111 protein-coding genes and 2 tRNA genes are annotated in these 113,339 nt (G+C 67.1%); 62 read left to right on the forward strand and 51 right to left on the reverse strand.

The window, feature by feature from the left end; all coding sequences use genetic code 11:
* The first annotated feature begins 250 nt into the window (after positions 1 to 250).
* On the forward strand, positions 251 to 874 hold the full coding sequence (locus tag ASE48_RS22585) for a TetR/AcrR family transcriptional regulator (RefSeq protein ID WP_235571483.1): 624 nt from the start codon (positions 251 to 253) through the stop codon (positions 872 to 874).
* Positions 871 to 1,374 carry a hypothetical protein gene (locus ASE48_RS22590; RefSeq protein WP_057169410.1) on the forward strand — a complete coding sequence of 168 codons (504 nt, stop codon included), beginning with the start codon at positions 871 to 873 and terminating at the stop codon, positions 1,372 to 1,374. Before ASE48_RS22585 ends, ASE48_RS22590 begins: the two co-directional genes overlap by 4 nt.
* Before the next feature lie 10 nt (positions 1,375 to 1,384).
* On the opposite strand, the gene ASE48_RS22595 is transcribed toward ASE48_RS22590, so the two are convergent.
* Positions 1,385 to 2,332, reverse strand: a complete 948-nt coding sequence (locus ASE48_RS22595; protein ID WP_057169411.1) for a TIGR03564 family F420-dependent LLM class oxidoreductase — start codon at positions 2,330 to 2,332, stop codon at positions 1,385 to 1,387.
* 13 nt (positions 2,333 to 2,345) lie between these two features.
* On the reverse strand, positions 2,346 to 3,533 hold the full coding sequence (locus ASE48_RS22600) for a cytochrome P450 (protein ID WP_057169412.1): 1,188 nt from the start codon (positions 3,531 to 3,533) through the stop codon (positions 2,346 to 2,348).
* 135 nt (positions 3,534 to 3,668) lie between these two features.
* Here ASE48_RS22600 and ASE48_RS22605 point away from each other — a divergent pair, with 135 nt between their 5' ends.
* Positions 3,669 to 4,055, forward strand: a complete 387-nt coding sequence (locus ASE48_RS22605; protein ID WP_057169413.1) for a limonene-1,2-epoxide hydrolase family protein — start codon at positions 3,669 to 3,671, stop codon at positions 4,053 to 4,055.
* An 8-nt stretch (positions 4,056 to 4,063) separates the two neighbouring features.
* Here the strand turns inward: ASE48_RS22605 and ASE48_RS22610 are convergent, their stop codons facing one another.
* Genes ASE48_RS22610 through ASE48_RS22625 form a run of 4 tightly spaced genes read right to left on the reverse strand, consistent with a single transcriptional unit; the run spans position 4,064 to position 8,005 of the window.
* Complete coding sequence (locus ASE48_RS22610) at positions 4,064 to 5,029, reverse strand: NADPH:quinone oxidoreductase family protein (RefSeq protein ID WP_057169414.1); 966 nt, start codon at positions 5,027 to 5,029, stop codon at positions 4,064 to 4,066.
* Entirely contained in the window at positions 5,026 to 6,009 is a 984-nt protein-coding gene (locus ASE48_RS22615; RefSeq protein WP_057169415.1) for a phosphotransferase family protein, read from the reverse strand. Before ASE48_RS22615 ends, ASE48_RS22610 begins: the two co-directional genes overlap by 4 nt.
* Positions 6,010 to 6,047: 38 nt before the next feature.
* Complete coding sequence (locus tag ASE48_RS22620; RefSeq protein ID WP_057169416.1) at positions 6,048 to 7,349, reverse strand: acyl-CoA dehydrogenase family protein; 1,302 nt, start codon at positions 7,347 to 7,349, stop codon at positions 6,048 to 6,050.
* The gene (locus tag ASE48_RS22625; RefSeq protein ID WP_057169417.1) at positions 7,349 to 8,005 is read right to left on the reverse strand and encodes a TetR/AcrR family transcriptional regulator; all 657 of its coding nucleotides are present in this window, start codon (positions 8,003 to 8,005) and stop codon (positions 7,349 to 7,351) included. The genes ASE48_RS22620 and ASE48_RS22625 overlap by 1 nt, the downstream gene beginning before the upstream one ends.
* Before the next feature lie 68 nt (positions 8,006 to 8,073).
* Here ASE48_RS22625 and ASE48_RS33190 point away from each other — a divergent pair, with 68 nt between their 5' ends.
* A complete protein-coding gene (locus ASE48_RS33190) occupies positions 8,074 to 8,247 on the forward strand; it encodes a hypothetical protein (RefSeq protein WP_200962237.1) in 174 nt (57 codons plus the stop codon).
* Here the strand turns inward: ASE48_RS33190 and ASE48_RS22630 are convergent, their stop codons facing one another.
* Positions 8,248 to 9,033, reverse strand: coding sequence for an emopamil-binding protein (locus tag ASE48_RS22630; RefSeq protein WP_057169418.1), 786 nt, complete (start codon positions 9,031 to 9,033; stop codon positions 8,248 to 8,250).
* Between the two features lie 240 nt (positions 9,034 to 9,273).
* On the opposite strand from ASE48_RS22630, the gene ASE48_RS22635 reads away from it, so the two are divergent.
* The 4 genes from ASE48_RS22635 to ASE48_RS22650 all read left to right on the forward strand — a co-directional run bounded on the left by ASE48_RS22635 (position 9,274) and on the right by ASE48_RS22650 (position 12,072).
* Complete coding sequence (locus ASE48_RS22635) at positions 9,274 to 10,551, forward strand: cytochrome P450 (RefSeq protein WP_057169419.1); 1,278 nt, start codon at positions 9,274 to 9,276, stop codon at positions 10,549 to 10,551.
* Positions 10,548 to 10,736 (forward strand): ferredoxin, encoded by a 189-nt coding sequence (locus tag ASE48_RS22640; RefSeq protein ID WP_057169420.1) that lies wholly within the window; start codon positions 10,548 to 10,550, stop codon positions 10,734 to 10,736. Before ASE48_RS22635 ends, ASE48_RS22640 begins: the two co-directional genes overlap by 4 nt.
* Positions 10,737 to 10,773: 37 nt before the next feature.
* A complete protein-coding gene (locus tag ASE48_RS22645) occupies positions 10,774 to 11,058 on the forward strand; it encodes a DUF1330 domain-containing protein (protein ID WP_057169421.1) in 285 nt (94 codons plus the stop codon).
* Between the two features lie 135 nt (positions 11,059 to 11,193).
* A complete protein-coding gene (locus tag ASE48_RS22650; RefSeq protein WP_057169422.1) occupies positions 11,194 to 12,072 on the forward strand; it encodes a type IV toxin-antitoxin system AbiEi family antitoxin domain-containing protein in 879 nt (292 codons plus the stop codon).
* 70 nt (positions 12,073 to 12,142) lie between these two features.
* Here ASE48_RS22650 and ASE48_RS22655 read toward each other — a convergent pair whose 3' ends face one another.
* The 9 genes from ASE48_RS22655 to ASE48_RS22695 form a co-directional block, all read right to left on the reverse strand.
* Entirely contained in the window at positions 12,143 to 12,910 is a 768-nt protein-coding gene (locus tag ASE48_RS22655; protein ID WP_057169423.1) for an alpha/beta fold hydrolase, read from the reverse strand.
* Positions 12,911 to 12,914: 4 nt separating this feature from the next.
* Complete coding sequence (locus tag ASE48_RS22660) at positions 12,915 to 13,109, reverse strand: ferredoxin (RefSeq protein WP_057169424.1); 195 nt, start codon at positions 13,107 to 13,109, stop codon at positions 12,915 to 12,917.
* Positions 13,106 to 14,308, reverse strand: a complete 1,203-nt coding sequence (locus tag ASE48_RS22665; RefSeq protein ID WP_057169425.1) for a cytochrome P450 — start codon at positions 14,306 to 14,308, stop codon at positions 13,106 to 13,108. Before ASE48_RS22665 ends, ASE48_RS22660 begins: the two co-directional genes overlap by 4 nt.
* Positions 14,309 to 14,425: 117 nt before the next feature.
* A complete protein-coding gene (locus ASE48_RS22670; RefSeq protein ID WP_057169978.1) occupies positions 14,426 to 15,214 on the reverse strand; it encodes an NAD(P)-dependent oxidoreductase in 789 nt (262 codons plus the stop codon).
* Between the two features lie 11 nt (positions 15,215 to 15,225).
* Positions 15,226 to 16,044, reverse strand: a complete 819-nt coding sequence (locus ASE48_RS22675) for an NAD(P)-dependent oxidoreductase (protein WP_057169426.1) — start codon at positions 16,042 to 16,044, stop codon at positions 15,226 to 15,228.
* Positions 16,044 to 16,919: an alpha/beta hydrolase gene (locus tag ASE48_RS22680; protein ID WP_057169427.1), complete on the reverse strand. Its 876-nt coding sequence runs from the start codon at positions 16,917 to 16,919 to the stop codon at positions 16,044 to 16,046. The genes ASE48_RS22675 and ASE48_RS22680 overlap by 1 nt, the downstream gene beginning before the upstream one ends.
* Before the next feature lie 71 nt (positions 16,920 to 16,990).
* Entirely contained in the window at positions 16,991 to 18,649 is a 1,659-nt protein-coding gene (locus tag ASE48_RS22685; RefSeq protein WP_057169428.1) for a thiolase C-terminal domain-containing protein, read from the reverse strand.
* A 1-nt stretch (position 18,650) separates the two neighbouring features.
* Entirely contained in the window at positions 18,651 to 18,902 is a 252-nt protein-coding gene (locus tag ASE48_RS22690; RefSeq protein ID WP_057169429.1) for a ferredoxin, read from the reverse strand.
* Positions 18,899 to 20,182 (reverse strand): NADH-ubiquinone oxidoreductase-F iron-sulfur binding region domain-containing protein, encoded by a 1,284-nt coding sequence (locus ASE48_RS22695; RefSeq protein ID WP_057169430.1) that lies wholly within the window; start codon positions 20,180 to 20,182, stop codon positions 18,899 to 18,901. The genes ASE48_RS22690 and ASE48_RS22695 overlap by 4 nt, the downstream gene beginning before the upstream one ends.
* 36 nt (positions 20,183 to 20,218) lie before the next feature.
* Between ASE48_RS22695 and ASE48_RS22700 the strand changes: the two genes are divergently transcribed.
* The gene (locus ASE48_RS22700) at positions 20,219 to 20,692 is read left to right on the forward strand and encodes a hypothetical protein (RefSeq protein ID WP_082614371.1); all 474 of its coding nucleotides are present in this window, start codon (positions 20,219 to 20,221) and stop codon (positions 20,690 to 20,692) included.
* 2 nt (positions 20,693 to 20,694) lie between these two features.
* On the opposite strand, the gene ASE48_RS22705 is transcribed toward ASE48_RS22700, so the two are convergent.
* Genes ASE48_RS22705 through ASE48_RS22720 form a run of 4 tightly spaced genes read right to left on the reverse strand, consistent with a single transcriptional unit; the run spans position 20,695 to position 24,264 of the window.
* Entirely contained in the window at positions 20,695 to 21,618 is a 924-nt protein-coding gene (locus ASE48_RS22705; protein WP_057169432.1) for an alpha/beta fold hydrolase, read from the reverse strand.
* Entirely contained in the window at positions 21,615 to 22,016 is a 402-nt protein-coding gene (locus tag ASE48_RS22710; RefSeq protein WP_057169433.1) for a Rieske (2Fe-2S) protein, read from the reverse strand. Before ASE48_RS22710 ends, ASE48_RS22705 begins: the two co-directional genes overlap by 4 nt.
* A 3-nt stretch (positions 22,017 to 22,019) precedes the next feature.
* On the reverse strand, positions 22,020 to 23,165 hold the full coding sequence (locus ASE48_RS22715; protein ID WP_057169434.1) for an amidohydrolase family protein: 1,146 nt from the start codon (positions 23,163 to 23,165) through the stop codon (positions 22,020 to 22,022).
* A gap of 22 nt (positions 23,166 to 23,187) precedes the next feature.
* Positions 23,188 to 24,264, reverse strand: a complete 1,077-nt coding sequence (locus ASE48_RS22720) for an amidohydrolase family protein (protein WP_057169979.1) — start codon at positions 24,262 to 24,264, stop codon at positions 23,188 to 23,190.
* Positions 24,265 to 24,576: 312 nt separating this feature from the next.
* On the opposite strand from ASE48_RS22720, the gene ASE48_RS22725 reads away from it, so the two are divergent.
* Positions 24,577 to 25,596, forward strand: coding sequence for an acyl-CoA dehydrogenase family protein (locus ASE48_RS22725; RefSeq protein WP_057169435.1), 1,020 nt, complete (start codon positions 24,577 to 24,579; stop codon positions 25,594 to 25,596).
* Positions 25,580 to 26,755, forward strand: a complete 1,176-nt coding sequence (locus ASE48_RS22730) for an acyl-CoA dehydrogenase family protein (RefSeq protein ID WP_057169436.1) — start codon at positions 25,580 to 25,582, stop codon at positions 26,753 to 26,755. Before ASE48_RS22725 ends, ASE48_RS22730 begins: the two co-directional genes overlap by 17 nt.
* Before the next feature lie 70 nt (positions 26,756 to 26,825).
* Here ASE48_RS22730 and ASE48_RS22735 read toward each other — a convergent pair whose 3' ends face one another.
* The 5 genes from ASE48_RS22735 to ASE48_RS22755 form a co-directional block, all read right to left on the reverse strand.
* Positions 26,826 to 27,164: a hemophore-related protein gene (locus tag ASE48_RS22735; protein ID WP_057169437.1), complete on the reverse strand. Its 339-nt coding sequence runs from the start codon at positions 27,162 to 27,164 to the stop codon at positions 26,826 to 26,828.
* A gap of 246 nt (positions 27,165 to 27,410) precedes the next feature.
* Positions 27,411 to 28,781: a cytochrome P450 gene (locus ASE48_RS22740; RefSeq protein WP_057169438.1), complete on the reverse strand. Its 1,371-nt coding sequence runs from the start codon at positions 28,779 to 28,781 to the stop codon at positions 27,411 to 27,413.
* A gap of 49 nt (positions 28,782 to 28,830) precedes the next feature.
* Positions 28,831 to 29,022, reverse strand: a complete 192-nt coding sequence (locus tag ASE48_RS22745; RefSeq protein WP_057169439.1) for a ferredoxin — start codon at positions 29,020 to 29,022, stop codon at positions 28,831 to 28,833.
* A 34-nt stretch (positions 29,023 to 29,056) separates the two neighbouring features.
* Positions 29,057 to 29,929 (reverse strand): mycofactocin-coupled SDR family oxidoreductase, encoded by an 873-nt coding sequence (locus ASE48_RS22750; RefSeq protein ID WP_057169440.1) that lies wholly within the window; start codon positions 29,927 to 29,929, stop codon positions 29,057 to 29,059.
* Positions 29,930 to 29,947: 18 nt separating this feature from the next.
* The gene (locus tag ASE48_RS22755; RefSeq protein WP_057169441.1) at positions 29,948 to 30,649 is read right to left on the reverse strand and encodes an SDR family NAD(P)-dependent oxidoreductase; all 702 of its coding nucleotides are present in this window, start codon (positions 30,647 to 30,649) and stop codon (positions 29,948 to 29,950) included.
* 239 nt (positions 30,650 to 30,888) lie between these two features.
* On the opposite strand from ASE48_RS22755, the gene ASE48_RS22760 reads away from it, so the two are divergent.
* The 14 genes from ASE48_RS22760 to ASE48_RS22825 all read left to right on the forward strand — a co-directional run bounded on the left by ASE48_RS22760 (position 30,889) and on the right by ASE48_RS22825 (position 46,553).
* Complete coding sequence (locus ASE48_RS22760) at positions 30,889 to 32,400, forward strand: aldehyde dehydrogenase family protein (RefSeq protein ID WP_057169442.1); 1,512 nt, start codon at positions 30,889 to 30,891, stop codon at positions 32,398 to 32,400.
* On the forward strand, positions 32,397 to 33,605 hold the full coding sequence (locus ASE48_RS22765) for a CaiB/BaiF CoA transferase family protein (RefSeq protein WP_057169443.1): 1,209 nt from the start codon (positions 32,397 to 32,399) through the stop codon (positions 33,603 to 33,605). Before ASE48_RS22760 ends, ASE48_RS22765 begins: the two co-directional genes overlap by 4 nt.
* Positions 33,606 to 33,634: 29 nt before the next feature.
* Entirely contained in the window at positions 33,635 to 34,810 is a 1,176-nt protein-coding gene (locus tag ASE48_RS22770; RefSeq protein WP_057169444.1) for a Zn-ribbon domain-containing OB-fold protein, read from the forward strand.
* A 159-nt stretch (positions 34,811 to 34,969) separates the two neighbouring features.
* Positions 34,970 to 36,139, forward strand: a complete 1,170-nt coding sequence (locus tag ASE48_RS22775) for a thiolase C-terminal domain-containing protein (RefSeq protein ID WP_057169445.1) — start codon at positions 34,970 to 34,972, stop codon at positions 36,137 to 36,139.
* Complete coding sequence (locus tag ASE48_RS22780; RefSeq protein ID WP_057169980.1) at positions 36,129 to 36,938, forward strand: MlaE family ABC transporter permease; 810 nt, start codon at positions 36,129 to 36,131, stop codon at positions 36,936 to 36,938. The genes ASE48_RS22775 and ASE48_RS22780 overlap by 11 nt, the downstream gene beginning before the upstream one ends.
* A gap of 4 nt (positions 36,939 to 36,942) precedes the next feature.
* Complete coding sequence (locus ASE48_RS22785; protein ID WP_057169446.1) at positions 36,943 to 37,800, forward strand: MlaE family ABC transporter permease; 858 nt, start codon at positions 36,943 to 36,945, stop codon at positions 37,798 to 37,800.
* Positions 37,801 to 37,812: 12 nt separating this feature from the next.
* Positions 37,813 to 39,000 (forward strand): MCE family protein, encoded by a 1,188-nt coding sequence (locus tag ASE48_RS22790; RefSeq protein WP_057169447.1) that lies wholly within the window; start codon positions 37,813 to 37,815, stop codon positions 38,998 to 39,000.
* A complete protein-coding gene (locus tag ASE48_RS22795; RefSeq protein ID WP_057169448.1) occupies positions 38,997 to 40,022 on the forward strand; it encodes an MCE family protein in 1,026 nt (341 codons plus the stop codon). Before ASE48_RS22790 ends, ASE48_RS22795 begins: the two co-directional genes overlap by 4 nt.
* Positions 40,022 to 41,104 carry an MCE family protein gene (locus ASE48_RS22800; protein WP_057169981.1) on the forward strand — a complete coding sequence of 361 codons (1,083 nt, stop codon included), beginning with the start codon at positions 40,022 to 40,024 and terminating at the stop codon, positions 41,102 to 41,104. Before ASE48_RS22795 ends, ASE48_RS22800 begins: the two co-directional genes overlap by 1 nt.
* Positions 41,104 to 42,561 carry an MCE family protein gene (locus tag ASE48_RS22805; RefSeq protein WP_057169449.1) on the forward strand — a complete coding sequence of 486 codons (1,458 nt, stop codon included), beginning with the start codon at positions 41,104 to 41,106 and terminating at the stop codon, positions 42,559 to 42,561. Before ASE48_RS22800 ends, ASE48_RS22805 begins: the two co-directional genes overlap by 1 nt.
* The gene (locus ASE48_RS22810; protein ID WP_057169450.1) at positions 42,558 to 43,877 is read left to right on the forward strand and encodes an MCE family protein; all 1,320 of its coding nucleotides are present in this window, start codon (positions 42,558 to 42,560) and stop codon (positions 43,875 to 43,877) included. Before ASE48_RS22805 ends, ASE48_RS22810 begins: the two co-directional genes overlap by 4 nt.
* The gene (locus ASE48_RS22815) at positions 43,877 to 45,628 is read left to right on the forward strand and encodes an MCE family protein (RefSeq protein ID WP_057169451.1); all 1,752 of its coding nucleotides are present in this window, start codon (positions 43,877 to 43,879) and stop codon (positions 45,626 to 45,628) included. Before ASE48_RS22810 ends, ASE48_RS22815 begins: the two co-directional genes overlap by 1 nt.
* 17 nt (positions 45,629 to 45,645) lie before the next feature.
* Positions 45,646 to 46,116 (forward strand): hypothetical protein, encoded by a 471-nt coding sequence (locus tag ASE48_RS22820; RefSeq protein WP_057169452.1) that lies wholly within the window; start codon positions 45,646 to 45,648, stop codon positions 46,114 to 46,116.
* A gap of 2 nt (positions 46,117 to 46,118) precedes the next feature.
* Entirely contained in the window at positions 46,119 to 46,553 is a 435-nt protein-coding gene (locus tag ASE48_RS22825; protein WP_057169453.1) for a hypothetical protein, read from the forward strand.
* Positions 46,554 to 46,560: 7 nt separating this feature from the next.
* Here the strand turns inward: ASE48_RS22825 and ASE48_RS22830 are convergent, their stop codons facing one another.
* The gene (locus ASE48_RS22830) at positions 46,561 to 46,962 is read right to left on the reverse strand and encodes a hypothetical protein (RefSeq protein WP_200962239.1); all 402 of its coding nucleotides are present in this window, start codon (positions 46,960 to 46,962) and stop codon (positions 46,561 to 46,563) included.
* 190 nt (positions 46,963 to 47,152) lie between these two features.
* Between ASE48_RS22830 and ASE48_RS22835 the strand changes: the two genes are divergently transcribed.
* Positions 47,153 to 47,671 (forward strand): hypothetical protein, encoded by a 519-nt coding sequence (locus tag ASE48_RS22835; protein ID WP_057169454.1) that lies wholly within the window; start codon positions 47,153 to 47,155, stop codon positions 47,669 to 47,671.
* Between the two features lie 69 nt (positions 47,672 to 47,740).
* Here ASE48_RS22835 and ASE48_RS22840 read toward each other — a convergent pair whose 3' ends face one another.
* The gene (locus ASE48_RS22840) at positions 47,741 to 49,018 is read right to left on the reverse strand and encodes a cytochrome P450 (RefSeq protein WP_057169455.1); all 1,278 of its coding nucleotides are present in this window, start codon (positions 49,016 to 49,018) and stop codon (positions 47,741 to 47,743) included.
* Positions 49,019 to 49,233: 215 nt separating this feature from the next.
* Between ASE48_RS22840 and ASE48_RS22845 the strand changes: the two genes are divergently transcribed.
* Positions 49,234 to 49,902: a TetR/AcrR family transcriptional regulator gene (locus ASE48_RS22845; RefSeq protein WP_082614372.1), complete on the forward strand. Its 669-nt coding sequence runs from the start codon at positions 49,234 to 49,236 to the stop codon at positions 49,900 to 49,902.
* A gap of 2 nt (positions 49,903 to 49,904) precedes the next feature.
* Here the strand turns inward: ASE48_RS22845 and ASE48_RS22850 are convergent, their stop codons facing one another.
* Genes ASE48_RS22850 through ASE48_RS22865 form a run of 4 tightly spaced genes read right to left on the reverse strand, consistent with a single transcriptional unit; the run spans position 49,905 to position 52,251 of the window.
* Positions 49,905 to 50,183 carry a cytochrome C oxidase subunit IV family protein gene (locus ASE48_RS22850; protein ID WP_057169456.1) on the reverse strand — a complete coding sequence of 93 codons (279 nt, stop codon included), beginning with the start codon at positions 50,181 to 50,183 and terminating at the stop codon, positions 49,905 to 49,907.
* Positions 50,184 to 50,186: 3 nt separating this feature from the next.
* Entirely contained in the window at positions 50,187 to 50,798 is a 612-nt protein-coding gene (locus ASE48_RS22855) for a cytochrome c oxidase subunit 3 family protein (protein WP_057169457.1), read from the reverse strand.
* Entirely contained in the window at positions 50,795 to 51,544 is a 750-nt protein-coding gene (locus ASE48_RS22860; RefSeq protein WP_057169458.1) for a hypothetical protein, read from the reverse strand. The genes ASE48_RS22855 and ASE48_RS22860 overlap by 4 nt, the downstream gene beginning before the upstream one ends.
* Complete coding sequence (locus tag ASE48_RS22865; RefSeq protein WP_057169459.1) at positions 51,541 to 52,251, reverse strand: hypothetical protein; 711 nt, start codon at positions 52,249 to 52,251, stop codon at positions 51,541 to 51,543. The genes ASE48_RS22860 and ASE48_RS22865 overlap by 4 nt, the downstream gene beginning before the upstream one ends.
* Before the next feature lie 104 nt (positions 52,252 to 52,355).
* Between ASE48_RS22865 and ASE48_RS22870 the strand changes: the two genes are divergently transcribed.
* The gene (locus ASE48_RS22870) at positions 52,356 to 52,883 is read left to right on the forward strand and encodes a VOC family protein (protein WP_057169460.1); all 528 of its coding nucleotides are present in this window, start codon (positions 52,356 to 52,358) and stop codon (positions 52,881 to 52,883) included.
* 28 nt (positions 52,884 to 52,911) lie between these two features.
* Here ASE48_RS22870 and ASE48_RS22875 read toward each other — a convergent pair whose 3' ends face one another.
* Positions 52,912 to 53,628, reverse strand: a complete 717-nt coding sequence (locus ASE48_RS22875) for an enoyl-CoA hydratase/isomerase family protein (RefSeq protein WP_057169461.1) — start codon at positions 53,626 to 53,628, stop codon at positions 52,912 to 52,914.
* A gap of 92 nt (positions 53,629 to 53,720) precedes the next feature.
* Between ASE48_RS22875 and ASE48_RS22880 the strand changes: the two genes are divergently transcribed.
* From ASE48_RS22880 to ASE48_RS22910, 7 genes are all read left to right on the forward strand, one after another.
* Positions 53,721 to 55,304 (forward strand): AMP-binding protein, encoded by a 1,584-nt coding sequence (locus ASE48_RS22880; protein ID WP_057169983.1) that lies wholly within the window; start codon positions 53,721 to 53,723, stop codon positions 55,302 to 55,304.
* Positions 55,305 to 55,339: 35 nt separating this feature from the next.
* Positions 55,340 to 56,530, forward strand: coding sequence for an amidohydrolase family protein (locus ASE48_RS22885; protein WP_057169462.1), 1,191 nt, complete (start codon positions 55,340 to 55,342; stop codon positions 56,528 to 56,530).
* Between the two features lie 9 nt (positions 56,531 to 56,539).
* Positions 56,540 to 58,030 carry a FadD3 family acyl-CoA ligase gene (locus tag ASE48_RS22890; RefSeq protein ID WP_057169463.1) on the forward strand — a complete coding sequence of 497 codons (1,491 nt, stop codon included), beginning with the start codon at positions 56,540 to 56,542 and terminating at the stop codon, positions 58,028 to 58,030.
* Between the two features lie 129 nt (positions 58,031 to 58,159).
* The gene (locus tag ASE48_RS22895) at positions 58,160 to 58,987 is read left to right on the forward strand and encodes a hypothetical protein (protein ID WP_082614421.1); all 828 of its coding nucleotides are present in this window, start codon (positions 58,160 to 58,162) and stop codon (positions 58,985 to 58,987) included.
* Positions 58,984 to 59,625: a hypothetical protein gene (locus ASE48_RS22900; protein ID WP_057169465.1), complete on the forward strand. Its 642-nt coding sequence runs from the start codon at positions 58,984 to 58,986 to the stop codon at positions 59,623 to 59,625. Before ASE48_RS22895 ends, ASE48_RS22900 begins: the two co-directional genes overlap by 4 nt.
* A 3-nt stretch (positions 59,626 to 59,628) precedes the next feature.
* Complete coding sequence (locus tag ASE48_RS22905) at positions 59,629 to 60,645, forward strand: patatin-like phospholipase family protein (protein ID WP_057169466.1); 1,017 nt, start codon at positions 59,629 to 59,631, stop codon at positions 60,643 to 60,645.
* A gap of 5 nt (positions 60,646 to 60,650) precedes the next feature.
* Complete coding sequence (locus ASE48_RS22910) at positions 60,651 to 61,277, forward strand: 2-C-methyl-D-erythritol 4-phosphate cytidylyltransferase (protein WP_057169467.1); 627 nt, start codon at positions 60,651 to 60,653, stop codon at positions 61,275 to 61,277.
* Here the strand turns inward: ASE48_RS22910 and ASE48_RS22915 are convergent.
* On the reverse strand, positions 61,258 to 61,989 hold the full coding sequence (locus tag ASE48_RS22915) for an IspD/TarI family cytidylyltransferase (protein WP_057169468.1): 732 nt from the start codon (positions 61,987 to 61,989) through the stop codon (positions 61,258 to 61,260). The two genes, ASE48_RS22910 and ASE48_RS22915, sit on opposite strands and share 20 nt — an antisense overlap.
* Positions 61,990 to 62,116: 127 nt before the next feature.
* Between ASE48_RS22915 and ASE48_RS22920 the strand changes: the two genes are divergently transcribed.
* On the forward strand, positions 62,117 to 63,325 hold the full coding sequence (locus ASE48_RS22920) for a low temperature requirement protein A (protein ID WP_057169469.1): 1,209 nt from the start codon (positions 62,117 to 62,119) through the stop codon (positions 63,323 to 63,325).
* On the opposite strand, the gene ASE48_RS22925 is transcribed toward ASE48_RS22920, so the two are convergent.
* Positions 63,322 to 64,587 (reverse strand): MFS transporter, encoded by a 1,266-nt coding sequence (locus ASE48_RS22925; RefSeq protein ID WP_057169470.1) that lies wholly within the window; start codon positions 64,585 to 64,587, stop codon positions 63,322 to 63,324. The genes ASE48_RS22920 and ASE48_RS22925 overlap by 4 nt on opposite strands.
* Before the next feature lie 222 nt (positions 64,588 to 64,809).
* On the opposite strand from ASE48_RS22925, the gene ASE48_RS22930 reads away from it, so the two are divergent.
* The 4 genes from ASE48_RS22930 to ASE48_RS22945 all read left to right on the forward strand — a co-directional run bounded on the left by ASE48_RS22930 (position 64,810) and on the right by ASE48_RS22945 (position 77,794).
* Complete coding sequence (locus tag ASE48_RS22930; RefSeq protein WP_162264263.1) at positions 64,810 to 65,571, forward strand: MerR family transcriptional regulator; 762 nt, start codon at positions 64,810 to 64,812, stop codon at positions 65,569 to 65,571.
* A gap of 954 nt (positions 65,572 to 66,525) precedes the next feature.
* Complete coding sequence (locus ASE48_RS22935) at positions 66,526 to 75,756, forward strand: type I polyketide synthase (RefSeq protein ID WP_057169472.1); 9,231 nt, start codon at positions 66,526 to 66,528, stop codon at positions 75,754 to 75,756.
* Positions 75,757 to 75,785: 29 nt separating this feature from the next.
* Positions 75,786 to 76,175 carry a holo-ACP synthase AcpS gene (gene acpS, locus ASE48_RS22940; RefSeq protein ID WP_057169473.1) on the forward strand — a complete coding sequence of 130 codons (390 nt, stop codon included), beginning with the start codon at positions 75,786 to 75,788 and terminating at the stop codon, positions 76,173 to 76,175.
* Positions 76,176 to 76,453: 278 nt separating this feature from the next.
* Positions 76,454 to 77,794: a dipeptidase gene (locus tag ASE48_RS22945; protein WP_057169474.1), complete on the forward strand. Its 1,341-nt coding sequence runs from the start codon at positions 76,454 to 76,456 to the stop codon at positions 77,792 to 77,794.
* Here the strand turns inward: ASE48_RS22945 and bcp are convergent.
* Positions 77,783 to 78,256: a thioredoxin-dependent thiol peroxidase gene (bcp, locus tag ASE48_RS22950; protein ID WP_057169475.1), complete on the reverse strand. Its 474-nt coding sequence runs from the start codon at positions 78,254 to 78,256 to the stop codon at positions 77,783 to 77,785. The two genes, ASE48_RS22945 and bcp, sit on opposite strands and share 12 nt — an antisense overlap.
* A gap of 92 nt (positions 78,257 to 78,348) precedes the next feature.
* Here bcp and ASE48_RS22955 point away from each other — a divergent pair, with 92 nt between their 5' ends.
* Positions 78,349 to 78,576, forward strand: coding sequence for a DUF3618 domain-containing protein (locus tag ASE48_RS22955; protein WP_057169984.1), 228 nt, complete (start codon positions 78,349 to 78,351; stop codon positions 78,574 to 78,576).
* Here the strand turns inward: ASE48_RS22955 and ASE48_RS32850 are convergent.
* Entirely contained in the window at positions 78,563 to 78,742 is a 180-nt protein-coding gene (locus ASE48_RS32850) for a hypothetical protein (protein WP_156409334.1), read from the reverse strand. The genes ASE48_RS22955 and ASE48_RS32850 overlap by 14 nt on opposite strands.
* A 559-nt stretch (positions 78,743 to 79,301) precedes the next feature.
* Here ASE48_RS32850 and ASE48_RS22960 point away from each other — a divergent pair.
* Positions 79,302 to 80,984, forward strand: a complete 1,683-nt coding sequence (locus ASE48_RS22960; protein ID WP_162264264.1) for a cellulase family glycosylhydrolase — start codon at positions 79,302 to 79,304, stop codon at positions 80,982 to 80,984.
* Between the two features lie 2 nt (positions 80,985 to 80,986).
* Here ASE48_RS22960 and ASE48_RS22965 read toward each other — a convergent pair whose 3' ends face one another.
* The 4 genes from ASE48_RS22965 to ASE48_RS22980 form a co-directional block, all read right to left on the reverse strand.
* Positions 80,987 to 81,382 carry a hypothetical protein gene (locus ASE48_RS22965; RefSeq protein WP_057169477.1) on the reverse strand — a complete coding sequence of 132 codons (396 nt, stop codon included), beginning with the start codon at positions 81,380 to 81,382 and terminating at the stop codon, positions 80,987 to 80,989.
* Positions 81,383 to 81,662: 280 nt separating this feature from the next.
* Positions 81,663 to 82,046 carry a hotdog fold thioesterase gene (locus ASE48_RS22970; protein WP_057169478.1) on the reverse strand — a complete coding sequence of 128 codons (384 nt, stop codon included), beginning with the start codon at positions 82,044 to 82,046 and terminating at the stop codon, positions 81,663 to 81,665.
* Positions 82,043 to 83,464: an acyl-CoA synthetase gene (locus tag ASE48_RS22975; RefSeq protein WP_057169479.1), complete on the reverse strand. Its 1,422-nt coding sequence runs from the start codon at positions 83,462 to 83,464 to the stop codon at positions 82,043 to 82,045. Before ASE48_RS22975 ends, ASE48_RS22970 begins: the two co-directional genes overlap by 4 nt.
* Positions 83,461 to 84,801, reverse strand: a complete 1,341-nt coding sequence (locus ASE48_RS22980; protein WP_057169480.1) for an SLC13 family permease — start codon at positions 84,799 to 84,801, stop codon at positions 83,461 to 83,463. The genes ASE48_RS22975 and ASE48_RS22980 overlap by 4 nt, the downstream gene beginning before the upstream one ends.
* A gap of 103 nt (positions 84,802 to 84,904) precedes the next feature.
* Between ASE48_RS22980 and ASE48_RS22985 the strand changes: the two genes are divergently transcribed.
* Positions 84,905 to 85,654, forward strand: coding sequence for an IclR family transcriptional regulator (locus tag ASE48_RS22985; protein ID WP_057169985.1), 750 nt, complete (start codon positions 84,905 to 84,907; stop codon positions 85,652 to 85,654).
* A 107-nt stretch (positions 85,655 to 85,761) separates the two neighbouring features.
* On the opposite strand, the gene ASE48_RS22990 is transcribed toward ASE48_RS22985, so the two are convergent.
* Positions 85,762 to 85,837, reverse strand: a tRNA-Lys gene (locus tag ASE48_RS22990).
* Positions 85,838 to 85,998: 161 nt separating this feature from the next.
* Here ASE48_RS22990 and ASE48_RS22995 point away from each other — a divergent pair.
* Positions 85,999 to 87,219, forward strand: a complete 1,221-nt coding sequence (locus ASE48_RS22995; RefSeq protein WP_057169481.1) for a L,D-transpeptidase — start codon at positions 85,999 to 86,001, stop codon at positions 87,217 to 87,219.
* Here ASE48_RS22995 and ASE48_RS23000 read toward each other — a convergent pair.
* Both ASE48_RS23000 and ASE48_RS23005 read right to left on the reverse strand, forming a co-directional pair.
* On the reverse strand, positions 87,216 to 87,695 hold the full coding sequence (locus tag ASE48_RS23000) for an SRPBCC family protein (protein ID WP_057169482.1): 480 nt from the start codon (positions 87,693 to 87,695) through the stop codon (positions 87,216 to 87,218). The two genes, ASE48_RS22995 and ASE48_RS23000, sit on opposite strands and share 4 nt — an antisense overlap.
* Positions 87,692 to 88,381, reverse strand: a complete 690-nt coding sequence (locus ASE48_RS23005) for a DUF899 domain-containing protein (protein ID WP_057169483.1) — start codon at positions 88,379 to 88,381, stop codon at positions 87,692 to 87,694. The genes ASE48_RS23000 and ASE48_RS23005 overlap by 4 nt, the downstream gene beginning before the upstream one ends.
* A gap of 136 nt (positions 88,382 to 88,517) precedes the next feature.
* Here ASE48_RS23005 and ASE48_RS23010 point away from each other — a divergent pair, with 136 nt between their 5' ends.
* On the forward strand, positions 88,518 to 89,273 hold the full coding sequence (locus ASE48_RS23010) for an SDR family oxidoreductase (protein WP_057169484.1): 756 nt from the start codon (positions 88,518 to 88,520) through the stop codon (positions 89,271 to 89,273).
* Here the strand turns inward: ASE48_RS23010 and ASE48_RS23015 are convergent.
* The gene (locus ASE48_RS23015) at positions 89,270 to 89,692 is read right to left on the reverse strand and encodes a MerR family transcriptional regulator (protein ID WP_057169485.1); all 423 of its coding nucleotides are present in this window, start codon (positions 89,690 to 89,692) and stop codon (positions 89,270 to 89,272) included. The genes ASE48_RS23010 and ASE48_RS23015 overlap by 4 nt on opposite strands.
* 56 nt (positions 89,693 to 89,748) lie before the next feature.
* Here ASE48_RS23015 and ASE48_RS23020 point away from each other — a divergent pair, with 56 nt between their 5' ends.
* Positions 89,749 to 90,711, forward strand: a complete 963-nt coding sequence (locus ASE48_RS23020) for an oxidoreductase (protein WP_057169486.1) — start codon at positions 89,749 to 89,751, stop codon at positions 90,709 to 90,711.
* A gap of 55 nt (positions 90,712 to 90,766) precedes the next feature.
* On the opposite strand, the gene ASE48_RS23025 is transcribed toward ASE48_RS23020, so the two are convergent.
* Together ASE48_RS23025 and orn are read right to left on the reverse strand one after the other, a co-directional pair.
* Positions 90,767 to 90,839: transfer RNA gene (locus ASE48_RS23025), tRNA-His, on the reverse strand.
* Positions 90,840 to 90,885: 46 nt separating this feature from the next.
* On the reverse strand, positions 90,886 to 91,515 hold the full coding sequence (gene orn, locus ASE48_RS23030) for an oligoribonuclease (RefSeq protein ID WP_057169986.1): 630 nt from the start codon (positions 91,513 to 91,515) through the stop codon (positions 90,886 to 90,888).
* A gap of 81 nt (positions 91,516 to 91,596) precedes the next feature.
* Between orn and ASE48_RS23035 the strand changes: the two genes are divergently transcribed.
* Entirely contained in the window at positions 91,597 to 93,183 is a 1,587-nt protein-coding gene (locus ASE48_RS23035) for a helicase HerA-like domain-containing protein (RefSeq protein ID WP_057169487.1), read from the forward strand.
* An 82-nt stretch (positions 93,184 to 93,265) separates the two neighbouring features.
* Here the strand turns inward: ASE48_RS23035 and cmrA are convergent, their stop codons facing one another.
* Complete coding sequence (cmrA, locus tag ASE48_RS23040) at positions 93,266 to 94,072, reverse strand: mycolate reductase (protein ID WP_057169488.1); 807 nt, start codon at positions 94,070 to 94,072, stop codon at positions 93,266 to 93,268.
* Between the two features lie 33 nt (positions 94,073 to 94,105).
* Between cmrA and ASE48_RS23045 the strand changes: the two genes are divergently transcribed.
* Positions 94,106 to 95,410, forward strand: coding sequence for an MFS transporter (locus tag ASE48_RS23045; protein WP_057169489.1), 1,305 nt, complete (start codon positions 94,106 to 94,108; stop codon positions 95,408 to 95,410).
* On the opposite strand, the gene ASE48_RS23050 is transcribed toward ASE48_RS23045, so the two are convergent.
* Positions 95,407 to 96,168: an MmpS family transport accessory protein gene (locus tag ASE48_RS23050; RefSeq protein ID WP_057169490.1), complete on the reverse strand. Its 762-nt coding sequence runs from the start codon at positions 96,166 to 96,168 to the stop codon at positions 95,407 to 95,409. The genes ASE48_RS23045 and ASE48_RS23050 overlap by 4 nt on opposite strands.
* Before the next feature lie 81 nt (positions 96,169 to 96,249).
* Complete coding sequence (locus ASE48_RS23055; RefSeq protein ID WP_057169491.1) at positions 96,250 to 96,861, reverse strand: SACE_7040 family transcriptional regulator; 612 nt, start codon at positions 96,859 to 96,861, stop codon at positions 96,250 to 96,252.
* Positions 96,862 to 96,933: 72 nt separating this feature from the next.
* Here ASE48_RS23055 and ASE48_RS23060 point away from each other — a divergent pair, with 72 nt between their 5' ends.
* From ASE48_RS23060 to ASE48_RS23095, 8 genes are all read left to right on the forward strand, one after another.
* Positions 96,934 to 98,472 carry a carboxyl transferase domain-containing protein gene (locus ASE48_RS23060; protein WP_057169492.1) on the forward strand — a complete coding sequence of 513 codons (1,539 nt, stop codon included), beginning with the start codon at positions 96,934 to 96,936 and terminating at the stop codon, positions 98,470 to 98,472.
* Between the two features lies 1 nt (position 98,473).
* Positions 98,474 to 100,453: an ATP-binding protein gene (locus ASE48_RS23065; protein WP_057169493.1), complete on the forward strand. Its 1,980-nt coding sequence runs from the start codon at positions 98,474 to 98,476 to the stop codon at positions 100,451 to 100,453.
* Positions 100,450 to 101,613, forward strand: a complete 1,164-nt coding sequence (locus tag ASE48_RS23070) for an acyl-CoA dehydrogenase family protein (RefSeq protein ID WP_057169494.1) — start codon at positions 100,450 to 100,452, stop codon at positions 101,611 to 101,613. Before ASE48_RS23065 ends, ASE48_RS23070 begins: the two co-directional genes overlap by 4 nt.
* Positions 101,610 to 102,101: a MaoC family dehydratase gene (locus ASE48_RS23075; protein ID WP_057169495.1), complete on the forward strand. Its 492-nt coding sequence runs from the start codon at positions 101,610 to 101,612 to the stop codon at positions 102,099 to 102,101. The genes ASE48_RS23070 and ASE48_RS23075 overlap by 4 nt, the downstream gene beginning before the upstream one ends.
* Complete coding sequence (locus tag ASE48_RS23080) at positions 102,101 to 102,913, forward strand: HpcH/HpaI aldolase/citrate lyase family protein (RefSeq protein ID WP_057169496.1); 813 nt, start codon at positions 102,101 to 102,103, stop codon at positions 102,911 to 102,913. The genes ASE48_RS23075 and ASE48_RS23080 overlap by 1 nt, the downstream gene beginning before the upstream one ends.
* Positions 102,914 to 103,007: 94 nt before the next feature.
* Positions 103,008 to 104,114, forward strand: coding sequence for a pyruvate dehydrogenase (acetyl-transferring) E1 component subunit alpha (gene pdhA / locus ASE48_RS23085; protein WP_057169497.1), 1,107 nt, complete (start codon positions 103,008 to 103,010; stop codon positions 104,112 to 104,114).
* 4 nt (positions 104,115 to 104,118) lie between these two features.
* Positions 104,119 to 105,162 (forward strand): alpha-ketoacid dehydrogenase subunit beta, encoded by a 1,044-nt coding sequence (locus tag ASE48_RS23090; protein WP_057169498.1) that lies wholly within the window; start codon positions 104,119 to 104,121, stop codon positions 105,160 to 105,162.
* Entirely contained in the window at positions 105,155 to 106,270 is a 1,116-nt protein-coding gene (locus ASE48_RS23095; RefSeq protein ID WP_057169499.1) for a dihydrolipoamide acetyltransferase family protein, read from the forward strand. Before ASE48_RS23090 ends, ASE48_RS23095 begins: the two co-directional genes overlap by 8 nt.
* Positions 106,271 to 106,273: 3 nt before the next feature.
* On the opposite strand, the gene ASE48_RS23100 is transcribed toward ASE48_RS23095, so the two are convergent.
* A complete protein-coding gene (locus ASE48_RS23100) occupies positions 106,274 to 107,026 on the reverse strand; it encodes an enoyl-CoA hydratase (RefSeq protein WP_057169500.1) in 753 nt (250 codons plus the stop codon).
* Positions 107,027 to 107,465: 439 nt separating this feature from the next.
* Here ASE48_RS23100 and ASE48_RS33710 point away from each other — a divergent pair, with 439 nt between their 5' ends.
* From ASE48_RS33710 to ASE48_RS33025, 4 genes are all read left to right on the forward strand, one after another.
* Positions 107,466 to 108,071 carry a hypothetical protein gene (locus tag ASE48_RS33710; protein WP_156409338.1) on the forward strand — a complete coding sequence of 202 codons (606 nt, stop codon included), beginning with the start codon at positions 107,466 to 107,468 and terminating at the stop codon, positions 108,069 to 108,071.
* Positions 108,072 to 108,236: 165 nt separating this feature from the next.
* Entirely contained in the window at positions 108,237 to 109,196 is a 960-nt protein-coding gene (locus ASE48_RS33205; RefSeq protein ID WP_200962242.1) for a hypothetical protein, read from the forward strand.
* A gap of 297 nt (positions 109,197 to 109,493) precedes the next feature.
* Entirely contained in the window at positions 109,494 to 110,045 is a 552-nt protein-coding gene (locus ASE48_RS33020; RefSeq protein ID WP_162264262.1) for a hypothetical protein, read from the forward strand.
* The gene (locus tag ASE48_RS33025; RefSeq protein WP_057169504.1) at positions 110,042 to 110,572 is read left to right on the forward strand and encodes a hypothetical protein; all 531 of its coding nucleotides are present in this window, start codon (positions 110,042 to 110,044) and stop codon (positions 110,570 to 110,572) included. The genes ASE48_RS33020 and ASE48_RS33025 overlap by 4 nt, the downstream gene beginning before the upstream one ends.
* Here the strand turns inward: ASE48_RS33025 and ASE48_RS23125 are convergent.
* Positions 110,549 to 111,160, reverse strand: a complete 612-nt coding sequence (locus tag ASE48_RS23125; RefSeq protein ID WP_057169505.1) for a class I SAM-dependent methyltransferase — start codon at positions 111,158 to 111,160, stop codon at positions 110,549 to 110,551. The two genes, ASE48_RS33025 and ASE48_RS23125, sit on opposite strands and share 24 nt — an antisense overlap.
* 65 nt (positions 111,161 to 111,225) lie before the next feature.
* Here ASE48_RS23125 and ASE48_RS23130 point away from each other — a divergent pair, with 65 nt between their 5' ends.
* Both ASE48_RS23130 and ASE48_RS23135 read left to right on the forward strand, forming a co-directional pair.
* Positions 111,226 to 111,531 carry a type VII secretion target gene (locus ASE48_RS23130; RefSeq protein ID WP_057169506.1) on the forward strand — a complete coding sequence of 102 codons (306 nt, stop codon included), beginning with the start codon at positions 111,226 to 111,228 and terminating at the stop codon, positions 111,529 to 111,531.
* A gap of 19 nt (positions 111,532 to 111,550) precedes the next feature.
* Entirely contained in the window at positions 111,551 to 113,263 is a 1,713-nt protein-coding gene (locus tag ASE48_RS23135; protein WP_235571436.1) for an alpha/beta fold hydrolase, read from the forward strand.
* The last annotated feature ends 76 nt before the right edge of the window (positions 113,264 to 113,339 follow it).

Raw genomic sequence — 113,339 nt, forward strand, 5'->3', positions numbered from 1 at the left:
CGATCCACCGGGCGATAACCCCTAGCCATCACCCCATTCTCGAGGACACCAACCGCCAAGTCACCCCGACACACTCACCAATTCGCAACAGCCACTGATTCCGACTGAAACTCCACAAACCGTTGAGCTGACCAGCTGCGTGACAGCTGCCGCAAAATTTGTTAACTGAGACCCTTGTCACAGATCGCAAACCAACCTACTGTGTGTTCAGTTGGTTGGTTCATCGGTGATGGGGAGAGCGGTGTCAGCAATATCTGCGGCGTCTGGGCCTCGGCCCTACGAGTCGCTCCTCGCCAAGGGAGAGGACCGTAAGCAGCGCATTCTCGCTGCTGCGGAGAATCTCCTGGCGCGAAACGGCTGGCGCAACACCTCCCTGGCGCAGATCGCCCGAGAGGCCGGGGTCAGCGCCGCTGGGCTGCTGCACCACTTCCAGTCCAAGGAACAACTGCTGCACGCGGTGCTCGACGCCCGGGACTTCGACGATGACACCCATGCCGACCGGGGTGGCGATCTGATCGCCAACATCGGGAGAGTCGCCGAGCGCTTCGATCGCGCTCCCGAACTTGTCGGAACCTTCACTGTGCTGCTGGTGGAGAACATCCAGCCGGACGCCCCGCTGCACGACCGGCTGGTGGCCCGGCAGCAGGCCGCCGTCGGGATCGTCGCCGACGGAATCCGGCGCGGCCAGCTCAGCGGCCGTTACCGCTCAGACCTCGACCCGGCCGCCAAGGCCGTGGAGATTCTCGCCTTCGTCAATGGAATGGAGACCGCATGGCTACTCGATCCATCAATCCCACTGGCGGCAGTGTTCAAGGGATACACGGAGTCGCTGGCCCGCGACTTCGCGCCGGCCACCGAGAGGAATTCGCTATGAGGTACCGACTCGATGTGGTGGCACCCACCGTCGCCGAAGTCGTGCGTAACGCCGGCGGTTGGCTGGTCGACCGCGTGATGGCCGGCTGGGATGTCACGGTGTTGATCACCGGCGACGACGACATCCGTCCTCTGCAGATTCTCGGTGTGGACACCGGCGATCTGGAGACGGCGATGCAGCTGTGGGAGGAGCGGCCCCACCCGCAGACGGTGGCGGTGGCCGCCGGGCTGTTCGTCAGCGATGCGCGGGTCCGCGAAGGTGTGCTCGGCGCCCTGGATCAGGGCCTCATCGAGGTGACCCTCTGGGGCGACAGCTGGCCCGAAGAGCTGGACCGCACCGTTGATTCGGTCCAGCACGAGCTGAGCGCGGCGGCGCGTGCCTTCAAGGCGCAGGCACTGGCCGCAGCCGGGGACACCGATCCGTTCGGTCGCACCGAGGCCTTTCGGTGCGGCGTCATGTCTTGTCCGTCGGTGGCCGCAGACCTGGTGCCCGCCAGCTGAATTCGCCACCTCACAGGGACAGCGTTGCGAGAAACTCGATCGTGCGGTCCCGTGACGCGCGGCGGGCCGCGGCGTCCGCCCCGATCGGCACCACCCGGGCGGCCAGATCGGTGACGCCGGCGTCGCGATAGCGCTGCAGACTCTGGCGCACCGCCGTCTCGTCACCGGCTGCCATGGTGTCGCCGACGTCCTCGGCGTCACCGTGTTCCAGCAACCGCACATAGTTCGGTGACAGGTGAGCGTGACCCAGTACCTCGCTCGCGTGGGCGCGGGCGTCGTCGACATCCGCAGGCGCGCACAGCGTGACCGGAATGCCGGCCACCACGCGGGGGCGGCCCCGGCCCGCAGCCTCGGCGGCCGCATTGATGCGGGGCGCAACGTGCTCGCCGATCGCCCGTTCATCAGCCATCCACAGAATCGTGCCGTCGGCCCGTTCACCCGCGATCCGCAACATGGCGGGCCCGAGCGCAGCCAGCAGCACCGGCACGGTCTGGTCGGTGACGTCCACCGGACTGTGCACGGTGAAGGCGGTGTTCTCGACGTCCACCGTGCCGGATCCGGAGAACCCGGCAAGCAATACGTCGAGGTAATCGCGTAGCAGGGCGACCGGGCGGTCATAGGACAAGCCCAACTGCCCCTTGATGATCCAGTCGTGGGACGGTCCGATGCCCAGCGCGAACCGGCCCGCGCAGGCGACCTGTGTGGTCAGCGCCTGCTGGGCCAGGATGACCGGATGCCGCGTCTGGATCGGGACGACCGCGGTGCCGATCTCCATGGTGCGGGTGGCGGCGCCGACCAGTGCCACCGCGGTCAGTGCGTCCAGATACCCCGGCACCTGCGGGAACCAGAACGAGCTGAAGCCGGCCGACTCCGCTGCGACCGCGTCGGACACCAACCCGGCCAGTCGTTCCGCTCGCGGGCGTTCCTTGTCCGAACCGACCATCAGTCCGATGCGCATGGCTGCCCTGTCCTCAGGGCAGCAAGGTGGGCATGGCGGCCCAGCCGCGCACCGCGGCGGTCTCCGACGGCACGGTGTTCGGCCAGTCGACCTCCCACTCCGGGAAGCGTTTGAGGATCTCCTCCAACGCAATCCGGCCTTCCAGCCTCGCCAGCGCATTTCCCATGCAGAAATGGGTGCCCGCGCCGAACGTCATGTGTGAGCGTGGCTCGCGGAAGATGTCGAAAACGTCGCCGTCGGGTGCGAAGCGACGGTGGTCGCGGTTGGCGGCGCCGACGAGCATGAGCATCGCCGAGCCCTGCGGCACCGTCTGCCCGTAATACTCGACGTCGCGGGTGACATAGCGGGCAATCTGCAGTGCCGGTGGCTCCCAGCGCAATATCTCCTCGATCGCCTGCGGGATCAGCGCGGGGTCCTGCACCAGGGCGCGGCGCTGATCCGGATGGTCGGCCAGCGTCTTGCCTGCCCAGCCGATCAGCCGCGTGGTGGTTTCCGAGCCGGCGGTGGCGATGACGGTCAGGTACAGCAGCAGTTCGTCACGCCGCAGCTTGCGCCGGGTGCCCGTCTCGTCCTCGAACTCGGCGTTCAGCAGGTCCGTCATGATGTCGTCGGACGGATGCTCGGCGCGCCAGTCGATGAATTCCGCGAACACCTCGCCGGTGGCCAGCCCCTCGACCCGCTCGCCCTGCAGGATCTCCTCGCCGTGATCGGTGATCTGCCGTTGCCGGTCCTCGGGGATGCCCAGCAGCATCCCGATCACCCGCATCGGCATCTGCTCGCCGAGATCGTTGACGAAATCGAAGCGGTCCGAACCGATCAGCGGGTCGAGACAGCGCGCGGTGAACTCGCGTATCTGCGGTTCGAGCGCGAGAACCTTGCGCGGGGTGAACATTCGGGAGAGCAGGTTGCGGTGGATGTTGTGGATCGGCGGGTCCTCGAAAATCAAAGTGCCGGGCGGGATCTCCATCCCGGACTTGATGATCTCGAGCACCGCGCCGCGCCCCGAGATGAAGGTCTCGTGATCGATGACCGCGGCATTGACATCGTCGTAGCGGCTCAACGCATAGAAGTCGTGTTGTTCGTTGTAGTACAGCGGCGCCTCCTCCCTGAGCCGCGCGAACACCGCGTAGGGGTCCATGTTCAGCTCGATGCTGTACGGGTCGTAATACAGGTCGGGTGCGGCGGCGGTCGGCTGTGCCATCGGGGCTCCATCAGGAAGAGGCTGAGAGTGCGGGATTCGGAACGGGCTGGGTTCTCCTGAGCACCTGCTTAGCAGGTGCGCCGAGCTGCGGTCAAGGATATCGGCCGGTTTACGCTATTGGCTAAGAATGTAAAGATGGTGTCAGCACAGGACGAGGGGGACGCAGTGACCGCAGAACAGATCGTGCGCGCAGAGATCGCCGCATGGGCCCGCAACGACGTCGAGGAGGTCATCAGTCACTTCGCCGACGACGCCACCTTCGACATCGGCCCGGACTGGCCGGCACTGTCCGGGCGCGCGGCGATCCACGACATGATGAAGGTCTTCTTCGCCGGAGGACAGTGCGTCGACCTGGAGATCCTGTACCTCGCTGTGGACGGCGACGTCGTCCTGATGGAGCGCCGGGATCACTGGATCGTCGACGGCAAGCAGATGAGCTGGCCGGTCATGGGCGCATATGAGGTGAAAGAGGAGAAGATCACCGCCTGGCGGGAGTACTTCTACCCGCCCAAACAGTCCTGACCGGACCGTCATCCGATGTCGATGATCACCTTTCCGATCGCTCGTCCGTCAGCCACGTGACGCAGCGCGGAAGCGGTATCCGCCAACGCGTACGTCGCGCCGATATGCGGTGCCACGGCACCGGAGGTCAGCAGCCGGTGTAATTCTGACTCGTTGCGGGTGAACTCATCGGCCGGGATGTCCTGGAATTGGAAGCCCAGCACCTGGATGCCCTTGACCAGCACCAGATTCAAGGGGATGCGGGGGATGGATCCCGATGCGAAGCCCACGGTGACGAAACGTCCGCCGCGTGTCAGACAGCGCAGGGCGGGCTCGGAAAGCTCACCGCCGACCGGATCGATCACCGCTGCGGCGCCGCCGGGCAGGGATTCGCGCAGCGCCTGACGCAGCTCCTCGCGTCGATGGTCGATTCCACCGATGGCGCCGTGACGTGCTGCCGCGGCCAGCTTCTCGGGGGACGACGCCACCGCGATGACGCGAGCGCCGAGCGCGGTGCCCAGCGCCACCGCGGCCAGCCCGACACCCCCACCGGCCCCGAGAATCACGATGTCGTCACCGGCGGTGACCCGCGCCGTCGAACGCAGTGCGTGATACGCGGTGCGGAATGCCACTCCGGAGGCCGCGGCGGTGTGGTCGTCGATACCGTCGGGGATCGGCGCCACGCCACCGGTCCCGAGGCAGACCTGTTCGGCGAAGGCGCCGACCATGCCGGTTCCGGTGACCCGGTCGCCGACCGCGAAATTGCCGGTATCGCCCGAGATTTCGGTGATGACACCGGCGAACTCGCTGCCCGGTACGAACGGCGGTGGCACCTTGACCTGATACGTGCCGGCGATCAGCAGCACATCGGGGAAGTTCACCGCCGCCGAGGCGACCTGCACCCGCACCTGACCGTCGGTGAGCTCGGGGGACGGTGACTCCTGGACCCGCACCACCTCCGGCGGCCCATATGCCGGGCAGATCGCGGCCCTCACCGGTAGTCGCTGGATTCGGCGAGTTCGGCGGCCGAGCGCATCAGATCGGTGACGACCGGACCGAAGGCCAGCAGCTTCTCGTCATCGCCTGCGCGCTGGAAACCCTGTTCCAGCACGATGGCCAGCTTCCACTTGGCCAGCACCAGGTAGTAGTCCAGGTCGTCGACCTGACGGCCGGACACCTCGGCGTAGCGTGCCACCACCTGATCGCGGGTCGGTGCGCCGCGCATGTCGACGTAGCCCATCGCGGCGGTGTCGTGCTCGTCGGCCGGCCAACTCTGCACCATCCAGCCGAGGTCGAGCTTCGGGTCGCCGACGGTGCCCATTTCCCAGTCGACGATCGCGGCCAGCTGGGCGGGTGCGCCGTGGCGGTACATGACGTTGGCGAACTGGTAGTCGCCGTGCATCAGGCCGGGGATGAAGTCGAGCGGCTTACGCTCCTGCAGCCACGCCGTGGCGACGTCGAGCCCCGGCAGGTCGCGTTGTTTGATGCGTTCCAGGAAGCCGATCCAGCGGGCGACCTGGCGTTCGTGGAAGCCGTCGGGCCGGCCCAGGTCCTGCAGCCCCTTGGCTTTCCAGTCCACCTTGGACAGCAGCGCAATGCCCTCGGCCAGTTGGTAACTCAGTTCCGGTCGGATGCTGAGATCGCTGTCGAACGGCTCGGGCCAGCGGGCGTGCTGGTCCATCGGGGACCAGCCGTCGACGAAGCCCATCAGATAGAACGGCCGGCCGAGCACGCTCGGGTCGTCGCAGACGCCGACGGCCTTGGTGTGCGGCACGTCGGTCCCGTCGAGTGCCTCGATGATGCGCCACTCGCGCAGGATTCCCTTGTCGCGGTCCGCGGGCGCGCCGGGCGGTGGCATCCGGATGACGCACCGCTCGTCGCCGCGGGTCAGCTCATAGATGACGTTCTGCGTGCCGCCGGACAGGAAGCGCGCGTCCAGTGGGGCTCCCTTGCCGGGCAGCCCGGCGTCATCCATCCAATCGGCAAGGCGGGCAACATCGATGGCCGCAGCGTTCACAGGTTGCCCACCTCGGCCTCCAGATGTTCGGCAAACCGGGCCCGCGCGGCGTCCCGTTTACCGGGTATCCATTCGGTGGGCCACAGCCCGTCGGTGCCGGTGTAGTCGCGCAGTACCTGCTTGGCGACGGTGGTCTTGTGCACCTCGGTGGGACCATCGGCCAGGCCCATCACCGCGGCCCCGGTAACCATCCCGAGGAACGGCATCTCGTTGGTGACGCCGAGCGCGCCGTGTATCTGCATTGCCCGCCAGGCGATGTCGTGCAACACGGTGGGCATGACCACCTTGACCGCGGCAATGTCCTTGCGGACCTTCTTGTAGTCGTTGTACTTGTCGATCTCCCATGCGGTGAACAGCACCATCAGCCGGAACTGTTTGAGCTGGGCGTAGGAGTCGGCGATGTATCCCTGCACAGCCTGTTTGTCGGCGAGCAGGCTGCCGGCGGTGTGCCGCGACAGCACCCGCTCGCACATCATGTCCAGCGCCTTCTGCGCCAGCCCGATGGTGCGCATCGCGTGGTGGATGCGGCCGCCGCCGAGGCGGGTCTGAGCGATGACGAACGCCTGGCCCTCCCCGCCGAGCAACGCGGAATCCGGTACCCGGACGTTGTCGTAGTGGATCAGTGCGTGTGAACCCTCGCCGTCGGCCTCCCCGTACAGACCCGAGTTGCGCACGATCGTGACACCGGGTGTGTCGGTGGGCACCAGGAACATCGACATACCCTGGTAGGGGCTGACATCCGGGTTCGTCACCACCATCACGATCAGGAACGACGCGGTCGAGGCGTTGGACGAGAAGAACTTGTGGCCATTGATCACCCAGTCATCTCCGTCGCGCACCGCGGCGGTCTTGAACTGGGTGGGATCGGCGCCGCCCTGCGGCTCGGTCATCGAGTAGCAGGAGAACACCTCGCCTTCCAGTAGCGGCCGCAGGTAGCGGTCCTTCTGGTCGGGAGTGCCGTAGTGGGCGATGATCTCGGCGTTACCGGTGTCGGGGGCCTGGCAGCCGAACACGATCGGCGCCCATTGCGAGCGGCCGAGGATCTCGTTGAGCAGTGCCAGTTTCAGCTGACCGTAGCCCTGACCGCCGAGATCGGGTCCGAGATGGGTGGCCCACAACCCTTTCCGGCGAACCTGCTCCTTGAGCGGGTCCACCACCGCGCGGCGGGCGTCGTTGAGCGGGGTGAACTGCAGATGTGGCCAGATGAGATCGAGCGGTTCGACCTCATCGCGGACGAAGCGGTCCGCCCAATCGAGGAGTTCCTGGAACTCCGGGTCGGTTTCGAAATCCCATGCCATCACGGTCTCCTTTGACTGGTGGTGCCTGCGATCAGGGTGGCGATATCGGTGCCGACGACATCGGCGAACGAACGGTCGCCGAACGAGCCTGCGGCCCAATGCCGGGCGCCCTCACTGACCAGCATCATGGCCAGGTAGGCCAGATGGCCGGTATCGGTGCCCTCGGGCAGCTTCCCGTCGGCGAGCGCGCGGTCGAACAGCGCGGTGAACATGCCGCCGTCCAGATCCGGGGCCTCGGCGGTGTCGAGGATCCGGTGCTCGTGGCGATACCCCTCCAGGATGGTCTCGATGACCAGTTCCCGGGGATTGCGCGCCATCGAGCGCTCCAGGTCGGTCAGCGCCGCCGCGATGACCGCCTGCACGTCGTAATCGCCGTCGAGCAGGGTGGCGACGGTGCGTTGCGCGGACCGGGTGGACATCACGCCGACCTCGAAGAGCACATCCTCCTTGCGGGGGAAGTAGAAGTAGAACAACGCCTTCGAGACTCCGGCGGCGGCGCAGATCTGAGCCACCGTGGTGCCGGCGTAGCCGTTGGTGCGCCACAGCGCCATCGCGGCCTGGACCAGCATGCGCTTGGTCTCGCGCGAGTTGGACCGTTGAAACGTCGCCCTGCGCTGACCGCGGTCAGCTTCCGCTCCGCGCGAACTCTTGGGCATTGACGCACCGTACCGCGTCGAGCCGCAGCTGACCAGTGTCTAACTAAGCGAGCTGGCAGACTGGTGGGATGGCGTTGAGGGTGGCGGGGCTGGCCTTCGGGGTGCTGGCGCTGGTTGCCGGTGGCTTACAACTGTGGGCATTCGGCGCAGCGGGCGGCGCGCGCCATCTCATCCTGGGCGTGTTCGCCGGCTCCGTCGGAGCCTGCGTGATCGGTGCGGCGTGGCGCCGCGGTCGGCACTGACTACAGCGGCCGCGGGCCGGCCCGCCGTGTCAGGTAATCGATCTGGCGGTGCATCGCGATGAGCGCGAAGAACGGCAGTATCATGAAGGGCACGTTCTCGGCGATGAACTTGAACCAGAGCCCGAACGCGCCCTGGCCGATGTCGCCGAATCCCGCCCGCACCTCCGCCAGGAAGTACACGCCGGTGCTGCTGATCAGCATGGCGCAGCCGGTGAAGGCCAGCCACAGACTCTTGATTCGCGACTCGACCGGAAGATCGGTGCGCATCAGGCGGATCCAGACGATGAAGAGCATGGTGCCGGTGATGACGCCGACGAGTTCCAGGCCGAAGATCCAGGCGTTGCCACTCGTGTACCGGGTGTCGGCGAGCCCGTACTGCCACCACAGCCATTTCCAGCCCGGGTCGGTGGTCGGCGACCACCAGTTCATCGGATGGCCGATGAGAAAGATGGTCTCGTAGCCGAGTTGGCTGCCCGCCGTGTAGGGCAGGTAGATCATCGTCAGCTCGGAGGCCCGCTCCAGCCGCGACCGTTGCTCCCCGCGCCCGGTCCAGAAATACACCAGCGGCAGCACGATCACCGGCAGGCCGAACGCCAGGTTGGCGATCACGTCGACGGTGAAGGTGGGCGGCAGCAGTCCGGTGCCGACGCCCACCACCGCGGTGGTGAATGCGATGCCGGTGATGGCGGTGAGCGCAAGATAGGCCTTGCGGCGGTGCGGCGCCCACGGACGGGCCAGGTTCGGCTCGCTGCCTGCCGTGGCGTGCAGTTCGACGTCCGATGTCATCTCGCGATCCCGTCCTTGCCGAATCCTTCGTCTCAGCGGAGGATAGGCCTCCGGTGCCAAGGTGTTGAGCGAACGCTCAACATTTCGAGAATCTCGTTCTCTCCCGCCATGGGTTGAGCGGGTCGATTAGGCGTTTGCCCTCGTTGACGACGAAGCGGCGCTATGGAAATGTAATACTCATAGATGAGAGCCACATTCTCATGGTGACGGGTACTGCCTGCCAGGAACGGAGTAACGCATATGGCGATCGATCCCGCCGGCATCGACTGGTTCAAGGACCCGCGGCTGGTCGCCGATCCCTACCCGTACTTCAACGCATTGCGTGACAAGTGCCCGGTCCAGCCCGAGGACATCTACGGCGTGACCATGGTGACCGGTTGGGAAGAGGCGGTATCGGTCTACAACGACGCGGAGACCTTCTCGTCCTGCACCTCGGTGACCGGTCCGTTCCCCGGCTTTCCGGTGCCGCTGGAGGGCCGCGACGACGTCGCCGAGCTGATCGAAAAGCACCGCGACGAGCTGCCGTTCAGCGATCAGCTGCCGACGCTGGATCCACCGGTGCACACCAACCATCGGTCTCTGATGATGCGGCTGATCACCCCGAAGCGCCTCAAGGAGAACGAGGACGCGATGTGGCAGCTCGCCGACGGGGTGCTCGACGAGTTCCTGGCTCCCGGTGAGGGTGAGTTCATCAAGGGCTTCGCCAGCCCGTTCACGCTGCTCGTCATCGCCGACCTGCTGGGCATTCCGCCCGAGGACCGCAACGCCTTCGTCGACGGCATCTCGCAGAACTCCGGTGGGGGCGTGGGCAGCACCAGCAGTGAATCGCTGTCACACAGCCCGCTGGAGTTCCTCTACGCGCAGTTCGAGGCCTATATCGAGGATCGGCGGGTCAACCCGCGCGAGGACATCATGACCGGGATGGCCACCGCGCTGTTCCCCGACGGCAGCACGCCGACCCCCGGCGACGTCGCCCGCGTCGCCACCAACGTCTTCTCCGCGGGCCAGGAGACCACGGTCCGACTGCTGGGCACCGCACTGAAGGTGCTCGGTGACCGTCCCGACATCCAGAAGCAGGTGCGCGAGGATCGCAGTCTGATATCCAACTTCATCGAGGAAGCGCTGCGCCACGAAAGCCCGGTCAAGGGTGACTTCCGGCTGTCGCGCACCCCGGTCACCGTGGGGGAGAAGGAACTTCCCTCGGGCACCACCGTCATGGTGGTCAACGCCGGGGCCAATCGCGATCCGCGCCGCTTCGAGGATCCCGACGAGTTCGACCCGGCGCGCAAGAATGCCCGCCAGCACCTGGCCTTCGGTCGCGGCATCCACAGCTGCCCGGGTGCACCGCTGGCCCGCGCCGAGACCCGGGTGGGCCTGGAGCGGCTGCTCGACCGCACCACCGACATCCGCATCTCCGAGGAGAAGCACGGTCCGGCGGGCAATCGCGACTACAACTACATCCCGACGTTCATCCTGCGCGGTCTGACCCATCTGCACCTGGAGTTCGACGTCAAATGAAGGTCGGCGTCGATGAGGACCGATGCGCCGGCCACGGGATGTGCCTGACGCTGTGCCCCGAGGTGTTCGACCTGTCCGATGACGGATGGGCGGTGGCTGCTCCCGGTGAGGTTCCGGCCGAACACGAGGCCGCCGTGCAGGAGGCCATCCAGTGTTGTCCCGAGAACGCGATTCACGAGATCTGAATTTCAATCCGCTTCACCGACAAGGAGATTCCACACTGTGGCCAAGGGTTATGTGATCATCACCGAGGACATCAAGGACCCGGCGGGGATGGCCGAGTACGGCAAGCTCGCCAGTCAGACGATGAGCACCGCGAAGGTGCTCGCCTTCAGCCCCGCGGTCGAGTCGCTGGAGGGGGAGTGGCACGGCACCCAGACCGTGCTGCTGGAGTTCGAATCGGTCGAGGCGGCCAAGGAGTGGTACTACTCCGACGCCTACCAGGAGGCGGCGAAACTGCGCCAGGCCGCGGCCGAGTGCAACGGAGTGATCATCTCCGGCTTCTGATTTTCCGCGCGAGCAGACACAAATGGCCTTAAAAGTTGACACTTTTGGGGCCATTTGCGTCTGCTCATGAAGTTATCCCCAGGCTTGACGGTCCGGCGCTGTGCAGCGGGTGCATTCTGAGCAACCATCCACGGTATGTCGTGGCGGGACGCCTTCTCGGATAGTGGAGTCGCAAGCAGTCAACAACTGCTCACGCTGATCTCTCGTGGCCAGTTGCGGACGCTGATCCGCAACGGCGAGCTTATTCGAGTGCAACACGGCATCTATGCAGCCGCGGCACCCGATCACTCCACCCGGTTGGCGGCGATGGATCTGCGAACCGGCGAGCGCACGGTCGCGTGTATGAATACCGCCGCCGCGCTCTACGGATTCGACATTGACCAGGACGGCCTGCTACACATCCTCGACCCAGGCGTCCGGATCCGACCGACTGCGGACGTGATGGTGCACCAACGGTTGGGTGCGCCGCTTCGAGTCGTTGACGACCGTCTTGCCACCGCGCCAGCCTGGACCGCGGTTGAGCTGGCCCGTACCGTGCGACGGTCACGTGCTCTTGCCGTACTCGATGCTGCGCTGCGGAGCGGGTTTTGCACGCCGGCCGAACTGGAGTCGGCCGTGGCAGAGCAGAAAGGAAGACGGGGCATCGTCAAGGTGCGGAACTTGTTGGTACACGCCGATGCCCGCGCGGAATCACCGATGGAGAGCGAAGCCCGCTTGGTCTTCATCGACGGGGGATTACCGCTGCCGGAATTGCAGTTCGAGATCGTCGACTGCCGCGGCAGACTGTGGCGGGTGGACTTTGCGTGGCCCGATTTCGGGGTGGTGGCTGAGTACGAAAGCATGGAATGGCATGCCACGCCCGAAGCGCTGAAACACGACCGTATGAAAGTTGCGTCGCTGCAGGAAGTCGGATGGACTTCCGTGCCGCTGGTGGTCGACGATGTGCGTCGGCACCCGCTGGATCTGGTCGCGCGGATGTGGACGATGTTCGAGCGGGCCGACCTGGCTGGCTGAGCAGTCACAAAAGGTCGCGAAATGAGGCAGTTTCACGACCTTTTGCGTCTGCTCGCGCAGGAAGGGGGAGTCAGTGCGGGACGAGCGGGCCGACCGGCTTGGTGGTGGTCGCGTGCACCAGCAGTTCGGCGAGCTCGCAGGGGCGGCTCAGAAACGGTGAGTGCGAACTGTCGATCGCCAGCTGCTGCACGCCGAGGCGGCGGGCGACGGTATCGGCGAGCCAGCGCGGCATCGACCGATCCTGTTCGCAGACAATGAAACTGCGCGGCAGGTCGGCCGCCCAGAACTGTGGGACCGACACCGGCGTCACCGTGGTGTCGCCGAAGCGCTCCGGGCCGAGCCGGTTGAACGCCCAGCGCGCGGTCTGTTCATCGCAGTCGTGGTAGAAGTACTTGCGCGCGCCGTCGAAGTCGGCAAACGTCATGGCGCCGTCCTCGTCGAAGCTGAGGTAGCTCAACATCTCTCCGACATCGGCGTCGAAGTCCTCGCCCAGCGGCTGGTCGTCATCGCGCATCGCCATCGCCTCCGGGTAGGTACGGCCCTCTCGGGGCAGCGCGGCTGCCAGATAGACCATGTGGCGCACCAGATCAGGCGCGGCATCCGCGGCGAGGGTGATGTCGAACCCGCCGCCGGAATGGCCCACCAGGACGTCGCCGGGCCGTAGTTCCGCCAGGATCGCGTCGCGGCGGTTGGCCAGGGTCGATTCCTGATCCACCAGGACGCCATGTCCCGGCAGGTCGATCGCTACGCCTTCGTGGCCCAGTTGGCCCAACGCCGCGACGGTGCGGTCCCAGCACCACGCAGCATGAAAACCGCCGTGTACGAACAGGAACCGCATCCGGCTACTCTACGATGGCGATCGCCTGCCGAGGGCACTGGCGCACGGATTCGCGTACCTGCGCCTCGTTGTCGGGGGTGACTTCCTCGGTGAGCACGTGCAGGTAGTCGTCATCGTCGAGGTCGAACACCTCCGGGATGATGCCCATGCAGACGCCGTTGCTCTCGCACAGTCCGAAATCAACTTCTATTCTGCTCATTGCAGCCGCCGCACCGGCACGTGCGAGTACCCGGCCACGTTTTGCATGTGAACCCGCTGCAGCCCTTCCCATTTCACCTCGTAGCGAGGCATGAAGTCGAGCAGCTTCTCCAGGGCGATGACGCTCTCCATCCGCGCCAGCGCAGCGCCCAGGCAGCTGTGGATGCCGTAGCCGAGTCCCAGGTTCTGCGCCTCGGTGCGGTCACGTTCGATGTCGAACTTGTCGGCATCGGTGAATGCGTCGGTGTCGCGGTTGGCCGCGGCGCTGAGCAGGAAGACCGCCTTGCCTGCCGGGATCACACCGCTGGGCACGTGTGCCTCCTTGAGCGTGTAGCGCACGTTGTACTGCACGGGGCCCTCGAAGCGCAGCAGTTCCTCCACCGCCGCGGGCACCAGATCCCGGTTGTCCAGCAGCTTCTGCCACTGCTCGGGGTTACGCGCGAACAGCACCATCGCGGTGCCGATCAGTTTGGTGACCGTCTCCGCACCGGCCCCGCCGAGCAGGGTCGCGAAACCGGTGATCTCGATGTCGTCGAGCTTGTCGAGTCGGCCGTCCTCGCGCGGGATCTCGGCGGCGATGAGCCGGCTGATCATGTCGTCGGTCGGGTTCTCCCGGCGCTTCTGGACCAGTGAGTAGTAGTAGATCGCGGTGTCCATGTTGGCCTGCATGCCGGCCTCGGAGGTGCCGATCTGACCGGGCTCGCGCGACAGGCTGGTGTCGATCCAATGGCGCACCATCTGGCGGTAGTCCGGTTCGACACCGGCCATCCGGGTGATCACCTCGACCGGGAACGGCCCGGAGAAGTCCTGCACGATGTCGAAATCGTCGGAGGTGATCAGACTCAGGTAGTGGTCGATCTGCTCGACGATGGTGTCCTTCTGGGCCTGCACGGCCCGCGGCGTGAAAGCTTTGTTGAGCAGGGACCGCATGTGCCGGTGGTCGGGCGGGTCCATGAAGATGATCGATTTCTGCGGCGGTTCGTCGGCCTGCACCATCGCCAGATCGCAACCACGCGATGAGGAGAACGCCTCATGGTCCTTGAGCGCGGCGGCGACGTCCTCGTGCCGGGTCAGGGCATAGAAATCCCGGTCGGGACAGTAGTAGAGCGGCGCTTCGGTGCGCATCCGCCGATAGATCTCGAAGGGGTTGTTGAAGTACTCGTCAGAGAACGGGTCGAACACGAGTTCCGCGGTGGTCATTCTGAGGTCCTCCTCCAGGGTGGCGCTGTCACCCGAAGCGTTACGGAAGGCTGTGAAACTGTAACGCTAACAGTAGTCTTGTCGGGAAGTTTGTGAAACAGTCAATTTCGGGCGAACTCAACGCCCCAGTCCTGCGTCGACGACGGCGTTCAGCGCGCCCAGATCGGTGCCGAGTTCGGCGACCGTCTGCCTGATCACCGCGACGTCCTTGCCGATGAATTCGCCGACGGCGGAGACGAAGGCGGCGGTCGAGCCGGCACGCGCCACATTGTCCAGCGCCCGGCTGGCACCGCTGCCGTGCGGCAGCGCGGCCAGCAGTGCGGTTTCGTCCACCCCGAGGTGGCCCGCCAGCTGGGCCGCTTCGGCCAGCAGACCGATCTGAGCGGCGAACAGGGTGTTGTTGATCAGCTTGACCTTCTGGCCCGTACCGAGCGCGCCGACGTGCAGAACCGGGCTGCCGTAGGCGGCCAGCACCGGCTGCGCCCGCTGCACCGCATCATCGGTTCCGCCGACGAACAGGGTGACCTGACCGGCGGCGATATCGTGCGGGCCGCCGCTGACCGGGGCATCGACGACGTCGATGTGCGGTGCCAGGTCCCGCAGGTGCTCGACGGTGCGGGGGCTGCCGGTGGTGTGCACGATCAACACGGCACCGGCCGGCACCGCCGCCAGCAGCGCGGGGTCGGCGACCGCGCGTACCTGCTCGTCGGTGAACAGGCAGATCACCACCGCCTCAGCGCGCTCGATGACGGCGGCGATATCGGCGACCGGGGTGGCGCCGAGTTCGGCGATGGCCCGGCGTTTGTCCTCGGTGCGACCGAGCGCGCGCACCTCGTGGCCCGCTTCGGCGAGCCGGCGGACCATCGGGGAGCCCATCCGGCCCGCGCCGATGAATCCGACGCGCACGCACGCGCCCATCAGCGCGGGTGTTCCATGAGCTGCAGCGCGGCGTCGGCGGCGTCGAACACCGCACCCTCGGGGGCCGATGCCTTGCCCGCGAGCGTCGCGGCGTGCCGGCAATCCTTCTGCAGCAGCGCACCGGCGATCGGGGCGAGATTGTCCAGGCTGCCGCCGAAGGCGGCGATGCTGCTCAGCGCCTTGCTGGTGGCCGACCCGCGGGTGACCACCTCGCACAGGCGTTCTCGCGGCACCCCCAGGGACTCACCGAGCGCCAGCGCGCTCATCGCTGCGCCGAGGTTGGCGGTGAACAACAGATTGTTCAGGATCTTGGCGACCTGCCCGCTGCCCAGCGGGCCCAGATGCACGATGGGATCGGCGTAGGTGGCGAACACCGGACGCGCCTTCTCCGCATCGGCTTCCTCGCCGCCGATCATCACCAGCAGAGTGCCCGCCTCGACGGCGGGGCCCCCACCGCTGACCGGGGCGTCGATCACCGAGACGCCCTTGGCGGCGGCCAATTCCGCGATCTCTGAGCAGGTGTCGGGGTGCACGGTGCTGTGGATGGCGATGATGCCGCCGGGCGCCAGCCCGGCCAGCACACCGTTCTCGCCGGAGATCACCTCGCGAACATCGTCGTCGCCGACGACGCACAGGCACACCAGATCGCTTGCGGCGCCCAGTTCGGCGGGGGTGCCTGCCGTTTTCGCCGCAGTGTCCGCGTAGGGCTCCAGCGATGCGGCGCGACGGGCCCACAGCGTGAGCTCGAAGCCGCCTTCGACGATGCGGCGGGCCATCGGCCCACCCTGACTGCCCAGTCCGATGAATCCAACGCGCATCAACCAGCCTCCGCTTCTCTCACGCCACCGGCACCGGCGGCGATACATTCTTCGACAAATGACAACACCCGAAGGTGGTAGGTCTGCGCCGACAGTCCGACGCTGAGATTGTGTCCACTGTCCGGCATCTCGTTGATCGCCACCCGCGGCGCAGCACCGAACAGGCCGGCGATTTCGGTCAGCGCCGATGCCGAGGTGTCCCAGACGCGTTCGTGGTCGGCCGCGCTGTACTGGACGGGCACCCGCACCGCGGCGGCCAACTCCGGAAAGTCCCGGCGCGACCAGTTGGCGGTCACCGGGCCCTCGTAGGCGACGCCCGGCACGGACAGCGCGCCGGTCAGCACCTCGCCCGGATACAGTTCGGCGGGTTCCCACAACAGTTCCCGTAGCCCCACCGGTCGGCGGGTCAACGTCGCCTGGCTCAGGATCTCCTTGGCTTCGGGACGGTAATGCAGACCCGTCCCGGCGAGTTCGACCCCGTGTACGCCGGCATCGGCGACCGTCATCCGCAGTGCCAGTTCACATCCCAGTGAATGCGCGAAGACGAAGACACCCGCCCCGCGCGCACCCTCGGCCAGGATCTTGTCCACCGCACCGGAGGCGAGCGCCACCCGGGCGGCCGGCTCGGCCATGGTGTCCTGGTACAGCGCCGAGGCGCCGTAGCCGGGACGGTCCAGGGCGATAGCGGTGAAGCCCTGCGCGGCCGCGGTCCGCAGCAGCGACAGGTCTGCCCGGCCGGGACAGTCGAAGTACGCCGACGTGGTCGCCCCGCCGTGGATGGCGACGATAACCGCGCGCGGCTCGGGGACGGTGGTCACCAGAGCGGACATCGGCACGGAACCGACCATCACCACCCGGGGCCGTGGCTGAATCATTGCTCGGCTCCCGCTCGCTCCGGTCCTCGCTCGTACCTCGCTGCGATCCTCACTCCCGCTCGCCTTCGCAACTAGTCATCGGTCCGCAGCAGCAACACACCACTGGGGGTCAGGCCGCCGCTACTGGCCACCGCCACCTTCGCACCGGCGACCTGCCGGTCTCCGGCGTCACCGCGCAGCTGGGTGACCGCCTCATGGATGAGGCCCATCCCGTGCGTACGGCCGTGGGAGAGCTGGCCGCCGTGCGTGTTCAGCGGGATGACGCCGTCGCGAGCGATGGCATGGCCACCGTCCAGGAAGTCCTTGGCCTCACCGATGCCGCAGAAGCCGAGCGCCTCCAACCAGGACAAACAGTTGAAGCTGAACCCGTCGTACAGTTCGGCGACGTCGACATCGCTGGGCCGCAACGATGTTCGCGACCACAGGTGAGCGGACTGGCCGAGTACCTGCGGCTCATGGGTCAGCGTGGTCTGATCCCAGTCCAGGCGCTCGATGATCTGGGTGCCGACGGCCTCGACCCGGATCGGTTTCTGGGGCAGGTCGCGCGCGACGTCGACGGCAGAGACGATGACGGCAACGGCACCGTCGCAGGGCACATCGCAGTCGTACAGCCCGAACGGGGTGGTGATCATGCGCGCGGACAGATAGTCGTCCATCGTCATCGGGTCGCGGTAGATGGCCGTCGGGTTGAGCGCGGCGTTGGCGCGCTGATTCAGCGCGATCCAGCCGAGCGTCTCGCGGGTGGTGCCGTACCGGTGAAAGTGCCGGGAGGCGTTCTGCGCCAGCGTGTGCGCCGCCGAGATACCGCCAAAGGGTTGTTGCCAGCCGCTGGCGCGGGCGCCGCCCGGCGGGGACATCTTGCCTTCCTTCATCAGCTGCTGGAAGGTGGCCTCCCACAACGTGCGGAAGCACAGCACGTGACGCGCCATCCCGGTGGCGACGGCCATCATCGCGGCGATGACCGATCCGCCGGGCCCGAACGTGTCCATGCCACCGTTGATCCAGGTCGGCCGCAGACCGAGCGCACCCTCGAGCGCGCTGACACCGCCTTCGCCCATCCCCGCGATGTCCAGGCCCGGATAGGTGGACAGGCCGTCGATGTCGTCGAAGGTCAGACCGGCGTCGGCGACCGCTGCCTCGCACGCCTCGATGGTCAGTGACAGCGGCGCCGCCATCAGCCGCCGCCCCAGTCGGGAAGCGCCGATGCCGGTGATGGCCGCCTTGTCCTCGAACTTCTCGCTTGTCAGCATCGGCCGGACATGCTTGGCGAAATCCTTTGGGGGAATCAGGTCCTCGGGCAGCGCGGTCGGGGCGTCGGGATCTGCGGCCGGCGTGAACACCGGCAGCCAGACATCGTCGACATGCTGGAAGGCCACCTCGACGGGCTGGCCGATCTCCAGGTCCTCGGCGTCGCAGTCCACGATGTTGGTGGTCAGCCGGACCCGGGGATCCTCCAGGATGGCGACCTCGGCGATGACATACGGCGGTGGCAGATCGGGAAACCCGAAGCGGTGGTTGACGCTGAAGCCGGACAGCGTGGCCTTCCCCGATACCGCCCGCACGCCCAGATCGTGGCTGCGGCAGTACCGGCAGATCGGTGCCGGCGGGTGGATCAGCGCCTGGCAGGCCTGGCACTCCTGGATTCGTAACTGTCCGTCGGCGCCCGAAGTCCAGAAGAACTCGTTCTGCACCGTGAGTTGGGGCAGTGGCCGGCCGGGAATGGCGGACAAGTCAGCTCCTTGCTGTTGTGGCTGCGGGGTCGGCGGCGTGATCCTGGTCCTGTTTGACCGCCGGGATCTCGATGATGGCGTGCACCGGGCAGTCCAGGAGTGCGCGCATGACCGCGTCGCGATCCTGTTCGGGCACTTCGCCGTTGCCTACCAGGCAGGCGTAGCCCCAGTCGTCCAGGGAGAAGTAGTCCGGTGCGTGTTTGGCGCAGATGCCGAACCCGTCGCACAGGGTCCTGTCGAGTTTGATTCTCATGACACCGCCTCAACTTCGAAGGGACGCACGGCCGAAAACCCGCTGCAGCCGGCGCAACCGCCGTCGAGGTGGGTTTCCACGAGTTCGGGGAACTGATCCAGCAGGCTGGCCGCCACGTTGGCCGCACCGTCGAGCGTCGCGCAGGCGCCGCGTCCGCGCAGCACCACCGACCAGCGGCGCAGCCGGGCCACGTCCTCCGCGGTGGCGGCACCGTCGCGCAGGGCGTCGGTGACTGCGGCCATCGCCGCGGTCCCGTTGAAGCAGGACCCGCACTGCCCGGCATTCTCCCGGTCGAAGTAGGCCAGCACCGAGGCGGCCACGGCGACCGGGCAGTCCTCGGTGAGTATCGCGACGGCGCCGCATCCGAGTCCGCTGCCCAGGGCTCGGACCGATTCATGGTCCAGGGTGGTGTCCACGATCGACCGGTTGAGCAGGCCGGCGAAATATCCGCCCATCAGCGCACCGGTGACCGTGTCGGGATCGACCCCGTGCAGAGCGAGCAGATCCGATGTCGTGGTGCCGTGCGGGATCTCGTAGAGCGCGGGTGGGCGTCCGGCGCCGGTGATGGTGGCCAGGAAGGTGCCGGGGGAGGCCTCGGTGCCGTACCGACGGAACTCGGCCGGGCCGTGGCGCAGGATGAACGGCAGGTGCGCGAGTGTTTCGACGTTGCTCACCAGCGTCGGGTGGCCGGCGACACCCTCCTCGAACACCCGCGGTGGCTTGTCGGTCGGTTTGGCCGGTCCGCCGTTGATCACCCGCACCGCCGCGGACTCCTCGCCGGCGATATACGACGAGTCGACGGTCACCACGCTCACCTGCAGGGTGCCCAGGTGCGCGCCCGCGGCGGCGAGTGCCGACTCCACCGCGGTGGCCGCGTGCGGGTCGGAGACGTACACATAGCCGCGCTCGGCACCGACGATCAGCGCGGCCAGGCGCAGTCCGTCGAGCACCAGATGCGGCCGGTGGCGCAGCAGCCAGCGGTCCTTCACCGAGGCCGGCTCGCCCTCCTCGCCGTTGGCGATCACGACGGTCTGCTTACCGGCGCGCCTGGCGGCCCGCACGGTGGTCAGCTTCACGGCCAGCGGGAACGCCGCGCCACCGCGGCCGAGCAGGCCGGCGGCCGCCACCGCGTCCAGCAGGACGTCGGAGTCGTCGATGTGTTGATACCCACCGGCGTTCGCGTAGTCGGCGAGTTCTTCGGGACCGGAACCGGGCCGCAGCAGCCGCGGTGTGAGGCCGGGCCAGACGTCGACCCTGAGATCGGTCGCGGTGGTTGTCATGATCGGCTGGTCCTTTCCACCGTTAGGCTGACGGCCGTGAGAACCGCAGTGGTGCGCGTCGATGTGGACCCGTCGGGGCGGCTGACGCCCGCACAGCTAGCCGAGGGCATGGCGACGCTCCGGCAACTGTGTGGCCCGATCGGCGCGGAGGTCGTCGATGCCGATCTCTCGGTCATGCCGACCAATCGCCGCGAAGTCGAGGTGCTGCTGGCCGGCGCCGATGCCGACGCGCTGCAGACAACGGTGGTCACGTTGTGCGGCAAGGCTTTCGGCACCGAGGTGGCGCCCGGCGTGCTGACCTTCGTCAGCCGGGGCACCGATGACGACGCGCACGGTGTGCTGGCCGGGTTCGGTCTCAGCGGACAGGTGCGCCGCCATCCCAGCGGACAGGGCTGGGATGTGGTCGAGGTGACGCTGCGCCGAGCGGATCTGGCGCGGGTGCCGGAGAGTCGTATTCACACCGCGCTGGAGGCATCGCTGAACAGCGAGGTGCGCATCCTGGTGCAGTGAGGTCATCGCGAGGCGTCCGGGGAGCCCAGGAAATCCAGAATCGGCGGCGCGGCCTGCACCCAGGTGTCGAACAGACAGAACGTCTTGCCGCCGCTCTGCGCGAACTTCTCCCCGGCGCGCTCCCAGGCGTCCTCGGGCCACGGCGGGTCGATCAGCGTGGAACCCTTGATCAGACAGCTGACTTCCAGGGACGTCCGCTTGGGGTGGTCCCAGTCGTTCTCGCCGCCCCGGATGATCAGGGTGGGAACGGTGATGTTGTCGAACAACTCGTCGGGTACGCCGGGAATGGTCTGGCCGGGCTTCGGCACATAGGCGTTCAGCCAGCGCAGCATCACCTTGAGATAGGCATCGGGGTCGAGGTCCAGCAGACGCCGGCGGTTGGCCGGGTTCTGCTCGATGCGCTCGCGCCACTCGGGGACACTGAGCAGTCCCTCGATGCCCAGACCGCGCACGGCGAGAATGCTGGGGGTGACGTAGTGCCCGCCGAGCACGAACGATCCGTACACGCCGCCGACGATGTTCCACACCACCAGTTTCCGGACGATCTCCGGATACAGCATGGTGGTCAGCATGGAGTCCCTGGCGCCGCCGGACCCACCGAGGATGATGCAGGGACCGACGCCCAGTTCGGTGATCAGCTGATACAAGGTCTCGGCCCGCATGTGTGATTCGCTCAGCCCGTAGAACTGCACATCGGACTTGCCGCAGTTGGGCCGGTCCCACAGCAGCACCCGGTAGCCGCCGGCCACCAACGCCTCGGCCAGCGGCCGCAGTCCGGGGATGTCCTTGCTGAACCGGCCGCCCGGTGTCAGGGCGATGAATTCGCCGGTGTCGCCCAGGATTTCGTAGACGACGTTGCCGCCGTTGATCTCGATGGACTGCTCACCGTTTTCGAGGTTCGGCCCCGTCTCGGTTGTCGCTGTCATGCCTGCACCAGCACATCGTTGCCGACGACCCGCACCGGGTAGGTGCGGATGCTCCACTCCGGTTTCACCGCGGTGGTGCCGGTGGCCAGTTCGAAGCCCCACTGGTGCCACGGGCAGAAGATGTATTCCTTGTCGCGCACCATGACTGCGTCGCCGGGCACGTTCTCGTCGACGATGTTCAGACCGCGTGCCCGGCCCGAACACAGCGGGCCACCCTCGTGCGGGCAGTAGTTCGCAATGGCGTAGAAGGTGCCGTTGACGTTGTAGACGCCCACGCCGTGGCGGCCGATGGGCACGAGTTTGTGTGCGCCGTGCGGAATCTCGTCGACCGTGGCGACGATGTGCTCGCGTCCTTGTGCCAGGCGGGGCTCACGCCCAGCCTCCGTTTCGCTGTTCATGGTTTAGAAGACCCGGACCTGGCCCTCAAGTGCCGGCACAGTCTCCGGCACGTTCCGGTAGGTCGACATCCCGTTGCGGAACATGATGGGTTCGCGGGCATGCTCGGGCAGGTGCTTGACCAGCCAGCGTGGGTCGTCGAACGTCCAGTGCGGGTAATCGCTGCTGAACAACAGGATTTTTTCGCACTCCATCCACTCGAAGGCGCGGGTCAACTCGGTCTTGTCCTCCGGGTAGTCCAACGGTTGAGTGGTGAACTTGATGTGGTCCTTGACGTACTCACTGGGCTTGCGCTTGATGTCCACCCACGACTTCCGGGCCTCGTAGAGCGCGTCCATCCGCCACATCAGCGGCAGGATCCAGGTGAACGCGTGCTCGACGAAGACGATCTTGAGCGTCGGATGGCGGTCGAAGGTCCCGTCGAAGATCAGGCTCATCACCTGATTGGCCGCCAGCAGCGAGTAGGTGACCATGAAATCGTGGTTGTAGCTGGGCAATCCGACCGGCGGCATGGGCAGCTCGTCGTAGTGGCTGCGCGACAGGTGGCAACTGACCGGGATATCGTGTTTGGTGGCCGCGGCCCAGATGGCGTCGTACTTGGGGTTGCCCCATGACGGACGCGGCTCGGCCTTGATCAGGATCTGCGACATGAAGGGGTGATCGGCCCAGCGCTCAATCTCCTCGACGCTCTTCTCGGGCTCCTCGATGGCCAGGCAGATCGATCCACGCCAGCGCTCGTGCCAGTTGTTCTGCGGGTCCAGCCAGTGATGGGCCTGCCAGTCGTTGAGCGCCATCGACATGGCGTGCTGCGCCTCGGGGATACGCGCGGGGTAGGCGGCGGGCTCCAGGATGGCGATATCCGCGCCGGCCTCCATGATCAGCTGCTTGAACGCCAGTTCGGGGTCGCTGCACGGGAATTGACCGTCAGGGGGGAACGAGTCCAGGCGCATGGCATAGGAATGCGCGTAGTCGGGGGCGTCGTAGTAGATCTGGTCGCCGACCTTGTGGGTGCCGAAGTACTTGCTGCGCCACGGCTCGGGGAGGTACTGGCCGAGTTCGCCCGAGCGCGGGGCCGGATGGACATCGGAGTCGACGCACCGCACGGCGATGCGCTCGGTGGCAGGTACCCGCGGATTGGCTGTGGTGGTCATGATGTGTGCCTCCTCGTTCCCTCTACTGTGCCCCAGCGGCGGACGCGATGACCGGGCTTTGGATCCCGTACAGTTCGGCCGCGTTGCGCCAGCACAACTTGTCCCGTTGCTCGGCGCTGTAGCTGCTCGGCACCGAGAGCTCGTTGAGCTGCCAGTGCGGATAGCTGGACCCGTACATCACCATGTCGTCCTTACCGGTGAATCCGGCCCACTCGCCGGCGAAGTCGACGTCACCGGGTCCGTCCAGCGCGCCCTGCACGAAGAAGACGTGGTTGGGGAGGTAGTCGCTGGGCATTTTGGGTGCCCACGGGGTCTGCTCGAGATGTGGCCGGCCGAAGCAGTCCATCCGCCACATGAATGGCGTCAGCAGGTCGGCGGCACCGTCGGCCCAGACGAATTTCAGCTCGGGCAACCGCTCGAAGACGCCCTCGGCGATCATGTTCATCAGGTGGTAGAGGAAGTTCAGCGCCGTGAACCCGACGTACTGCTCGTAGGTGCGGGTGATTCCGTTGGGCGTGGGCGGCAGTGCGACACCCGAGCCGACCTCGAAGTGCACGGCGACCGGCAGCCCGGCGTCGACGGCGGCTTCCCACAGTGGCCAGAACTGTGGCTTGCCGTAGAGCTCGCGGGACTGCAGTGGAATACCGAGTTGCACCACCTGCGGGTGGTCCTTGTATTTGTCGATCTCGCGCAGCGCCCCGGTGATGTCGTCGGGGTTGACCCGGATGGTACCGCGGAAGCGGTCACCGAATTCGTCGTGCGCCAGCCAGCGGGTCACCATCATCTCGTTGTGCGCCGCGGCGAGCGCGGAGCCGAGGTGACGGTCGGGCATGATGCCGCGCGTCATCGGATGCAGGATCGCGATGTCCACACCGCGGTCGGTGAACAGATGCTTGGCCGTGACCGCAGGATCCGATCCGGGGTACTGCCCGTCAGGGCCCGTGGTGCGGGTGGCGTACTCCCCGCCGGGCGCTCCGTACCAGTCCATCTCGTAGTCGGGGAACCCCCGGCTGGCGAACGGTTCCTTGAGGAAGTTCTTGCGAAGGTCCTTGTTCGACTCGACGAAGATGTGCACGCTGGTGTCGATCACAGGGACCATCACGCCACCTGAGTCGACACCGCCCGCACCGTCCTGCAGTTCTTTCACAGTGGTCCATCCTTCAGCTCTGCGGCCGGGCCGTGGGCACAGCCCAGTGCGACGTCTCGAACCCCAGTGTAGATCCTTGTTCTTCAATAGCAAGAATATTGTTCTCCAGCGGATCGCTTACATCGTCGCTGGTGAGAGTGTCTGCTGGTCAGTCGCGTAGCGGGCAGTTAGCGAAACTAGATAGCGTCGAAACGAGAATGTCGAACCCCTTGATGAGAATGCTATTCTCCCAAGGACGGAACTAGTGCAGGCGGGAGGTGCCAGATGCTTCTGGAGTTCGACTCTGATCAGCGGCTATGGCAGGAAACGGTGCGCGACGCGGTGGGCAAACAGTGCCCGGCGTCGCTCGTCCGGGGAATCGCGGAAAAGGGTGATGATCCGACGCCACTGTGGAAGTCGTATCTGGAAGCCGGCTGGACCGAACTGACCGACCCGGAGAACGCGGTCGAACTCGCCATCGTGCTCGAGGAACTGGGCCGGGCCACCGACCCGACGCCCTTCCTGGCCACGCTGTCGCAGTTCGCGCCGCTGGCCGGCGCGCGGTACGACGCCGGGAAAGCCGGGGCCGCGATATACGAAGGTGTCAGCGCCAACTGGAGCCGACAGGGCTGGGAACTGGACGGCACGTCAAAGTTCGTGCTCGATGGCGACCGTGCCGAACAACTCGCAGTGGTGACCCCCGCCGGGGTATTCGTGATCGATTCGCAGGACGTCCGCACGCGGCGACGCGATGTGTTCGATCCGGTGCTGCACGTCGCCGAGGTGACCTTCGACCGGTTGCGGGTGGAGGAGTCCGCCCGCCTCGACCTCGACCCGGCTGCCGCGCTGGCTCTGGTCGAGCGGTCTCGGCACATTGCATTGATGGGTATCGCCATCCACACGGTCGGTGCGTGCCAACGCATTCTGGATCTCGCGCTCGAACATGCCAAGAGCCGCCATCAGTTCGGCGTGCCGATCGGATCGTTTCAGGCCATCCAGCACAAGGCCACCGACATGTATGTGGCGATCGAGCGCGCCCGGGCGTTGTCCTATTTCGCCGCGCTCACCATCGCGGCCGATGACCCACGGCGCCGTATCGCCGCCGCCATGGCCAAGGCCAGCGCGGGGGAGTGCCAGACACTGGTGTTCCAGCACGGCCTGCAGACCTTCGGAGCCATGGGCTTCACCTGGGAGAACGACCTTCAGTTCGCGCTGAAGCGGGCCAAGGCCGGCGAGCTGCTGCTCGGCGGTGCCGCTGAACACCGCGCCCTCATCGCCGAGGAGTTTGATGCAACTCGAATTTGATCCCGACGTCGAAGAGTTCCGCGCCGAGTTCTCGGCCTTCCTCGATGAGCACATGCCTTCTGCGGCAGATACTCTGGAGCGTCCGCGGTCGGTGTCACACATGCCGCAGTGGGCACGCGACTGGCAGCGACTGTTGTTCGACAACGGCTGGCTGCTGCCGGCGCAGCCCCCCGAATTCGGCGGCCGCAACGCATCGGTGCTGCAGAGCTTCGTGCACCTGGAGGAGCTGTGCCGGCGACGGATCTATCACAGCTTCAATCCCCAGGGCGTCAACATCATCGCGGCCTCGCTGTTGACCTTCGGCACCGACGATCAGAAGCAGCAGTGGGCGGTGCCCGTACTCAAGGGTGAGAGAACCGCGTCGCTGGGCATGAGCGAGCCCAGCGCGGGCTCGGACCTCGCGTCGTTGCGCACCAAGGCCGTTCGTGACGGCGACGAGTTCGTGGTCAACGGACAGAAGGTCTGGACCTCGGGTGCGCACGACGCCGACTGGTTGCTGACCTTTGTGCGCACCGATCCGGACGCGCCCAAGCACAAGGGCATCAGCGTGCTGATCATCCCGACCGATACGGAAGGGGTGGTGTGCCGTCCGTTCGCCGACCTCACCGGCGAGGAGAACAAGGACTTCAACGAGGTCTTCTTCGCCGATGTGCGGGTGCCTGCCGAGAACCTCGTCGGCCCGCTCAACGGCGGCTGGAAGGTGGCCAACGGCTCACTGGGCCATGAGCGGACCATGATGTGGCTGGGTTTCGCGGACCGGATCGCCAACTCGATCGGCGATTTCAAGCCGTCCACACCGCTGGAGCGCGATCAGCTGGCGTCCACCATCATGGATTACCAGGCGCTGCGGTTGCTCGGTTCGGTCGGGCTGGCCAAGGCGGCTCGCGGTGAGGTCGACGTGGCCGCGGTGTCGGTGCCCAAGCTGCTCGGCGCCGAGGCCGAACTGCGGGCGGCGAACAACGCCCTGGTGGCGGCCGGCCCGGACGGGCTCATCCACCCGTCGTTCAGCGGGCCGTACGCCCACATGAACCTGGACCATTACTACGCGAGCTGGTTCGAGCGGTATGCGCGGAGCTTCTCCGGGACCATTGCCGGGGGAACCTCGGAGATCCAGCGCAACATCATCGCCCAGCAGGTGCTGGGCCTGCCCCGCGGCTAGCGCACAGCACACACGAAAAAGTCCCGCTCTCCGATACCGGAGAGCGGGACTTTTTTCGGCTTACTACAACTCAGTAGTTGTTGCAGGACGCGGCCAGCTGCTGAACAGCGCCCAGGTAGCTCGCGGCGCCCGGGTAGGCGGCGATCTGGTTGACCGTGTTCTGCCGCTCCACCGGACCGGAGGAGAGGAAGGTCCGCAGCATTCCCAACGCCATCGGCTGCGCGTTGAACTGAGCGGCCAGATCGGGGCGCTCCGCGTTCATGGCACCCATCACCTGGTCGTAATTGCAGGTCGTGTTGATGACCGGACCGAGGTCGGGCTGGGCTGAGGCGATCCCGACCGACATCGGCACCGACAGAGCCAAACCGCCAATCATCACGGCAAGCTTCGTGCGCGACACCTTGAGCATGTGGTTTATACCTTTCCCCACCCGACTGATTCGGGCGACATCCTCCTTGTCGTGGAGGGCATCTAATTTGTTACAGATCTTGTGATTAAAAGGCTAACAGGAGCGACAGTGATCCACGCAAGTCCATTACCCAGCACCAACGCTGGTCAAACGGCTGAGTTCCCGGCTGCAGATGACCGGGACACGAAGTCGGCGCGGGTTTGCCGTCCCCCGGAGGACGCACCCGCGCCGGATTCGTGTGCAGCATCACTTCCAGTCGATGACCGCGGTTTCCTTGCGTTCGGTGATCGGCCGGGCCAGCTCCTGCTCGTCGCAGATGCGCTGCAGGTTGTCCAGCGTCTCGTCCAGGCCGGGTCCCAGCCGCTTGCCGGGGGTGAAGGTGGCGGGCAGGTTCCGCATGCCCTGGATGACACCGATGCTGTCGTAGTGCACCGTGCCCTCGGGATCGCACGTGTAGTCCGGCATCCGGTCGAGCACCGCGGTGAGCATCGACTTGAACACCGTGCGGGCCACATTGGAACCCACACAGCGGTGCACGCCGATACCGAAGCTGAAGTGTCGGTTGCCCTTGCGATCCAGGACGATCTTGTTGGGGTCTTCGAAGACGGATGGGTCGCGGTTGGCCATCGCCCACGAGATCCACAGCCGCTCACCCTCTTTGAACTGGGTGCCCTCGACCTCGACGTCTTCGGCGAAGGTGCGTCCATCGCCGGGGGCCGGGGTGAAGAAGCGCAGGAACTCCTCGGTGGCCGGGTTCAGCAAGGTCTCCCGTTCCCGGCTCAGCAGGCTGCGCTGGTCGGGATTCTCGCCAAGCCATTCCAGCGCGTGCGCGGTCAGCGCGGTGGTGGTGTCGAAGCCACCGCCGATGATCAGGCCCAGGTTGCCCAGGATCTCCATGTCGGGCGCGGGTTCACCGTCGATGCGCAGTTGCAGCAGGGCGTTGATCAGGCCCGGCTTCGGGTTCTCCTTGAACGCGAACATGTTGGTGAGCAGGTCGATACCCATCTCACGGTGCTGTTCGTTGATCTTCTCGCGGTCCGGTGAGTGCTCGGGGGTGTAGACCGAGGCGTGCGTCGGCTCGCTGTAGACGTGCCACTTCTTCAGGTCCAGACCCATCATGGCCAGCGTCAGCACCGCGGGCACCACGTTGGCGAGGTGGTCGACGAAGTCGATCTCGCCGGTCTCGATGTGCTCATCGAGTGCCGCGCGGGTGATCTCGTCGACGAACGGCACCCAGCGCTTGATGGCTGCCGGCGACAGGTAGGGATTCAGTGCACCGCGGTAGGTGCTGTGGTCGGGTTCGTCCATCTCCAGGATGCCGCCGCGCACCGTCTTGGCTCGGCTGGCGACGGGGATGCTGATGCCCTCGTAGCCGGTGCCCTCGCCGGTGAGGTCGTGGTCGTTGGATACCACCGGGCAGCGCGCCAGTTCGAAGACGTGCTTGCTGTCCGCGGCGACCCAGTGCCCGTCGTAGACGTCCGTCCACGCCATCGGGCACCGGGACTGCATCTCCTCGGTGATCTTCTCGAACTGCAACCGGTATTCGGGCGTGTGCCGGTCGAAGTGGTACTTGTTCCGCTTACGCGCGTCATCGGTGGTGACGTCGTCGATACTCACGGCGGTGTCTCCCTTGATTATTGGTGTGGATGGCGCTTGGGTGCGGTCGTCATTCGACGACGATCGCCTGCTCCGGGCAGGAGTGCACGGCTTCGTTGACCGCGTCCTCCTGATCGGCGGGCACCACTTCCGACGTGGGTGAGGCGTGACCGTCGACATCATCGAGTTCGAACGAGTCGGGGGCGATCATCGCGCACAGGGTATGTCCCTGGCAGCGGCTTCCGTCGACCGAAACCTTCACTGCGCCAACTCCTTCCGAGTGATTGGATGCGTCATCAGACGTGGTAGTCGTACCACTTGAGGTAGCCGCCGGCATCGACGCGCAGCTGCATGCCGGTGACGAAGCGGGACTCGTCGGACGCCAGCCACAACACCGCGTTGCTGATGTCCTCGGGCTCGATGTAGTTGACCTTCATGGCCTGCTGCACGCTGAAGACCGGCTCGGCGTCGGCGCGGGTCGGGTTCTCCAGGTCCGGGCGGAACGAGCGGTACATCGGTTCGCTCTGCAACATGTCGGTGTTGCAGTTGGTCGGATGGATGACATTGGCCCGGATGCCGCGGACAGCCAGCTCGGTGGCCAGGTAGTGCACGTACTCGGAGATGAGACGCTTGCTGACCATGTAGCCCATGCCGCCCGGGTCGCCACCGGGGTTGGGCTTGTTGTGGGCGTCCATCAGGGCGGCGGCCGAGGCGGTCGCGACGATCGAGGCGCCCTCCTGCAGGTGGGGCAGCGCGACCTGGATGGCGTTGATGGTGCCGACGAAGTTGGTGTTGATGCCGTCGGTCCAGGCCTGCATCGGTGGCTGGCCCTTCATGGCGGCCACGCCGGCCTGCGCGACGACGATGTCTACCTTGCCCAGTTCGGCGAGCCCGGCATCCAGCGCGCTGCGCAACTCGGCCTCATTGCGGACATCGGCCTGCGCCGTGACGATGCGGCGGCCGGTCTTCTCGACGAAGTTCTTGGTTTCTTCCAGGTCTTCTGCCGTGGCCATCGGGTAGCCGACGGTGTCGTAGTCCTTACAGATGTCGACGGCGATGATGTCGGCGCCCTCTTCGGCGAGCCGAATCGCGTGGCTGCGGCCCTGACCGCGTGCAGCGCCGGTGATGAATGCGACTTTTCCGGCTACCCGGCCTGCAGTGTTCCCCATGATTAGCCCTTCTCGCTTCTAGGTGTTCCGGCCGCCGTTGACGCCCAGGATCTGTCCGGTGATGTAGCTCGCCTCTTCGGAGATGAAGAAGGCGCAAGCCGCTGCGATGTCCTCGGGCTTGCCCATCCGGCGTACTGGGGTCTGCTCGATCTGCTTCTCGGTGTCGCCGAGGAACCCGCGGTCCTCGGCCTTGCGCAGCATGGGGGTGTCGATGAAGCCGGGCGGGACGGCGTTGACGGTGATGCCCATGGGCCCGTACTCCAGCGCCAGCGACTTCGTCAGACCGTTGACCGCGGACTTGGCCGCGACATAGGGCGCCATGAAGGGCTGGCCGGAGTGGGTGCTGGACGACGAGATGTTCACGATGCGGCCCCAGCCGGCTTCGATCATCTCGGGCAGCACGGCCTGGATGCAGTGGAACGTCCCGTTGAGGTTCACGTCGATCACACGCTGCCACTGCTCGAACGTGGTGTCGGTGAAACGGCGGAAGCTGTCCAGGCCGGCCGCGTTGACCAGGATGGAGACCGGCCCCAGCTGGCTGCGGATGCCGTTGAGCGCCTCATCCACGGCGGCGCGGTCGGTCACATTCGCGATGAACGCGTTCTGTGTATCCGAGGGGTTGAGGTCGAGGGTGGCGACGTTGTAACCGTCCGCGCGCAGACGGTCGGCGATCGCACGTCCGATGCCCGACCCGCCGCCTGTCACGACAGCGTTCTTCACCTGTGAGGCCTCCTCAGTGTGGCGGCGATCTCAAGAATCGCCCTTCCGATTATGAGAACCGTACTCTCGGGTCGGGTGGTACCGCAAGATAATGCGCAGGCAATTAGGGAACAAAAGTTTGGCCCGGATGGCAGCTCGTGGCATACGACTAGCGCATCTACGCTTTCTTGCGTTCTCATGAAGCGGATGTAAGATTCGCCCCTGATGAGAATGAAATTTCCATCACAGTGAGGAGCCTGATGTCGGAGACCCCCACGATCACCGCCCGGAACGGCAGTGATTCGGTCAGTGAAACAGCCACCACGAAGGCTGACCGGCGGATGCTGATCGGCGGAGAGCTCGTCGACGCCGCCCGCACCTTCGCCACCGTCAACCCCGCCACCGGCGAGGTGCTCGGGTACGCGCCGGATGCGTCGGTCGCCGATGCCGAGGCCGCCGTCGCCGCGGCCCGTCGTGCCTTCGACAGCTCGGGTTGGGCCACCGATGTGGCGCTTCGGGTGCGTTGCCTGGAGCAGTTCCACGCCGCTCTGCTGGCCAACCGCGACGAGCTCGCCGCCCTGACCACCGCGGAGGTGGGCGCCACCGCCGCACTGAACCTGGGCGCCCAGCTGGATCAGCCGATCGCGATCGTCGAGTACTACACGAACCTGTTGCGCGACTACCCGCTCACCGAGGACCTCGGCCACGTCGAGAGCCGTGGACAGCAGCACCATCGCTGGATCGAGAAGGAAGCCGGCGGCGTTGTCGCCGCGATCATCGCCTACAACTATCCGAACCAGTTGGCGCTGGCCAAGTTGGCGCCCGCGCTGGCCGCCGGATGCACCGTGGTCCTCAAGGCCGCGCCGGACACCCCGCTGATCACCCTGGCCCTCGGCGAGCTCATCGCCAATCACACCGATATCCCGGCCGGCGTCGTGAACGTCATCAGCGGGGCCGACCCACAGGTCGGCGCCGTGCTGACCACCGATCCGGACGTGGACATGGTGACCTTCACCGGCTCCACGCCGACGGGCCGGGCGATCATGGCCGCGGCGAGCGCGACCCTCAAGAAGGTCTTCCTCGAACTCGGCGGCAAGTCCGCCGCAATCGTTCTCGACGATGCCGACTTCGGCACCGCCGCACTGTTCTCCGCGTTCAGCATGGTCACCCACGCCGGCCAGGGTTGCGCGCTGACCTCACGACTGCTTGTGCCGCGCAAGCACCACGACGAGATCGTCGAACTGGTGAAGACCAACTTCGGCCATGTGCGCTACGGGGATCCGACCGATCCCTCCACCTACATGGGTCCGCTCATCAGCGAGAAACAGCGCGACAAGGTCGACGCCATGGTGCAGCGCGCCGTCGCGGCCGGGGCCACCCTGGTGACCGGCGGCGAGAAGAAGGGGCCGGGCTACTTCTATACGCCCACCCTGCTCACCGACGTCGATCCCGACAGCGAGATCGCCCAGGAGGAGGTGTTCGGCCCGGTCCTCGCGATCATCGCCTACGACGATGACGACGACGCGGTGCGGATCGCCAACAACTCCATCTACGGGCTCTCCGGCGCGGTCTTCGGCAGCGAGGAGCGTGCGCTGGCGGTGGCGCGACGTATCCGTACCGGCACCTTCTCGATCAACGGCGGCAACTACTTCAGCCCGGACAGTCCGTTCGGCGGGTTCAAGCAATCCGGTATCGGACGCGAGATGGGTGTGGCCGGACTCGAAGAGTTCCTGGAGGGCAAGACCTTCGCGGTGCCGGTGGCTGCTGAATGAGTAAGCCACTGGACGGAATCCGGGTCCTCGAAGTCGCGATGTACGGGTTCGTCCCGTCGGCGGGCGCCGTGCTCGCCGAATGGGGTGCCGACGTCGTCAAGGTCGAACACGCGGTGACCGGCGATCCGCAGCGCGGGCTGCGCCAGACCGGGCTGCTGCGGGTCGAGGGCGATCCGAACCCGAACATCGAGCACGCCAACCGCGGCAAGCGCAGCATCGGTCTGGACATGTCGGTGCCCGAAGGCAAAGAGGTCCTGCTCGAACTTGCCAGCCGCGCAGACGTTTTCCTCACCAGCTTCCTGCCCGGACACCGGGAGAAGTTCGGTATCGACGTCGAGGACATCCGCAAGGTGAACCCGAACGTCATCTACGCCAGGGGCAGCGCACTCGGGCCGCGTGGCGAGGAGTCGGTCAAGGGTGGCTACGACATGACGGCATTCTGGTGCCGCGCCGGCACCGCCGCGACCATCACGCCGCCCGGCACGCCGGGCATGGTGGGCCCCCCGGGACCCGCCTACGGCGACACCATCTCCGGGACGAACCTGGCCGGCGGTATCGCCGCCGCGCTGCTCAAGCGGGAGCGCACCGGTGAACCGTCAGTGGTGGATGTCTCCCTGCTCGGCAGCGGCCTGTGGGCCCTGGGCCACACCGTGGCGCTGACGAACCACCTCGATCAGCGGATGGAAGCCTTCCCGCCCGGAACGCAGGGTTCGCCGCTCAACCCGCTCGTCGGGCTGTACCCGACCGCCGACGACCGCTACATCTCCTTCGTGATGATGCAGCCGACGAAGTTCTGGGCGGACGTGTGCCGGCACATGGACCTCGACGAGTTGATCGACGATCCCCGCTTCGCCACCGCGGAATCGATCGGTGCGAACACCGCCGCGGCCAACGAGATCCTCACCGAGGCGATGCGCAAGCGCACGCTGCCCGAATGGAGCAAGCGTTTCGCCACCCTCGCCGGTCCATGGGCTCCGGTGCAGGACACCCTGCAGGCCGCCGCCGATGACCAGATCCGATCCAACGAGTACATCGTGAAGGCCGGAGAGCTCGAATTGGTGGCCAACCCGGTGCAGTTCGACGTGACAGCGCCGAGCACCGGGGGAGCCCCGGGGTTCGCCGAACAGACCGACGAGATCCTGCTGGAACTCGGCCTGGACTGGGACCGCATCATCGAGCTCAAAACCGCAGGCGCCGTTACTTAAGTTCGTCCCGAGAGGTACCCACACAGCCCATGCCCTACGTTTCGTCGATCGGTACCTACCTGCCGTGCTGGGGTACCCCCACGCACCGGGTACCCGGCGATGACGAGGACGCGATCACCCTCGCCGTCGAGGCAGGACGCGCCGCCCTGGAGTCCGGCGGCGCCGTCGAGCGGGTGGTGCTCGTCAGCCGCAGCCTGCCCTTGGTGGAGAGCAGCAATGCCGCGGTCCTGCTGGCCGGGTTGGGTCTGGACCCCGAACTCGAGGTCGACGAGCGGTTGGGCGGCGCACCCGCGACCGCCGACGCCGTGAGTTCGGCCCGCCCGCGCACGCTGATCATCGGGGTCGACCTGGACCCTGCCGGTGCCGCCGCCCTGGTGACCGCCGAGCACGGTCTGCAGGTGCGGACCGCCGCGCGGGTGGCGCGCAGCCTGCCCGTGCGCATCCGGACCGAGGCAGGCGGCGTCCAGGACTATGGCGACCCGAGACTCCTGCACGAGCGTGGCCTGATCGCCTCACTGGAAGCCGCCTGGCTGGACACCCCGGCGGCGGTGGCGGGGGTGGATCATCCCCGCGCCGCCGATCTGTGCCTGCCCGACCCTCCGGTACTGCCGACCATGGGCGCCAGCGCCAGTATCTTCGCCCTCGCCGGTATGGCCGACATGGGCAAGACCGGACCGCTGGTCGCTGTCGAGCAGGCCATCCTGTCCGGGATCACGGTCAGCGGCGGACGCGCGGTGACCCATCGCCGTGAGCTGACCGCACGGCCCGCGCCGACCTACACCTATGCAAAGGGCGCGGACATCCCGATCTCGCTGGCCGCCTACGAACGGGCCTTCGAGGCCAAGGTGCGTTGGGAGGCGGGCACATTCGCGGGCAGCGACGAGCTCGACTTCCCGCCCCGTTTCCGGGTGGCCCGCGACGGCACGCTGGCCACCGACTATGCGCTGGTGCCGTTACCGCGCACCGGCACCGTCTACACCGAGGTGACCGTCCACGTCCCGGTCCCCGGGCTGCGCACGCCCTACTCGCTGGTCATCGTCGAGCTCGACGGCGTGGGGGTGCGGGCGCTGGTCAAGGTCACCGGAGTGGAACCGGGCACCGTCGACATCGGGGATCGCGGACGGATGGCGCTGCGCCGGGTCGCGATGCGCTCCGGGGTGCCCGACTACGGGTACGCCTTCGCCCCCGACGAGGCAGTCGCATGAGCGAAGCTTGCGAGCGAATCATCGGTCCGGCATGCGGCAGCAGAGCCTGCGAGGCAGTCGCATGAGCGCATGCTGTCCGGTCGCGTGCGGATATGGCGAATATCGCCACCTTTACCGTAAACCATTCGATACTATCCCTGCCGGCACCGAGGGGAGGTCATGAGAAACGTCGCCATCGTCGGCGCGGGAATGACCACCTTCGGTGAGCACTTCGCGCTCGGACTCAAGGATCTGCTGCCACTGGCGTTCACCGATTGTGTGCGCAGCATCGACAAGGGCCTGGACAAGTTCGACCTCCAGGCAGCGTGGTACGGCTCGATGGGTACCGCCGACGGGTTCCCGGCGGGGATCCTCGCCGACACTCTGGGGCTGCCCGACATTCCCGTGACACGTGTCGAGAACTCTTGTGCCACCGGTAACGACGCCGTGCGCAATGCGCTGTTCGCGGTTGCCTCCGGCGCTTTCGACGTGGCACTGGTGATGGGGGCCGACAAGCTGCGCGACACCACCTCGGCCGACATGCTGTGGGAGTGGGAGGCAATGGCGCGCGACAAGGCCTGGGACTACCCGTTGGGCCTGGTGGCGCCCGCGGGTTTCGCCCTGCACGTGCGCCGCTACCTGCACGAGTCACCGGCGACCCGCGAACACCTGGCCATGATCGCGGTCAAGAACCACCGTCACGGGGTCACGAACCCCAAGGCCCGCTTACGGTTTGAGATCACCCTGGAGCAGGCCATGGCGGCACCGGTGGTGGTCACCCCTTTCCACGTCTACGACTGCGCGCCGCAGAGTGACGGTGCCGCCGCACTGGTGATCGCCGCCGAGGACGTGGTGGAACGTTTCACCGACAGGCCGGTCTGGATTCGAGGTGTCGGCCTGGGGCTGGATTCGGTGATGCATCAACACAAAGAGGACCTGACCACCTTCCCGGCAACCGTCCGGGCCGCCAAACAGGCCTTCGGAATGGCAAATATGACGCCAAAGGATATTGATGTCGCCGAAGTCCACGATTTCTTCACCGGAATCGAGTTGATCAGCTATGAAGATCTTGGCTTTGCTGACCGCTTCGACGCGTACAAACTCGTCGAGGCGGAAGTCACCAGCGTCGGGGGAGCGCTGCCGGTGAATCCCAGTGGAGGTTTGAAGTCCAAAGGGCATCCACCGGGTGCCACCGGTGTGGCACAGTGCGTTGAGCTGTTTCAGCAGCTGCGCGGCGAGGCCTTCAACCAGGTGGATGGAGCCCGAGTCGCGTTGGCGCACAACGTAGGCGGCCCGACAGCAGTTGCAGCAGTCACGATCTTGGAAGGACCCGGTGGGCATGGTAGGTAAGGGTCCGGACCGCTGGACACCCGGAATCGCGATAGCGCGTAACGCCTCAGGGCCGATGCAGGCCGTGGGTGGCCTGTTCGCGATGAGTGCGGACGCGGTCAAGTACCTGTTTCAGCGACCGTTCTTCTGGCGCGAGTTCCTGGAGCAGGCCTGGTTCGTGGCCAAGGTGGCACTGGGACCGACACTGTTGGTGGCGATCCCGTTCACCGTGCTGGTGTCGTTCACGCTGAACATCCTGCTGCGCGAGCTCGGCGCCGCCGACCTGTCCGGGGCCGGTGCGGCATTCGGCGCGGTGACCCAGGTGGGCCCGATGGTCACCGTGCTGATCGTGGCCGGCGCGGGCGCGACGGCGATGTGCGCGGACCTGGGGTCGCGCACCATCCGCGAGGAGATCGACGCGATGGAGGTGCTGGGCATCAACCCGGTGCAGCGGCTGGTGACGCCCCGCATGCTGGCCTCGGGGCTGGTGGCATTCCTGCTCAACAGCCTGGTGGTCATCATCGGCATCCTGGGCGGCTACTTCTTCTCGGTGTTCGTCCAGGACGTCAACCCCGGCGCGTTCGCGGCCGGGATCACGCTGCTGACCGGTGTGCCGGAGGTCATCATTTCGTGTGTGAAGGCCGGGCTGTTCGGCCTGATCGCCGGATTGATCGCCTGCTACCGAGGTTTGACGATCAGTGGCGGCGGCGCGAAAGCCGTCGGTAACGCAGTGAACGAGACGGTGGTGTACGCATTCATGGCGCTGTTCGTGGTCAACGTGGTGGTCACCGCCATCGGCATCCAGCTGACGGACAGCTGATCACATGGGCAACGTCGCAGTACTGAAGTCGACCTACCCGCGGCTGGCGCGCAGCTTCAAGCGCCCGGTCGTCACGCTGGCCTCACTCGGTGATCACACCCTGTTCTATGCCCGGGCGGTCAAGGGCATTCCGCTGGCCGCGATGCACTACCGGCGTGAGGTCATCCGGCTGATCGCGGAGATCTCGATGGGCGCCGGAGCGCTGGCGATGATCGGCGGCACGTTGGTGATCGTCGGGTTCCTCACCCTGGCCACCGGCGGCACCCTTGCCGTGCAGGGATATTCGAGTCTGGGCAATATCGGTATCGAGGCGTTGACGGGCTTCCTGTCCGCGTTCATCAACGTGCGCATCGCGGCACCGGTGATCGCCGGGATCGGGCTGGCGGCCACCTTCGGCGCCGGTGTGACCGCGCAGCTGGGCGCGATGCGGATCAACGAGGAGATCGACGCGCTGGAGGCCATGGCGATCCGGCCGGTCGAATACCTGGTGTCCACCCGGATCGTGGCGGGCATGATCGCGATCACCCCGCTGTACTCGATTGCGGTCGTGCTGTCGTTCCTGGCCAGTGAATTCACCACCACGGTGCTCTTCGGTCAGTCGGGCGGGCTGTACTCGCACTACTTCAACACGTTCCTCAACCCGATCGACCTGTTGTGGTCGTTCCTGCAGGCGATTCTGATGGCGCTGGCGGTGCTGTTCATCCACACCTACTTCGGGTTCTTCGCCACCGGCGGACCGTCCGGAGTCGGTGTGGCGGTGGGCAACGCGGTGCGGACCTCACTGGTCGTGGTGGTGTCGGTGACGCTGTTGGTGTCCCTGGCCATCTACGGCTCCAACGGCAACTTCAACCTGTCGGGCTAGGGGCAACGGTCGATGAAGCAAACCAACAAGAGTGCCGTGGCCGGCCTGGTCACGGTGGTGGTGATCGGGCTGATCATCGGGCTGTCGGTCGCGCTGTTTCGCGGAGACTTCACCAAGAGTGAACCCGTCACGCTGATCTCGGACCGTGCCGGTCTGGTGATGAACCCCGACGCCAAGGTCAAGATGCACGGTGTCGAGGTGGGCAAGGTCGCCGCGATCGAGGCGCTGCCGGATGGACGAGCCGAGCTGAAGCTGGAGATGAACCCGGGGCAGCTGAAGCTGATCCCGTCCAACGTCACGGCCGACATCGCGTCGTCGACCGTGTTCGGCGCGAAATTCGTGGAGCTGCTGCCTCCCGAGAACCCTTCCGCGGCAAGGATGTACGCCGGACAGGTGCTGGAGGGCCAGCACGTCACGGTCGAGATCAACACGGTCTTCCAGCAGCTCACCCGCGTGCTCGACAAGATCGATCCGACCAAGCTGAACGAGACGCTGGGAGCCATGTCGGCGGCCTTCGGCGGCCGTGGCGAGAAGATGGGGCAGACGCTCAGCGATTTCGAAGCGCTGCTGGCCAAGCTGGAACCCAGCCTGCCCAACATGGCGCGTGATATCGAGAACACCGCCGTTGTAGCCGGTGGTTACGCCGACGCGGCGCCGGATCTGCTTCGGACGCTGGACAATACGACACAGATCAGCCAGAGCATCATCGACGAGGAGCAGAACCTCGACGCCTTCCTGGTCAGCATGATCGGGCTGGCCGATATCGGTAACGAGGTGCTCGGCGGCAACCAGCCCGCGCTGAGCGAAACGCTGCGGCTGCTGGCGCCGACCACCGACCTGCTCAACGAGTACGCGCCCGGCCTCAACTGCGCGCTCGAGGGCATGCTGTTCGTGCACAATCAACCACCGCTGCCCGATCCGGGTGTGCTGGTCAACGTGGCCTTCACGCTGGGAATCGAGCGCTACCGCTACCCGCAGAACCTGCCCAAGGTGGCCGCCAAGGGCGGGCCCAACTGCATGGGATTGCCCTACATCGGATTCGGTAACCGGGCGAAGTACCTGGTCACCGACACCGACGCCAACCCGTGGCAGTACGGCAACCAGGGCATCCTGCTCAACTCCGACGGACTCAAGCAGATGTTGTTCGGCCCGTTGGACGGTCCGCCGCGCAACACCACACAGGTAGGACAGCCGGGATGACGCGCGCCACCAGCACTCTCATCAAATTCGCGGTGTTCGCCACCGTGATGGTGCTTCTCACCGCGTTCCTGTTCATGGCGTTCGGTCAGTACCGCAGTGGTTCCACCAACGGCTACTCGGCGGTGTTCACCGACGCGTCCCGGTTGGAAACCGGTGATTCGGTCCGCGTCGCCGGTGTGCGGGTGGGCACTGTCAACGAGGTGGCACTCCAGCCCGACCGGTCGGTGCTGGTGTCCTTCGACTCCGACCGCGCGATCGGGCTGACCACCGGCACCAAGGCGGCGGTGCGCTACCTGAATCTGGTGGGTGACCGCTACCTGGAGCTCATCGACGGACCCGGATCGACTCAGCCGCTGCCGGCGGGCTCGCAGATCCCCAAGGACCGCACCGCGGGAGCGCTGGATCTCGACCTGTTACTCGGTGGCCTGCGGCCGGTGATCCAGGGGCTCAACCCGCAGGACGTCAATGCGCTGACGACATCGCTGATCCAGATCCTGCAGGGCCAGGGTGATTCCCTGAGCTCGCTGATGACCAAGACCTCGTCGTTCTCGAACACGCTGGCCGACAACAACGAGGTCATCCAGGAGCTCATCACCAACCTGAACACGGTGGTGGACACGCTGGCCAAGGACGGCGACAAGTTCTCGGCCACTATCGACCGGCTCGAACAGCTGATCACCGGACTGTCGCAGGACCGCGACCCGATCGGCGAGGCGATCACCGCGCTGGACAACGGCACATCGTCGATCGCCAGCCTGCTGACCGAGGCCCGGCCGCCGCTGAAAGGCACTGTCGACCAACTCAATCGGATGGCCCCGCTGCTCTACGACGGACGGGCTGGTTTTGACGCCGGTCTGCAGAAGGCGCCTGACAACTACAGGAAGCTCGCGCGGCTGGGCTCCTACGGCAGCTGGATCATGTACTACATCTGTGGACTCTCAATTCGCGTCACCGACCTGCAAGGCCGTACGGCGGTGTTCCCCATGCTCAAACAAGAAGCAGGAAGGTGCGGGGAGCCCTGATGCTGAAGTACCGCGGAGCCAATCTCATCAAGGCCGGAATCATGGGCGTGGTCTTGATCGTGCTCGTCATCTCGGTCGGTCTGCAGCCCGAGAAGCTGATCCAGTGGGCCACCTCGGTGCGCTATCAGGCACTGTTCACCGAGGCCGGCGGCATTGCCATCGGCAACGACGTGACCATGTCGGGCATCAAGATCGGTTCGGTCACCGATGTCTCATTGGAAAACGGTGATGCGCTGGTCAAGTTCACCACCGCGGGCAAGTACCCGGTGGGTTCGCAGACCACCGCCCACATCCGGACCGGGTCGCTGCTGGGCGAGCGGGTGCTGACCCTGGAGTCGGCGGGAAGCGGCACGCTCAGCCAGAACGACGTCATCCCGACATCGCGGACCTCCTCGCCGTATTCCCTCACGGACGCCGTCAGCGATCTGACCAGCAATACGGCCGGCACCGACACGGGCCAGCTCAACCAGTCGCTGGACACTCTGTCGGCGACGATCGACCAGCTGGCCCCGCAACTGGGACCCACCTTCGACGGTCTGAGCAGATTGTCGAAGTCGATCAACGGTCGCAACGAGGATCTGGCCACCCTGCTCAAGAGTGCCAGCGAGGTGTCCGTTGTCCTCGGGGAGCGCAGCACGCAACTGAACACGTTGATTCTCAACGCCAACGACCTGCTCGGAGTCCTCGATGACCGCCGCGGCGCCATCGTCGACCTACTGGCCAGCACCACGGCGGTGTCACAGCAGCTGACCGGGCTGGTCGCCGACAACGAGGCACAGTTGGCACCCACCCTGGAGCGGCTGAATGCGGTCACCGAGGTGCTGGAGAAGAACCGCGACAACATCTCCAGCGCGCTGCCCAACGTCAAGAAGTTCATGCTGTCCCAGGCCGAGACGCTGGCGAACGGTCCGTTCTACAACGCCTTCGTGCCCAACCTGCAACCGGCGCAGCTCCTGCAGCCCTTTATCGATTACGCGTTCGGCTTCCGGCGCGGGGTCAACGCGGGGCAGCCGCCGGACAACGCGGGCCCGCGTGCTGAGCTACCGCTGCCCTACAACGGAATTCCCGGAGGTTCGCGCTGATGAACCGCAAACGTTCGACGATCCTGGCCGTAGCCGTGGTCGCGGTTCTGGTGGCGGGCGCCGGATTCCTGGCGCGTGAGCTGTATTTCGGGCCCCGCACCATCTCGGCGCTGTTCACCACCGCCACCGGCGTGTACCCGGGTGACGAGGTCCGGGTGTCCGGTGTTGTCGTGGGCACCATCGAGTCGATCGAGCCGGAGGGCACCCAGACCAGGCTCACGCTGAAGGTCGACCGCGGCGTCGAGGTCCCCGCAGACGCGAAGGCGGTGCTCGTGGCCCCCAACCTGGTGGCGGCCCGCTATGTCCAGCTGGCCCCGGCCTACCGGTCGAGCGGTCCGACATTGCCCGACGACGCGGTGATCCCCTTGGAGCGCACCGCAGTTCCCGTCGAATGGGACGAGGTGAAGACGCAGCTCACCCGACTGGCGACCGACCTCGGTCCGCAGAGCGGGGTGTCCGACACTTCGGTGGCCAGGTTCATCGACAGTGCCGCCAACGCCTTGGAGGGCAACGGGCCGAAGCTGCACGACACCATCAACGAACTGTCCGGTGTGGCCCGGGTGCTCGCCGAGGGCAGCGGTGACATCGTCGACATCGTCACCAATCTGCAGAAGTTCGTCACCGCGTTGAAGAACAGCGACCAGCAGGTGGTGCAGTTCCAGGACCGGCTGGCGACTTTGACCAGCGTCGTCAACGGCAGCGGGGACGATATCGATGCCTTGGTCAAGGAACTCTCGGTGGCGATCACCGAGGTGCAGCGTTTCGTGGCGGGCAGCCGCAACCAGACCTCCGAGCAGGTCCAGCGATTGTCCAACGTCACCCAGAACCTGGTCGACAACAAGATCAACCTGGAGAACGTGCTGCACATCGCGCCGAACGCATTCCTGAACGGCTACAACATCTACAACCCGTCCACCGGCAGCGCCGTCGGCCAGTTCGTGTTGAACAACTTCTCCGACCCAGTGTCGTTTGTCTGCTCAGCCATCGGGGCGATCGAGAACACCACGGCACCGGAGACCGCGAAACTGTGCTCGCAGTACATGGGCCCGGCCCTGCGGTTGCTGAACTTCAACCACCTTCCGTTCCCGATCGCGCCGTACCTGATGCCCTCGGCCGCACCGGAAGACATCGTCTACTCTGAACCCGGTCTGATGCCCGGCGGGGCCGGCGGATCGCCGGAAGCGCCCGATCTGCCGCCGACGCTGTCGGCGTACAACGGCGGACCACCGCCACCGCCGCCCTTCACCGGCCGGCCGCCGGGGACCCCGCCGCCGGGAGCACAGCAGATGCTGCCCGGTGCTCCACCGGTCTCGGTGCTGCCGCCCAATGTGCCGTCGTCATTGCGCGACATGCTCAATCCGGCAGGGACGCTTCCCGGCCCCGCACCCGATGCGCCCCCGCCACCAGCGGCAGCGGATGCACCGTTGCTGCCAGCGGAAGGAATGCCCCCAGCATGAGAGGCAGACGATCGATCGTGGCCGTCGGAGTGTGTGTGGCGATCACCAGCTCCGGGTGTGCCTTCCAGGGTGTGAACTCGCTGCCGCTGCCCGGTGCCGTCGGCAGAGGGTCGGACGCGCACGTCTACCAGGTAGAGATCGCCAATGTGGCCACCCTGGAACCGAATTCGCCGGTGATGCTCGACGACGTCGTGGTCGGCAGCGTTCGCAGCCTGTCGGTCAAGGACTGGCACGCCATCATCGAGGTATCGGTGAAACCCGACGTGGTCATACCGGCCAACGCTGTGGCCAGCGTGGGCCAGACCAGCCTGCTCGGGTCCATGCACGTGGCACTCAATCCGCCCATCGGCGAGTCGCCCGAGGGCAAACTGCCCCCGGGGTCGACGGTGGCGCTGGCTGATTCGTCGACCTACCCGTCGACCGAGCAGACGCTGGCCTCGCTGGCGGCGGTCGTCAACGGTGGCGGGCTGGGCCAGATCGGCGACGTGATCCACAACTTCAGCACCGCCGTCAGCGGGCGCGAGACCGAGATACGGGACCTGATCACCCGGTTGGACACCTTCGTCGGTGTGCTGGACGGGCAGCGCGGCAACATCGTTGCCTCCATCGAGTCGCTGAACAGACTGTCCTCCACCTTCGCCGGCCAGCGGGATGTCATCAGCCGGGCACTGGACAAGATCCCGCCCGCGATGGACGTGCTGATCAAGGAACGTCCCCAATTGGTGACGGCGCTGCAGAAGCTCGGCACCTTCGGTACGACGGCCAGTCGGCTCGCCAACGAATCGCAGGCCGATCTGGTGCGGAACCTGAAGAATCTGGAACCTGCGATCAAGGCGCTCGCCGATGTGGGCAAGCAGCTCCCCGATGTCCTGGAGTACGCGGTGCACTTTCCGTTCACCCAGAGCTTCATCGACCGCGCCATCCGTGGCGACTACTACAACCTGTTCGCGACCATCGACCTCACCGTGCCGCGACTCAAGCGCAGCCTGTTCCTGGGTACACGCTGGGGTGAGTCCGGGCTTCAACTCGTTCCCGCGCCGGGGGATCCGCCGTATCTGAACTACACCTACGATCCGCTCAAGACGGGTGTCGAGCCGCCGCCGCCGGAGGTCATCAATCCGGGTGAGCCGCCGGCCGCGCCACCACCACCTCCTTTGCCGACGGGGCCGGTGCTGCCGTTCACCCCGCCGGTGAGCACGGTGGGTGGGCCGTTGCAGGTCGCCACGCCGATGGCCGGCGGTGCGGCACCCATCTTTGCGGGACCGTATGGACCGCAAGGTAATCCACCTGTCGCGCCGTCCGCTGGAGGCCGCTGATGTTGACCCGGTTCGTTCGAATCCAACTGATTCTGTTCACCATCGCGTCGGTGATCGGCGTCTCGGTGATGGTCTTCTCCTACATGCAGGTACCCACCCTGCTGGGATTGGGGCGCATCACCGTCAAGGTGGAGCTGCCTGCCACCGGAGGCCTGTACCGCTTCAGCAACGTCACCTACCGCGGCTCGGAGATCGGCAAGGTCACCTCTGTGGAGCTGACAGACAGGGGAGCGCAAGCCACGCTGTCGCTGGAGACCTCGCCGGAGATCCCGGCGGACCTCAAAGCCGAGGTCCGCAGCATGTCGGCCGTCGGTGAGCAGTTCGTCGAGCTGTTGCCCCGCACCGATTCCGGGCCGTTCCTGAAGAACGGTTCGGTGATCACCCAGGACAACACCTCCGTGCCGCAGAAGGTCGGGCCGATGCTCGATCAGGTCAGCGCGTTGATGGACACCATTCCCCAGGACAAATTGAGTCAGCTGCTCGACTCGACCTACGAAGCGTTCAACGGCACGGGCTACGCATTCGGCTCGTTGCTGGACTCCGCCGAGACGATCACCAAGGACTTCAACGGCGTTTCCGATCAGTTCCGCTCCCTGGTCGACGACTCCGGACCGTTCCTGGAAGCACAGGCGCAGACCACCGAGCAGACCCGGACCTGGGCGGCCGGCCTGGCCGGTATCACGGATCAGTTGGCGGACAACGATGTCCACGTCCGGTCGATCCTGCAGAACGGTCCCGGATTCGCCAGTGAGACCTCGATGCTGCTCAACGATCTCAAGCCGACGCTGCCGGTGCTGCTGGCCAACCTGACCACCATCGGGCAGATCGGTGTCACCTACAACTCCTCGCTTGAGCAGCTGTTGGTGTTGTTGCCGCCGTACGTCTCCCAGATCCAGACCTACGCGCCGACCAACAATCCCACCGGTCTGCCCAACGGTGAGTTCTCGCTCGGGCTCGGCGATCCGCCGTCCTGCACCGTCGGGTTCCTGCCGCCCTCGGCCTGGCGTTCTCCGTCCGACACCACCACCATCGACACCCCGGACAACATCTACTGCAAGCTGCCCCAGGACTCGCCGATCGCGGTGCGTGGTGCACGGAACTATCCCTGCCAGGGTCATCCCGGCAAGCGGGCACCCACCGTCGAATTGTGCAACGATCCGCGCGGTTTCGTGCCGCTGGCGCAGCGCCAGCATGCGCTGGGGCCGTACCCGATCGATCCCAACCTCATAGCGCAGGGCGTTCCTCCGGACACCCGCGTGCTGCCGGACGAGAACATCTACGGTCCGCTGCAGGGCACTCCGCTACCGCCGGGGGTGAACGTGCCACCGCCCGGTCCGCCGCCGGCGCCGGAGCCGCCCGCCAGTTTCCCGGGAATGGCGCCCGGGCCGATGCTGCCGGGCCGACCGCTCTACACCGAGCCGCCGGTGGTCGGTCAATTGCCGCCTCCGGAACCGGATTACAGCGCCGTACCGCTGGCCCCCGGTGACCTGCCGCAGGCCACCCAGGTTCCGCAATTCCCGGACACCTACGTCAAGGTGCCCGAGGGCGGAGCACAGCCGCCGCCACCTGATGTTCCCGCGCCGGCCGCTGCGCCGAGTGCCTTCGAAGGTGCAGGCGCACAGGCTCCCTCGATGGCGGTCGCCAAGTACAACCCGCGCACCGGCGAGTACATGGGCGCCGATGGCCACCTGTACCGACAGACCGATCTGGTGAACACCGCGTCGTCGTGGCAGGACCTGATGCCGACATGAGGGGCAGGAGGCGTTCGATGAAAGCGTTGAAAGCAGGCGCCGTGCTCGGCGCAGTGGGGGCGGCGGTGGCCGTCGGAGTAGCACCGCCCGCAGCCGCGACGATGTATCTGGGCAACTACGGGGTCAACATCCCGGACCGGCGCGACTTCCACACCTGGATCTGGTCGGCGCTGACACCGTGTGAGGAAGAAGATCGCACCGTCATCCCCGACTGCATCAACATCCTCACCATCCCGCAGCCGGTAGCCAAGGCGGAGTACACGCACGCCAACGCCACCATGGTGGACGGTCGGTGGACGATGACCATCGACGATCCGTTCGGTCTGCGCTGCGGCAACATCTATTACGGCCCGACGGTACCCACCCACGATGTGTATTCCTGGGATGCAACGACTTTGGCGGGCCAGATGGTCTCCAGCTTCGCCGCCGGTTGCGATGGCGCACCCGGTGGGTCGCTGACCTATCCGTTCAACCTGACGAGGATGTGACGATGCGTCGTGAATTGCCGCTCTGGGGCGCGCTGACGATGTTGTGCGGTGCCGTCGTCACCGCCGCGCCGGCGGCGGCCGAACCGCCTCCTCCGCCGCCGCCACCGTTGCGGCACGTGCAGTACATCGTGACCGCGGATTCCCCGTTCTACGTGGACATCTACTACCGCGAGGCCGATCCGCCGACCTGGTCGGACTACAGTCACAATCCGTATCAGTTCAGCCCCCGTGCGCAGGTCGAGGTCGCACCCGAGCACCCGTGGGTATTCGATGCGATGCTGGCCGATCCGGACATGTGGGCGATGGTCACCGCCCAGAGCGGCGAGTCCCCGAATCTGACGCCCCCGACGATCTACTGCACATTGGCCGTAGACGGTGTGGTGCTCAAGACCGACAGCGGGCCCAAGGGCGCGCTGTGCTCGCTGCGGAGCTGGTAGCGCGGTGTCAGGAATCCCCGCGCCGCCAGCGCGTGTCGCCGTTCATCGCCACGCAGCTCAGGAACAGGCCATCGGGCGCCTGGGCCACGGCGTTGTTCTCGTTGATGCAGAGGCTGTTCTCGTCACGGATGCCCATCATCGGTGGCGAGCGGAACCAACGCGGCTCATAGCGCCGCGGCGAACCGCAGAACACCAGTCGGCCCCAGCCGTTTCGGGCGTCGACACCGAACACGAAGTACGTCGTGTTGGTGCACGTGTTGCCGAGGATGGCGTTCGGGTTGATCCCGGGAGTGCAAAAAGCGTCGTTGCAGGTTTGCGGTTCCGCAATCGCCTGCGGGGCATTGGCCTGCGGAGTCACCAGCACTCCGGCGGCGATCAGCGCACTGGTCGCCCATACTGTCACGCGCACATTTCTTACTCTCGCACACTTGGAAACGAAATTCTTCTTTCTGGAGAAGATTGCTCCAACAAGGGATCTCAGCTTGGCTGGACGGTGACCGCCGAGCCGTCCCGATCTGATCGATACCCGCGGTCGGGGTGTCTGTCGCTGTTATTCTCCGAAACAGAGAATGCCACTATCGCAGTAGAGGAGCGGTTCAATGTCGGCCAGTAAGGTCTGCGCGGTCATTGCCTCCGCGACGTTCATCGCGCTCGGAGGGGCATCGCCGGTCAGTGCCGACCCGCTGGGTCCCGAACAGCAGTGGGGGATCAACGGAACGTTCCTCACGTCGTCCAACGGGGACTGGGCGCAGTTGAACCAGCGTTACGAAGATCAGCCGTCCACGCGCAGCACCTGGACCATCTCGACGCAGTGTGTCTCCCCGTCGGACTGCACCGGCACGGTGAACAGCGACGCCGGCTGGAGCGCCCCGATCTACACCACGAACGGACTCTGGTACGTCAAACGTAAGGTGCCCAACTGGCGGTTCTGCGCCGACGGTGTGCCGGTGGAAGGGTTCCAGACCTACAAGTTCTATCCGGTGGGCGCCAACGGCCACGTCGATGGGGATGCCAAGGAGTACACCGGATTCGACAAGACGATCGGGCCGAGCGGCTCCTGCGGGCGCAACCAGTGGCCGGTCATCGAGATGCCGTTCTACATGAAGCCCGCCGGCTGACCTCACCCGCCAGAAACGACTTCGGCGCGTTCCCGTGGGTACGGGAACGCGCCGAAGTCTTGAGGGGACCTACCGCAGTGGCGTGTAGTTGATGTTGAGTTCGGTGAGGCCGCGCAGCACGAAGGTCGGCTCGTAGTTGAAGTTCTGATCCCCGACGGGACCATGCTTCTCGGGGTCGACGGTGATATCGCCCATCCGGTCCAGCAGGCGCTCGATCGAGACGCGGCCTTCGACCCGGGCCAGCGGTCCGCCCGGGCAGGAGTGCACGCCGCGACCGAAGGCCATGTGCTCGCGCACGTTCTTGCGGTCCAGTCGCAACTCGTGCGGATTCTCGAAGCGCTTCGGGTCGCGGTTGACCGCGCCGGGGAGCACCATCACCGGGGCGCCCGCCTTGATCACCACACCACCGACTTCGGTTGTCTTGCGCGCCAACCGGAAATCGCACTTCACCGGACTCTCCAGGCGCAGCGATTCCTCGATGAACGTCGGGATCAGACTGCGGTCATTGCGCAGCTGCTGCTGTACTTCGGGATTCTCGGCCAGCACCCGCATCGCGGCGCTGAGCAGCTTGGTGGTGGTCTCCTGGCCCGCGGCGAAGAGGAAGGTCGCCGAGCGCACCGGCTCGATGACCGGAGGTACCGAGCCATCGGGGTAGAGCGCGGTCGCGAGGGAGGTCAGGACGTCCTCGCGCGGGGTGGCCCGGCGATCCTCGAGGTAGGCGATGAACTTGTCGTCCAGGAACTGCAGCGGGTTCTCCGCGACGGTCTCCTGTTCCAGGGAACCCACCCGGGCGCCGGGGCGGTCGGCACCGAGCACCGTGCGGAACTGCTTGTGGTCCTCCTCGGGGACACCGAGCAGGTCGGCGATCACCAACAGCGAGAACGGCTTTGCGTATTCGGCCAGGAACTCGCACCGGCCGTTGTCGAGGAACTCATCGAGCTGGACATCGGCCAGCTTCCACATGAAGTCCTCGTTCTCCTTCAAACGCCGCGGCGTGAGCAGCCGGTTGAGCAGCGAACGGGCCTTGGTGTGATCGGGCGGGTCCATGGTGACCATGTGCTCGAACATCGGCAGCAAATGGCGGTGCGCCTCGAGCTGCTCGGAGATGTCATCGCCCTCGGGCGTGAACGGCAGCGGCGGGAACGGTCCGCCCAGCGCGACCGCATTGGAGAAGGCATCCGTGTTCTTGTAGACCGCGACGGCTTCCTCGTACCCGGTGACGGCGTAACAACCCCACGGCGGCACCTGCAGTACCGGGTTCTGTTCGCGCAGGTAGTCGAAGTACGGATACGGGTTCGGAACCAGCGACTGGTCGGTGAGGAAGTCCAGCGTCGCGTATTCACTCATGTAGGTCGATCTCCCGGGCTGTGGGTGGGGGTGGTGTTTCGGCGTTGTCTTGCGGCAGATGAAAAATCCGGCGGAAGCAATGCCGTTGAAAGTGCTGTGCACCTGCTTAGCATGTGGATAGAGTCGTGGTCAAGGTCACAACCGGCGAGTCGATACGATCCGGTGGGCGGCCGAGCGGACGTACCGGAGAAGTGTCGAGCTGAAGGTGGAGTGTGATGTCCACAGCGCGCAGGATCGGGGCGCCGGATGCCAAGAACCGAGGGGTGCTGCTCGACGCAGCGCAGGCGCTGATGATCGACGAGAGCTACGCCGCGGTCACCTCGCGGCGGGTTGCCGAGCGGGCCGGCCTCAAACCCCAGTTGGTGCATTACTACTTCCGGACCATGGACGATCTGTTCCTGGCGGTGTTCCGTCGCCGCGCCGAGCAGGGACTGGTGGTGCTGGAGGCCGCACTGAAATCGGCGCAGCCACTGCGGGCCATCTGGCTGTTCAGCACCGATCAGGAGTCCACTCGGCTGACCATGGAATTCATGGGGCTGGCCAACCATCGCAAGGAACTGCGCGCGGAGATCAGCTACTACGCCGAGCGTTTCCGCGAGGACCAGCGGGTGGCCATGTCCGCCGCGCTGGAGCGCTACGGAGTGGACCCCGGCGATGTCCCGCCGGTGGTCTGGGCCGTCATCGGCACCAGCCTGTCCTGGGCGCTGGTGATGGAACAGGCGCTGGGGATGTCGGCCGGGCATGCCGAGACGCTGGAGTTCGTGGAGCGCTGGCTGCGCGAACTCGAGGGCGAGGCGCTGCCCCTGGAGCAGATCTTCGGCGACCTCGCGGGCAGTGGTTTCGAGGCAGCCGCCGGGAAGTTGTTGTCCGGCCCCGACGACTAGCGTCACACCCCGGCGAAGTACAGCCCCAGTAGCAGTGCGAAGAGGGTGATCACCCAACCGCTGGTGGCCGCCTTCAGCCACCGGGGTGCGTGCCGGACCTCCATGAAATACCAGATCACCAACTGCGATTTCACCGCGGCGATGACCAGCACCACCACCGTCACCGCTGCGTTGAGGACGTGCGCGGAGCCGGTGTCGCGGGCCGTCAGCCAGGACACCAGGGTGACCGCGGTGAGCAGTGCCCATGCGATGGTCAGCGGGTTCCGCAGATACGACGTCATCGGTCACCTCATCACGTAGAGCAGGGCGAACAGGACGAGCCACAGCACATCGACCATGTGCCAATAGGTGGCCGCGGTCTCGACGAACGAGATCTTCGGTGCCGCACGCCCTCTCAGATTCCGGAGGACGAAGGACAGGATCACCAGGCCGAGCATGACGTGGCACAGGTGCAGTCCCGTCATGACGAAGTAGTACATGAAGAACAGATTCGTACCGGGAGTGACGCCCGCGACGATCTCGGGAACGTATTCGAAGAGTTTCAGGACGGGGAATGCCGCGCCGAGGCCGAGCGCAATTCCGAAGAGCCGCACACCATCGGCGGTCTTGCCGCACCGCGCGGCCGAGGTGCCCAGCGCGACGAACAGCGAACTGGTGAGCAGCACGACGGTGTTGGCCACGCCGATGTCCAGGTTCAGCCGTGCCTGGCTTTCGAGGAACAGCTCCGGTTGCTGCCCGCGGTAGTACACATAGGCGACGAAGTACGCACCGAAGATGATGAGGTCGCCGATGACGAAGAACCACATGCTCGATTCGCCGGGAATGTGGTTGTGCCGTCCGGTGTCTCGTTGCCTGTTGCCGACGCGTTCGGCCGGGCCGTGCACGACCTCGGTCATGCGTTCTCGAGTTCGTGGTCGGGCTGATTCTTGATGGACCGGTAGATGCAGACGTAGACGATGATCTGCCACGGCACGTAGATCACCATGGCGAACCAGAACGTCATCAACCCGTTCCACGCGAACGGTCCCGATGTGGAGATCCAGACCGGGGCCGCCATCAGCTCGGTGACGTACTGCCAGACGGTGTAGTAGCCAAGCCATTTCGGCAGCACGTTGTTCTTGTCCAGGATGATGGCCAGCCCGAACGCCATCCACATCACGCAGAAACACCCCAGCGACCCGATATAGGCGAGGTAGCCGAAATCGTAGAGCATGGCCAGTACCGCCGGGTCGTAGCCGGCCCGGAACGACCCCAGGCCGAAGCAGAACATCGGGAACAGCATGCCGACGATGGCACCGGACATGGCGCCGACCATCAGGGAGTACCGGAACACCGGGCTCACCGACATGCGCTTGATCTGGATCAGGTACACCGCGTTGGATAGTGGCGCCAGGCCGAAGGATGCGGTCAGGATCGCGCAGGCGATCAGCAGGTTGTGGGACTGCATGAACTCGACGATCTGCGACGAGGAGCTGCTCGGAGATCGTGGCGGCATCATCCAGCTCAGCGGGACGAACACGATGCCGAACAGGGTGAAGAAGAACGGCACGATGCAGAAGGCGATCCACTGATCGAGCTTGCGGTTCCGGCGTCTCGGTGGCGAGGGCGCGGCCGCAGGCGGTGCCGTAGCAACATCGCTCACACCAGCACCTCCTGGTCCTGTTCGCTCCCTTGACGATTCACGACGCGCAGCAGCACCGGGAACATCACCACCAGATAGGCCGCCAGAACCGCGATCCGCAGCGTGAAGGACACCGACCCGTCCCAGGCGAGGGGACCCGAGGTGAACAGGACCGAGAACGCGCCGGGAATCAGGAGCGCGGCGGTCGCGACGTTGAAATGTGCCACCCAGCGCGGAAAGACGGGCTGCGGCTTCTCGTCGAGATAGACGCTCGCCGCGAAGCAGAGGTTCTGCACCACGATGGTGCCGACCGGTGCGATGAAGAAGAACCACGCCATGTCGTTGAGCAGGCTGATCAACTGCGGGTCGCGGTCGGGCCTGAAAGCCGCCACCCCCCAGCAGTAGTCGGCCAGGATGAATGCCGTGGTGCCTACTCCGACGCAGATGATGTAGGCATAGGTGAAGACACTGCTGGACGTGGCGGTGCGCGATATCTGCACCGCGATCACCGCGAAGAGCGGCACCAGGGAGCCGGCGATCAGATTGCAGAGGATGACCACGCCGAGGATCCCGGTGTTGTGGTCGCGGAAGAACGCCGCGACCTCCTCGGGCGTCATGGTCGGTGACAGCGGCGGCGAGAAGATCGGGAACAGCAAAAAGGCAAATGCGAACAGGACCATGGCCGGCGGCGCCGTCCACAGCAGAATTCGTTGACCCCGGGTATTCATCGACACCTGCCCATCACCTGGTTGCTAGCCGTTCGGCTATCCAGGATCCTCAGAGTAGCCGATCGGCTACTCTGCTTCAAGAGGCGCAGGGCTAGTGTCGTGGCGTGGACAGTCAACGTGTTCTGCCGGGCCCGGTACGCCAGATCGGTTATGTGGTCGACGATCTGGACTCGGCGCTCGCCGACTGGGTGAAACTCGGCGTCGGCCCGTGGTTCGTCATGCGGGGATTGGCCCAGCGGGTGACCTACCGCGGTGAGCCGTGCGAGGTGACCCTGTCCCTCGCGCTGGCCAACAGCGGTGAACTGCAGATCGAGCTCATCCAGCAGACCGACGAGACGCCGAGCATCTTCGGGGAGTTTCTCCGTTCGGGGCCTGGCTTTCACCAACTCGCGTACTGGACAGAGAACTTCGACGCCACCATGGCCGCCGTCGCGGCGGCGGGCTGGCCGGTGGTGTGGTCCGGTGGCGAGGACGGGGGAGTGCGCTTCGCCTACGCCGAACCCGGCGGGGTGCCGGCGGCCATCATCGAGATCATGGAACTCACCGACGCCTCGGCCGGGATGGCGGCCTTCGTGCGTCAGGCCGGCCAGGACTGGGACGGCAGCGACCCGGTCCGCGAACTCGGCGGCTGAGCCCCGCCCAGCGACCACCGGGTAGCGGTTATTTCGCCCGGTTCATCACCTTGTCGGCGGCATCCCAGTGTTCCTGGGACACCCACAGCCCGGCGAAGGCCGCGACGGCCTCGGTGGTGGTCGCGCCCTTGATGACCCGTTTGATCTCGCCGGCCGGGCGGCGGGCCAGCAGCTGCGCCGTTTCGCGCCAGACGGTGTCGAAGTCGGCGCGTGGCACCACCTGATCGATCAGCCCGACCCGCTCGGCGGAAGCGGCATCCAGGATCCGCCCGGTGCCCGCCAACAGCAGCGCCTGGCTGCGCCCCACCAGAACGCCCAGCCGCTCGGCGCCGCCCCAGGCCGGCATGATCGCCAGCGAGATCTGGTTGAAGCCGATCTTGATGTCGTCCGCGGCGATCCGGATGTCGGCGGCGACTGCGACCTCGGCTCCACCGCCCAGGGCATGCCCGTTCAGTGCGGCGATCACCGGACCGGGAAAGCCCGCGATCCGATCGCAGATCGCGCGCATCCGCCAGGCCATCGACGACGCCTCCAGTTCGGTGCGCAGCAGAGCCAGTTCCTTGAGGTCTCCGCCGGAGACGAAGGCCCGGTCGCCGGCCCCGGTGATCGCCAGCGCGGACGCACCGGCCGCACCGTCGAGGGCCTTGTTCAATTCGTCCATCGTGTCCAGCGAGATGGCATTGCGGGCATGCGGGCGGTCGATGGTGATGACCGCCAGTTCGCCGTCCAGTTCGAGGTCGACCATCAAACGTTCTCCAATTGCGGTATTGGCATTCTCGGCTGGTGAGAATAGCATCACCAACATCTGCCCGGCGTTGCGGAGGTGCTGTCATTTCGATCCGAAATATCCCTGCTGAGCTGAGTAAACGGTACGTGGAGCAGGGGTGGTGGACACCGGAAACGCTCGGCCAGCTGTTGGCCGACGGACTGCAGGCCAGTCCCGACGCCAGTTTTGTCGTGCACTCCGCCACCCGGCCCTTCAGCGGAACCTTCGCCGACGTCGAGCGCAGCGCCCGACGGCTGGCGGCCGGCCTGCGCGACCGCGGTGTGGGAGCGGGCGACGTGGTCGCCCTGCAGCTGCCGAACTGGATGGAGGCCGCCGTCGCGTTCTGGGCCTCGGCGTTCCTCGGTGCCGTGACGGTCCCGATCGTGCATTTCTACGGCCGCAAGGAGCTCGGGCACATCATCGCGACCGCACGGCCGAAGGTCTTCCTCAGCACCTCCGAGTTCGGCCGGATGACCTTCCACGCCGACCTGTGCGCGGAGGTGCCGATCGTCGGGCTGGTCGGCGCAGACGGTGAGCTGGCCTTCGACCGGCTGCTGGCCGCCGAACCGATGACCGGGACCGTCGACGCCGATCCGGCCGCTCCGGCGCTCATCGCGTTCACCTCGGGCACCACCCGTGAACCCAAGGGCGTCATCCACAGCCATCAGACGCTGAACTGCGAGACGCGCCAGCTGCTGGACAACTACCCGCCCAACCGCGGGCGCCAGCTCACTGCCACTCCGGTCGGTCACTTCATCGGCATGCTCGGCGCCTTCCTGATCCCGGTGCTGGAAGGTGCGCCCATCGATCTGTGCGATGTGTGGGACCCGGGCCGGGTGCTGGAGATCATCGAGCACGACGGACTGTCGATCGGCGGCGGACCGCCCTATTTCGTCACCAGCCTGATGGACCATCCGGGTTTCACCGACGCCCACTTGGCCCGGTTCTCCACCGTGGGCCTGGGCGGGTCGACGGTCCCCTCGGCGGTCACCCGGCGCCTCGCCGACCTCGGACTTTTCGTCTTCCGCTCGTACGGCAGCACCGAACATCCCTCGATCACCGGTTCGGGCGCCGGCGCGCCGGAAGACAAACGGCTGTTCACCGACGGCAATGTCCGTCCCGGTGTGGAGATCCGGCTCGGGCCCGACGGCGAGATCTTCAGCCGGGGCCCCGACCTGTGCCTGGGCTACACCGATGAGGCGCTGACCGCGAAATCCTTCGATGACGACGGCTGGTACCGCACCGGGGATATCGGCGTCCTCGACGCGGACGGATACCTCACCATCACCGACCGCACGGCCGACCTGATCATCCGGGGCGGCGAGAACATCAGCGCCCTGGAGGTCGAGGAAGTGCTGTTGAGCATGCCCGCCGTCCTCGAGGCCGTCGTGGTGGCCGCCCCGGATGCGCGGCTGGGGGAGCACGTCGCGGCCGTGCTGCGGATCCGGCCCGGTGCGGTGATGCCGACGCAAGAGCAGGTGCGCGCGCACTTCGAGCAGGCCGGCGTGGCCCGGCAGAAATGGCCCGAGGAACTGCTCGCGGTGCCCGATGGCCAGGACTTTCCGCGGACCGCGAGCGGCAAGGTGCAGAAGTTCCGGGTCCGCCAGGAAATCGCCGACGCCGCCCCCCGGGGCATTGCGGCATCCACATCATGAGAATATGATTCTCACGAACCGAAAAGGAGCATCTCATGGGTCAACTGTCGCATCGGGTCGACATACCGTTTCCGCTGTTCGATGCGGACAACCACCTCTACGAGCCTCCGGAGGCGATGACCAAGTACCTCCCCAAGGAGTACAAGGACGTCGTCCAGTACGTGGAGATCAACGGCCGCACCAAGATTGCGCTCAAGGGCCAGATCAGCAACTACATCCCGAACCCCACCTTCTCCGTCGTCGCCAAGCCTGGCGCCTGGGAGGAGTACTTCAAGTTCGGTAACCCGGACGGCAAGAGCAAGCGCGAACTGTTCGGCGAGCCGATGAAGGCCATCCCGGCGTTCTTCGAGCCCGAGCCGCGCATCAAGGTGATGGACGAGCTCGGCCTGGACCGCTCGCTGATGTTCCCGACGCTGGCCAGCCTCATCGAAGAACGTCTGGCCGATGATCCGGTCGCCATCCACGTCATCGTCCATGCGCTCAACGAGTGGCTGCACGAGGTGTGGGGCTTCAACTACCAGGGCCGCATCTTCACCACGCCGGTGATCACCCTGCCCATCCTGGACAAGGCGATCGAGGAACTGGAGTGGGCCGTCAAGCGCGGCGCACGGGCCATCCTGATCCGTCCGGCACCGGTCCCCGGTTTCCGCGGTCCGCGCTCGTTCGCGCTGCCGGAGTTCGATCCCTTCTGGGAGCGCTGCGTGCACCACGACATCTTCGTCGGCATGCACTCCTCGGACAGCGGCTACTCGCGCTACACCTCCGAATGGGATGGCGGCGCGCAGGAGATGCTGCCGTTCCAGACCAACGCGATGTCCATCCTCAACGAATGGCGTCCGATTCAGGATGCGGTGGCCTCCTGGGTCATCCACGGCGCGCTGTTCCGGCACCCGAAGCTGAAGGTCGGCATCGTCGAGGCCGGCTCCAAGTGGATGTTCCCGCTGCTCGATTCGATGGCCGAGGTGTACAAGAAGGCACCCGAGGCGTTCCTCGGAAACCCGATGGAAGAGATCAAGAACCGGATCTACGTCAGCCCGTTCTACGAAGAGGGCATCGATGACCTGATCAACCTGATCGGTGTCGACCAGGTGCTGTACGGCTCGGACTGGCCGCACCCGGAGGGCCTGGCGGAGCCGACGCACTACGTGACGGCTCTGGAGCACCTCTCCATCGAGGACCAGGCAAAGATCATGGGCGGCAACCTCGGACGCCTCATCACCACGTAGCTCTCGCGAGTGACTTACACGCAGAAGTGGCAGACCATCCCTGAGATGGTCTTGAGCGTCGGCGACCGCTTCGGTGATTCCGAAGCGGTCGTCGACGGATCGTTGCGACTCAGCTATGTCGAACTGGCGCAGCGGGTTCGGCGCGCTGCCGGTGCCTTCGCCGAGTTCGGCGTCACCAAGGGCGACCGGGTCGCGATCTGGGCGCCCAACTCCGCGGCCTGGCTGATCGCCGCGTTCGGCGCCGTCACCGCCGGCGCAGTGGTGGTCCCGGTGAACACCCGGTTCAAGGCCGAAGAGGCCGCCGACATCATCACCCGTAGCGGCGCCAAGGCGGTCCTGGTCCAAAACGGCTTCCTGGGACAGGATTTCAGCGTCCCCGAGGGCGTCCCGGCGATCGAGATCACCTCGGACTTCCTGGAGAGCGGGCAGCCCTACGAGGCGCAGGGCCTGCTGGGCACCGATATCGCCGACATCATCTACACCTCCGGCACCACCGGCCGGGCCAAGGGCGTGATGATGAATCACGAACAGACGCTGCGGCTCTACACCGAGTGGTGCGATCTGGCCGACCTGCGCGAGGGCGACCGCTACCTGATCGTCAACCCGTTCTTCCACACCTTCGGCTACAAGGCCGGCTGCATCTCCTCGCTGATCCGCGGCGCCACCATCCTGCCGGTTCCGGTGTTCGACGTTCCGGCCGTCGTGGACCTCATCGAGACCGAACGGATCACCATGCTGCCGGGCGCGCCGACGCTGTATCACTCACTGCTGGCGGTGCCCGACAAGCATCGGCTGGCGACCCTGCGCGCCGGGGTCACCGGAGCCGCCGACATCCCGGTGGAGCTCATCCGCCGGGTGCACGAGGAACTGCCGTTCCAGACCCTGGCGACCGGCTACGGGTTGACCGAGGCCGGCACGGTCACCCTGTCGCGTCCCGGCGACTCGTTCGAGGACATCGCGACCACGGCGGGCAAGCCCTGCGACGGTGTCGAGGTGCGTATCGCCGAGGACGAAGAGGTGCTGGTGCGCGGATACACCGTGATGCAGGGCTACCTGGATGATCCGGTGGCCACCGCGGAGACCATCGACGCCGACGGGTGGCTGCACACCGGGGATCTGGGCGCCTTCGATGAGGCCGGACGGCTCAAGATCGTCGGCCGCAAGAAGGACATGTTCATCGTGGGCGGCTTCAACGCCTATCCGGCCGAGATCGAGGGCTTCCTGCTCGAGCACCCGGCAGTGCGCCAGGTCGCGGTCATCGGCGTGCCCGACGAGCGGATGGGCCAGGTGGGCAAGGCCTTCGTGGTGTTGGGCACCGGAGCGAGCGAAGCGACGGGGGCAGGCGACGGTGACGGCTTCGCCGAGACCGATCTGATCGCCTGGAGCCGGGACCGGATGGCCGGGTATAAGGTGCCGCGGTACGTAGAGTTTCTGGATGAGCTGCCCTTGAATGCCACGGGCAAGGTGATGAAGGATCGCCTTCAGGATCTCGCCCGCTGAGCGGACGCACAGCACGGAAATATCGTTTCCGCAGGAAAAGCGTTGTTTCTGGGCGAATCGGCGATGCGGTATCGTCGAGTGAATAGTCGAATTTGATAACGCCATTCTCGTTTGGCGCAGGAGGTCATGATGCCGACCCGGAAGCGTGGGCAAGCGTCGTCGCCGGACGCCGATCAGGCGGACGTCGCGGATTTGTCCGCCGAGGAGGCGGAGGCGCTGGCCGCTGCCGCCGAGGCCGAAGCGGCTGCTGCCCGTGCCCGGGCCAATGTGCTCAGGGTGCAGCAGGCCAAAGCCGAACAGACTCAAGCCCGACAGGAGTCTGAGGCCGCGGCCGAGGTGGCCGCGGATGACGGCGCCGAGGATGCCGCTGTCGAGGACGTCGCTGTCGAGGACGTCGAGGACATCGACGATGCCGAGGCCGCGGACGATCTCGACGGGGAAACGACGCCCGGGCGCCGCCGCGCACGAATCGCGACCATCGCGAAGTACGCCGCGGTGATCCTGGCGGTCATCGGCATCGCCGCACTGGCCAGTACCAGTGCCTGGATCGTGGTCAAGCACCGCCAAGCCGAGCATCAGCGCGATCTCAGCGCCCAGTTCTCGGCCGCCGCCCGTCAGGGTGTGGTGTCGTTGATGTCGCTGGACTTCAACCGCGCCAAGGAAGATGTGCAGCGCATCGTCGACAATTCCACCGGTCAGTTCCGCGAGGATTTCCAGAACCAGGCCGAAGAGTTTGCGAAGGTTGCCGAATCCTCGAAGGTCGTCACCGCGGCGAACGTCACCGCCACCGCGGTGCAGACGATGACCGAGGACACCGCCGACGTGCTCGTCGCGGCGGCCTCGACCATCACCAACGCCCAGGGCGCCAAGGAAGACCCGCGCAGCTGGCGGCTCATCGTGAGCGTGGCCCGCGACGGCGATCAGATCAAGATGGCGAAAGTTGAGTTTGCGCCGTGACCGTGAAGAACGAAGAAGAACTGTTGACCGCTGTCGAGATCGACACCGAGGACAGTCCCGAGGACGCCCTCACCGTTGATGAGCCGGCAGTGGCGACGGCCGGCGGACCGCCCGATCGACCGGCCGGACCCGCCCGCCGCGTGTTGCAGGGTGCCGCGCGCTTCTGGGTGGCCATCACATTGGTGGTCTTGCTCGCAATCACCGGAGGCGTGACCGCGTGGCTGTACTTCACCCAGTACAAGCCCGATCAGGCCACCGGGACCGCCGCAGCCGACACCGCGCTCATCGCCGCCAAAGACGGAACCGTTGCGCTGCTGTCGTACTCGCCGGAGACGCTCAACGACGACTTCACCAACGCCAAGACCCATCTCACCGGCGATTTCCTGAACTACTACAACCAGTTCACCGAGCAGATCGTCACGCCCGCGGCCACCAAGAAATCGGTCAAGACGAGCGCGGCGATCGTCAATGCCGCAGTGGCCGAACTGCATCCCGAGTCGGCAGTGGTACTGGTGTTCCTGAACCAGACCACCACCAGCACCGAGAACCCAGACGGATCTTTTTCCACCAGCGCCGTCAAGGTCGGCCTGACCCGGGTGAACGATGACTGGTTGATCTCGTCCTTCGACCCGGTGTAGCCGTTGCCCGCACCGACCTCTCCTGCCGACCTGGTGCTCTCCGGCGGCGGGGTCAAGGGGGTCGGTCTGATCGGCGCCGTGGTCGCGCTGATGGACGCGGGCTACCGGGCGCAACGCGTCTCGGGGACCTCTGCGGGTTCCATCGTGGGGGCGATCGTGGCCGCTGCGGGTGGGCGGCTCTCCGGTCCGGAATTCAAAGACCTTGCGCTGGAACTGAAATACCGGAAGTTCCGGGACCCTGGGCTCGTCGGGCGGCTACCCGTCATCGGGCAGCCACTGGCGCTGGTGCGGGGCCGCGGTATCTACAAGGGCGATTACGCCCACGACTGGCTACGCGGGCAACTCGCGAATCTCGGGGTCCGCACCTTCGGTGACCTTGCCATCGCGGACGCCGAACTGCCGCCCGAGCAGCGCTACGCGCTGGTGGTCACCGTCGCCGATGTCACGACCGGCCAGCTGGTGCGACTGCCCTGGGACTACCGCAGGGTCTACGGCATGGACCCGGATGAGCAGTCGGTGGCCGACGCGGTCCGCGCCTCGATGTCGATCCCGTTCTACTTCCGGCCGGTGACGCTGACCGACGCCGCCGGGCGCACCTCGACCCTGGTCGACGGCGGTCTGCTGTCCAACTTCCCGATCGACTCGCTGGACCGTATCGACGGCGGTGCCCCGCGGTGGCCGAGCTTCGGCGTCACGGTGCTGCCGAATCTGCCGAATGACACCGATCATCTGCTGCCGGCCTGGGGCCCGTTGCGCCGTCTGCTGCCGTCACGGATGCTCGACGACGTCATCACCACCGTGCTGGTGGGCCGCGATCAGGCCTATCTGAACCAGCCCTGGGTGAGCGCCAGGACGGTGCGTGTCGACTCGACCGAGGTGGGGTTCCTCGATTTCGGTATCAGCGATACCGAGGTCGAGGCGCTGTACGCGAACGGATACTCCGCCGCGCAGGATTTCCTGGACGGCTGGAACTGGGAGGCCTACCTCACGCGCTTCCGGTCGGCCCGCCCGTTACATTGACCACGGTGAAACTCTCAGCGATCCTGCCGCTACCGGTGTCGGTGGCCCGGCACCCGGAATCGGTGTTCACCCCTGTCGAGGGGGAACCGGTACTGGTGCGGATCGTGCGCGCGCTGACCGCAGAGGTCGGCGCGGTGCTGGTGCCGACCGACGATGCCCTGTTCGAGCAGGTGCGCGCCGTGCTGGCAGGGTTACCGGCTCGCGTGCTCGCGGCAGGCGAAAACCGCAGCACCGCAGATTGTCTGACGGCGACGGTGTCCCACCTGTCGGCGTCGGGCGCGACCCATGTGCTGGTGGCTGATCACCGGCATCCGGTGCTGTCGGGCGATCTGGTCGCCCGTGTCATCGCGGCACTGGCAGACGGCGCAGAACTGGTCGTCCCGGTGCTTCCGGTCACCGACACCGTGAAAAGTGTTGACGGGCAAGGCGTCATCCGATCCACGGTGGACCGCTCCGAGCTGAAGATCACCCAGTATCCGTACGGTGCCGCGGTGGCCAGGCTGGGCGATCTGCCCGCGGTGTTGAGCGCCGGAGCCGACCTGGTGTGCGTCGCCGGCGATGCGGACGCGATCTCGTTCGACCTGCCCGACGATGCGCCGCTGCTGGAAGCGGTCATCGCCTGTCGGCGTTGACCGTTCCCGCCAGCAGGTGCTCGGCCAGCCGAATGTCCGGCGGGTAGGTCACCTTGAGATTGGTTGCGGCGCCGGGGAACACCCGCACCTCAAGATCGGTGAAATGCTGTACGCACGCCGAGGTGTCGGTGCCGTCGAACGCCTCGTCGGCGGCGCGCCGATAGGCCTCGAGCAACGGGGCGGCGCGAAAGGCCTGCGGGGTCTGCACGCGTACCAGGTGCTGGGTCAACGGGTCGAACCCGCCGCCCCGGCGCGGCCGGGCCAGGGCCGTCGCCGCCACCGCGGGCACCGCGCCGCCGTGGCTGCGGGCGGTGTCGAGTGCGGCCCGCATCAGATCCGGGCCCGCCAGCGGCCGCGCAGCATCGTGGATGAGCACGACGTCCACGGCACCGTCCTCGATATCTGCGGCGATGTGGCGCAGCACGTTGAACTCGGACTCGTGGCGGGTGTCGCCGCCCTCGACGAGTTCCACCGGGACACCGGGCAGGTCGTCGCTCAGCGCGCGGGCCGCCACCTCGCGCTCGCCGCGCCGGTGCACCAGGATGACCCGGCCGATCTCCGCGGTGTCGGCCACCGCCCGCACCGACCAGGACAACATCGATCTGCCGGCCAGCCTCAGATAGGCCTTGTTGCCGTCGGCTCCGACCCGCGAACCGATCCCGGCCGCCAGCACGACACCGACCGCGGTCCGGGAGTCCGCTGCTGAAGGCACCCGCTCACGCTAGCCTGTCTGGTCGGCATGTCGGCGCCGCGCGGCACCGACGGGGGAGAGGATTCACCAGGTGAGCATTTCGGCACCACAACCTTCGGTTCCTGCCCGGGCGCACCGCCTGACCAAGATGGCCGGCCGCGATCCGCACGAACCGCACCGGGTGTCCAGCCCCCTGGAACTGCTCTTCGACCTCACCTTCGTGGTGGCGTTCGGCGTGGCCGCATCGGAGTTCGCGCACGCGATGGCGGCGGGGCATGTGGTGGTGGGACTGGCCGGGTTCGGGTTTGCGATGTTCGCGGTCTGCTGGGCCTGGATCAACTTCACCTGGTTCGCCTCGGCGTACGACACCGATGACTGGGTGTACCGGCTGATGACCATGCTGCAGATGGTCGGCGTGCTGATCCTGGCGCTCGGCATTCCGGACATGTACGCCTCGCTGGAACACGGCGGGCACGTCGACAACACCGTGATGGTGGCCGGGTATGTCGTGATGCGGGTCGCCATGGTGGGGCAGTGGCTGCGCGCCGCTCGGCAGGACCCGCCGCGGCGCCGCGCCTGCCTCACCTACGTCGCAGCCATCCTTGTCGCCCAACTTGGTTGGATCGCAGCGATTTTCGCACACACGTCGGTTTTGGTGACGCTGTTGATCGTGGTCGTGCTGATCGGCGTGGAGATGCTCGGACCGGTGATCGCGGAGCGCCGGGCCGGCGGTACCCCCTGGCATGCCCACCACATCTCCGAGCGCTACGGCCTGATGGCGATCATCGCGCTGGGCGAGGGGGTGGTCGGCACCGTGGCGACCCTGTCGGCGGTGGTCCACGACCATGGCTGGACGACGGACGCGATCCTGGTGGCGCTGGCCGGTACCGGACTGACCTTCGGCATGTGGTGGCTGTTCTTCATGGTGCCCTCGGCCGAGCTGCTGCACGCCCACCGCGAGACGTCGTTCTGGTTCGGCTATCTGGCGATCGTGTTGTTCGGTGCGATCGTCGGCACCGGTGCCGGCCTGCACGTGGCGGCCTACTACCTGGAAGAGCATTCCGAACTCGGGTCGGTGGGCACGGTGCTGTCGGTGGCGATACCGGTGGCGGGCTATATCGGACTGATCTACCTGCTGCACTCGCTGTTGCTGCGCAGCGTCAATGCGGTGCACCTGCTGCTCGCGGCGCTGACGGCGGCCGTTCTGGTGGGTGCGGTGCTGCTGGCGCTCTCGGGTGTCTCGATGGCGATCTGCCTGGTCGTCGTCACGGCGGCGCCCGCGGTGGCGGTGATCGGTGACGAGTGGGTCGGTCACCGGCGGACGGCGGCCGCGGTCGCCGCCCGGATCGGGGCTTAGCGTCCGGCAGGCTCGAAGGTCTCCAGCAGCGAACGTTGCTGCTCGGCCTTCATCAGGCGCCGGGCCTTGCGCCGGGTGATCAGGATGCCGATGACGGCCAGCACCCACACCACGTACTGCAGCGTCCACGCCAGCCGGAACGAGTCCGTCGAGTAGCCGCCGGCGGCGTCGAGGATCCAGCCCATCGCCTGCATCAGCAGCAGTGAGGCCAGGAAGCCGCCCATGTTGACGAAGCCCTGCGCGGTGCCAAGGGTCGCGCTCGGATTGAACGTGCGGGCGAAATCGAAGCCGACCATCGAGCCCGGACCGCCGACGGAGATGATCACGACGAGCAGCACCAGCAGCCACAGCGGTGCCCGGCCGGGGAGGGCCAGCACGATTGTCCAGATGAGCGCATTGCTGCCGATGATGGCCAGCACCATCATCGACCGCTTGTGCGGGTAGCGGCCGGTGAGGATGCCGAGCACGACCCCGGCCGAGATCGCCGTCACCACCGAGATGGTCAGCAACATGCCGGCCACGCCCCGGGTCTGGCCCTGCGCGGTGGTGATGTAGGGGACACCCCACATCAACGCGAAGGCGGTGACCGAGAACTGGGTGCCCATGTGGGTGAAGAAGCCGAGCCGGGTGCCCGGGCGCATCCAGACCGTGCGCAGGCTCGCCATGGTGTCGTGGACGGACATGGTCTCGGTGGCGACCACCCGGCCGTTCGGGGTGTTCTGCAGGACTGCGGCCGCCAGCACCATGGTGAGCACGCCGAACGCGGTCACCGTGAGATAGGCCGAGGTCCAGCCGTTGACACCCAGCAATGCCAGGAACGGCACGGCGGAGAGCACCTGGCCGAGCTGGCCGCTGATGCCGGTGAGCTGGGTCAGCAGCGGAACCCGCCGGGCCGGGAACCAGTGCGGCACCAGTCGCAGGACGGAGATGAAGGTGACCGCATCCCCGAGCCCGACGACGGCGCGCGCGGCCAGCGCCAGCGGTAGTGAATCGGTGAGCGCGATCGCGAGCTGCCCGGTCACCATCAACGCCGCGCCCGAGACGATGAGGATCTTGGAGCCGTAGCGGTCCAGCAGCACACCGGCAGGCACCTGGGCGCCCGCGTAGACGATGATCTGCAGCACCACGAATGTCGACAGCATGCTCGGGCCCGCGTGGAAGCGGTCGCCGGCCTCCAGCCCGGAGACTCCGAGCGTGGTGCGGTTGAGCACCGCCACGATGTAGGCGAGTAGTCCGGTCGCCCAGATGATCCAGGGACGCACGCGGACCTCGATTCCTCGGGCTGAGTAGGGACAGTGCGTTCATCGTCCCAAATTGGTGGGATGAATCGCCAATCATTTTTCGGTGAGTTCGCTCACCGACGTTGCCACAATTTACATCTGTGCAGTTTCGTGGGTATTTGGTGCTTCGCTCGTTTTGCACGAACCGGGCTAGACTGGAGAGATGCGCGCGCTGACCTCTCGACCCGGTGTGGGGAGATGCGCGTGGCGCTGAACGAATACCACCTCGACGATCTGGCCCGGATCTCCGGTGTCACCGCCAGGAACATCCGCGCCTACCGCGAGCGGGGCCTGCTGGATCCGCCGCGCCGGCAGGGCCGCTCTGCCATCTACGACGACTATCACCTGGCCCAGTTGCAGACCATCGACGAATTGTTGGGCCGCGGGTTCACCTCCGCACACGTCGCGGAGTTCTTCGAGACCATGCGGGCCGGCGGAAGCGTCGCCGAGCTGCTGGGACTGCAACGGGCGATCCTGCGCCCGCGTGCCGAGCCGGGTGACGAAACGACGCCCGACGGGCTGCGCGTCAAGATCGATCCGGCGAGCGCGGAGGGCGCCCGGCTGCTGGAGTTGGGACTTGCGCACCGCTCTGGGACCGCACTGGTGTTCACCAATCCCGTCATCGGCCGGGTGGTGGCGCGCTCTGCGGACCCGCTGGTGTACGCCCGCATCGTGCTGGCGTTGCTGGATGCGAGCCGGGACGGCGTGGAGGCACTGGCCGATGACGTGATCTCGGTGCTCGAGCGCGAGGTGGTCGCGCGCTATGGATCCGCGCTCCCGAACAAGGACAACATCGACGACATGAGCCGGTGGATCACCGACTGTGCCGGGTTCAGCCATGCCGTCATCGCCGACCATCTGCAGCGGGCACTGCTCAAGCGCTCGGTGACGGCGGTGTCCGATTTCAACACCGGACTGGTCGCTCGCGGAGACTGGACACCGTCCGCCGAGGGTGGAGCACGCTGACGCCGCTGAGCGTTCACCGCGCCGGTGCCACACATGCCAGACCGTGGCTGGCAACTACACGTCGCAACCGGCTTGCGTCCGGCGAGCCGGTCTACGCATCCATCGACGACGATTGCATCCACGGCAGCACGTGGCCGGCGGTGCCGGACCTGCCCGGCTGGGAGCGGGTGCTCGGCCGCCGGCGCGGGGGCGTGCACGCCCACTCCGAAACGGTCGAAAGGGCTCTGCAGGACGGGATCGGGACCTGCTCACGGCAGCGCAACCGGGCTCGCCGGAACGGCGACGTGTCAGGCCGCTCGTACCCAGCAGGTCGAGATCGCCAGCCGCGAAGCCGGCGGCATGGGCGTGCCTATCGGCCACACCCCCAACCCCCGGCGCGGGGAGTGGGCCAAAACTTACCGATCAGTAATAATTGCCAGCAAACGAATTTTGTCGCCGCCGGCCATCGGGTGGACAGTTTTGAGGGATGTGTCCATTCGTGGGCGTCGTTCCCGGCGCCGCGGGGAGTGGCGGAGAACACCAAATTCTTAGATAACGATTTCATAACGGCATCGCGCTGATCTGGGAAGTTATAGCTACTCGACCGTAACCACCTGCAAGCAGGACGTTTGTCCCGCAGAAGTTTCACCCGTGCAGAGGCCGTTGTTACCCAACGTATGGTTACCCGTCCGTAGAACTCGCCAGTAACCATTTAAGGGCGGAAAATGGCCCTAGCTCTTATGACACTCTTAGTGGGGTAGGGCTGCCTTCTGGGTGCGTCCGGGACCGGGTTCAGATGATCCCGACTCTCCCGGACGAGTACCAGCCCGACGGAGATTCAAAGCTGAATCACCAGGACCAACAGGACGACGGGGCCGTCGGGGATCCCGTACGCATCCTCGCCGCGACGACGCGGCACACCGGTACGACCAGCGATATTGCGCGAAAAAGACTGCACCGAGGGAGATACACAACGTGACGATCAACGAACACGACAGGGTGACAGCCGGGAGCAGGAACAGCCTGAACGAGGGGTCCTTGTCGGGCGCGCACGCGCTCGTCGATCTGCTGAACGCCGGTGAGCCGTATGCAGTCGCGTTCGGTGGTCAGGGCGGCGCCTGGTTGGAGAGCCTGGAGGAGCTGGTCAGCTCCGCCGGTATCGAGTCCGAGCTCAGCGAGCTGGTCGGCGAGGCGGCGTTGCTGCTGGAGCCGGTGGCACGCGAACTCGTCGTGGTGCGTCCGATCGGCTTCGAGCCGCTGCAGTGGGTGCGCGCGCTGGCCGCCGAGGAGCCGTTGCCCGACACCAAGCAGCTCACCACCGCCGCCATCTCCGGCCCCGGCATCCTGCTCACCCAGATGGCCGCCATCCGCGCGCTCACGCGTCAGGGCCTGGACCTGATGGGAACCCCGCCGGTCGCGATGGCCGGACACTCCCAGGGCATCCTGGGCGTCGAGTCCCTGAAGGCCAAGGGCACCCGCGACGCCGAGCTGCTCGCGCTGCTCCAGCTGATCGGCGCCGCCGGATCGCTGATCTCCCGCCGTCGCGGCATGGTCGGCCGCGGTGACAAGACCCCGATGGTGTCGGTCACCAACGTCGACCCCGACCGGATCGCCGAACTGCTCGAAGAGTTCTCCACCGATGTCCGCACCGTGTTGCCCCCGGTGCTGTCCATCCGCAACGGCCGTCGCTCGGTGGTCATCACCGGAACCCCCGAACAGCTCGGCCGCTTCGAGCTGTACTGCTCGAAGATCACCGAGAAGGAAGAAGCCGAGCGCAAGAACAAGCTGCGCGGCGGCGCGGTGTTCTCGCCGGTGTTCAACCCCGTCCAGGTCGAGGTCGGCTTCCACACCCCGCGCCTGGCCGACGGTGTCGCGCTCGTGGACCGTTGGGCCGCGCAGTGCGGTATCGACACCGAACTGGCCCACCGCATGACCGAGTCCATCTTCGTCAGCCCCATCGACTGGGTCGCCGACATCGAGGCCCTGCACACCGCGGGCGCCCGCTGGATCATCGACCTCGGCCCCGCCGACACCGTCACCCGACTGACCGCCCCGGTGATCCGCGGGCTGGGCATCGGCATCGTGCCGGCCGCCACCCGTTCCGGTCAGCGCAGCCTGTTCACCGTCGGAGCCGTGCCCGAGGTGCCCGCGCCGTGGACGAGCTACGCGCCGTCGACGGTCACCCTGCCCGACGGCTCGGTGAAGCTGTCGACCAAGTTCACCCGCCTCACCGGTCGTTCGCCCATCCTGCTCGCCGGTATGACCCCGACCACCGTCGACGCCAAGATCGTCGCCGCGGCCGCGAACGCCGGACACTGGTCCGAGCTCGCCGGTGGCGGCCAGGTCACCGAGAAGATCTTCGACGACCGCGTCGCCGAGCTCACCGAGCTACTCGAGCCGGGTCGCGCGATCCAGTTCAACTCGCTGTTCCTGGACCCGTACCTGTGGAAGCTGCAGCTGGGCGGAAAGCGACTGGTGCAGAAGGCCCGTCAGTCCGGCGCCCCCATCGACGGTGTCGTCGTCACCGCCGGTATCCCGGAACTCGACGAGGCCGTGGCGCTCATCGAGGAACTCAACGAGATCGGCATCACCCACGTGGTGTTCAAGCCGGGCACCGTGGACCAGATCAAGTCCGTGATCAAGATCGCGGCCGAGGTTCCGGGCAAGGACGTCATCGCCCATATCGAGGGCGGCCGCGCCGGTGGCCACCACTCGTGGGAGGACCTCGACGATCTGCTCCTGGCCACCTACGCGGACCTGCGCAAGCTGTCCAACATCACCATCTGCGTCGGCGGCGGTATCGGCACGCCCGAGCGTGCGGCCGACTACCTGGCCGGTCGCTGGGCAGAGGACTACGGCTTCCCGCTGATGCCGGTCGACGGCATCCTGGTCGGCACCGCCGCGATGGCCACCCTTGAGGCCACCACCTCGCCCGCGGTCAAGCAGCTGCTCGTGGACACCACGGGCACCGACGTGTGGGTCGGAGCCGGAAAAGCCCAGGGCGGCATGGCGTCTGGGCGCAGCCAGCTCGGCGCCGACATCCACGAGATCGACAACACCGCCTCGCGCTGCGGCCGTCTGCTCGACGAGGTCGCCGGTGACGCCGACGCGGTCGCCGAACGCCGTGACGAGATCATCGCCGCCATGGCCGACACCGCCAAGCCCTACTTCGGCGATGTCTCCGACATGACCTACCTGCAGTGGCTGGACCGCTACGTCGAACTGGCCATCGGTGAGGGTGATTCCACCGCCGACACCAAGGCCACCGATTCGCCGTGGCTGGACATCACCTGGCGGGACCGTTTCGAGGAGATGCTCAAGCGCGCCGAGGCCCGCCTGCACCCCAGCGACTCGGGCCCGATCGACACCCTGTTCGCCGGCGACGCCGAAAGCGAAGCGCTGCTGGAGCATCCGGCCGCTGCCGTCGACACCCTGCTGAACCGGTACCCGGACGCCGAGGACATCAAGCTGCACCCGGCCGACGTGCCGTTCTTCACCACCCTGTGCAAGACCCCCGGCAAGCCGGTCAACTTCGTGCCCGTCATCGACAAGGACGTGCGCCGCTGGTGGCGCAGCGATTCGCTGTGGCAGGCCCACGATGCCCGCTACACCGCGGACCAGGTCTGCATCATCCCCGGCACCGCTGCCGTCGCCGGTATCACCCGCGTCGACGAGCCCGTCGGTGACCTGCTGGACCGTTTCGAGCAGGCCGCCATCGACGAGGTCGTGGCGAGCGGCGCCGTTGCCGTCCCGGTGGTGTCGCGCCGCCAGGCCAACGCCGCGGTCACCGGACCCATTGCCGTGGTGCTGGATTCACCCGACGTGCTGTGGGCCGGCCGGACCGCGATCAACCCGGTGCACCGCATCGGCGCCCCCAGCGAGTGGCAGGTCAACGAGAACCGTTCCGCGGTACACCCGTCCACCGGTTCGCGTCTTGAGCTCACCGAGGCGGGCGTGACGCTGAGCGTGCCGCTGTCCGATATCTGGATCGAGATCAAGCTGACGCTGCCGGCCGCCACGGTCAACGGCGGCATGCCCGTCGTCACCACCGAGGACGCCGCCGCCGCGATGCGCGCGGTGCTGGCCATCGCCGCCGGCGTCGACGGAGTGGACGCACTGCCCACCGTCGTCGAGGGCACCGCGACCGTCACCGTCGACTGGGACCCCGAGGAGGTCGCCGATCACACCGGCGTCACCGCCACCTTCGGCGCCCCGCTGGCCCCGGGCCTGACCCTGGTGCCCGACGCCCTGGTCGGCCGCTGCTGGCCCGCGGTGTTCGCCACCATCGGATCCGCCGCCACCGATGCCGGTTTCCCCGTCATCGAAGGTCTGCTCAGCCTGGTGCACCTGGACCACGCCGCGCACCTGCTCGCCCCGATGCCCACGACGGAATCCGAATTGACCGTCACCGCAACGGCTTCGGAAGCAGTCGACACCGAGGTTGGACGCGTCGTACCGGTCAGCGTGCTGATCACCGACGCCGAGGGCACCGAACTGGCGCGCCTGGAAGAGCGTTTCGCCATCCGCGGCCGCACCGGTGCCGTCGAGCTGGAGGACCCGGTCCGTGCCGGTGGCGCGATGACCGACAACGCCACCGACACCCCGCGTCGACGCCGTCGTGACGTCACCCTGACCGCGCCCACCGATATGAGCGCGTTCGCCGTGGTGTCCGGTGACCACAACCCCATCCACACCGACCGTGCCGCAGCACTTCTGGCCGGGCTCAAGGGTCCGATCGTGCACGGCATGTGGCTCTCGGCCGCCGCGCAGCACGTGGTGACCGCCACCGACGGCCGCGCCACCCCGCCGGCCCGCCTGGTGGGCTGGACCTCGCGTTTCCTGGGCATGGTGCTGCCCGGTGACGAGATCGAGTTCCGCGTCGACCGGGTCGGCATCGACCGCGGCGCGGAGATCATCGAGGTCACCGCGAAGGTCGCCGGCGATCTGGTGATGGCCGCAACCGCACAGCTGGCCGCGCCGAAGACGGTGTACGCCTTCCCCGGCCAGGGCATCCAGCACAAGGGCATGGGCATGGAGGTCCGGGCCCGTTCCAAGGCCGCCCGCAAGGTGTGGGACATCGCCGACAAGTTCACCCGCGACACGCTGGGCTTCTCGGTGCTGCACGTGGTCAAGGACAACCCGACCAGCCTGATCGCCTCCGGTGTGCACTACCACCACCCCGAGGGCGTGCTGTACCTGACGCAGTTCACCCAGGTCGCCATGGCGACGGTGGCCGCCGCGCAGGTCGCCGAGATGCGCGAGCAGGGTGCCTTCGTCGAAGGCGCCATCGCCTGCGGGCACTCCGTCGGTGAATACACCGCGCTGGCCTGTGTTTCCGGCGTCTACGAGCTGCCCGCGCTGCTCGAGGTGGTCTTCCACCGCGGCTCCAAGATGCACGACATCGTCCCGCGTGACGAGAAGGGCCGCTCCAACTACCGGTTGGCCGCGATCCGTCCGTCCCAGATCGACCTGCCCGACGACGATGTCACGGCCTTCGTCGAGGAAATCAGCGTTCGCACCGGTGAATTCCTGCAGATCGTGAACTTCAACCTGCGTGGCTCGCAGTACGCCATCGCCGGCACCGTGCGCGGTCTGGAGGCCCTGGAGGAGGAGATCGAGCGGCGCCGCGAGATCAGCGGTGGCAAGCGCTCGTTCATCCTGGTGCCCGGTATCGACGTGCCGTTCCACTCCGAGGTGCTGCGCGTCGGTGTCGCCGACTTCCGCCGCTCCCTGGAGCGCGTCATGCCGACCGACGCCGACCCGGACCTGCTCGTGGGCAAGTACATCCCGAACCTGGTGCCGCGGCCGTTCACCCTGGACCGCGACTTCATCCAGGAGATCCGCGACCTGGTGCCCGCCGAGCCGCTCGACGAGATCCTCGCCGACTACGACACCTGGCGTAACGAGCGTCCGCGTGAGCTGATGCGCAAGATCGTGATCGAGCTGCTGGCATGGCAGTTCGCCAGCCCGGTGCGCTGGATCGAGACCCAGGACCTGCTGTTCATCGAAGAGGCCGCCGGTGGCCTCGGGGTGGAGCGGTTCGTCGAGATCGGCGTCAAGACCGCGCCGACCGTGGCGGGGCTGGCGACCAACACGCTGAAGCTGCCCGAGTACTCGCACAACACCACCGAGGTGCTCAACGCCGAACGCGACGCCGCGGTGCTGTTCGCCACCGACACCGACCCGGAGCCCGAAGAGGACGTTTCGGCACCAGAGCCGTCCGCAGCGGCGGCACCGGCAGCCGCGGCTCCCGCGGCCGCTCCCGCACCCGCGGCGGCACCGTCGGGTGGCCCGCGGCCCGATGACATCGGATTCGATGCTGCCGACGCCACTTTGGTGCTGATCGCCCTGGCGGCCAAGATGCGCCCCGACCAGATCGAGGCGCTGGATTCCATCGAATCCATCACCGACGGTGCGTCCTCGCGACGCAACCAGATGCTGGTGGACCTGGGTTCCGAGCTCAACCTCGGCGCCATCGACGGTGCGGCCGAAGCCGATCTGGCCGGTCTCAAGTCACAGGTGACCAAGCTGGCCCGTACCTACAAGCCGTTCGGCCCGGTGCTGTCCGACTCGATCAACGATCAGTTGCGGACCGTCTTCGGACCGTCGGGCAAGCGGCCGGCCTACATCACCGAACGCGTCTCCAAGACATGGGAACTGGGCCCCGGCTGGGCCAAGCACGTGACCGCCGAGGTGGCGCTGGGTACCCGTGAGGGTTCCAGTGTCCGCGGCGGCAACATGGGCGGCCTGCACGAGGGTGCGCTGGCCGACGCCGCTTCCGTCGACAAGGTGATCGACGCGGCGGTGCAGGCGGTCGGCGCCCGCAAGGGTGTCGCGGTGAGCCTGCCGTCCTCCGGTGCAGCCGGTGGCGGCGTGGTGGACTCGGCGGCCCTCGGCGAGTTCGCCGAGCAGGTCACCGGACCCAACGGTGTGCTGGCCAACGCCGCGCGCACCATCCTGGGTCAGCTCGGGCTGGACAACCCGGTCAGCGCCGAGGAAACCGTCAGCGATGCCGATCTGATCGATCTGGTCACCACCGAGCTCGGCTCGGACTGGCCGCGTCTGGTGTCCCCGGTGTTCGACGCCCGCAAGGCCGTGGTGTTCGACGACCGGTGGGCAAGTGCCCGTGAGGATCTGGCCCGGTTCTGGCTGCTCGAAGAGAGCGAGATCGACGCCGACTGGGAGCGCCTGTCGCAGAGCTTCGAAGGTGCGGGCAACATCGTCGGCACCCAGGCCAGCTGGTGGCAGGGCCGGGCGCTGGCGTCCGGTCGCAACGTGCACGCCGCGCTGTACGGCCGCGCCGCCGCCGGTGCGGAGAACCCGGACAAGGGTGGCTACGCCAACGAAGTCGCCGTGGTGACGGGTGCCTCGAAGGGCTCCATCGCCGCATCGGTGGCCGCTCAGCTGCTGGAGGGTGGCGCGACCGTCATCGCCACCACCTCGCGGCTCGATGACGACCGGCTGGCGTTCTACCGCACGCTCTACCGCGATCACGCCCGGTTCAACGCCACCCTGTGGGTGGTTCCGGCCAACATGGCGTCCTACTCGGATATCGACGCACTCGTCGAGTGGGTCGGCAACGAGCAGACCGAGAACCTGGGCCCTAAGGCCATTCACCTCAAGGACGCGCAGAACCCGACGCTGCTGTTCCCCTTCGCCGCACCGCGTGTGGGTGGGGATCTCTCCGATGCGGGTGCGCGCTCCGAGATGGAGATGAAGGTCCTGCTGTGGGCCGTGCAGCGGCTCATCGCCGGCCTGTCGCACCTGGGCGCCGAGCGTGACATCGCCTCGCGTCTGCACGTGGTGCTGCCGGGCTCGCCCAACCGGGGCATGTTCGGTGGCGACGGCGCCTACGGCGAGGCCAAGGCCGCGCTCGATGCCGTGGTCACCCGCTGGAAGGCCGAATCCTCGTGGAGCCAGCGTGTTTCGCTGGCACACGCGCTGATCGGCTGGACCAAGGGCACCGGTCTGATGGGCCACAACGACGCCATCGTCGGCGCCGTCGAAGAGGCCGGTCTGACCACCTACACCACCGCCGAGATGGCCTCGAAGCTGTTGGCGCTGTGCAATATCGAATCCAAGGTCGCCGCCGCCCGTGCGCCGATCGAGGTCGATATGACCGGTGGTCTCGGTGAGATCGAGATCGACATGGCCGAGCTGGCCGCCAAGGCCCGCGAGGAGATGTCCGCCGCGGCAACCGATGACGACGACGATGACGAGGCCGGAAAGATCCGCGCCCTGCCCTCGCCGCCGCGCGGGTACGCCGCCGCACCGCCGCCGGCCTGGGACGACCTCGACGTCGACCCCGCCGATCTGGTCGTGATCGTCGGTGGCGCCGAGCTCGGACCGTACGGTTCTTCGCGGACCCGCTTCGAGATGGAGGTGTCCGGCGAGCTGTCGGCCGCCGGCGTCCTGGAGCTGGCGTGGACCACCGGGCTGGTCAAGTGGGAGGACGATCCCAAGCCGGGCTGGTACGACACCGAGACCGGTGATCTGGTCGATGAGGCCGAACTGGTCGAGCGCTACCACGATGCCGTGGTGGCCAAGGTCGGCATCCGCGAGTGGGTCGGCGACGGCTTCCTCGATGCCGATCACTCGGCGCCGCTGCTGGTGTCGGTGTTCCTGGAGAAGGACTTCACCTTCGTGGTGTCGTCGGAGACCGATGCCCGCGAGTTCGTGAAGTACGACCCGGAGCACACCCTGATCGCACCGGTCCCCGACAGTGCGGACTGGCAGGTCACCCGCAAGGCCGGCACCGAGATCCGGGTGCCGCGCAAGGTGAAGCTGTCGCGCACCGTCGGTGCCCAGATCCCGACCGGCTTCGACCCGCAGGTCTACGGCGTCACGCCGGACATGGCCAGCTCGATCGACCGGGTGGCGCTGTGGAACCTGGTGACGACGGTGGATGCATTCCTGTCGGCGGGCTTCAGCCCGGCCGAGCTGATGCGGTGGGTGCACCCGAGCCTGGTGGCCAGCACGCAGGGCACCGGCATGGGCGGTATGACGTCGATGCAGACCATGTACCACGGCAACCTGCTGGGCCGGAGCAAGCCGAACGACATCCTGCAGGAGGTACTGCCGAACGTCTTCGCAGGCCACGTCGTGCAGTCCTACATCGGCAGCTACGGCTCGATGATCCACCCGGTCGCGGCGTGCGCCACGGCGGCGGTGTCGGTCGAGGAGGGTGTCGACAAGATCCAGCTGGGCAAGGCCGAGTTCGTGATCGCCGGCGGCTACGACGACCTGACGCTGGAGGCCATCACCGGCTTCGGCGACATGTCGGCCACCGCCGACACCGAGGCCATGCGGGCCAAGGGCATCAGCGATTCGAAGTTCTCCCGCGCCAACGATCGTCGCCGGCTCGGGTTCGTCGAATCCCAGGGCGGCGGAACGATTCTGCTGACCCGCGGTGACCTCGCGGTGCAGATGGGTCTGCCGGTGCTGGCCGTGGTGGCCTACGCCTCGTCCTTCGGCGACGGCGTGCACACCTCGATCCCGGCTCCGGGTCTCGGTGCCCTGAGCGCGGGTCGCGGTGGCAGCCAGTCCCGCCTGGCCCGTTCGCTGGCCAAGCTGGGTGTCGGTGCCGATGACATCGCGGTGATCTCGAAGCACGACACCTCGACGCTGGCCAATGACCCCAACGAGACCGAGCTGCACGAGCGGCTCGCGGCCTCGCTGGGACGCTCGAAGGGTGCCCCGCTGTTCGTGGTCAGCCAGAAGAGCCTCACCGGTCACGCCAAGGGTGGTGCCGCGGCCTTCCAGATGATGGGTCTGTGCCAGATCCTGCGCGACGGCGTCATCCCGCCCAACCGCAGCCTGGACTGCGTCGACGATGAGCTGAACCATGCCAAGCACTTCGTCTGGGTGCGGGAGCCCCTGCAGCTGGGGGAGAAGTTCCCGCTCAAGGCCGGTCTGGTGACCAGCCTCGGGTTCGGCCACGTGTCCGGTCTGGTGGCCCTGGTGCATCCGCAGGCGCTGCTGGCCGCATTGCCGGCCGATCAGCGTGCCGACTACCAGGCCCGGGCCAACACCCGTGTGCTGGACGGTCAGCGGCGGCTCGCCTCGGCGATCGCCGGTGGTCCCGCGCTGTACGAAAAGCCCGCCGATCGCCGGTTCGGCAGCGACACCCCGGAGAAGCGTCAGGAAGCGGCCATGCTGCTCAATCCCGACGCCCGCCTGGGTGCTGACGACCACTACTCGAAGTGACGGAAAGCGAGTCGGATAGCGTCTCCGGAATGGGCATTGTTGGGGTAGGGATCGACCTGGTGTCGATTCCGGATTTCGCCGAGCAGGTTGACCAGCCTGGCACCGTTTTCGCCGAGACCTTCACGCCGGGGGAGAGGCGCGACGCCGCGGACAAGAGTTCGTCGGCGGCGCGTCACCTCGCGGCGCGGTGGGCGGCCAAGGAAGCGGTGATCAAGGCCTGGTCGGGGTCGCGCTTCTCGAAGCGGCCGATGCTGCCGGAGGGGATCCACCGCGACATCGAGGTGGTCACCGATATGTGGGGTCGTCCGAAGGTGCGGTTGTCCGGCGCCATCGCCGAGCATCTCAAGGATGTGACGATCCACCTGTCGCTGACCCACGAGGCCGATACCGCTGCCGCGGTCGCCGTTCTCGAAGCTTGATCCCGCGAGCGTGCGTGTCCGAGGCCGGACACGCACGCTCGTGCAGGAGTTTGCGCACGCTCGTGAGCGAGCGGCCATGCCGGGAGCTCGGACCTGCTGCATGGTCATACGTTCCTACGTGGCTTCAGTCTGGCCACGGGTGGACCGTGTGGAGCTGAAGCGGTGTACGTGATCCGGCAGAGAGACGTACACGGTTTCAGTTTCGAACGGTGGGGTGCGAACTGACTGAAACCTGGTTGGCGCCCGGCCAGGTGTGCGCCGCGGGCTAGCCTTGAGCCATGACCGATGTTGCCGCGCGTGTCCAGGAACTGCTGCCCTCGGTGCGTGCCGATCTCGAAGAGCTGGTGCGCATCGAATCCGTGTGGGCCGACCCAGCGCGCCGGCCCGAGGTGCAGCGCAGCGCGGAGCTGACGGCGAAGTTGTTGTCGCAGGCCGGTTTCGGTGATGTCCGTACGGTGTCCGAAGGCGGTGCGCCCGCGGTCATCGCCCGCCACCCGGCCCCCGAGGGCGCCCCTACGGTGCTGCTGTACGCCCATCACGATGTGCAGCCCGAGGGCAACAGTGCGCAGTGGCACTCACCCCCGTTCGAGCCGACCGAACGTGACGGCCGGTTGTACGGCCGCGGCACCGCCGACGACAAGGCCGGTATCGCAACGCATCTGGCGGCGTTCCGGGCGTTCGGCGGCAACCCGCCGGTGGGTGTGACCGTCTTCGTCGAAGGCGAGGAAGAATCCGGTTCACCGTCGTTGCCCGCGCTGCTGGACGCCCATCGCGACCTGCTGGCGGCGGACGTCATCATCATTGCCGACTCGGACAACTGGGGTGTCGACATCCCCGCGCTGACAGTCTCATTGCGCGGTCTGGCCGATTGCGTGGTCGAGGTGGCCACCCTGGACCACGGGCTGCACTCCGGGCTGTGGGGCGGTGTGGTGCCCGACGCGCTGAGCGCGCTGATCCGGCTACTGGCCAGCCTGCACGATGACGAAGGCAACGTCGCCGTCGCCGGCCTGTACCAGGCGAGCGCCGCCGACGTCGAGTTCAGCGAGGAGCGGGTGCGGGCCGACTCCGGTCTGCTCGACGGTGTCCAGCAGATCGGCTCCGGGCCGGTGGTGCAACGGATGTGGGCGCGCCCGGCCATCACCGTCATCGGTATCGACACCACGCCCATCGACAAGGCGTCCAACACCCTGGTGCCCAGTGCCCGGGCCAAGGTGAGCATGCGGGTGGCCCCCGGCGGCGACGCCCGGGCGCACCTCGCGGCACTGACACGGCACCTGGAGGCGCACGCGCCGTGGGGCGCGAAGGTCAACGTCACACCCGGCGATGTGGGGCAGCCGTACGCCATCGACGCGACCGGCCCGGTGTATGACGCTGCCCGGCAGGCCTTTCAGATCGCTTGGGGCCGCGAGCCGATCGACATGGGGATGGGCGGGTCGATTCCGTTCATCGCCGAGTTCGCCGCCGCGTTCCCGGACGCCAAGATCCTCGTCACCGGGGTGGAGGATCCGGGCACCCAGGCGCACAGCATCAACGAGAGCCTGCACCTCGGGGTGCTGGAGCGGGCGGCGACCTCGGAGGCGCTGTTCCTGGAGGCGCTGGGGAAGGCCTCAGACCGATAGGTCGCGGCGCAGCTTGGCGACGTGGCCGGTGGCCTTCACGTTGTACTGCGCGACCTCCACGACACCCTTCTCGTCGACCAGGAAGGTCGACCGGATGACACCCTGCACCGTCTTGCCGTACATGGACTTCTCACCGAAGGCGCCCCAGGCGGTCAGCACCTTCTTGTCCGGGTCGGACAGCAGCGGGAACGTCAGGCCCTCGGCGTCGCGGAATTTTGCCAGCTTCTCGGGCTTGTCGGGGGAGATGCCGATGACGTCGAGTCCGGCGTCGTTGAGCTCGGCGAGACTGTCCCGGAAATCGCAGGCCTGCTTGGTGCAACCCGGGGTCGACGCCGCCGGGTAGAAGTACACGATCACCTTGCGGCCTGTGAAGTCGGACAGCTTGACGGTGTTGCCGTCTGCATCGGGGAGGCTGAAGGCGGGTGCCTTGTCGCCGACTGCCAGCCGCGGGGTCTGTGCCATGCGTCGTATACGCCTTTCTCGTCGACCGGGGCAGCGTGGTCGGCTCCGGCTGCTCTAGGGTAATTCGGTACGCCGACAACATGGAGGACACAGTGGCTGATCGGGATCCCGAGGCGATCAAGAAGGACATCGACCAGGCTCGTGATCAGCTGGCCGCGACGGTGGACACCCTCGCCGTACGCGCGAATCCTCAGCGCCTCGCCGACGATGCCAAGGCAAAGGTCGTGGCGTTTGTGACGAAGCCGCCGGTGCTGGTGTCGCTGGCGGGCGTAGGCACCGTCGTCGTGGTGTTGGTGATCCGCCGGATCAGGCGCCGCTGACGCTGTTGTAGCGGCGGCGACGCGGTCGCAGCCAGTTCGGCAGCGACACAGTGGGCGGGTTCGCGGTCCGGCCGAGGCGACTGCAGCTGATGACCGTGGCGACGCCCTCCGGCGGCGCGCCCTCCGGCATGGCGGCCGAGGAGCTCGGTGCGCTCTCGACTGACATCAGCTAATACCTCGTTTCGCACTTCGGTGGTGCGCTGCATCCGGCTCACGATGCTGTGCAGCTAACTTGACCCTAGCACGCCGACGGGCCCTCGGCTGCACTTCTCATCACGCATCTACCTGCATATTTGCGTTCCGCAGCTACTTTTTCGTCCCGCGTCATCCGCAAGAAAACCACCGTGAGGGTCTGTTCCAGCACATCTGCCAGGCTTTTCGTGGTGTTTGCAGGACTAATTGACGTCAGCGTTGGTGGCAACCGTAGCACCGGCGCCGAGACGCTGGCGGCGATTACAGGTGAAGATCGCGTTACCGGAACGAGCACCAAGAGATCTGCCGAGTGGCGAATTCTTGCGATCTTGATACAGGTAGCGAATAGAGTCTTGACTCAGCGTCCCTGTCGGGGGAGACGCCGGGATTGACGGGACGCCCTCATGAATCGCCATGAACTCGGATTTCGGCACGTCGCCAACAGAATTGTCATCGGTGGCGTGATTTCCGCCGTGGTGTGCGGCGGCGCGGGCACTCTTTATGTTCCTGCACCGCGGCCGGCGGTGTATCACGTGCAGCCGACGGCAGCCATTGTCGAATCGTCGTCGACCCTCGGTTTCGCGGATTCCGATCTGTATCAGCTGTCGACGAGCGAGATCGACCAGCAACTCGACATGATGCAGGCGCTCGGTGTCCAGAACGTGCGTATCAGCATCGCGTGGGCCTCCGTCGAGGCGCAGCAGGGGCAGTACAACTGGACTGCCACCGACTACGTCATCAATTCCGCGCACCAACGGGGTATGGGCATACTCGGTGTGCTCAACGAGACCCCGGCCTGGGCCGGCACCCCGGTGCTGGCCGGAATGCCCAATCCACAGGTCTTCGGTCAGTTCGCACAATTGGTCGCGCAACGCTACGCGGACGAAATCTTCGCCTATTCGATCTGGAACGAACCGAATGCGGTGAATTCCCTGGATCCGGTGGATCCGGCGGCGTACACGACGCTGCTTCAGGCGGCTTATCCGCTCATCAAGCAGGTCGGCGTCGACAACGGCGCAGAAATCACCGTGATCGGTGGTGTGGTCGGGGCGGGTCTCACCGAGGGAAACGTCTCGATGAACCCGGTGGATTTCATTCAGGGCATGTACGACGCCGACGCGAAAGGTTTCTTCGACGCGCTGGCATTTCACCCGTATGACTACACGTTGGATTTCTCCGACGGTGCGAATCAGGCCGGCTCGCCGCTGAAGCAGCTACAGCAGATCCTTGCCATCATGGCCGAGAACGGCGACCAGGATCTCAAGGTATGGGCCACCGAGTACGGCGAGCCGACCACTCCGCAGTACTCCGAGCAACAACAATTCGATTTCATCCAGGACTTCCTGGCCACCTGGCCGACGATCGCCGGTACCGGTCCGATGTTCCTCTACACGCTGGTGGACACCGATTCGGGCAGCTCCAACAAGCAGGACAACCTCGGCGTCTACTACTCGGATCTGACGGCGAAGCAGGCCGTCCAGGCGATCATCGACTACATCAACGCCATCCCCGGGCCCAACGAACCGACGTCACCGACCAACCCGCTCATCGCCGCGATCAAGGCCGCCGTGCAGTGGGTGGGCGCAGCGACCAGGACGGTCCTCCGCACCGCTGCCAACGCAGTCGTCAACGTCGCCGATGTCATCGGGAACGTGGTCAAGAGCTTGGCGCGGGCGACGGCTTCGGTCATCTCCGGTGGTGTGCGGCTGGCGGGTGCGGTGGTCACCGGCATCGTGCAGGCGGTGGCTAACGCGGTGCGCGGCGTCGCGGGCGTGGTCAAGGGTGCGGTGCGTGGTGTGGCCGGGGCACCGAGCAATGCCCGGGTGACGGCGGCTGACCCGCCGACCGCCGCTCACAGCCCCACGGCGCTGCGCGCCGCGTCGGGTCGGGTAACGCCGGCCCTCGCGGCAGATGCAGATGACGTGACCGCAGCGGAGCCGGATGCCGGTGTGGCGACGTCGCGCTCGGAGAGCAGCGGGCCCGCAGTCGTCTCGGCGAGAACCGCGCGGCAGGCCGATGAGCCCGAGCGAGACCTCGAAGAGCCTGCCGCTGAGGATCTTTCCGGCCCTGCGGACCTGGAGACTGCTCCCGAGGACGACGAGCCGGCGCATGAGAACGCGCCGGGGGAATCAGACAAACCCGACGCCGAGTCCGCCGGAACGGGGCGGGAAAGCTCATCGTCGGACGACGGCGAATCTGCACCGGCCGCGGCGTAACCTCAGGCCGGGCCGATGACCGGCTGGTACCAGTACTCACTCGTGCCGGTCAGCACCGCGCCGACGAGTTCGTCGGTGACCAGGACGCCGGGGGCCGGGGGATCGGCCGGCGCGGACACCACCGGCTGTGGCGCCAGCGCCCGAGGGTCCCGTTCGACGACGGTATCGATACCCGGAATGGGTTCGGGGTTGTGCGCGCATTCCGTGCGAAAGCGATCTTTGCCCAACAAGAGTTCGCTGACGGCCGACGCGGCACCGGCGAGTTCGGCCGTGCCGGCAATGCATGGAGTGAATATGTGCAGGGCGGACTCTGTCGGGCCGAAAGCCGTCGCGGGCGTGGCCGGCACCAGCGGGGACTGAGCCAGCGTCTGAATCTGAATGCCGCATCCGCTCAACATCCACGCCCCTACCAGCAGACAAGGCAATGCAGATCGGAACGTGACAAGTCGGCCGTGTGCCATCGCAGGTCCTCCCACCCTGGCACCCTCCCCGCGGAGCGCGTCCTGATTCCTTGTATTCAGCGTGTTGTGCGGCTATGAGGAAAAGGCGGTACTAATTGACGCGATGGCTAATTCAATGCGATGGATCTGTATTTGCTGAGCGAATTGTGATCATGGCACAGCGTGTCGCGCAATGGCGGCTTTTCGGGTGGCTTATCTTTGACTGTTCAGCGCCGCATCAGCGAGCGCGCCGGGTCGCTCTTCCGGTGGCGCGCGCGATCGCGGCGTCCTCGCCGGCCCTGGTGAGCCGGACGACGAAGATGTCCTCGCGGGCCAGCCGTTCGCCCACCGCCGCCACGGCCACCAGTTCATCGCCCTCACGGGCCGGCGCCAGATAGTCGATGTGAATGGAGCTGACCACTCCGCTATGGGTGTCGTTGTTGGCCGCCGCCGCCAGCGCGGCGCCCACCACACTGAACAGCAGCGCGCCGTGCGCGGTGCCGTGCGGGTTCAGATGGTCGGGCCCGACAATCAGCGTGGCGGTCGCCTCACCTCCGCCGAAGTTCTGCACGGCGATGCCGAGGTGGCGGGCGTAGTGATCGGTCTTTTCCTCTGTGCTCACATCAGCGCTTTCTTCTGGACTTTGCCCATCGCATTGCGGGGCAGGGCGGACACGAAACGGATCTCGCGCGGACGCTTGTGCCAGGACAAATCGTCGGCGACGTGGGTGATGAGTCGTTCGGCGAGATCCTCGCCGGCGGAGTCGGATCCGGTGACGACGAACGCGACGATGCGCTGGCCCAGGTCGTCGTCGGGTGCGCCGATCACCGCCACTTCGGCCACCTCGGGGCGGGCGAGCAGCGACGTTTCGATCTCACCGGCCCCGATCCGGTAGCCGCCGGATTTGATGAGGTCCACCGATTCCCGCCCGACGATGCGGTGGAAGCCGTGTTCGTCGATGGCTGCCAGATCGCCGGTGACGAACCAGCCGTCCTCGGTCCAGCAGGACGCGGTGATGTCCGGAAGGTTCAGGTAGCCGTCGAAGAGCATCGGGCCGCGCACCTGAAGCCGGCCGATCGATTCGCCGTCGTGCGGCACGGGTCCGCCGTCGTCGGCGCGGATCCGGGTCTGCGCGCCGGCGACGGGCTGTCCCACCCAACCCGGCCGACGTTCGCCATCGGCGCGTGTGCTCAGCGTGATCATGGTCTCGGTCATGCCGTAGCGCTCCACGGGGGCGTGGCCGGTCAGTTCGCGCAGCCGCTCGAACACCGGAACCGGCAGTGGCGCACTACCACTGACAAGTAGCCGCGCTGAGGACAGCGCCTTGGCCGCCTGCTCGTCCTGGGTGACCCTGGTCCACACGGTGGGTACGCCGAAGTACATGCTGGCCCCGGCCTGGGCGTAGCGCTCCGCCGTGGGTTTACCGGTGTGCACCAGCCGGGATCCGATGTGCAGTGAGCCGATGATGCCGAGGATCAGGCCGTGGGTGTGGAATAGGGGCAGGCCGTGCGCCACGGTGTCCCCGGCCGTCCAGCCCCACGCCTCGGAGAGTGCGTCGAGGCCTGCGGCAATGGCGTGTTGGCTCAGCAGCACGCCCTTCGGGGCGCCGGTGGTGCCCGAGGTGTAGAGGATCATCGCGACCCGTCGTGGGTCGACCGGTTTCGGCGGCGCTGCATCGGCGATGCCGAGGTCGGGTGCGGCGGTGGGTAGTTCGACGCCCTCGCGCCCGGGGCCGACCCACAGGGTGGCCCCGGAATCCGCGAGGATGTGACTCACCTCGGCGTGCCCGACATCCGGTGGCACCGGCACCACCGGTATGCCTGCCAGCAGGCAGGCGGTGACGGCGATGACAGTGTTCAGCGTGGGCTCGGCGTTGACGGCCACCACCGGTACACCGCCGCGGGAGTGGATGTCGGTGCCGAATGCCGAGGCGATGGTCCGTAACCGTGTGCGCGACACGGACTCACCATCGATGGTGATCGATCGGTCATCGTCGGCGGCGTCATCGTCGAGCAGTGCGTGCAGCAGGGGCCGGGTCATGAAAACGCCATCCCGGGCAGGATCAGCACCAGCGTCAGCGCAATCGGACCGACCACCACCATCGAGAGTCCCCATCGCGTGAGCAGCTTCGTCATCCGTGGGCGGGCCTCTTCGTCGACCGTGGTGGCCACATAGGTGGCGCCGACGGTGGAGAACGGCGACACGTCCACGATGGATGCGCATACGCCGATGGCGCAGATCAGTGCCCAGCCCGGGATGCCGCCTTCGGCGATCAACGGAAGTGCCAGGGGGACAAGGGCGGCCAGCATGCCCGTAGTGGAGGCGAAGGCCGAGATCAACCCGGCGGCCGCGCAGAGCAGGACGGCTGCCACCAGGGGCGAGCCCAGGTGAACCGCGCCTTCGCCGAGCATGTCGACCACGCCCATCTCGGTGAGCACACCGACGTAGGTGATGATGCCGCCGACGAGAAGCACCGAGCCCCAGTCGATCCGGCTCATCGCCTTCTTGCCCGAGGAGGCGTCGAGCAGTGCGGCGATCGCGCCGAGTCCGTAGCCCAACACGCCGATGTCCGGCGTCATGCCGAGCAGGGACATCACGACGACTGCGGCGATCAGCACCAGCATCATGGCGATGGTCAGGATCTGCATCCCGCTCGGGCGCTCGGGCGCGACGAGTTCCTCATCGTCGTTGTCGCCGATATCCAGTGTGGAGCCGCCGTATTGGGGCAGCGCGGCGCCGCGGGCGACCATTGCCTCGCTGAAGGCCGGCGCTTCGGCATTGAACCGTTTCTTGCGGCCGAACATCGCGTAGGCGACCGCCAGCAGGACCAGGTTCAGCGCGACGGCCACCCCGAAGAGCAGCAGCGGGCTCAGTGCGATGCCGGCCTCGTTGGCGGTGCCCCAGGTGATGATGCCGAACAGGCTGGTGGGTGCGAACGCGCCGGCGCTCAGGCCTGCGCCCATCGCGAGCGCCATCAGCATCGGGTCGATGCCGCGCTTGTGCGCGATGCTCATGCCCATGGGCGCCATGACCAGGCCGCCGAGCGGTGCGCCCATGGCCGAGATGACGGCGGTGAGCGCGAAGAAGACCGCGGGGAACAGTGGGTCCCGATTTCCGACCCGGGCCAGGGAGGCCTGGATGAGCCAGTCGATGGTGCCGTTGCTGTGCGCGATCCCGAAGAAGTACGTCACGCCCACCAGCAGCACCAGGATGCTGAGCGGGAACTCGCCGATGACCTCGGTGAGGCTCAGGTCGGCGAGCCAGAGGCCGACGATGCAGGCGACCGGGAACATCACGATGCCGATGTTGACGTTGCGGATTGCGGCGATCGCGAATACCGCTATGAAGATCCCGAGAGCGATCAGTTGCGCCGTCATGTGTTGCACCTCCTAGTGCTGAGTGGTCCGTACAATGGACCGTTGGTTCGTCTGATAGACCGATGTGCTGTAACCTAGCTCACAAGCGATGGAGGAGGCAACCTTGGCCACAGAGAGCGTGGTGTCGGCGTTCCGGGTGCTCGAAGCGGTGGCCGAGGAGCAGCCGGTGGGGCTGTCAGAATTGGCGCGGAAGGTCGGCCTGCCCAAGAGCACCGTGCAGCGCGTCCTGCTGACGCTGCAGGAGGTCGGCTGGCTGCGTCCCACCGAGACGACACCGACACGATGGCAGCTGACCTACCGCGTCGTCGCGGTGGTCGGGCGCGCCGGCGGCGGGGAGAGCCTGCGCGACATCGCGGTCCCGGTCATGAACGAGCTACAGCTGGCCACCACGGAGACCATCCACCTCGCCGCACCGGACGGTGATTCGCTGGTGCTCGTCGAACGCCTCGACACCTCGCACCGGTTGCGCGCGTTCCTGCCGCTGGGTGAGCGCATCGCCCTGCATGCCTCGGCGACGGGACTGGCGTATCTGTCAGCGTGTGGGCCGGGCTACCTCGACGACTACCTCGCCGGACCGCTATCGGCTCAGACCCCGGACACCATCACCGACCCGGACCGAATTCGCGCTGTGGTCAACGAGGTTCGCGAGCGCGGCTATTCGAAGAACATCGGTGGTCTGTCGCTCGGCATCAGCTCGCTCGGGGCGCCCATCGTGGGGCCCTCCGGCGCCGTGGCCGCGCTGTCGATATCGGGGCCGAGCAGTCGCATCACCGAGGACCGCTTCGAGGAACTCGGCACGCAGGTGCGTGACGCCGCGGCCAGGATCAGCCGCGGGTTGCGCGGCGAACGGTAGGCCCTCAAACGACAAAGCCGTCAAACGACAAAGCCGTCAAACGACAATGCCGTCAAACGACAATGCCGTCAAACGACAAAAGCCCTGCCGAAGCAGGGCCTTTGCGGTGGTGCGCCGTCAGGGTTTCGAACCCCGGACCCGCTGATTAAGAGTCAGCTGCTCTACCAACTGAGCTAACGGCGCGCGTTGGAGACAATAACAGCACCGACGCGCAGAGGTGAAATCCGCATGACAATGCCGGGTCCGGGCGGCTTGCGCGGGGCCAGTTGTCGGTCGTTCCCTTAGACTATTGCCAAGTAGCCGTGATCCCGCGGGTTCTTGTGAAACAAAGTGGAGCAAAACAGATGGTGCAGGTCTCGCCGGTGGGCAGCGCGCGTCGCCGCAAGGCATGGCCAACCGTGATGGCGGTGGCACTGACCATGGTGTTCGCCGTCGCCGCATGCAGTGGCAATCAGGCCCCCGAACAGCCGAAGACCATCGCGGACAAGGGCACCCCCTACGGCGATCTGTTGGTGCCCAAGCTCACCGCATCGGTGACCAACGGTGCGGTCGGCGTCACCGTCGACGAACCCGTGAAGGTCAGCACCGAGGGCGGTGTCCTCGGGCCCGTCAGCCTGATCGACGAGGACGGTGCGCCGGTCGCCGGCCAGCTCAGCGCGGACGGCTTGACCTGGTCGACCACCGACCCGCTGGAATACAACGCGAGCTACACGCTCAACGCCCGCTCCTCGGGCCTCGGCGGCCAGGCTGCCACCCAGGCAACGTTCGAGACGCACTCGCCGGAAAACCTGACCATGCCCTACCTGTTGCCCAACGAGGGTGAGGTTGTCGGCGTCGGCCAGCCGATCGCGGTCCGTTTCGACGAGAACATCATCAACCGTGCGGCCGCCGAGAAGGCCATCAAGGTCACCACCACCCCCAAGGTGGACGGCGCCTTCTACTGGCTCAACAATCGCGAGGTGCGTTGGCGCCCAGCCGAATACTGGAAGCCCGGCACCAAGGTCGACGTCGAGGTCAACACCTACGGCGTGGAGCTCGGCGACGGCCTGTTCGGGCAGGACAACGTCAGCACCAACTTCACCATCGGCGATCAGGTGATCGCGGTCGCCGATGACTCCACCAAGACGCTGACCATCCGCCGCAACGGCGAGGTCGTCAAGACCATGCCGATCTCGATGGGCAAGGACAGCTCACCGACCAACAACGGCGTCTACATCATCGGTGACCGGTTCGCCGAGCTGGTGATGGATTCGTCCACCTACGGCGTTCCGGTGAACTCGCCCAACGGATATCGCACCGAAGTGGACTACGCCACGCAGATGTCCTACAGCGGCATCTACGTGCACGGCGCGCCGTGGTCGGTGGGTAGCCAGGGGTACAGCAACGTCAGCCACGGGTGCCTGAACGTGAGCACCTCCAACGCGCTGTGGTTCTACGAGAACACCAAGCGCGGCGACATCGTCGAGGTGGTCGGCACCGTCGGATCTCAGCTTCCCGGCACCGACGGCCTCGGCGACTGGAACATCCCCTGGACCCAGTGGAAAGCCGGTAACGCCAGCACCTAGGTCGCGCAATGCTCCAGTGCGGCAAGCGATTCCTGGATGTATTTCTCCGGGAAGGGCGGCATGCCGCCGACCTGATCGCGGAAGCTCTGCGGGGTGCCGGTCCAGTCGTAGGTGATCGTCACATCGGTGCCGTCACCGTTGGGCGCCAGGTCATAACGCCACCACCAGCCGCCCGGCTCATGCTCGCCGGCCTCGTTGAGCTGCCCCGGCAGCCACCCGATGGTGCGGTCGCGCTCGAACTCGGTGACCAGGTTGTGCATCACGTAATGGCCGCCCGCGAACTCCAGGAACATGTTGATCACGAAGATCTGACCGGTCCCGGTGATGGGTTCGGGGTCGACGGCGTCGCGCACCCAGTCGCCGGGCTCGGTGTCCTGATGGCGTGCCGGGTCGGCCAGCACCTCGAACACCGCGCTCGGGCTCGCCGCGATGGTGCGGGTGACGACGTAGCGCTCCTGGTCCGTTTGGGTGCTCATGCGTTGGCTCCTTCGCCGTAGGCGCGGGCGACATCGGGGGAGTCGAGCCACTTCGAGTAGGTCGGCGACTGCGGCCAGCCGTCGGGGGAGTCCTGCCATACCTCCTGGCGGCCGAAGGGCAGCAGGTCGATGAGCGCGAAGCTGTGGCTGAGCTGTTCGGTGCCGCGGCCGTCGGTGTGCCAGGTGCGGTAGACGGTATCGCCGTCCCGCAGGAAGACGTTCACCGCGAAACCCGTGCCAGGGGCCGCGCCCACGTCCGCGCCGAAGGAACTCTCCGACGACGAGTACCAGTCCATCTTGTTGCCGACCTTGCGCTTGTAGGCCAGCGCCTCGTCGATGGGCCCATTGGTGACGATGACGAACCGGGCGTCGTAGTTGTCCAGGAACTCCAGCCGGGTGAACTGTGAGGTGAAACCGGTGCACCCGCCGCACTGCCACTCCGCGCCGTCGGACCACATGTGGTTGTAGGTGATCAGCTGGGAGCGGCCTTCGAACACGTCGGCCAGCCGCACCGGCCCGTCCGCGCCGATCAGGGTGTATTCGGGCAGTTCCACCATGGGCAGAGCGCGGCGCTGGGCAGCGATCGCGTCCAGTTCACGGGTGGCCGCCTTCTCGCGGCGGCGCAGGTCCTCAAGGGCGGTCTTCCAGGTGGCGGTGTCCACCACGGGAGGTTTCGCGGTCGTCATGGAGAGTCTCCTTTCACAGCGGTTCGTGTCTGTGTAGACCCACTGTGCGGTCTGAATTCATCGCGCGCGGTACTGTCCGACCAACAAAGGGTGTCCTAAGCCCGGATCGACCGAGGGAAAGCGAGCTCTACAGACCATGAGTGGTGAAGGTTCCGACATCGCCGGATTGCGTGTGCTCATCGTCGGTGCGTCCTCGGGTATCGGGCATGCGGTCGCAGTCCGGGCCGCCGAGCGCGGCGCCAAGGTGGCGGTGGCCGCACGCCGGACGGACCTACTGAAGGCGCTGGCTGAGCAGATCGGCGGCACGGCGTTCGAACTCGACGTCGAGGACCCGGCGGCCATCGGACGGGTGGTGGACGCCGCCGCGGAGACCCTCGGCGGATTCGACGCGGTCGTCTTCACCAGCACGGTGGCCCCGATGGCACATATCGAGGACACCGATATTGCCACCTGGATTCACGCCTTCAACGTCAACACCCTGGGCGCCAACAGCGTGCTGCGTGCGGTGCGGCCGCACCTGTCCGACACCGGCGTCGTGCTGATCACGTCCAGCCACGATGTAGGCCGGCCGCGCGCCGGGGTGGCGGCCTACAACGCCAGCAAGGCGGCGCTCAACGAGATCCTGCACTCCTGGCGCAGCGAGCACCCCGACCTGGCGATCGTGCGGGTCGGCATCGGCCCGACCGAGGACACCGAGATCCTGCGTGGCGCCGACCGCGAACTGCTGTCCCTGTTGTTCAAGTCGTGGACGAAGCACGGCCAGCTGCCCGAGCAGATGTCGGCGCTCAATGATGTTGCCAACACCCTGGTTTCACTGGTCGGCACCGCCTACCTGAACCCAACCGTGGTGCCCGAGGTCGTGCAGTTGGCACCGCGGGTCCGGCGGGGCTAGCGGTCGGTCGGGTCCCACAGACCGTCGGCCTGCCCGCGATTCAGGTGGTCGGCGTAGATATCGACCTTGCGGACGATGACCTCGCGGCACTCCACGAGCGCCTGAATCTGGGTATCCACCCGTCGGCGGTGGCCGTCGAGCAGCTCGAGTCGCTCGGCCTCGTTGCCCGGCCCCTGCCGCACCAGCGCGGCGAACCGCCTGAGATCCGCGAGCGGCATGCCCGACTCACGCAGCTTCACGCAGATCTGCAGCCACTCCACGTCGACGGTGGCGTACTGGCGTCGCCCGCCGGTGGTGCGCCGGACCGGACCGACGAGCAATCCCTCGCGCTCGTAGAAGCGCAAGGCATGCACGCTGAGGCCCGTCCGCTCGGCGACTTCACCGATGCTCAGGGGCTGGGCGCCCGCGTCGACGGTCATGATGTCGATTCTTCCAGCTTGATCTAGACCTCGCTCTAGGTTCTAGCGTCGCGGCCATGACTGATCGGTGCACACCTGTTTCCCTGTTCTCCGCGGCCAGCACCGCGGCCGACGTGCTGTCCGGTATCGACTTGACCGGCCGCACCGCGGTGGTGACCGGCGGCTACTCCGGATTGGGACTCGAGACCACCCGCGGACTGGCTGAGGCCGGAGCCCGAGTCATCGTCCCGGCTCGCCGGCCCGCTGTCGCACGTTCCGCGCTCGCCGGCCTCAACGGCTGCGACGTCATCGAGATGGACCTGCTGGACATCCCGAGCGTCCGCGCGGCGGCCGCACAGATCAAGGAGTCCGTCGGCAGGCTCGATCTGCTGATGGCCATTGCCGGCGTGATGGCCACCCCGATGCGGCACGTCGGACCGGGGTGGGAAAGCCAGTTGGCCGCCAACCACTTCGGGCATTTCGCCCTCACTTGCGAGCTGTACCCACTGTTGGCCGCGGCCGGCGGTGCCCGTGTGGTGGTCACCTCTGCCGGACACACGTTGACCGACTTCCGTTGGCATGACCCGCATTTCCGCACCGGCTACGACAAGTGGCTGGCCTATGGGCAGGCCAAGACCGCGAACGTCCTGTTCGCCGTGCATCTCGATGCGCTCGGCCGCGATGACGGAGTGCGTGCGTTCGCCCTTCATCCGGGCAAGATCATCACCGGTCTGCAACGCGAGATGTCGCGCGCCGAACAGATCGAGCGGGGCTGGGTGGACGAGCACGGCACGGTGATCGGACCGGGCTTCAAGACCGCCGCCCAGGGCGCGGCCACCGGGTTGTGGGCGGCGACGTCGGCGGCACTGACGGATCGCGGTGGCAGCTACCTGGAGGACTGCGCCATCGCCGCGGTCGCGGCGCCGGACACACCGATGGACGACGGGGGCGTGCGCGCCTATGCCATTGATCCCGACAGGGCCGAGCGGTTGTGGGGGCTTTCGCTCGCAGCGACGGGTGCCATGCCCATCGGACACTGATACTGGCTCTGAAACGCAAACGGTGGGAGGGCCAAGAGGCCCTCCCACCTGCGCGGGTGGCTGACGGGACTCGAACCCGCGACAGCCAGGATCACAACCTGGTGCTCTACCAACTGAACTACAGCCACCATTGCCGCCTCAGCGGCGTTGACGATCTTAACCGCATCGGGGCCGTTAAGCCGAATCGGTTTCCTTCGGCGTGCTGCCCGCCGGGCCAAGCTCGGCCGCGACGGCGGCGATTTCGCTGGTCGACGGCCCGGGAGCGGCCACGAAGGCGGTCTGCCGGTAGTACTTGAGCTCCTGGATCGACTCATGGATGTCGGCCAGCGCGCGGTGCGCGAGACCCTTCTCAGGCTGGCCGAAGTAGATGCGCGGGTACCAGCGGCGGCACAGTTCCTTGATGGAGCTGACGTCGATCATCCGGTAGTGCAGGAAGGTGTCCAGCGTCGGCATGTCGCGGGCGATGAAACCGCGGTCGGTGGCGATCGAATTGCCGCACAGCGGAGCGGTATTCGCCGACTTGACGTGGCTGCGGATGTAGTCGAGCACCATGGTCTCCGCGGTGGCCATATCGATGTCGGATGCCAGCACCTCCTTGTCCAGCCCGGACTTGGAGTGCATCTTGGCCACCACCTCGACCATGCCGGACAGGTCCTCCGGGTCGGCGTGGATCACCACGTCGATACCGTCACCGAGGACGTTCAGGTCGGCGTCGGTCACCAACGCCGCAATCTCGATGAGCTTGTCGGACTTCAGGTCGAGCCCGGTCATCTCACAGTCGATCCACACCAGTTCTTCACGCACGGAGATCCACAGTATTCCCACCGCCGACAAGTTGCTGCCTGCACCTGCCCTGTAGGTGCGTGTTCAGTAGTGTCTGGACCCATGACCGCAGAATCGACCGCGACCCCGGCTCAGCAGATCGCCGCAGGTTATGCCGTTGAAGGCCAGGCGTTGGAGCTGGGCACCGTCGTCGTCGACGGAGTGGTCGACCCGAGTGCCCAGGTGCGGATTCCGCTGGCGATGGTCAACCGGCACGGCCTGGTCGCCGGCGCCACCGGCACCGGCAAGACCAAATCCCTGCAGGTGATGGCCGAGCAGCTCTCGGCGGCCGGGGTGCCGGTGCTGATGGCCGACGTGAAGGGCGACCTGTCCGGGCTCTCGCGGCCGGGGGAGAGCAGTGAGCGCACCTTGGAGCGCGCCGCCGACACCGGCGACACCTGGGCAGGCACGGCCTACCCGGTGGAGTTCCTGTCGCTGGGCACCGAGGGCATCGGGGTGCCGGTGCGCGCCACCATCACCAGCTTCGGCCCGATCCTGCTGTCAAAGGTGCTGGGGCTCAACGCCACCCAGGAGTCGACGCTCGGGTTGATCTTCCACTGGGCCGACCAGAAAGGGCTGGCGCTGCTGGATCTGAAAGATCTGCGCGCGGTCATCCAGTTCCTCACCAGTGACGAGGGCAAGCCCGAACTCAAAGCGCTGGGCGCGGTTTCGACGACGACGGCCGGGGTCATCCTGCGCGCCCTGGTCAACCTGGAGGCAGAGGGCGCCGACACCTTCTTCGGTGAGCCCGAACTGGAGCCCAAGGACCTGATCCGCCTCGACGCGCAGGGTCGCGGCGTCATCTCGCTGCTGGAGCTGGGCGCCCGGGCCGCCCGCCCGGTGATGTTCTCGACGTTCCTGATGTGGGTGCTTGCCGACCTGTTCACCACGCTGCCCGAGGTCGGCGACGTCGACAAACCCAAGCTGGTGTTCTTCTTCGATGAGGCGCATCTGCTGTTCAACGACGCGTCCAAGGCGTTCCTGGAGCAGGTCGAGCAGACCGTGAAGCTGATCCGGTCCAAGGGCGTCGGGGTGTTCTTCTGCACCCAGCTGCCCACCGACGTGCCCAACGATGTGCTCAGCCAGCTCGGCGCCCGGGTGCAGCACGCGTTGCGGGCGTTCACCCCCGACGACCAGAAGGCGCTGTCCAAGACGGTGCGCACCTACCCCAAGACGAAGGTCTACGACCTGGAGAGCGCGCTGACCTCGCTGGGCATCGGGGAGGCCATCATCACCGTGCTCTCCGAGAAGGGCGCACCGACGCCGGTGGCATGGACCCGGATGCGGGCGCCGCGGTCGCTGATGGACACCATCGGCCCGGACGCCATCAAGGCCGCCGCGGCCGCCAGCCCGCTGCAGGCCACCTACGGGCAGACGGTCGACCGCGACTCGGCCTATGAACGGCTCACCGCCCGCCTCGCCCCGCCGGAAACCGCGCCCGTCGACCAGCTGCCGCCGCCGCTGCCCACCTCGGTCGGTTCGGCCGAGGCCGACGGCGCGGTGAAATCGCGGGGCACCGCCGAGCCCAGTTTCCTGGACAAGATGGCCAGCAGCCCGGCCTTCAAGAGCGCGATGCGTTCAGCGGGCACGGTGATCGGCCGCGAGATCACCCGCAGCATCTTCGGCACCGGCCGTCGCCGCCGCCGCTGACATGAACCGCCGAAACTGTATTCCAGAAGGGCGTTACTCGAACTTCGCCGTCCGGAACACAGTTTCGGCGGTCAGTAGCTCGCTACTGGCCGCCGAGCTTCTTGTAGACCGCACCGACGATCGGGGTGACGATCGCCCGCGGCGCGTACCCGCTGGCCACCGACATCGCCTTGGACGTCAGGCCCGGCACGATGCGCATCTTGTTGGCTTCCAACGCGTCCAGGGACACCTTGGCGGTGTACTCGGTGTCGATCCAGAGGAAGTCCGGGATCAACCGCTCCACCAGCGACTGCTCGGAGACATCCGGCAGCTCGGTGCGCACCGGCCCCGGCGCGAGCAGCGTGACATGCACGCCGTCTTTCTTGACCTCACCGCGCAGCGATTCGCTGAAGGTGTTCGCGAAGGCCTTGGTCGCGGCGTAGGTGGCGTTGTTGGGGATCGGTGAGTTGCCCGCCGCCGAACCCGAGATCAGGATGCCGCCGGCCTTGCGGGCCAGCATGCCCGGCAGCACCGCCAGGCAGAGGTCATGCACGGCAATGGCATTGAGCTGAACCTGGGCCTTCTCGCCGGCCGGGTCGAGCTTGGCCACCGGACCGAAGGTCGCCGTCCCGGCATTGGCGCACAGGATGGAGATGTTGCGGCCGGCGAGCTCGTCGCACAGCACATCGCGGGCCGCCGGGTCGGCGAGGTCCACCGGCCGCACCTCCACGGTGACACCGTGGCGTTCGGTGATGCGCTGGGCGAGCTCGGTGAGCACCTCGCCGCGGCGTGCGGTGATGATCAGGTGGTGGCCGCGGGCGGCCAGATCGAAGGCCAGGGCCTCACCGATGCCCTGGGAGGCTCCGGTGACGACTGCGCGGGCGTCGGGATGGGGCGCGGGTACAGGCATGCCGAAATCGTAGGGACCATTAGGGTGACGCCCATGAGCAGCCCCGGGTCGGCGCCCGATCAGGCCCGGCGGTCACAGGTTCTGTCGTGGGTTCTCTACGACTGCGGGGCCACCGCGGTCAACGCCATCGTGGTCACGTTCGTCTTCTCCGTCTATCTGACCGACGCGGTCGGTGCCGGGTTGCCCGGAGAGATCACCCCGTCGACCTGGCTGGGCTGGGCGCTGACCGCCGCCGGCATCATCGTTGCGCTGCTGGCGCCGGTGACCGGCATCTGGGTGAACGCCCCGCACCGTCGTCGCCGGGCCCTGACCCTGCTGACCGGCGCGGTGGTGCTGATGGTCGCGAGCATGAGCTTCATCCGCACCGATCACAGTTACCTGTGGGCCGGGCTGGCGCTGCTGGCGTTCACCGCGGCCTGCAACGACCTGGCGACGGTGCCCTACAACGCGATGCTCAGCCAGCTGTCGACCCCCGCGACGGCCGGCCGTATTTCCGGGGCCGGTCTGGCCGTCGGGTACGGCGGCAGTGTGGGTCTGCTGTTGATCGTCTACGCCGGGTTCATGGTCGGTGACGGTGGCCTGCTCGGATTGCCGACCGACGACGGCCAGAATGTGAGCGCCGCGATGCTGCTGACCGCGGCCTGGTTCGTCGTCTTCGCGTTGCCGCTGCTGCTCAAGACGCCCAAGCTGCCCGTCGACGCCGAGCACCGCACGGTCGGCTTCTTCGCGTCCTACGGAAAGCTGTGGGGCGAGGTGCGCAGCGAATGGCGCCGTGACCGCAACGTCGTCTACTACCTGATCGCCAGTGCGATCTTCCGCGACGGGCTCACCGGGGTGTTCACCTTCGGGGCGGTGCTCGGTGTCAGCGTGTACGGCATCTCTCCGGCCAGCGTGCTGCTGTTCGGGGTCTGCGCGTGTCTGGTCGCGGCGGCGGGGGCGGTGGCCGGCGGACTGCTCGATGACCGGTTCGGCGCCAAGCCCGTCATCGTCTGCGCGCTCACGTTGATGATCGCGGTCGGCCTGACACTGATGACGCTGTCCGGGCAGCTGGCGTTCTGGATCTGCGGGCTGTTGCTGTGCCTGTTCATCGGCCCGACGCTGTCGGCGGCACGCACCCAGATGCTGCGGATGTCCACCGCGGGCAAGGAAGGTGTCGCGTTCGGTCTCTACACGACGACCGGACGCGCGGCCGCACCGTTGGCACCCTGGATGTTCGCCTTGTTCATCGCCATCTTCGGCACCGACCGCGCGGGTATGGGCGGGCTGTGCGCGGTGCTGGCGCTCGGTCTGGTGCTGATGCTGGGGGTACGCGTTCCGCGCACCGCGCAGGTGGTCTAACCGATCGGGCTGCAGATCGTCAGACCCGAGCCGGTGCGCTGCTGAACCTGGGTCCCATCGATGCTGATCGAGCAGTTCACCTCGCGACCGACGTTGATGATGGTGACACTTGCCGACTGCTTGGCCGGCTGGGCCAGATTCACCGTCTTGCTCCAGGGCAGCACCACATTGAACTCGGTCTGCAGCACACCCCCGTCGTCGACGTAGGTGACGTTGATGGCCCGTCCCTCACCGCCGACGGTGTAGGTCACCGTCTCGGTGGCGCCGGGGGTGGCCGACCCGCCGGGCACCGACGGTGCGGCGGTGGTCGTCGGCGCGGGGCGGCTGGTGGTGGTCGGACGGCGCGTCGTGGTCGGTGGAGTGCTGCTCAGCGTCGGTTCGGCCCCGCTGGGCTCGGACAGCGTGGGTACCGGGGCGACGACGGTCTGCTGCTGGGAGCTGTTGACGATCACCAGCGCGATGACCAGGCCGATGACGGTGATGACGGCGATGGCGGCCACGATCCACAGCCAACGCGGTGTGCCAGGAGGCTCCGGTGGCGGGGGCCCCGGGGGTGGCGGCGAGCCGCCGTAGGGCCCGCTGCCGTACTGCCCTGCGGACTGGTCATAGCCGTAGGCGGGGTACACGGGCAACTGCTCGGTGGGGCGCACGCCGTACGGGGGCTGACCCGAATAGGCAGGATCGGAGTAGCCCGAATACCCGGAATGTCCACCGTCGAGCCGCTGCGTCGGCTCGTCTCTGCGTGGAGAATCGGTCATTGCCACCTCATGTGGTCACACGGTACCCGCGCGGCCTGGGAATGGTGGTGACCCCGATCGGTCGCTGTGCCCGAGCACAACTCAGCGTGCGGCCGTCAGGGCGGCGACGGTCATGGCCCGCAGGATGCTCCGCGAGGCATGGTCTGTGCTGGGCATTTTGACGCTGTGCGGGGTGGAGTTCAGCAGGCCGAACACGGCGTGCGATTTGAGTCGGGCCTCGGTCTCGTCCAGTTGGTCATCGACCTGTCGCAGGACGTCCACCCAGATCTCGACGTACTGTCGCTGCGCCTTGCGGACCTGGCGTTTGGCCACCGGCGGGAGGTGTCCGAGATCGCGGTCCTGGATGCGGATCAGGTCCGATTCGCCGAGCACGAAGTCGAGGTGGAAGTCGATCAACCCGTCGAGCGCGGCGCCCGCGTCGCCGGCGTCCGCAACGACCTCGCGTGCCCCGGCGAGCAGTCGGGTGCTGATACCGACCAGCAATTCGACCAGCAGTGCTTCCTTGTTCGAGAAGTGTCGATAGATTGCGGGCCCGCTGACTCCTGCCGCGGCGCCGATGTCCTCCAGACGGACGGACAGGTAACCGTGTTCGGCGACCAGCCGTTCGGCCGCAGCGATGAGTTGGGTCCTGCGATCGGATTTGGCCCTGCTGCGCGGAGTCTCAGTGGTCATACCCGGCTCCGTTTCCGCCATGGACATTTGAGTTAGTGGCAATTAACATCATATGAGTTAGTCGCCATTAACTCAAGTGGAAACGGTTCATCGATGACACATCGCGACGCGCATGTCGCCCTGGTGACCGAATTGCGCGCCAAACTGGCCGCAGTCGCGCTGGGTGGCCCGGAGAAGGCCCGAGAACGCCACGTGGGACGCGGAAAACTGCTCCCGCGCGACCGTGTGGACGGACTGCTCGATCCGGGCAGCCCTTTCCTGGACATCGCGCCGCTGGCCGCCGACGGCATGTATGACGACGACTGCCCGGGCGCGGGCATGATCGCGGGCATCGGCCGGGTGTCGGGGCGCGAATGCATGATCGTGGCCAACGATGCGACGGTCAAGGGCGGCACCTACTACCCGATCACCGTGAAAAAGCACCTGCGCGCCCAGGAGATCGCCGCGCAGAACCGGTTGCCGTGTCTGTATCTGGTGGACTCCGGTGGGGCGTTCCTGCCACGCCAGGACGAAGTCTTCCCCGACCGCGAGCACTTCGGCCGGATCTTCTTCAACCAGGCCACCATGAGTGCGCAGGGCATCCCGCAGATCGCGGCGGTGCTCGGTTCCTGCACCGCCGGTGGCGCCTACGTGCCGGCCATGAGTGATGAGGCCGTCATCGTGCGCAACCAGGGCACCATCTTCCTGGGCGGCCCGCCGCTGGTGAAGGCCGCGACCGGTGAAGTGGTGACCGCCGAGGAACTCGGCGGCGGTGACCTGCACTCGAAAACCTCTGGGGTGACCGATCATCTGGCCCATGACGACCGGGATGCGCTGCGCATCGTGCGCCGCATCGTGGGCACGTTCGGGCCGCGGCAGGACCCGCCGTGGGAGGTGCGGCCCACCGTCGAACCGGTCGCCGACCAGTCCGAGCTCTATGACGTGGTGCCGGTGGATTCGCGGGTGCCCTATGACGTGCACGAGGTGATCACCCGTGTTGTCGATGGCGGCGAGTTCCAGGAGTTCAAGGCCGAATACGGCACCACCCTGGTGACCGGATTCGCGCGCATCCACGGCCATCCCGTCGGCATCATCGCCAACAACGGTGTGCTGTTCGGAGAGTCGGCCGTCAAAGGCGCGCACTTCATCGAGCTGTGCGACAAACGCAACACCCCGCTGGTGTTCCTGCAGAACATCGCCGGGTTCATGGTGGGCCGTGACTATGAGGCCGGGGGCATCGCCAAGCACGGCGCCAAGATGGTCACCGCGGTGGCCTGCGCGCGGGTGCCGAAGCTGACGGTGGTGATCGGCGGCTCCTACGGAGCGGGTAACTACTCGATGTGCGGTCGGGCGTATTCGCCACGGTTCCTGTGGATGTGGCCCAATGCCCGTATCTCGGTGATGGGCGGTGAGCAGGCCGCGTCGGTGCTGGCCACCGTGCGCGGGGACATGACCCCGGAACAGGAAGAGGCGTTCAAGGCGCCGATCCGTGAACAGTACGAGCACCAGGGCAATCCGTACTACTCGACAGCCCGGCTGTGGGATGACGGAGTGATCGACCCCGCGGACACCAGAACGGTTCTCGGACTTGCCTTGTCAGTTGTCGCACAGGCTCCGCTGGAGCCGGTGTCCTACGGCGTCTTCAGGATGTGACATGACTTTCCATACCGTTTTGGTCGCCAACCGCGGTGAGATCGCGGTACGGGTCATCCGTACCCTGCGCGATATGGGTATCCGTTCGGTCGCGGTGTACAGCGACGCCGACGCCGGTGCCCGCCATGTCGGTGAGGCCGATATCGCGGTGCGCATCGGGCCGGCGCCGGCAAGGCAGAGCTATCTGGACATCAATGCGATCGTGTCCGCCGCGCAGCGCACCGGAGCGCAGGCCGTGCACCCCGGATACGGATTCCTGGCCGAGAACGCCGAATTCGCGGCCGCCCTGCACGCTGCGGGCATCGTCTTCATCGGACCGCCGGTGCCCGCGATCAAGACCATGGGCGACAAGATCGCGGCCAAGGCCGCGGTCTCGGAGTTCGATGTGCCGGTGGTCCCGGGGATTTCGCGGCCCGGCCTGACCGACGACGATCTGATCGCCGGCGCGCCCGGGGTCGGCTTCCCGGTACTGGTGAAACCGTCGGCCGGTGGCGGCGGCAAGGGGATGCGGGTGGTGCATGAGGCCGCCGAACTGCCTGCTGCGCTGACGAGTGCGCGCCGCGAGGCGGCCTCGGCGTTCGGCGACGACACGCTTTTCCTGGAGCGTTTCGTGTTGCGCCCCCGCCACATCGAGGTGCAGGTGCTTGCCGACGGGCACGGCAACGTCATCCATCTCGGCGAGCGGGAATGCAGCCTGCAACGCCGGCATCAGAAGGTCATCGAGGAAGCACCCTCGCCGCTGCTGGACGCGGCGACCCGGGCGCGCATCGGTGAGGCCGCCTGCAACACCGCCCGCAGCGTCAACTACACCGGGGCCGGGACCGTCGAGTTCATCGTGTCCGCGGACGCGCCCGATGAGTTCTTCTTCATGGAGATGAACACCCGACTGCAGGTCGAACACCCGGTCACCGAACTGGTCACCGGCGTGGACCTCGTGGAGCAGCAGGTGCGTATCGCCGCGGGCGCCGAACTCGGGATCGCGCAGGGTGAGGTCGCGCTGACCGGGCACGCGATCGAAGCCCGGGTGTACTCCGAGGATCCCGGCAACGGTTTCCTGCCCACCGGGGGCACGGTGCTCGACGTCGTCGAAAGCCCACGCGCGCGCACCGATTCGGGGATCTACGCCGGCACCGTGGTGGGCAGTGACTACGACCCGATGCTGGCCAAGGTGATCACCCACGGCCAGGACCGGGACACCGCACTGCGCGGTCTGGACCGCGCGCTGACCGAGACCGCCGTGCTGGGGGTGACCACCAACATCGACTTCCTGCGCTTCCTGCTGGCCGATGAGGATGTCGCCGCCGGTCGGTTGGACACCGGCTTGCTGGATCGGCGCACCCCGGATTACGTGGCGCCCCAACCCACCGATCACGAGTTGATCGCCGCCGCCGCCTACCGCTGGCTGCAGACCTGGGTGGCCGCGGACGACAATCCGTGGTCGGTGCCCTCGGGGTGGCGCACCGGTGCGCCCGCCCCGACGGTGATCCGGCTCGGCGCGGGGGAGCGGGTGGACCATGTGCGTATCACCGGGGCCCCGGATGCCGCGACCGCCGAGGTCGAGCACGGCGCCACCTATCGGATCAGCGCGGTGCGCCGGGGCCGGCAGCTGCACCTCACCATCGACGACATCGGCGCCGAGTATGTCGTCGCCGCCGACGCCGGATACGTCTGGCTGGCCGGCCCGCACCGCACCATTGCGGTCCACGAGGTGCGAGAGGCGCCGGTACGTCCCGACGACGAACACGCCGGTGACGCCGAACTGCTCAGCCCGATGCCGGGTTCTGTTGTCGCTGTGGGAGTCACTGACGGCGCCGATGTCACCTCGGGCACCGTCGTGGTCACCGTGGAGGCGATGAAGATGGAACACGCACTGTCCGCACCCGTCGACGGTGTGGTCGAACTTCTCGTCGCCGTGGGCGACCAGGTCAAGGTGGGCCAGCCGCTGGCCCGAATCACCGCAGCAAAGGAGGCTCAGGAATGAGCGACTATCTGTCCACGGGCGCACTGCCGGACGACTACGCACAGCTGGCCAAGACGGTGCGCGATTTCGCGCAGAGCGTTGTCGCACCCGTCGCGGCCAAACACGATGAAGAACACAGCTTCCCGTATGAAGTGGTGTCCGGGATGGCCGAGATGGGGCTGTTCGGCCTGCCGTTCCCCGAGGAGTACGGCGGCATGGGCGGCGACTACTTCGCGTTGTGCCTGGCCCTGGAGGAACTGGGCAAGGTCGACCAGAGCGTGGCCATCACCCTGGAGGCCGGGGTCTCGCTGGGCGCGATGCCGGTGTACCGGTTCGGCAATGACGCACAGAAGCAGGAGTGGCTGCCGCTGCTGGCAAGCGGTAAGGCGCTCGGTGCCTTCGGGCTCACCGAGGCCGGCGGCGGCAGTGACGCCGGGGCCACCAAGACCACGGCCAAAGAGGACGGCGGTGACTGGATCATCAACGGCTCCAAGCAGTTCATCACCAACTCCGGCACCGACATCACCAAGCTGGTCACCGTCACCGCTGTCACCGGGGAGACCGGCACCGGCAAGAAGGAGATCTCGGCCATCCTGGTCCCGGTGCCCACCAAGGGATTCACCGCCGAACCCGCCTACAACAAGGTCGGCTGGAACGCCTCGGACACCCACCCGCTGAGCTTCGACGATGTCCGGGTGCCTCAGGAGAACCTGCTGGGTGAGCGCGGCCGCGGGTACGCCAACTTCCTGCGCATCCTCGACGAGGGCCGCATCGCGATCGCCGCGCTGTCGGTCGGTGCGGCGCAGGGATGCGTCGACGAAAGCGTGAAGTACGCCAAGGAACGTGAAGCCTTCGGCGCCGCGATCGGCAGTTATCAGGCCATCGCCTTCAAGATCGCCCGGATGGAGGCCCGGGCCCACGTGGCCCGCACCGCCTACTACGACGCCGCCGCGCTGATGCTGGCGGGCAAGCCGTTCAAGAAGGCCGCGTCGGTCGCCAAGCTGGTGGCCAGCGAAGCCGCCATGGACAACTCGCGTGACGCCACCCAGATCTTCGGTGGATACGGCTTCATGAACGAGTATTCGGTGGCCCGGCACTACCGGGATTCCAAGATCCTCGAAATCGGTGAAGGGACAACCGAAGTGCAGCTCATGCTCATCGGACGGGAGTTGGGACTGTGAGCGATACGCCCAAGCGCATCGTCGAGCAACGCGGCCTGTGGTTCGAGGAGTTCGAAACCGGTGTGCTGTACCGGCACAAGCCGGGCCGCACCATCACCGAGGCCGACAACGTGCTGTTCACCACGCTGACCATGAACACCCAGGCACTGCACCTGGATGCGGCGTTCGCCGATGCGCTGCCGCCGTTCAACCAGCGGCTCGTCAACTCGATGTTCACGTTGTCGACGCTGGTCGGATTGTCGGTCACCCAGCTGACCCAGGGCACCATCGTCGGCAACCTCGGCTTCTCCGACATCGCCTTCCCCAAACCGCTGTTCCACGGCGACACCCTCTACGCGGAGTCCGAGGTGACCGACAAGCGGGAGTCCAAGAGCCGGCCCGGCGAAGGTATCGTCACCTTCGCGCACACCGGCCGTAATCAGCACGGCGACATCGTGGCGACCGCGTCGCGAAAGACCATGGTGCGCAAGAAACCTCAGGAGGCCTAGTGCCGCTCGACAATATCGGCCCGGCGTGGATCTTCTGCCCCGCCGACCGTCCGGAACGGTTCGAGAAGGCCGCGGCCGCAGCCGATGTCGTCATCCTCGATCTGGAGGACGGCGCCGGTGACAAGCCTGCCGCACGTCGCGCCATCGTCGACACCCCGCTGGATCCGGCCCGCACCGTCATCCGGATCAACCCGCACGGCACCGAAGACCAGCGACTCGACCTGGAGGCGCTGCAGCGCACCGGCTATACGACCGTCATGCTGCCCAAGTGCGAGGCTGCCGAGCAGGTGAGCGCCCTGGCGCCGCTGGACGTGGTGCTCATCGTGGAAACCCCGCTGGGTGCGCTCAAGGTCGCCGAGACCGCCGCCGTCGACAACACCATCGGGGTGATGTGGGGTGCCGAGGATCTGTTCGGCTCGCTGGGTGGGACGCTCAACCGCTTTCCCGACGGTTCCTACCGCGGGGTGGCCCTGCATGTCCGCTCGCAGTCGCTGCTGGCCGCCAAGGCCTACGGCAAGCTGGCGCTGGATTCGGTCTACATCGACATCAAGGATCTCGATGGGCTGCGCCGGGAGACCGACGACGCCGTCGCCGTCGGCTTCGACATCAAGGTCGCGCTGCACCCCACGCAGGTCACGGTCATCCGGGAGGGGTACGCACCCTCGGACGAACAGGTCGACTGGGCGCGACACGTATTGGCGGCTGCGACAAACCAGCGGGGCGCATTCGCTTTCGAGGGCATAATGGTGGATGCCCCGGTACTGCGGCGGGCGGAGCGGATCGTCCAGCTTGCGCCTCACCCCGGTAGTTAGCCGGCACCCCTGACCAGGGGGTCGCACTGACCGCAGCCGTGCCGAGCACCTCACGGAATGGCGGCCGAACATGCCGCCACCTGAAGGAGGCGGTATGGCTGTGTTGGGTGATGCGACGGTTGACGACGCCAGGATCGATGACGGGCTGGTGCAGTTGCTCCGCCCTGACGGGACGCCGAGTGACGACCACCGCGCCGGGGGATACCGCCGGAACCTGCCGCCCGAGACGCTGGCCTGGCTCTACGAGCAGATGGTCGTCACCCGAGAACTCGACACCGAGTTCGTCAACCTGCAGCGCCAGGGCGAACTCGCCCTCTACGCGTCCTGCCGCGGTCAGGAGGCCGCCCAGGTCGGCGCGGTGGCCTGCCTGCGCAAGACGGACTGGCTGTTCCCGCAGTACCGCGAGCTCGGCGCGTTCCTGACCCGCGGTATCGCGCCCGCCAACATGGGTGCGGTGTGGCGGGGGACCTGGCACGGCGGGCTGTCGTTCACCGAGAAGTGCTGCGCGCCGATCTGCATCCAGATCGGCGCCCACGGCCTGCACGCGGTCGGCGCGGCGATGGCCGCCCAGCGCCTCGGCGAGGACTCGGTGACGGTGGCCTTCATGGGCGACGGCGCCACCTCCGAGGGCGATGCCCACGAGGCGCTGAACCTGGCTGCGGTGTTCCGGGCGCCGTGCGTGTTCTTCGTGCAGAACAACCAGTGGGCGATCTCGGTGCCCGTCACCCGGCAGCACGCCGCCCAGTCGTTGGCGCACCGTGCGGCCGGCTACGGCATGCCGGCCGTCCGCGTCGACGGCAACGACGTGCTGGCCTGTTTCGCGGTGATGACTCAGGCCGCCCAGCGCGCCCGCGACGGGGGTGGGCCGACCTTCATCGAGGCGCTGACCTACCGGATGGGGCCGCACACCACCTCCGATGACCCCACCCGCTACCGATCGGCTCGGGAAGTCGAGCAGTGGGCGGCCCGGGACCCGATCCAACGGTACGAGACATACCTCAGATCGGTTGGGGTGCTGACGGATCGGCTCACCGAACGAGTCGAGGCCCGGGCCGTGCGGCTGCGCGGCGAGTTGCGCGACGCCATCGTCGGTGCACCGGACATGGACATCGCGGAGGTTTTCGACACCGTCTACCACGAGATCACCCCGGAGTTGGCCAGACAGCGCGACCAGTTGCTCGTCGAGTTGGGGAAGGACTAGGCCCATGACCCAGATCATCGAGCGGTCCTCGACGCACGGCGATGACCTGCCCGAACCCCGTCCGTCACTGTTGACGATGACGATGGCCCAGGCCATCACCCAGGCGCTGAATGATGCGATGGCAGCCGATGACCGGGTGCTGGTGTTCGGTGAGGATGTCGCGACGCTGGGCGGGGTGTTCCGGGTGACCGACGGACTGGCCGAAACCTTCGGCGATCAACGGTGTTTCGATACACCGCTGGCCGAATCGGCCATCATCGGGATTGCCATCGGGATGGCGGTGCGTGGGTTCGTCCCGGTGCCCGAGATCCAGTTCGACGGGTTCTCTGCGCCGGCCTTCGACCAGATGGTCAGTCACCTGGCCAAGTACCGGATGCGCACCCACGGCGATATCGACATGCCGGTCACGGTCCGCATCCCGTCTTTCGGTGGTATCGGTGCGGTGGAACACCATTCGGAATCCACCGAGAGCTACTGGCTGCACACCGCGGGGCTGAAAGTGGTCGCGCCCTCGACCCCGTCGGACGCGTATTGGCTGCTGCGCCAGTCGATCACCTGCCGGGATCCCGTCATCTACCTGGAGCCCAAACGTCGGTACTGGACCCGGGGGACCGTCGACACCGAGGCGCCGGCGCTGCCGTTCGGGCGGGCATCGTTGGCGCGCAGAGGATCCGATGTCACCGTGCTGACCTACGGCGGGCTGGTGGACACTGCGCTGAGCGCGGCAGAGTTGGCCGCCGAACAGCATGGGTGGGATCTGGAGGTGATCGATCTGCGCACGCTCAATCCACTCGATTTTGACACCGTCGCAGAGTCGGTGCGCCGCACCGGCCACTGTGTGGTGATGCACGAGGGTGCTCGCACCCTCGGGTTCGGTGCCGAGCTGGCGGCGCGGATCTCCGAGGAACTCTTCTACGATCTGGAGGCGCCGGTCTTGCGTGCCACCGGATTCGACACGCCCTACCCCCCGGCCCGGCTGGAGAAGATCTGGCTGCCCGGGGTGGACCGCCTGCTCGACTGTGTGGAGAGGTCTCTGGCACATGAGTGATACCGACAAGCCAGAACTCCTCGACTTCCGCGTCCCCGATCTCGGGGAGGGCCTGGAAGAAGCCACCATCACCGGCTGGTCGGTGGCCGTCGGTGACGAGGTGGCCCTGAACCAGACGTTGTGCACGCTGGAGACCAACAAGGCCGAGGTCGAGATCCCCAGTCCCTACGCCGGTCGCATCGCCGAACTCGGTGGGCAGGAAGGCGACACGCTGCCCGTGGGTGCGGTCCTGGTGCGCATTGCCGGTACAGCGCAGAAGTCGGTGCTGGTGGGTTACGGGACCGACGACCGCATGGACACCTCGCGGCGGGCCCGGGCCAAGCCGCCGGTCCGCAAACTGGCCCGCGAACTCCAGGTGGACCTCACCGCGGTGGCGCCGACGGGCCCGGATCGCATCGTCACCCGCGATGATGTGCTCGCCGCGTCGGCCACCCCGGACATGCGGGCGCTGTCGGGGGTGCAGGCCGAGATGGCCAAGCGGATGACGTTGTCGCGTAACCAGATTCCCGATGCGCATGCCGGGGTTCAGGTCGATTGTGCGGCGTTGCTGAGGCTGCGTGATCGCCTGCAGATCACGCCGTTCGTGCTGACCCTGCGGCTGCTGACGCTGGTGCTGCAGCGTCACCCGTTGCTGAACTCGACATGGGTGGACACCGCGGACGGCCCACGCATCCACCCACATGCCGCGGTGCATCTGGGCGTCGGGGTGGCCACTCCGCGCGGGCTGCTGGTGCCGGTGGTCGCCGATGCCCAGCAGCGCAACACGCGTGAACTCGATACCGAGGTCAACCGGTTGGTCCAGGGTGCACGCGACGGCGGGCTGCGGCCGCCCGAGCTGATGGGGTCGACGTTCACCGTGTCCAACTTCGGGGCGCTCGGACTCGATGACGGGGTGCCGGTGATCAACTACCCGGAGGCCGCCATTCTGGGCATGGGCTCGCTGAAACCGCGGGCAGTGGTGATCGACGGTGAGGTGCTCGCCCGCCCGACGATGTCCTTGACGTGCGCCTTCGATCACCGCATCGTCGATGGCGCCCAGGTCGCGGCATTCCTGACCGATCTGCGTGAGCTGATCGAAACCCCTGAGTTGGCGCTCGCGGACCTGTAGCGCTCAGTGCTTCTTGGCTGCGGCCAGCCGCCGCTGGAACTCCGGTGATTCGATGGATCGTGCCTGCGGTGTGATCTCCACGTCCACCGCGATCGCGTGCTGCGCGCTGTCGAGAAAACCCGGGTTGGCGGTGGCACGCATCGACGCTTTGGTCGCGATCACCACATCGCGCGGCGCGGCGGCCGGGCCGGCGGCGAGTTGCTGCGCCGCGGCGACCGGATCGTCGGCAACCTCGAGAGCCAGGCCATACCGCACCGCCTCGTCGGCGTCGAAGCGTTTGCCGAACAACAGCGCCGCGCGCGCCACCTGGGGGCCGACGCCGCGCTGCAGCATCCAGGTGGCACCGCCACCGGGATGGATGCCGAGCTTCTGGAATCGGGGATCGAAAAGTGCTGCGGGACCGGCAATTCGGACGTCGGCCGCCAGTGCGAGGTTCAGTCCCGCGCCGACCGCGGCGCCGTTGACGGCCGCGATGGTGGGCAGGGTGCAGTCGGCGACCGCCAGGAACCCGTCGTAGATGATGCGCAGTCCGTCCTCGGCGGCTTCACCGAGCGCGGTCAGGTCGGCGCCCGCGCAGAACGCCTTGCCCGCGCCGGTCAGCACGACGGCGTGCACATCGGTGTTTGCTTCGGCGGCATCGATCGCGGCGCGCAGGGCTGCCGAGATCTCGGCGGTCACCGCGTTACGGCGGTCGGGATCGTTGACGGTGACGGTGGCGACGTGATCGGCGACGTCGATGAGAACGAGGTCTGACATGGCATCAGGCTACGGACCGGGCGCGGTGCGGGACACCGGAGGTCTGGCATGCCGTCGCAACACCTGATCAGGTGCGCTGTCCAGGTGTTTTACCCGGTTCTGTCACAGCCCCGGATCTCCTTTGCATCGGAACGGTAACCGTCGCATCTGTCGCGCGTTGAAGTTGCATCCATGTCATTTACCTTTCTCCCTGACTGCGACGTCAATATGAAAGCGCTTGGGGATGACATGGTGAGTAAGTCGAATCGGCTGGCCGTCAGCATGATTGCTGCGGCGGCATTGTGCACGCCGCCTCTTTTGCTGAGCGCGGTGGCGCAAGCGCAACCGGCGTTGCAGTCGAGCGCGGGTGGCGTGCCCTGCGTCGGCATGGTCCAGCAGCTGGCCGCGTCGCCGCCTGATGTGGGTCAATCGTTGCAAGGCATTGCGGCACCGTTCACCGGTGCCGGCGCCGCGCCTGTCGTCATCCCGCCCGCGACCGCGGCTGGTGCGATCCCCGCCGCGGGCGCCGCCGGTGGTGGCGCAGCCGGAGGTGCTGGTGGAGCGGGTGCCGGTGGTGGCGCCACCGGCGGTGCCGGTGGTGCGGGTGCGGCCGGTGGCGGTGCGGGTGCGGCCGGTGGCGGTGCCGGTGGTGCGGGTGCGGCCGGCGGAGGTGCCGGAGGTGCGGGTGCCGCGGGTGGTGCCGGGGGCGGCGGTGCTGCGGCCGGTGGCGCTGGTGGTGCAGGGGGCGGCGCGGCCGGAGGAGCCGGCGGCGCCGGTGCACCTCTCGCAGGTGGAGCGCCCATCGCAGGTGGAGCGCCCATCGCAGGTGGAGCGCCCGTCGCAGGTGGAGCGCCGGTCGGCGCGCCGCTCGCGGACGCCGCGGGCGCGGTCGGCGGCGCTCCGGCCGGAATCGTGGACACCGCAGGCGCGCCGATTCCCGGTGCACTCGGTGATGGCGCCCCGCTCGCGGATGCCGCGGCTCGTGTCGGCCAGGGTGGCGTTCCGGGCGCGGGTGGCGGCGAAGGTGTCGGTGGCAGCGGCGGTGGTGCCCCGGGCGGCGACGTGATTCATCCCGCGGCCGCGAATGTCGGTCCCGCAGGTCCCCCTGCAGGCCCGCTTGTGGATGCCGCTGCGGTGGTGCCGCCGGCAGGTGGCGCGCCAGTCCCCGCGGCAGCAGTGATCGACGGCGCCGCAGCTGCTCCCGCAGCGGCCGCACCGGTGGTCGGTGGCGGTGAAGGTGCGGCTCCTGCCGCCGCGATCGGTGGCGGTGACGCCGGTGGCGGCGCTGGCGGCGCGGGTGGCGGTGGAGCTGCCGGTGGTGCCGGTGGTGGCGGTGCTGCAGGCGGAGGTGGAGCCGGCGCTGGTGGCGGCGGTGGAGCTGGAGCCGGTGGCGGTGGTGCGGCAGGTGCAGGTGGAGCCGGCGCTGGTGGCGGCGGTGGAGCGGGTGTGGGCGGTGGCGGTGCTGCAGGCGGAGGCGCTGCAGGTGGTGGCGCCACCGGTGGTGGGGCGGTTCCCGTCGGCGCTGTGGTCGAAGGTGGAACCGGTGGCGGCGTCGTGGGCGGAGCCCCCGTGGAGCTTGCCGTGGCTGCCCCTCCTGTTGAGGTGGCGTTGCCGCCGGTTGAGGTGGCTGCGCCGCCCGTGGAGGTGGCTCTGCCGCCGGTCGAGGTGGCCGCGCCCCCGGTGGAAGTGGCTGCCCCTCCGATCGAGGTGCACGCGCCGCCGGTCCAGGTGGCCGGTCCGCCTGCCGAGATTTCGGTGCCGGATATCGACATCGAGGTTCCCGATATCAGCATTCCGGGCATCAGTGTGCCCGGCGGTGCGGGCGTCCCCGGCGGAGTCGTCGGCGGCGCACCCGGCGCCGTTGTGGGCGGTGCTCCCGCCGCTGTGGTCGCTGACGCTGGAGCCGCGGCGGCTGCGCCCGGCGCGGCTGTCGTCCAGGCTGCGGCACCCGCCGTGGCCGGTGGCGGTGCGGCCGGCGGAGGCGGTGCCGCGGGTGGCGCCGGTGCGGCAGGCGGAGGTGCCGCCGGTGGCGGTGCTGGTGCAGGTGGTGCCGGTGCGGGCGGTGCAGGTGGAGACGCGGGTGCTGTCGGTGGCGGTGCTCCGGCGGCCGGTGGCGCGGGTGGCGGTGCTCCCGCCGGTGGCGGTGCCGCCGGTGGCGCTCCCGCAGGCGCCGGTGGTGGTGCACCGGTAGGTGGTGGCGCCCCGGTCGGTGGTGGTGCACCCGTGGGCGGCGGCGCGCCGGTCGGTGGTGGTGCCCCGGTCGGAGGTGGCGCACCCGTGGGCGGAGGTGCCCCGGTTGGCGGCGGCGCTCCGATCGCAGGCGGCGCACCGGCGGGTGCGCCTTTGGTGGACGCGGCCGGTGTGCCTGCGGGCACTCCGCTGGTGGACACGTCGGTGGTCGGCCCGTTGATGGCGAACACCGGACTCAACTCAGGACTCCTCGACAACGCCGCAGGCGCGGCGCCCGGCGGCCTCGCAGCTGCTGAAGGTGTCATCGCGCAGGGCTCCGGCGGTGGCGGACTTCCGCTCGCCGATGCCGCGGGTGCCGGTGGTGGACTTCCGCTCGCCGATGCCGCAGGTGTCGGTGGTGGACTTCCGCTCGCGGACGCAGCCGGTGTCGGTGGCCCGGCCGCCGGTGCGATCGAGGACGCGGCCGCGGTGGCGATCCCCGCGGGTGATGCGGGCGCCGGAGCCGGCGGGGCCGGAGCCGGTGGTGGCGCTGGAGGTGCCGGTGGCGGTGGTGGCGCCGGTGGCGGTGGTGGCGCCGGTGGTGCTGGTGCCGGCGGTGGTGGCGGAGCGGCCGGTGGTGGCGCCGGTGGCGGTGCTGGTGCCGGTGGCGCAGGTGGTGCCGGCGGCGGTGGCGCGGCAGGCGGCGGTGCCGGTGGTGCAGGAGGCGCTGGAGCCGGTGGCGGTGGTGGCGCGGGTGGTGCCGGAGCGGGCGGCGCGGGAGCCGGCGGCGGTGGCGCGGCCGGTGGCGGTGCGGCCGGCGGTGGCGCGACAGGCGCAGCCGGTGCGGGTGGTGCCGGAGCCGGCGGCGTGAACGCCGCGGTCGTCGGACCGCTGATGGCCAGCACCGGAGGACTCGGAGCCGTGCAGGCCGTGACCGCACCTGCGGTGGCAGCCGTTCAGGCGGCGGCGCCCGCAGCGGCCGTGGGTGGCGGCAGTGCGGGAGTGAGCAGTGGTGGCGGTACCGCCTTCGCCGGGATTCCCGGTGTGATGGCACCCGCAGCCGGTGCGGCATCGGGTATTCCAGGGATGGTCATGGCACCGCTGGCTGGTGTGACCGGCATCCTCGCCGAAATGCTTCCGCAGCCCTCGCTCGGCATGCCGAGCGGCACAGGCCTGACGGGCATGCTCCCGACGCCTCAGCTCAACATGCCTTCGGTGAGCGGACTCCCGGTGCCGGTGCCGACACAGGTGTCCATGCCGACCGACCTGGTCTGTGAAGGTGTGGGCGGATGGTCGTTGTCGACGCCGGGGACCGGCAGTGTGATGCCGGACGCCACGGCAGCAGCAACGGTCCGACAGGACGACTGGGATCAATCACCCAAGCGTGCAGCGCAATAGGTAGCGGTAGTACAGCGCACGCCGGATCACGGCACCCGGCAGCACGTCGCCGGCCACGCGTCGAATCTCATCGAGAGACTCACGCGGGTCGGCGACGGGCACGCCGATATCAGGGACCTCGGAATGCCGCCACGACCCGGCGCGCACCGCGGGCAGGCACACCGCTGACCAGATCCAATCGCGGACAGTCTTGTTCGCGCTGAGCCCGACCACGGCGATGGTGCCACCCGGGTTCAGCAGGTCGCACGCCCGGGCCAGACCTGCCCGGGTATCCATATGGTGCAGGCTCGCCACGAAGGTGATCAGGTCGAATCGCCGCGGTCCGGGATCGAAGGTGTCGAAGACAGATTCGCGTACCTCAACCTCGGGCAGCGTGCCGACTCGCTCGACAGCCCGCCGGACGGCCGACGCGTCAGGATCGATCGCGGTGACGGTGCGCGACAGCGGTGCCAGCCGCTGCGCCAGAAGCCCGTCGCCGCAACCGACGTCGAGCACGTCACCCGGTCGTCGCGCGGCGATGTCGAGCAACCACGGGTGGTAGGCGGTGTTGTGGTTCCAGTACTCGTCGTTGAAGGACCCCATGTCCATCCACTGTGCCAGCGGCGCCGAAAAGGTGCGTGGGGCGGTGCGCAGGCGACCTTAGGATGAGGGTTATGTCATCCACACTGCGGGTCGACCCCTCGCGGCTGGTCGCGGCGGCGTCGGCCGAAGGTGAGGTGGGCGCGTTCGTCGCGGCGATGGCGGCCGGACAGTCCCTGACCGGGGCTGCCGCCGGAGTGTCCCAGTTGCGCAGCGGTGCCGCTCTCGCCTTCGCGGCATCGGCGATCGACAAGGCCGGCGCCGCCATCGGTGCGGAATTGTCCGCGCATGCGGACAAACTCAACACCGCCGCGGACACCTACCGTCGTACCGACGACGCTCTGGGTAGCCGGTTGGGTCAGGTCGCGGGAACGATCTGACGGGAATGCCCTTATGCCGGTGACGATTCCACAGGTTCAGGGTTCGCAACCGGATCAGCTGGAGCGTTCGGGCGCCGAGCTCGGCAGGCATGCAGCCCGGCTGGCAGGCAGGATCGACCAGCAGCGCGCCACCCTGCACATGCTGCGGTCGGGCTGGCGGGGCGTTGCCTCCGATGCCGCTCACGACACGGTCGCGCCCACCGTGCAGCGGATGCAGCAGATGCACGACGCGCTCGTGCGCGCCGGAACCCTCCTGTCCGACGGCGGCAGCAGCCTGGAACACACCCGGACGCAACTCATCGCCGTGGTCGGCCGGCTGACCGCCCAGGGCTGGCTCATCGCGCCCGACGGCTCGGTGTCGGTGCGTCCCGGTTCGATGCTCGATCACCACCGCAGCCTCAGCCCGGTACACGACACGCGGCTGCGACAACTGGCGGCCACCCACGCGATGACACTCAAAACGATGCTCGCGCAGTTCGACACCACCGACCGCGACCTCAGCCGGCAGCTGGGCGCGGCCGTCGCCGGTCTGGACCTGCCGGCACCAGGTTTCGGGTCCTGCGCTCGGGGTGCGCAAATGCCGGCGGGAGATGATCCGTGCGAGGTCAAGCGGTGGTGGGATGCACTGACGGCATCGGAGCGTGCGCAACTGCAGCACGACCGCCCGAATGCGCTGGGCAACCTCAACGGGATATCGGTCGCCGTCCGCAGTGCGGCCAACATCGCGGTGATGCAGCGCGATATCGCCCGCGTCGAGAACGCCACCTCCGCGGTACCTGCTGCGGCGATGACGAGATATCACAACGCGCTGAAGGTGCGGGAAGCGCTGAATGCCAACCGGGACATGACCCGTGGCACCGACACGTTTCTCTACGTTTACGAGCCGGAAGCGTTTCACGGGCAGGGACGCGTCGCGATCTCGATAGGTGACCCGGACGGAGCCGCGAACACCGCCGTGGTGGTGCCCGGCACCAGCAACAGTGTGACCAGCGGCTGGCTGGCCGGCCCGGACGCCGCGAACGTCTTCAACGAGACCAAGTCCGCGGACCGCCACAAGCCGGTCGCCGTCCTCGCTTGGATGGGCTACGACGCGCCGGACAGCTTGGCCGACCCGCACGTCGCGCAGGTCGCAAACGCCCGGGAGGGCGGCGCGTTGCTGGCGTCTGATGTCAACGCACTGGAGGTCACCAACACGGGCGACGCGCACGTCACCGCCGTCGGGCACTCCTACGGTTCCACCACCGTCGCCGATGCCGCCGCGGGTTACCGGATGCGCGCCGACGATATCGTGCTCATCGGTTCGCCCGGAACCGATCTGGCCACCAGCGCCGCCGATTTTCATCTTCCCGACGGTGGGCGGGTTTTCGTCGGCGCGGCCGCCACCGACCCCGTGACGCTGCTGGGCGGGGATAGCAATCAGGTCCACATACCAGGTTCCGGGCTGACCGTCGGGCTCGGCACCGATCCCGCCGATGACGACTTCGGGTCCACCCGGTTCAAGGCCGAGGTCGCCGGGACAGGTTGGCCGTGGACCGATCACAGCGGGTACCTGGAGCCGGGCGGCGAATCTCTCTACAGCATCGCCGTCATCGCCTCGGGCCGGGGCGACGAACTTGAGAGCATGGGGATGACGGCGCCACCCCGGACCCAGATCGCGATCCCCGGGATGCCCGTCGTCGAGATCGACGCCGAGGTGTTCCGGCCTGCCACCGGCGGGCACCACCATGGGTAGCTCACCGACGTTCGAGGGGAAGTCTTGGGTGCCAAGAGATTCGGTGCGGGATTGCTCGCCGTTCTCGTCACAGGAT

Source organism: Mycobacterium sp. Root265, assembly GCF_001428895.1.
In the GTDB taxonomy this organism is placed as follows: Bacteria; Actinomycetota; Actinomycetes; order Mycobacteriales; family Mycobacteriaceae; genus Mycobacterium.

Coding starts and splice junctions, on each gene's coding strand:
- ASE48_RS22945 (WP_057169474.1), top strand. CDS start 76,454: ATGACCGATGTTGCCGCGCGTGTCCAGGAACTGCTGCCCTCGGTGCGT.
- ASE48_RS22600 (WP_057169412.1), bottom strand. CDS start 3,533: ATGGCACAGCCGACCGCCGCCGCACCCGACCTGTATTACGACCCGTAC.
- ASE48_RS22675 (WP_057169426.1), bottom strand. CDS start 16,044: ATGCGCGTTGGATTCATCGGACTGGGCAGTCAGGGTGGGCCGATGGCC.
- cmrA (WP_057169488.1), bottom strand. CDS start 94,072: ATGCCTGTACCCGCGCCCCATCCCGACGCCCGCGCAGTCGTCACCGGA.
- ASE48_RS22605 (WP_057169413.1), top strand. CDS start 3,669: ATGGTGTCAGCACAGGACGAGGGGGACGCAGTGACCGCAGAACAGATC.
- ASE48_RS22820 (WP_057169452.1), top strand. CDS start 45,646: ATGAAAGCGTTGAAAGCAGGCGCCGTGCTCGGCGCAGTGGGGGCGGCG.
- ASE48_RS22590 (WP_057169410.1), top strand. CDS start 871: ATGAGGTACCGACTCGATGTGGTGGCACCCACCGTCGCCGAAGTCGTG.
- ASE48_RS22885 (WP_057169462.1), top strand. CDS start 55,340: ATGGGTCAACTGTCGCATCGGGTCGACATACCGTTTCCGCTGTTCGAT.
- ASE48_RS22680 (WP_057169427.1), bottom strand. CDS start 16,919: ATGATTCAGCCACGGCCCCGGGTGGTGATGGTCGGTTCCGTGCCGATG.
- ASE48_RS22715 (WP_057169434.1), bottom strand. CDS start 23,165: ATGACCACCACAGCCAATCCGCGGGTACCTGCCACCGAGCGCATCGCC.
- ASE48_RS22695 (WP_057169430.1), bottom strand. CDS start 20,182: ATGACAACCACCGCGACCGATCTCAGGGTCGACGTCTGGCCCGGCCTC.
- ASE48_RS22770 (WP_057169444.1), top strand. CDS start 33,635: ATGCCCTACGTTTCGTCGATCGGTACCTACCTGCCGTGCTGGGGTACC.
- ASE48_RS22920 (WP_057169469.1), top strand. CDS start 62,117: ATGGCCGGCCGCGATCCGCACGAACCGCACCGGGTGTCCAGCCCCCTG.
- ASE48_RS23060 (WP_057169492.1), top strand. CDS start 96,934: ATGACACATCGCGACGCGCATGTCGCCCTGGTGACCGAATTGCGCGCC.
- acpS (WP_057169473.1), top strand. CDS start 75,786: ATGGGCATTGTTGGGGTAGGGATCGACCTGGTGTCGATTCCGGATTTC.
- ASE48_RS23020 (WP_057169486.1), top strand. CDS start 89,749: ATGACTGATCGGTGCACACCTGTTTCCCTGTTCTCCGCGGCCAGCACC.
- ASE48_RS22710 (WP_057169433.1), bottom strand. CDS start 22,016: ATGAACAGCGAAACGGAGGCTGGGCGTGAGCCCCGCCTGGCACAAGGA.
- ASE48_RS22635 (WP_057169419.1), top strand. CDS start 9,274: ATGGCGATCGATCCCGCCGGCATCGACTGGTTCAAGGACCCGCGGCTG.
- ASE48_RS22650 (WP_057169422.1), top strand. CDS start 11,194: ATGTCGTGGCGGGACGCCTTCTCGGATAGTGGAGTCGCAAGCAGTCAA.
- ASE48_RS22720 (WP_057169979.1), bottom strand. CDS start 24,264: ATGGTCCCTGTGATCGACACCAGCGTGCACATCTTCGTCGAGTCGAAC.
- ASE48_RS22595 (WP_057169411.1), bottom strand. CDS start 2,332: ATGCGCATCGGACTGATGGTCGGTTCGGACAAGGAACGCCCGCGAGCG.
- ASE48_RS22765 (WP_057169443.1), top strand. CDS start 32,397: ATGAGTAAGCCACTGGACGGAATCCGGGTCCTCGAAGTCGCGATGTAC.
- ASE48_RS22895 (WP_082614421.1), top strand. CDS start 58,160: ATGCCGACCCGGAAGCGTGGGCAAGCGTCGTCGCCGGACGCCGATCAG.
- ASE48_RS22705 (WP_057169432.1), bottom strand. CDS start 21,618: ATGACAGCGACAACCGAGACGGGGCCGAACCTCGAAAACGGTGAGCAG.
- ASE48_RS23100 (WP_057169500.1), bottom strand. CDS start 107,026: ATGTCAGACCTCGTTCTCATCGACGTCGCCGATCACGTCGCCACCGTC.
- ASE48_RS22725 (WP_057169435.1), top strand. CDS start 24,577: ATGCTTCTGGAGTTCGACTCTGATCAGCGGCTATGGCAGGAAACGGTG.
- ASE48_RS23000 (WP_057169482.1), bottom strand. CDS start 87,695: ATGAGCACCCAAACGGACCAGGAGCGCTACGTCGTCACCCGCACCATC.
- ASE48_RS22785 (WP_057169446.1), top strand. CDS start 36,943: ATGGGCAACGTCGCAGTACTGAAGTCGACCTACCCGCGGCTGGCGCGC.
- pdhA (WP_057169497.1), top strand. CDS start 103,008: ATGGCTGTGTTGGGTGATGCGACGGTTGACGACGCCAGGATCGATGAC.
- ASE48_RS22730 (WP_057169436.1), top strand. CDS start 25,580: ATGCAACTCGAATTTGATCCCGACGTCGAAGAGTTCCGCGCCGAGTTC.
- ASE48_RS23055 (WP_057169491.1), bottom strand. CDS start 96,861: ATGGCGGAAACGGAGCCGGGTATGACCACTGAGACTCCGCGCAGCAGG.
- ASE48_RS22625 (WP_057169417.1), bottom strand. CDS start 8,005: ATGCCCAAGAGTTCGCGCGGAGCGGAAGCTGACCGCGGTCAGCGCAGG.
- ASE48_RS23035 (WP_057169487.1), top strand. CDS start 91,597: ATGACCGCAGAATCGACCGCGACCCCGGCTCAGCAGATCGCCGCAGGT.
- ASE48_RS23010 (WP_057169484.1), top strand. CDS start 88,518: ATGAGTGGTGAAGGTTCCGACATCGCCGGATTGCGTGTGCTCATCGTC.
- ASE48_RS22780 (WP_057169980.1), top strand. CDS start 36,129: ATGGTAGGTAAGGGTCCGGACCGCTGGACACCCGGAATCGCGATAGCG.
- ASE48_RS23015 (WP_057169485.1), bottom strand. CDS start 89,692: ATGACCGTCGACGCGGGCGCCCAGCCCCTGAGCATCGGTGAAGTCGCC.
- ASE48_RS22815 (WP_057169451.1), top strand. CDS start 43,877: ATGTTGACCCGGTTCGTTCGAATCCAACTGATTCTGTTCACCATCGCG.
- ASE48_RS22805 (WP_057169449.1), top strand. CDS start 41,104: ATGAACCGCAAACGTTCGACGATCCTGGCCGTAGCCGTGGTCGCGGTT.
- ASE48_RS22965 (WP_057169477.1), bottom strand. CDS start 81,382: ATGTTGAGCGGATGCGGCATTCAGATTCAGACGCTGGCTCAGTCCCCG.
- ASE48_RS22810 (WP_057169450.1), top strand. CDS start 42,558: ATGAGAGGCAGACGATCGATCGTGGCCGTCGGAGTGTGTGTGGCGATC.
- ASE48_RS22750 (WP_057169440.1), bottom strand. CDS start 29,929: ATGGGGAACACTGCAGGCCGGGTAGCCGGAAAAGTCGCATTCATCACC.
- ASE48_RS22865 (WP_057169459.1), bottom strand. CDS start 52,251: ATGAATACCCGGGGTCAACGAATTCTGCTGTGGACGGCGCCGCCGGCC.
- ASE48_RS23125 (WP_057169505.1), bottom strand. CDS start 111,160: ATGGACATGGGGTCCTTCAACGACGAGTACTGGAACCACAACACCGCC.
- ASE48_RS22795 (WP_057169448.1), top strand. CDS start 38,997: ATGACGCGCGCCACCAGCACTCTCATCAAATTCGCGGTGTTCGCCACC.
- ASE48_RS22975 (WP_057169479.1), bottom strand. CDS start 83,464: ATGACCCGGCCCCTGCTGCACGCACTGCTCGACGATGACGCCGCCGAC.
- ASE48_RS23045 (WP_057169489.1), top strand. CDS start 94,106: ATGAGCAGCCCCGGGTCGGCGCCCGATCAGGCCCGGCGGTCACAGGTT.
- ASE48_RS22800 (WP_057169981.1), top strand. CDS start 40,022: ATGCTGAAGTACCGCGGAGCCAATCTCATCAAGGCCGGAATCATGGGC.
- ASE48_RS22850 (WP_057169456.1), bottom strand. CDS start 50,183: ATGACGTCGTATCTGCGGAACCCGCTGACCATCGCATGGGCACTGCTC.
- ASE48_RS23130 (WP_057169506.1), top strand. CDS start 111,226: ATGTCATCCACACTGCGGGTCGACCCCTCGCGGCTGGTCGCGGCGGCG.
- bcp (WP_057169475.1), bottom strand. CDS start 78,256: ATGGCACAGACCCCGCGGCTGGCAGTCGGCGACAAGGCACCCGCCTTC.
- ASE48_RS22825 (WP_057169453.1), top strand. CDS start 46,119: ATGCGTCGTGAATTGCCGCTCTGGGGCGCGCTGACGATGTTGTGCGGT.
- ASE48_RS22660 (WP_057169424.1), bottom strand. CDS start 13,109: ATGAGCAGAATAGAAGTTGATTTCGGACTGTGCGAGAGCAACGGCGTC.
- ASE48_RS22655 (WP_057169423.1), bottom strand. CDS start 12,910: ATGCGGTTCCTGTTCGTACACGGCGGTTTTCATGCTGCGTGGTGCTGG.
- ASE48_RS23005 (WP_057169483.1), bottom strand. CDS start 88,381: ATGACGACCGCGAAACCTCCCGTGGTGGACACCGCCACCTGGAAGACC.
- ASE48_RS22620 (WP_057169416.1), bottom strand. CDS start 7,349: ATGGCATGGGATTTCGAAACCGACCCGGAGTTCCAGGAACTCCTCGAT.
- ASE48_RS22840 (WP_057169455.1), bottom strand. CDS start 49,018: ATGAGTGAATACGCGACGCTGGACTTCCTCACCGACCAGTCGCTGGTT.
- ASE48_RS32850 (WP_156409334.1), bottom strand. CDS start 78,742: ATGTCAGTCGAGAGCGCACCGAGCTCCTCGGCCGCCATGCCGGAGGGC.
- ASE48_RS23065 (WP_057169493.1), top strand. CDS start 98,474: ATGACTTTCCATACCGTTTTGGTCGCCAACCGCGGTGAGATCGCGGTA.
- ASE48_RS22735 (WP_057169437.1), bottom strand. CDS start 27,164: ATGCTCAAGGTGTCGCGCACGAAGCTTGCCGTGATGATTGGCGGTTTG.
- ASE48_RS23050 (WP_057169490.1), bottom strand. CDS start 96,168: ATGACCGATTCTCCACGCAGAGACGAGCCGACGCAGCGGCTCGACGGT.
- ASE48_RS33190 (WP_200962237.1), top strand. CDS start 8,074: ATGGCGTTGAGGGTGGCGGGGCTGGCCTTCGGGGTGCTGGCGCTGGTT.
- ASE48_RS22760 (WP_057169442.1), top strand. CDS start 30,889: ATGTCGGAGACCCCCACGATCACCGCCCGGAACGGCAGTGATTCGGTC.
- ASE48_RS22775 (WP_057169445.1), top strand. CDS start 34,970: ATGAGAAACGTCGCCATCGTCGGCGCGGGAATGACCACCTTCGGTGAG.
- ASE48_RS22615 (WP_057169415.1), bottom strand. CDS start 6,009: ATGGATGACGCCGGGCTGCCCGGCAAGGGAGCCCCACTGGACGCGCGC.
- ASE48_RS22630 (WP_057169418.1), bottom strand. CDS start 9,033: ATGACATCGGACGTCGAACTGCACGCCACGGCAGGCAGCGAGCCGAAC.
- ASE48_RS23095 (WP_057169499.1), top strand. CDS start 105,155: ATGAGTGATACCGACAAGCCAGAACTCCTCGACTTCCGCGTCCCCGAT.
- ASE48_RS23090 (WP_057169498.1), top strand. CDS start 104,119: ATGACCCAGATCATCGAGCGGTCCTCGACGCACGGCGATGACCTGCCC.
- ASE48_RS22790 (WP_057169447.1), top strand. CDS start 37,813: ATGAAGCAAACCAACAAGAGTGCCGTGGCCGGCCTGGTCACGGTGGTG.
- ASE48_RS22845 (WP_082614372.1), top strand. CDS start 49,234: ATGTCCACAGCGCGCAGGATCGGGGCGCCGGATGCCAAGAACCGAGGG.
- ASE48_RS22995 (WP_057169481.1), top strand. CDS start 85,999: ATGGTGCAGGTCTCGCCGGTGGGCAGCGCGCGTCGCCGCAAGGCATGG.
- ASE48_RS22980 (WP_057169480.1), bottom strand. CDS start 84,801: ATGACGGCGCAACTGATCGCTCTCGGGATCTTCATAGCGGTATTCGCG.
- ASE48_RS22855 (WP_057169457.1), bottom strand. CDS start 50,798: ATGACCGAGGTCGTGCACGGCCCGGCCGAACGCGTCGGCAACAGGCAA.
- ASE48_RS22690 (WP_057169429.1), bottom strand. CDS start 18,902: ATGAGAATCAAACTCGACAGGACCCTGTGCGACGGGTTCGGCATCTGC.
- ASE48_RS23070 (WP_057169494.1), top strand. CDS start 100,450: ATGAGCGACTATCTGTCCACGGGCGCACTGCCGGACGACTACGCACAG.
- ASE48_RS22640 (WP_057169420.1), top strand. CDS start 10,548: ATGAAGGTCGGCGTCGATGAGGACCGATGCGCCGGCCACGGGATGTGC.
- ASE48_RS22875 (WP_057169461.1), bottom strand. CDS start 53,628: ATGGTCGACCTCGAACTGGACGGCGAACTGGCGGTCATCACCATCGAC.
- ASE48_RS22665 (WP_057169425.1), bottom strand. CDS start 14,308: ATGACCACCGCGGAACTCGTGTTCGACCCGTTCTCTGACGAGTACTTC.
- ASE48_RS22835 (WP_057169454.1), top strand. CDS start 47,153: ATGTCGGCCAGTAAGGTCTGCGCGGTCATTGCCTCCGCGACGTTCATC.